General features: G+C 72.2%; 130 protein-coding genes, 4 tRNA genes and 2 pseudogenes (1 of these 136 running past the window's edge). 67 read left to right on the top strand and 69 right to left on the bottom strand.

The annotated features are described in order from the left end of the window. Nucleotides 1-1091: the 5' portion of an NDMA-dependent alcohol dehydrogenase gene (locus ABD160_RS28230; RefSeq protein ID WP_344028022.1), read on the bottom strand. Its footprint begins 19 nt before the window's first position; only the first 1091 of its 1110 coding nucleotides appear in the window; the start codon lies at nucleotides 1089-1091; its stop codon lies beyond the left edge, outside the window. Between the two features lie 80 nt (nucleotides 1092-1171). Continuing rightward, nucleotides 1172-2485 carry a sensor histidine kinase gene (locus ABD160_RS28225; protein WP_344028019.1) on the bottom strand — a complete coding sequence of 438 codons (1314 nt, stop codon included), beginning with the start codon at nucleotides 2483-2485 and terminating at the stop codon, nucleotides 1172-1174. 83 nt (nucleotides 2486-2568) lie between these two features. On the opposite strand from ABD160_RS28225, the gene ABD160_RS28220 reads away from it, so the two are divergent. The 4 genes from ABD160_RS28220 (at nucleotide 2569) to ABD160_RS28205 (ending at nucleotide 5337) form a co-directional block, all read left to right on the top strand. Continuing rightward, nucleotides 2569-3216 (top strand): response regulator, encoded by a 648-nt coding sequence (locus tag ABD160_RS28220; RefSeq protein WP_344028016.1) that lies wholly within the window; start codon nucleotides 2569-2571, stop codon nucleotides 3214-3216. 131 nt (nucleotides 3217-3347) lie between these two features. After that, entirely contained in the window at nucleotides 3348-3758 is a 411-nt protein-coding gene (locus ABD160_RS28215) for a sterol carrier protein (RefSeq protein ID WP_344028013.1), read from the top strand. Nucleotides 3759-3892: 134 nt separating this feature from the next. Further along, nucleotides 3893-4183 carry a hypothetical protein gene (locus ABD160_RS28210; RefSeq protein ID WP_344028010.1) on the top strand — a complete coding sequence of 97 codons (291 nt, stop codon included), beginning with the start codon at nucleotides 3893-3895 and terminating at the stop codon, nucleotides 4181-4183. 53 nt (nucleotides 4184-4236) lie between these two features. After that, entirely contained in the window at nucleotides 4237-5337 is a 1101-nt protein-coding gene (locus ABD160_RS28205; protein WP_344028007.1) for a CaiB/BaiF CoA transferase family protein, read from the top strand. A 71-nt stretch (nucleotides 5338-5408) separates the two neighbouring features. Here ABD160_RS28205 and rplA read toward each other — a convergent pair whose 3' ends face one another. From rplA to rpmG (ABD160_RS28135), 14 genes are all read right to left on the bottom strand, one after another. Then, complete coding sequence (gene rplA / locus ABD160_RS28200) at nucleotides 5409-6134, bottom strand: 50S ribosomal protein L1 (protein ID WP_344028005.1); 726 nt, start codon at nucleotides 6132-6134, stop codon at nucleotides 5409-5411. Nucleotides 6135-6219: 85 nt separating this feature from the next. Continuing rightward, nucleotides 6220-6654, bottom strand: a complete 435-nt coding sequence (gene rplK, locus ABD160_RS28195; protein ID WP_344028001.1) for a 50S ribosomal protein L11 — start codon at nucleotides 6652-6654, stop codon at nucleotides 6220-6222. Nucleotides 6655-6725: 71 nt separating this feature from the next. After that, nucleotides 6726-7568 (bottom strand): transcription termination/antitermination protein NusG, encoded by an 843-nt coding sequence (gene nusG, locus ABD160_RS28190; protein ID WP_425563675.1) that lies wholly within the window; start codon nucleotides 7566-7568, stop codon nucleotides 6726-6728. 174 nt (nucleotides 7569-7742) lie between these two features. Beyond that, nucleotides 7743-8114, bottom strand: a complete 372-nt coding sequence (gene secE / locus ABD160_RS28185) for a preprotein translocase subunit SecE (protein ID WP_344027997.1) — start codon at nucleotides 8112-8114, stop codon at nucleotides 7743-7745. A gap of 201 nt (nucleotides 8115-8315) precedes the next feature. Beyond that, nucleotides 8316-8391 (bottom strand) — tRNA-Trp (locus ABD160_RS28180). A gap of 109 nt (nucleotides 8392-8500) precedes the next feature. After that, nucleotides 8501-8950, bottom strand: coding sequence for a MaoC/PaaZ C-terminal domain-containing protein (locus ABD160_RS28175; protein ID WP_344027994.1), 450 nt, complete (start codon nucleotides 8948-8950; stop codon nucleotides 8501-8503). Beyond that, nucleotides 8947-9396 carry an FAS1-like dehydratase domain-containing protein gene (locus tag ABD160_RS28170; protein WP_344027990.1) on the bottom strand — a complete coding sequence of 150 codons (450 nt, stop codon included), beginning with the start codon at nucleotides 9394-9396 and terminating at the stop codon, nucleotides 8947-8949. Before ABD160_RS28170 ends, ABD160_RS28175 begins: the two co-directional genes overlap by 4 nt. A gap of 5 nt (nucleotides 9397-9401) precedes the next feature. Further along, complete coding sequence (gene rpmG, locus ABD160_RS28165) at nucleotides 9402-9569, bottom strand: 50S ribosomal protein L33 (protein WP_020623293.1); 168 nt, start codon at nucleotides 9567-9569, stop codon at nucleotides 9402-9404. A 69-nt stretch (nucleotides 9570-9638) separates the two neighbouring features. Then, nucleotides 9639-9711, bottom strand: a tRNA-Met gene (locus tag ABD160_RS28160). A gap of 41 nt (nucleotides 9712-9752) precedes the next feature. Next, nucleotides 9753-9825 (bottom strand) — tRNA-Thr (locus ABD160_RS28155). 124 nt (nucleotides 9826-9949) lie between these two features. After that, nucleotides 9950-10255, bottom strand: coding sequence for a 30S ribosomal protein S14 (gene rpsN / locus ABD160_RS28150; protein WP_344027987.1), 306 nt, complete (start codon nucleotides 10253-10255; stop codon nucleotides 9950-9952). Further along, on the bottom strand, nucleotides 10255-10491 hold the full coding sequence (gene rpmB, locus ABD160_RS28145) for a 50S ribosomal protein L28 (protein ID WP_344027984.1): 237 nt from the start codon (nucleotides 10489-10491) through the stop codon (nucleotides 10255-10257). The genes rpsN and rpmB overlap by 1 nt, the downstream gene beginning before the upstream one ends. A 4-nt stretch (nucleotides 10492-10495) precedes the next feature. After that, the gene (gene rpsR / locus ABD160_RS28140; protein ID WP_425563673.1) at nucleotides 10496-10768 is read right to left on the bottom strand and encodes a 30S ribosomal protein S18; all 273 of its coding nucleotides are present in this window, start codon (nucleotides 10766-10768) and stop codon (nucleotides 10496-10498) included. Continuing rightward, the gene (rpmG, locus tag ABD160_RS28135; protein ID WP_344027981.1) at nucleotides 10769-10936 is read right to left on the bottom strand and encodes a 50S ribosomal protein L33; all 168 of its coding nucleotides are present in this window, start codon (nucleotides 10934-10936) and stop codon (nucleotides 10769-10771) included. Between the two features lie 82 nt (nucleotides 10937-11018). Here rpmG (ABD160_RS28135) and mrf point away from each other — a divergent pair, with 82 nt between their 5' ends. The 5 genes from mrf to ABD160_RS28110 all read left to right on the top strand — a co-directional run bounded on the left by mrf (nucleotide 11019) and on the right by ABD160_RS28110 (nucleotide 17007). Then, entirely contained in the window at nucleotides 11019-12257 is a 1239-nt protein-coding gene (mrf, locus tag ABD160_RS28130) for a ribosome hibernation factor-recruiting GTPase MRF (protein ID WP_344027978.1), read from the top strand. Beyond that, on the top strand, nucleotides 12257-12427 hold the full coding sequence (gene rpmF / locus ABD160_RS28125; protein ID WP_344027975.1) for a 50S ribosomal protein L32: 171 nt from the start codon (nucleotides 12257-12259) through the stop codon (nucleotides 12425-12427). The genes mrf and rpmF overlap by 1 nt, the downstream gene beginning before the upstream one ends. 94 nt (nucleotides 12428-12521) lie before the next feature. Further along, complete coding sequence (locus ABD160_RS28120) at nucleotides 12522-12770, top strand: hypothetical protein (protein WP_344027972.1); 249 nt, start codon at nucleotides 12522-12524, stop codon at nucleotides 12768-12770. A gap of 4 nt (nucleotides 12771-12774) precedes the next feature. Next, entirely contained in the window at nucleotides 12775-15978 is a 3204-nt protein-coding gene (locus tag ABD160_RS28115) for a helix-turn-helix transcriptional regulator (RefSeq protein ID WP_344027970.1), read from the top strand. 210 nt (nucleotides 15979-16188) lie between these two features. After that, nucleotides 16189-17007 (top strand): hypothetical protein, encoded by an 819-nt coding sequence (locus tag ABD160_RS28110; protein ID WP_344027967.1) that lies wholly within the window; start codon nucleotides 16189-16191, stop codon nucleotides 17005-17007. A 24-nt stretch (nucleotides 17008-17031) separates the two neighbouring features. Here the strand turns inward: ABD160_RS28110 and ABD160_RS28105 are convergent, their stop codons facing one another. After that, complete coding sequence (locus ABD160_RS28105) at nucleotides 17032-17253, bottom strand: hypothetical protein (protein WP_232021269.1); 222 nt, start codon at nucleotides 17251-17253, stop codon at nucleotides 17032-17034. A 249-nt stretch (nucleotides 17254-17502) separates the two neighbouring features. Between ABD160_RS28105 and tenA the strand changes: the two genes are divergently transcribed. Beyond that, nucleotides 17503-18171: a thiaminase II gene (tenA, locus tag ABD160_RS28100; RefSeq protein WP_344027961.1), complete on the top strand. Its 669-nt coding sequence runs from the start codon at nucleotides 17503-17505 to the stop codon at nucleotides 18169-18171. A gap of 41 nt (nucleotides 18172-18212) precedes the next feature. Here tenA and ABD160_RS28095 read toward each other — a convergent pair whose 3' ends face one another. From ABD160_RS28095 to ABD160_RS28085, 3 genes are all read right to left on the bottom strand, one after another. Then, entirely contained in the window at nucleotides 18213-18617 is a 405-nt protein-coding gene (locus ABD160_RS28095) for a phage holin family protein (protein ID WP_344027957.1), read from the bottom strand. After that, a complete protein-coding gene (locus ABD160_RS28090) occupies nucleotides 18617-19855 on the bottom strand; it encodes a serine hydrolase domain-containing protein (protein WP_344027955.1) in 1239 nt (412 codons plus the stop codon). The genes ABD160_RS28095 and ABD160_RS28090 overlap by 1 nt, the downstream gene beginning before the upstream one ends. Nucleotides 19856-20055: 200 nt before the next feature. Continuing rightward, nucleotides 20056-20859 (bottom strand): class I SAM-dependent methyltransferase, encoded by an 804-nt coding sequence (locus tag ABD160_RS28085; RefSeq protein WP_344027952.1) that lies wholly within the window; start codon nucleotides 20857-20859, stop codon nucleotides 20056-20058. Between the two features lie 152 nt (nucleotides 20860-21011). Between ABD160_RS28085 and ABD160_RS28080 the strand changes: the two genes are divergently transcribed. Next, entirely contained in the window at nucleotides 21012-21986 is a 975-nt protein-coding gene (locus ABD160_RS28080) for a patatin-like phospholipase family protein (protein ID WP_344027949.1), read from the top strand. 75 nt (nucleotides 21987-22061) lie between these two features. Further along, entirely contained in the window at nucleotides 22062-22319 is a 258-nt protein-coding gene (locus ABD160_RS28075) for a hypothetical protein (RefSeq protein ID WP_344027945.1), read from the top strand. Nucleotides 22320-22346: 27 nt separating this feature from the next. Here ABD160_RS28075 and ABD160_RS28070 read toward each other — a convergent pair whose 3' ends face one another. Both ABD160_RS28070 and ABD160_RS28065 read right to left on the bottom strand, forming a co-directional pair. Next, nucleotides 22347-22550: an FDXHR family putative zinc-binding protein gene (locus ABD160_RS28070; RefSeq protein WP_344027942.1), complete on the bottom strand. Its 204-nt coding sequence runs from the start codon at nucleotides 22548-22550 to the stop codon at nucleotides 22347-22349. Between the two features lie 71 nt (nucleotides 22551-22621). After that, complete coding sequence (locus tag ABD160_RS28065; RefSeq protein WP_344027939.1) at nucleotides 22622-23776, bottom strand: GNAT family N-acetyltransferase; 1155 nt, start codon at nucleotides 23774-23776, stop codon at nucleotides 22622-22624. A gap of 99 nt (nucleotides 23777-23875) precedes the next feature. On the opposite strand from ABD160_RS28065, the gene ABD160_RS28060 reads away from it, so the two are divergent. Then, nucleotides 23876-25531, top strand: coding sequence for a CocE/NonD family hydrolase (locus ABD160_RS28060; RefSeq protein WP_344027936.1), 1656 nt, complete (start codon nucleotides 23876-23878; stop codon nucleotides 25529-25531). A 19-nt stretch (nucleotides 25532-25550) separates the two neighbouring features. Beyond that, nucleotides 25551-26222: a response regulator transcription factor gene (locus ABD160_RS28055; RefSeq protein ID WP_344027934.1), complete on the top strand. Its 672-nt coding sequence runs from the start codon at nucleotides 25551-25553 to the stop codon at nucleotides 26220-26222. On the opposite strand, the gene ABD160_RS28050 is transcribed toward ABD160_RS28055, so the two are convergent. Next, on the bottom strand, nucleotides 26198-28243 hold the full coding sequence (locus ABD160_RS28050; protein WP_344027931.1) for an ATP-binding protein: 2046 nt from the start codon (nucleotides 28241-28243) through the stop codon (nucleotides 26198-26200). The genes ABD160_RS28055 and ABD160_RS28050 overlap by 25 nt on opposite strands. A gap of 170 nt (nucleotides 28244-28413) precedes the next feature. Between ABD160_RS28050 and ABD160_RS28045 the strand changes: the two genes are divergently transcribed. Beyond that, a complete protein-coding gene (locus ABD160_RS28045) occupies nucleotides 28414-29022 on the top strand; it encodes a hypothetical protein (protein ID WP_344027928.1) in 609 nt (202 codons plus the stop codon). A 154-nt stretch (nucleotides 29023-29176) separates the two neighbouring features. On the opposite strand, the gene ABD160_RS28040 is transcribed toward ABD160_RS28045, so the two are convergent. Continuing rightward, nucleotides 29177-29542, bottom strand: a complete 366-nt coding sequence (locus ABD160_RS28040; protein WP_344027926.1) for a hypothetical protein — start codon at nucleotides 29540-29542, stop codon at nucleotides 29177-29179. Between the two features lie 436 nt (nucleotides 29543-29978). Between ABD160_RS28040 and eat the strand changes: the two genes are divergently transcribed. Genes eat through eutC form a run of 3 tightly spaced genes read left to right on the top strand, consistent with a single transcriptional unit; the run spans nucleotide 29979 to nucleotide 33468 of the window. Beyond that, nucleotides 29979-31373, top strand: a complete 1395-nt coding sequence (eat, locus tag ABD160_RS28035; protein ID WP_344027924.1) for an ethanolamine permease — start codon at nucleotides 29979-29981, stop codon at nucleotides 31371-31373. Next, the gene (locus ABD160_RS28030) at nucleotides 31370-32746 is read left to right on the top strand and encodes an ethanolamine ammonia-lyase subunit EutB (RefSeq protein WP_344027921.1); all 1377 of its coding nucleotides are present in this window, start codon (nucleotides 31370-31372) and stop codon (nucleotides 32744-32746) included. The genes eat and ABD160_RS28030 overlap by 4 nt, the downstream gene beginning before the upstream one ends. Further along, the gene (gene eutC / locus ABD160_RS28025; protein WP_344027918.1) at nucleotides 32743-33468 is read left to right on the top strand and encodes an ethanolamine ammonia-lyase subunit EutC; all 726 of its coding nucleotides are present in this window, start codon (nucleotides 32743-32745) and stop codon (nucleotides 33466-33468) included. The genes ABD160_RS28030 and eutC overlap by 4 nt, the downstream gene beginning before the upstream one ends. Here the strand turns inward: eutC and ABD160_RS28020 are convergent. Further along, on the bottom strand, nucleotides 33454-34095 hold the full coding sequence (locus ABD160_RS28020; protein ID WP_344027915.1) for a GyrI-like domain-containing protein: 642 nt from the start codon (nucleotides 34093-34095) through the stop codon (nucleotides 33454-33456). The two genes, eutC and ABD160_RS28020, sit on opposite strands and share 15 nt — an antisense overlap. A gap of 91 nt (nucleotides 34096-34186) precedes the next feature. Between ABD160_RS28020 and ABD160_RS28015 the strand changes: the two genes are divergently transcribed. Next, nucleotides 34187-35716 carry an AbgT family transporter gene (locus ABD160_RS28015; RefSeq protein WP_344027911.1) on the top strand — a complete coding sequence of 510 codons (1530 nt, stop codon included), beginning with the start codon at nucleotides 34187-34189 and terminating at the stop codon, nucleotides 35714-35716. A 19-nt stretch (nucleotides 35717-35735) separates the two neighbouring features. After that, nucleotides 35736-36275, top strand: a complete 540-nt coding sequence (locus ABD160_RS28010; protein WP_425563672.1) for a putative immunity protein — start codon at nucleotides 35736-35738, stop codon at nucleotides 36273-36275. Nucleotides 36276-36879: 604 nt separating this feature from the next. Here the strand turns inward: ABD160_RS28010 and ABD160_RS28005 are convergent. The 4 genes from ABD160_RS28005 to ABD160_RS27990 all read right to left on the bottom strand — a co-directional run bounded on the left by ABD160_RS28005 (nucleotide 36880) and on the right by ABD160_RS27990 (nucleotide 40312). Then, a complete protein-coding gene (locus ABD160_RS28005) occupies nucleotides 36880-37749 on the bottom strand; it encodes a helix-turn-helix domain-containing protein (RefSeq protein WP_344027908.1) in 870 nt (289 codons plus the stop codon). A gap of 6 nt (nucleotides 37750-37755) precedes the next feature. Further along, on the bottom strand, nucleotides 37756-38316 hold the full coding sequence (locus tag ABD160_RS28000; RefSeq protein WP_344027905.1) for a DUF6879 family protein: 561 nt from the start codon (nucleotides 38314-38316) through the stop codon (nucleotides 37756-37758). Further along, a complete protein-coding gene (locus ABD160_RS27995; RefSeq protein ID WP_344027902.1) occupies nucleotides 38313-38561 on the bottom strand; it encodes a hypothetical protein in 249 nt (82 codons plus the stop codon). The genes ABD160_RS28000 and ABD160_RS27995 overlap by 4 nt, the downstream gene beginning before the upstream one ends. Before the next feature lie 182 nt (nucleotides 38562-38743). Further along, a complete protein-coding gene (locus tag ABD160_RS27990; RefSeq protein WP_344027899.1) occupies nucleotides 38744-40312 on the bottom strand; it encodes an argininosuccinate lyase in 1569 nt (522 codons plus the stop codon). A 222-nt stretch (nucleotides 40313-40534) separates the two neighbouring features. Here ABD160_RS27990 and ABD160_RS27985 point away from each other — a divergent pair, with 222 nt between their 5' ends. The 8 genes from ABD160_RS27985 (at nucleotide 40535) to ABD160_RS27950 (ending at nucleotide 47273) form a co-directional block, all read left to right on the top strand. Then, complete coding sequence (locus tag ABD160_RS27985) at nucleotides 40535-41308, top strand: SDR family NAD(P)-dependent oxidoreductase (RefSeq protein ID WP_344027896.1); 774 nt, start codon at nucleotides 40535-40537, stop codon at nucleotides 41306-41308. 47 nt (nucleotides 41309-41355) lie between these two features. After that, nucleotides 41356-41946 (top strand): dihydrofolate reductase family protein, encoded by a 591-nt coding sequence (locus ABD160_RS27980; RefSeq protein WP_344027893.1) that lies wholly within the window; start codon nucleotides 41356-41358, stop codon nucleotides 41944-41946. A gap of 221 nt (nucleotides 41947-42167) precedes the next feature. Further along, nucleotides 42168-42668: a GNAT family N-acetyltransferase gene (locus ABD160_RS27975; protein WP_344027890.1), complete on the top strand. Its 501-nt coding sequence runs from the start codon at nucleotides 42168-42170 to the stop codon at nucleotides 42666-42668. Between the two features lie 191 nt (nucleotides 42669-42859). Next, nucleotides 42860-43738: an aminoglycoside phosphotransferase family protein gene (locus ABD160_RS27970; protein ID WP_344027887.1), complete on the top strand. Its 879-nt coding sequence runs from the start codon at nucleotides 42860-42862 to the stop codon at nucleotides 43736-43738. A gap of 128 nt (nucleotides 43739-43866) precedes the next feature. Continuing rightward, entirely contained in the window at nucleotides 43867-44829 is a 963-nt protein-coding gene (locus ABD160_RS27965) for a helix-turn-helix domain-containing protein (RefSeq protein ID WP_344027885.1), read from the top strand. Between the two features lie 278 nt (nucleotides 44830-45107). Continuing rightward, a complete protein-coding gene (locus ABD160_RS27960) occupies nucleotides 45108-46076 on the top strand; it encodes a helix-turn-helix domain-containing protein (protein WP_344027882.1) in 969 nt (322 codons plus the stop codon). Between the two features lie 59 nt (nucleotides 46077-46135). Continuing rightward, nucleotides 46136-46411 carry a hypothetical protein gene (locus tag ABD160_RS27955; protein WP_344027879.1) on the top strand — a complete coding sequence of 92 codons (276 nt, stop codon included), beginning with the start codon at nucleotides 46136-46138 and terminating at the stop codon, nucleotides 46409-46411. Between the two features lie 106 nt (nucleotides 46412-46517). Next, complete coding sequence (locus tag ABD160_RS27950) at nucleotides 46518-47273, top strand: glycoside hydrolase family 16 protein (protein WP_344027876.1); 756 nt, start codon at nucleotides 46518-46520, stop codon at nucleotides 47271-47273. 90 nt (nucleotides 47274-47363) lie between these two features. On the opposite strand, the gene ABD160_RS27945 is transcribed toward ABD160_RS27950, so the two are convergent. Both ABD160_RS27945 and ABD160_RS27940 read right to left on the bottom strand, forming a co-directional pair. Beyond that, complete coding sequence (locus ABD160_RS27945) at nucleotides 47364-48002, bottom strand: GrpB family protein (protein ID WP_344027873.1); 639 nt, start codon at nucleotides 48000-48002, stop codon at nucleotides 47364-47366. A gap of 123 nt (nucleotides 48003-48125) precedes the next feature. Next, complete coding sequence (locus ABD160_RS27940) at nucleotides 48126-48917, bottom strand: class I SAM-dependent methyltransferase (RefSeq protein WP_344027870.1); 792 nt, start codon at nucleotides 48915-48917, stop codon at nucleotides 48126-48128. Between the two features lie 137 nt (nucleotides 48918-49054). Here ABD160_RS27940 and ABD160_RS27935 point away from each other — a divergent pair, with 137 nt between their 5' ends. Both ABD160_RS27935 and ABD160_RS27930 read left to right on the top strand, forming a co-directional pair. Continuing rightward, complete coding sequence (locus ABD160_RS27935; protein ID WP_344027867.1) at nucleotides 49055-49558, top strand: GNAT family N-acetyltransferase; 504 nt, start codon at nucleotides 49055-49057, stop codon at nucleotides 49556-49558. Nucleotides 49559-49656: 98 nt separating this feature from the next. After that, nucleotides 49657-50538 carry an aldo/keto reductase gene (locus ABD160_RS27930; RefSeq protein WP_344027863.1) on the top strand — a complete coding sequence of 294 codons (882 nt, stop codon included), beginning with the start codon at nucleotides 49657-49659 and terminating at the stop codon, nucleotides 50536-50538. A gap of 46 nt (nucleotides 50539-50584) precedes the next feature. Here ABD160_RS27930 and ABD160_RS27925 read toward each other — a convergent pair whose 3' ends face one another. Further along, a complete protein-coding gene (locus ABD160_RS27925) occupies nucleotides 50585-51268 on the bottom strand; it encodes a barstar family protein (protein WP_344027859.1) in 684 nt (227 codons plus the stop codon). A gap of 446 nt (nucleotides 51269-51714) precedes the next feature. Here ABD160_RS27925 and ABD160_RS27920 point away from each other — a divergent pair, with 446 nt between their 5' ends. Together ABD160_RS27920 and ABD160_RS27915 are read left to right on the top strand one after the other, a co-directional pair. Further along, nucleotides 51715-51924 (top strand): type II toxin-antitoxin system HicA family toxin, encoded by a 210-nt coding sequence (locus ABD160_RS27920; RefSeq protein ID WP_344027856.1) that lies wholly within the window; start codon nucleotides 51715-51717, stop codon nucleotides 51922-51924. Between the two features lie 77 nt (nucleotides 51925-52001). Then, nucleotides 52002-52304, top strand: a complete 303-nt coding sequence (locus ABD160_RS27915; RefSeq protein WP_344027853.1) for a hypothetical protein — start codon at nucleotides 52002-52004, stop codon at nucleotides 52302-52304. A 118-nt stretch (nucleotides 52305-52422) separates the two neighbouring features. Here the strand turns inward: ABD160_RS27915 and ABD160_RS27910 are convergent, their stop codons facing one another. Then, complete coding sequence (locus ABD160_RS27910) at nucleotides 52423-52812, bottom strand: VOC family protein (RefSeq protein ID WP_344027850.1); 390 nt, start codon at nucleotides 52810-52812, stop codon at nucleotides 52423-52425. Between the two features lie 509 nt (nucleotides 52813-53321). Between ABD160_RS27910 and ABD160_RS27905 the strand changes: the two genes are divergently transcribed. Beyond that, entirely contained in the window at nucleotides 53322-53594 is a 273-nt protein-coding gene (locus tag ABD160_RS27905; protein WP_344027847.1) for a hypothetical protein, read from the top strand. After that, entirely contained in the window at nucleotides 53525-53830 is a 306-nt protein-coding gene (locus ABD160_RS27900; RefSeq protein WP_344027845.1) for a PIN domain-containing protein, read from the top strand. Before ABD160_RS27905 ends, ABD160_RS27900 begins: the two co-directional genes overlap by 70 nt. A gap of 210 nt (nucleotides 53831-54040) precedes the next feature. Here ABD160_RS27900 and ABD160_RS27895 read toward each other — a convergent pair whose 3' ends face one another. Continuing rightward, nucleotides 54041-54901: a mycofactocin-coupled SDR family oxidoreductase gene (locus ABD160_RS27895; RefSeq protein ID WP_344027842.1), complete on the bottom strand. Its 861-nt coding sequence runs from the start codon at nucleotides 54899-54901 to the stop codon at nucleotides 54041-54043. 248 nt (nucleotides 54902-55149) lie between these two features. On the opposite strand from ABD160_RS27895, the gene ABD160_RS27890 reads away from it, so the two are divergent. Further along, the gene (locus tag ABD160_RS27890; RefSeq protein WP_344027839.1) at nucleotides 55150-55905 is read left to right on the top strand and encodes a MerR family transcriptional regulator; all 756 of its coding nucleotides are present in this window, start codon (nucleotides 55150-55152) and stop codon (nucleotides 55903-55905) included. A gap of 11 nt (nucleotides 55906-55916) precedes the next feature. Beyond that, the gene (locus tag ABD160_RS27885) at nucleotides 55917-56240 is read left to right on the top strand and encodes a YnfA family protein (protein WP_344027837.1); all 324 of its coding nucleotides are present in this window, start codon (nucleotides 55917-55919) and stop codon (nucleotides 56238-56240) included. Nucleotides 56241-56280: 40 nt separating this feature from the next. Here ABD160_RS27885 and ABD160_RS33435 read toward each other — a convergent pair whose 3' ends face one another. Both ABD160_RS33435 and ABD160_RS27880 read right to left on the bottom strand, forming a co-directional pair. Further along, entirely contained in the window at nucleotides 56281-56634 is a 354-nt protein-coding gene (locus ABD160_RS33435) for a putative quinol monooxygenase (protein WP_425563674.1), read from the bottom strand. 525 nt (nucleotides 56635-57159) lie between these two features. Beyond that, complete coding sequence (locus ABD160_RS27880) at nucleotides 57160-57528, bottom strand: VOC family protein (RefSeq protein WP_344027835.1); 369 nt, start codon at nucleotides 57526-57528, stop codon at nucleotides 57160-57162. Nucleotides 57529-57763: 235 nt separating this feature from the next. Here ABD160_RS27880 and ABD160_RS27875 point away from each other — a divergent pair, with 235 nt between their 5' ends. From ABD160_RS27875 to ABD160_RS27845, 8 genes and pseudogenes are all read left to right on the top strand, one after another. After that, a complete protein-coding gene (locus tag ABD160_RS27875; protein ID WP_344027832.1) occupies nucleotides 57764-58492 on the top strand; it encodes a methyltransferase in 729 nt (242 codons plus the stop codon). A gap of 262 nt (nucleotides 58493-58754) precedes the next feature. Continuing rightward, entirely contained in the window at nucleotides 58755-59252 is a 498-nt protein-coding gene (locus tag ABD160_RS27870) for a helix-turn-helix domain-containing protein (protein ID WP_344027829.1), read from the top strand. After that, nucleotides 59236-60537, top strand: a complete 1302-nt coding sequence (locus ABD160_RS27865; protein WP_344027826.1) for an integrase core domain-containing protein — start codon at nucleotides 59236-59238, stop codon at nucleotides 60535-60537. Before ABD160_RS27870 ends, ABD160_RS27865 begins: the two co-directional genes overlap by 17 nt. A 369-nt stretch (nucleotides 60538-60906) precedes the next feature. After that, nucleotides 60907-61149, top strand: a pseudogene (locus tag ABD160_RS33430) (STAS domain-containing protein); the annotation flags it as partial. A 166-nt stretch (nucleotides 61150-61315) separates the two neighbouring features. Beyond that, nucleotides 61316-61873: a type 1 glutamine amidotransferase domain-containing protein gene (locus tag ABD160_RS27860; RefSeq protein ID WP_093355726.1), complete on the top strand. Its 558-nt coding sequence runs from the start codon at nucleotides 61316-61318 to the stop codon at nucleotides 61871-61873. 47 nt (nucleotides 61874-61920) lie between these two features. After that, on the top strand, nucleotides 61921-63069 hold the full coding sequence (locus ABD160_RS27855) for a glutathione-independent formaldehyde dehydrogenase (protein ID WP_093355730.1): 1149 nt from the start codon (nucleotides 61921-61923) through the stop codon (nucleotides 63067-63069). A gap of 53 nt (nucleotides 63070-63122) precedes the next feature. Then, nucleotides 63123-63538, top strand: a pseudogene (locus ABD160_RS33425) (GlcG/HbpS family heme-binding protein). 78 nt (nucleotides 63539-63616) lie between these two features. Beyond that, nucleotides 63617-64492, top strand: coding sequence for an amidohydrolase family protein (locus tag ABD160_RS27845; RefSeq protein ID WP_344027815.1), 876 nt, complete (start codon nucleotides 63617-63619; stop codon nucleotides 64490-64492). A gap of 415 nt (nucleotides 64493-64907) precedes the next feature. On the opposite strand, the gene ABD160_RS27840 is transcribed toward ABD160_RS27845, so the two are convergent. After that, nucleotides 64908-65849, bottom strand: coding sequence for a GlxA family transcriptional regulator (locus ABD160_RS27840; RefSeq protein WP_020502092.1), 942 nt, complete (start codon nucleotides 65847-65849; stop codon nucleotides 64908-64910). A 107-nt stretch (nucleotides 65850-65956) separates the two neighbouring features. Here ABD160_RS27840 and ABD160_RS27835 point away from each other — a divergent pair, with 107 nt between their 5' ends. From ABD160_RS27835 to ABD160_RS27825, 3 genes are all read left to right on the top strand, one after another. Further along, nucleotides 65957-66268 carry a putative quinol monooxygenase gene (locus ABD160_RS27835; protein WP_006247389.1) on the top strand — a complete coding sequence of 104 codons (312 nt, stop codon included), beginning with the start codon at nucleotides 65957-65959 and terminating at the stop codon, nucleotides 66266-66268. Nucleotides 66269-67045: 777 nt separating this feature from the next. After that, a complete protein-coding gene (locus tag ABD160_RS27830) occupies nucleotides 67046-68416 on the top strand; it encodes an ISL3-like element ISPfr2 family transposase (protein WP_344027809.1) in 1371 nt (456 codons plus the stop codon). After that, a complete protein-coding gene (locus ABD160_RS27825; RefSeq protein WP_344027807.1) occupies nucleotides 68401-68709 on the top strand; it encodes a putative quinol monooxygenase in 309 nt (102 codons plus the stop codon). Before ABD160_RS27830 ends, ABD160_RS27825 begins: the two co-directional genes overlap by 16 nt. 492 nt (nucleotides 68710-69201) lie before the next feature. Here the strand turns inward: ABD160_RS27825 and cutA are convergent, their stop codons facing one another. Further along, a complete protein-coding gene (gene cutA / locus ABD160_RS27820; RefSeq protein ID WP_344027804.1) occupies nucleotides 69202-69540 on the bottom strand; it encodes a divalent-cation tolerance protein CutA in 339 nt (112 codons plus the stop codon). Further along, nucleotides 69537-70142, bottom strand: a complete 606-nt coding sequence (locus ABD160_RS27815) for a helix-turn-helix transcriptional regulator (protein WP_344028063.1) — start codon at nucleotides 70140-70142, stop codon at nucleotides 69537-69539. Before ABD160_RS27815 ends, cutA begins: the two co-directional genes overlap by 4 nt. A gap of 162 nt (nucleotides 70143-70304) precedes the next feature. Here ABD160_RS27815 and ABD160_RS27810 point away from each other — a divergent pair, with 162 nt between their 5' ends. From ABD160_RS27810 to ABD160_RS27780, 7 genes are all read left to right on the top strand, one after another. After that, complete coding sequence (locus tag ABD160_RS27810; protein ID WP_344027800.1) at nucleotides 70305-70730, top strand: plasmid replication, integration and excision activator; 426 nt, start codon at nucleotides 70305-70307, stop codon at nucleotides 70728-70730. Between the two features lie 120 nt (nucleotides 70731-70850). Continuing rightward, on the top strand, nucleotides 70851-71294 hold the full coding sequence (locus ABD160_RS27805; RefSeq protein WP_344027796.1) for a hypothetical protein: 444 nt from the start codon (nucleotides 70851-70853) through the stop codon (nucleotides 71292-71294). Continuing rightward, complete coding sequence (locus tag ABD160_RS27800; protein ID WP_344027793.1) at nucleotides 71291-71620, top strand: WhiB family transcriptional regulator; 330 nt, start codon at nucleotides 71291-71293, stop codon at nucleotides 71618-71620. The genes ABD160_RS27805 and ABD160_RS27800 overlap by 4 nt, the downstream gene beginning before the upstream one ends. A 148-nt stretch (nucleotides 71621-71768) precedes the next feature. After that, nucleotides 71769-73355: an FtsK/SpoIIIE domain-containing protein gene (locus tag ABD160_RS27795; protein ID WP_344027790.1), complete on the top strand. Its 1587-nt coding sequence runs from the start codon at nucleotides 71769-71771 to the stop codon at nucleotides 73353-73355. Next, nucleotides 73352-75016: a replication initiator gene (locus tag ABD160_RS27790; RefSeq protein ID WP_344027787.1), complete on the top strand. Its 1665-nt coding sequence runs from the start codon at nucleotides 73352-73354 to the stop codon at nucleotides 75014-75016. Before ABD160_RS27795 ends, ABD160_RS27790 begins: the two co-directional genes overlap by 4 nt. Next, the gene (locus tag ABD160_RS27785) at nucleotides 74929-75222 is read left to right on the top strand and encodes a helix-turn-helix transcriptional regulator (protein ID WP_344027784.1); all 294 of its coding nucleotides are present in this window, start codon (nucleotides 74929-74931) and stop codon (nucleotides 75220-75222) included. Before ABD160_RS27790 ends, ABD160_RS27785 begins: the two co-directional genes overlap by 88 nt. Beyond that, the gene (locus ABD160_RS27780) at nucleotides 75219-76601 is read left to right on the top strand and encodes a tyrosine-type recombinase/integrase (protein WP_344027780.1); all 1383 of its coding nucleotides are present in this window, start codon (nucleotides 75219-75221) and stop codon (nucleotides 76599-76601) included. The genes ABD160_RS27785 and ABD160_RS27780 overlap by 4 nt, the downstream gene beginning before the upstream one ends. 119 nt (nucleotides 76602-76720) lie before the next feature. On the opposite strand, the gene ABD160_RS27775 is transcribed toward ABD160_RS27780, so the two are convergent. Beyond that, nucleotides 76721-76805, bottom strand: a tRNA-Tyr gene (locus ABD160_RS27775). 96 nt (nucleotides 76806-76901) lie between these two features. Here ABD160_RS27775 and ABD160_RS27770 point away from each other — a divergent pair. Beyond that, nucleotides 76902-77393, top strand: coding sequence for a YajQ family cyclic di-GMP-binding protein (locus tag ABD160_RS27770; protein WP_344027777.1), 492 nt, complete (start codon nucleotides 76902-76904; stop codon nucleotides 77391-77393). A 556-nt stretch (nucleotides 77394-77949) separates the two neighbouring features. Here ABD160_RS27770 and ABD160_RS27765 read toward each other — a convergent pair. From ABD160_RS27765 to ABD160_RS27745, 5 genes are all read right to left on the bottom strand, one after another. Then, nucleotides 77950-78198: a hypothetical protein gene (locus ABD160_RS27765; protein ID WP_344027774.1), complete on the bottom strand. Its 249-nt coding sequence runs from the start codon at nucleotides 78196-78198 to the stop codon at nucleotides 77950-77952. An 80-nt stretch (nucleotides 78199-78278) separates the two neighbouring features. Continuing rightward, nucleotides 78279-79349 carry a protein rep gene (locus tag ABD160_RS27760; protein ID WP_344027771.1) on the bottom strand — a complete coding sequence of 357 codons (1071 nt, stop codon included), beginning with the start codon at nucleotides 79347-79349 and terminating at the stop codon, nucleotides 78279-78281. A 556-nt stretch (nucleotides 79350-79905) separates the two neighbouring features. Continuing rightward, on the bottom strand, nucleotides 79906-81027 hold the full coding sequence (locus ABD160_RS27755) for an FtsK/SpoIIIE domain-containing protein (RefSeq protein WP_344027768.1): 1122 nt from the start codon (nucleotides 81025-81027) through the stop codon (nucleotides 79906-79908). A gap of 89 nt (nucleotides 81028-81116) precedes the next feature. Then, on the bottom strand, nucleotides 81117-81461 hold the full coding sequence (locus tag ABD160_RS27750; RefSeq protein ID WP_344027766.1) for a hypothetical protein: 345 nt from the start codon (nucleotides 81459-81461) through the stop codon (nucleotides 81117-81119). After that, nucleotides 81461-81853 carry a hypothetical protein gene (locus tag ABD160_RS27745; protein WP_344027763.1) on the bottom strand — a complete coding sequence of 131 codons (393 nt, stop codon included), beginning with the start codon at nucleotides 81851-81853 and terminating at the stop codon, nucleotides 81461-81463. The genes ABD160_RS27750 and ABD160_RS27745 overlap by 1 nt, the downstream gene beginning before the upstream one ends. A 201-nt stretch (nucleotides 81854-82054) precedes the next feature. On the opposite strand from ABD160_RS27745, the gene ABD160_RS27740 reads away from it, so the two are divergent. After that, entirely contained in the window at nucleotides 82055-82258 is a 204-nt protein-coding gene (locus ABD160_RS27740) for a MerR family DNA-binding transcriptional regulator (RefSeq protein ID WP_344027760.1), read from the top strand. 49 nt (nucleotides 82259-82307) lie between these two features. Beyond that, nucleotides 82308-82583 (top strand): WhiB family transcriptional regulator, encoded by a 276-nt coding sequence (locus ABD160_RS27735; RefSeq protein ID WP_344027757.1) that lies wholly within the window; start codon nucleotides 82308-82310, stop codon nucleotides 82581-82583. A 37-nt stretch (nucleotides 82584-82620) separates the two neighbouring features. Here the strand turns inward: ABD160_RS27735 and ABD160_RS27730 are convergent, their stop codons facing one another. From ABD160_RS27730 to ABD160_RS27695, 8 genes are all read right to left on the bottom strand, one after another. After that, a complete protein-coding gene (locus ABD160_RS27730; RefSeq protein ID WP_344027754.1) occupies nucleotides 82621-82965 on the bottom strand; it encodes a DUF5615 family PIN-like protein in 345 nt (114 codons plus the stop codon). A 23-nt stretch (nucleotides 82966-82988) separates the two neighbouring features. Then, a complete protein-coding gene (locus ABD160_RS27725) occupies nucleotides 82989-83642 on the bottom strand; it encodes a DUF433 domain-containing protein (RefSeq protein ID WP_344027752.1) in 654 nt (217 codons plus the stop codon). A gap of 136 nt (nucleotides 83643-83778) precedes the next feature. Next, the gene (locus ABD160_RS27720) at nucleotides 83779-85014 is read right to left on the bottom strand and encodes a phage major capsid protein (protein WP_344027750.1); all 1236 of its coding nucleotides are present in this window, start codon (nucleotides 85012-85014) and stop codon (nucleotides 83779-83781) included. 579 nt (nucleotides 85015-85593) lie between these two features. Beyond that, on the bottom strand, nucleotides 85594-85920 hold the full coding sequence (locus tag ABD160_RS27715; RefSeq protein ID WP_344027747.1) for a hypothetical protein: 327 nt from the start codon (nucleotides 85918-85920) through the stop codon (nucleotides 85594-85596). Between the two features lie 99 nt (nucleotides 85921-86019). After that, a complete protein-coding gene (locus tag ABD160_RS27710; protein ID WP_344027745.1) occupies nucleotides 86020-86328 on the bottom strand; it encodes a hypothetical protein in 309 nt (102 codons plus the stop codon). Continuing rightward, nucleotides 86325-86654, bottom strand: a complete 330-nt coding sequence (locus ABD160_RS27705; protein WP_344027742.1) for a hypothetical protein — start codon at nucleotides 86652-86654, stop codon at nucleotides 86325-86327. The genes ABD160_RS27710 and ABD160_RS27705 overlap by 4 nt, the downstream gene beginning before the upstream one ends. Nucleotides 86655-86979: 325 nt before the next feature. Continuing rightward, nucleotides 86980-87498: a hypothetical protein gene (locus tag ABD160_RS27700; protein ID WP_344027739.1), complete on the bottom strand. Its 519-nt coding sequence runs from the start codon at nucleotides 87496-87498 to the stop codon at nucleotides 86980-86982. Nucleotides 87499-87562: 64 nt separating this feature from the next. Then, on the bottom strand, nucleotides 87563-87817 hold the full coding sequence (locus tag ABD160_RS27695; protein WP_344027736.1) for a helix-turn-helix domain-containing protein: 255 nt from the start codon (nucleotides 87815-87817) through the stop codon (nucleotides 87563-87565). Nucleotides 87818-87931: 114 nt separating this feature from the next. On the opposite strand from ABD160_RS27695, the gene ABD160_RS27690 reads away from it, so the two are divergent. Both ABD160_RS27690 and ABD160_RS27685 read left to right on the top strand, forming a co-directional pair. Next, nucleotides 87932-88597 (top strand): helix-turn-helix domain-containing protein, encoded by a 666-nt coding sequence (locus ABD160_RS27690; RefSeq protein ID WP_344027731.1) that lies wholly within the window; start codon nucleotides 87932-87934, stop codon nucleotides 88595-88597. Nucleotides 88598-88599: 2 nt separating this feature from the next. Then, complete coding sequence (locus ABD160_RS27685; RefSeq protein WP_344027727.1) at nucleotides 88600-89754, top strand: tyrosine-type recombinase/integrase; 1155 nt, start codon at nucleotides 88600-88602, stop codon at nucleotides 89752-89754. A 143-nt stretch (nucleotides 89755-89897) separates the two neighbouring features. Here the strand turns inward: ABD160_RS27685 and ABD160_RS27680 are convergent, their stop codons facing one another. From ABD160_RS27680 to ABD160_RS27635, 10 genes are all read right to left on the bottom strand, one after another. After that, on the bottom strand, nucleotides 89898-91004 hold the full coding sequence (locus ABD160_RS27680; protein ID WP_344027724.1) for a tyrosine-type recombinase/integrase: 1107 nt from the start codon (nucleotides 91002-91004) through the stop codon (nucleotides 89898-89900). A 99-nt stretch (nucleotides 91005-91103) separates the two neighbouring features. Then, complete coding sequence (locus tag ABD160_RS27675; protein ID WP_344027721.1) at nucleotides 91104-91304, bottom strand: helix-turn-helix domain-containing protein; 201 nt, start codon at nucleotides 91302-91304, stop codon at nucleotides 91104-91106. Next, nucleotides 91291-92667 carry a replication initiator gene (locus ABD160_RS27670; RefSeq protein WP_344027718.1) on the bottom strand — a complete coding sequence of 459 codons (1377 nt, stop codon included), beginning with the start codon at nucleotides 92665-92667 and terminating at the stop codon, nucleotides 91291-91293. Before ABD160_RS27670 ends, ABD160_RS27675 begins: the two co-directional genes overlap by 14 nt. A gap of 103 nt (nucleotides 92668-92770) precedes the next feature. Then, on the bottom strand, nucleotides 92771-93436 hold the full coding sequence (locus ABD160_RS27665; protein ID WP_344027715.1) for a hypothetical protein: 666 nt from the start codon (nucleotides 93434-93436) through the stop codon (nucleotides 92771-92773). After that, nucleotides 93433-93648, bottom strand: coding sequence for a hypothetical protein (locus tag ABD160_RS27660; RefSeq protein WP_344027712.1), 216 nt, complete (start codon nucleotides 93646-93648; stop codon nucleotides 93433-93435). The genes ABD160_RS27665 and ABD160_RS27660 overlap by 4 nt, the downstream gene beginning before the upstream one ends. Further along, nucleotides 93648-94916: an FtsK/SpoIIIE domain-containing protein gene (locus ABD160_RS27655; protein WP_344027709.1), complete on the bottom strand. Its 1269-nt coding sequence runs from the start codon at nucleotides 94914-94916 to the stop codon at nucleotides 93648-93650. Before ABD160_RS27655 ends, ABD160_RS27660 begins: the two co-directional genes overlap by 1 nt. Nucleotides 94917-95178: 262 nt before the next feature. After that, entirely contained in the window at nucleotides 95179-95367 is a 189-nt protein-coding gene (locus tag ABD160_RS27650; protein WP_161152823.1) for a hypothetical protein, read from the bottom strand. Further along, the gene (locus ABD160_RS27645; RefSeq protein ID WP_344027706.1) at nucleotides 95367-95705 is read right to left on the bottom strand and encodes a hypothetical protein; all 339 of its coding nucleotides are present in this window, start codon (nucleotides 95703-95705) and stop codon (nucleotides 95367-95369) included. Before ABD160_RS27645 ends, ABD160_RS27650 begins: the two co-directional genes overlap by 1 nt. 3 nt (nucleotides 95706-95708) lie before the next feature. Beyond that, nucleotides 95709-95897: a hypothetical protein gene (locus ABD160_RS27640; RefSeq protein ID WP_344027703.1), complete on the bottom strand. Its 189-nt coding sequence runs from the start codon at nucleotides 95895-95897 to the stop codon at nucleotides 95709-95711. A 327-nt stretch (nucleotides 95898-96224) separates the two neighbouring features. Then, nucleotides 96225-96626, bottom strand: a complete 402-nt coding sequence (locus ABD160_RS27635; RefSeq protein ID WP_344027700.1) for a hypothetical protein — start codon at nucleotides 96624-96626, stop codon at nucleotides 96225-96227. Between the two features lie 128 nt (nucleotides 96627-96754). On the opposite strand from ABD160_RS27635, the gene ABD160_RS27630 reads away from it, so the two are divergent. The 4 genes from ABD160_RS27630 to ABD160_RS27615 all read left to right on the top strand — a co-directional run bounded on the left by ABD160_RS27630 (nucleotide 96755) and on the right by ABD160_RS27615 (nucleotide 100282). Next, a complete protein-coding gene (locus ABD160_RS27630) occupies nucleotides 96755-97624 on the top strand; it encodes a winged helix-turn-helix domain-containing protein (RefSeq protein WP_149666807.1) in 870 nt (289 codons plus the stop codon). Beyond that, on the top strand, nucleotides 97621-98313 hold the full coding sequence (locus ABD160_RS27625) for an HAD family hydrolase (RefSeq protein WP_344027695.1): 693 nt from the start codon (nucleotides 97621-97623) through the stop codon (nucleotides 98311-98313). The genes ABD160_RS27630 and ABD160_RS27625 overlap by 4 nt, the downstream gene beginning before the upstream one ends. Next, nucleotides 98310-99131, top strand: a complete 822-nt coding sequence (locus tag ABD160_RS27620) for a phosphotransferase (protein ID WP_344027692.1) — start codon at nucleotides 98310-98312, stop codon at nucleotides 99129-99131. The genes ABD160_RS27625 and ABD160_RS27620 overlap by 4 nt, the downstream gene beginning before the upstream one ends. A gap of 464 nt (nucleotides 99132-99595) precedes the next feature. Beyond that, nucleotides 99596-100282: a hypothetical protein gene (locus ABD160_RS27615; RefSeq protein WP_344027689.1), complete on the top strand. Its 687-nt coding sequence runs from the start codon at nucleotides 99596-99598 to the stop codon at nucleotides 100280-100282. On the opposite strand, the gene ABD160_RS27610 is transcribed toward ABD160_RS27615, so the two are convergent. Beyond that, nucleotides 100224-101051 (bottom strand): TSUP family transporter, encoded by an 828-nt coding sequence (locus ABD160_RS27610; RefSeq protein WP_344027687.1) that lies wholly within the window; start codon nucleotides 101049-101051, stop codon nucleotides 100224-100226. The two genes, ABD160_RS27615 and ABD160_RS27610, sit on opposite strands and share 59 nt — an antisense overlap. A gap of 509 nt (nucleotides 101052-101560) precedes the next feature. Next, the gene (locus ABD160_RS27605) at nucleotides 101561-102487 is read right to left on the bottom strand and encodes a helix-turn-helix domain-containing protein (RefSeq protein WP_344027685.1); all 927 of its coding nucleotides are present in this window, start codon (nucleotides 102485-102487) and stop codon (nucleotides 101561-101563) included. Between the two features lie 274 nt (nucleotides 102488-102761). Between ABD160_RS27605 and ABD160_RS27600 the strand changes: the two genes are divergently transcribed. Further along, nucleotides 102762-102881 (top strand): putative leader peptide, encoded by a 120-nt coding sequence (locus ABD160_RS27600; RefSeq protein ID WP_344027682.1) that lies wholly within the window; start codon nucleotides 102762-102764, stop codon nucleotides 102879-102881. Between the two features lie 117 nt (nucleotides 102882-102998). Further along, nucleotides 102999-103475, top strand: a complete 477-nt coding sequence (locus ABD160_RS27595; RefSeq protein WP_344027680.1) for an OsmC family protein — start codon at nucleotides 102999-103001, stop codon at nucleotides 103473-103475. 42 nt (nucleotides 103476-103517) lie between these two features. On the opposite strand, the gene ABD160_RS27590 is transcribed toward ABD160_RS27595, so the two are convergent. Next, nucleotides 103518-104261, bottom strand: a complete 744-nt coding sequence (locus ABD160_RS27590; protein ID WP_344027677.1) for a CPBP family glutamic-type intramembrane protease — start codon at nucleotides 104259-104261, stop codon at nucleotides 103518-103520. Nucleotides 104262-104360: 99 nt separating this feature from the next. Between ABD160_RS27590 and ABD160_RS27585 the strand changes: the two genes are divergently transcribed. Continuing rightward, a complete protein-coding gene (locus tag ABD160_RS27585; RefSeq protein ID WP_344027674.1) occupies nucleotides 104361-104945 on the top strand; it encodes a TetR/AcrR family transcriptional regulator in 585 nt (194 codons plus the stop codon). On the opposite strand, the gene ABD160_RS27580 is transcribed toward ABD160_RS27585, so the two are convergent. From ABD160_RS27580 to htpX, 3 genes are all read right to left on the bottom strand, one after another. Next, nucleotides 104946-106430 carry an amidase gene (locus ABD160_RS27580; RefSeq protein ID WP_344027671.1) on the bottom strand — a complete coding sequence of 495 codons (1485 nt, stop codon included), beginning with the start codon at nucleotides 106428-106430 and terminating at the stop codon, nucleotides 104946-104948. It abuts the gene before it with no gap. 20 nt (nucleotides 106431-106450) lie between these two features. After that, the gene (locus ABD160_RS27575; RefSeq protein ID WP_344027668.1) at nucleotides 106451-107098 is read right to left on the bottom strand and encodes a hypothetical protein; all 648 of its coding nucleotides are present in this window, start codon (nucleotides 107096-107098) and stop codon (nucleotides 106451-106453) included. Between the two features lie 99 nt (nucleotides 107099-107197). Further along, nucleotides 107198-108055, bottom strand: coding sequence for a zinc metalloprotease HtpX (htpX, locus tag ABD160_RS27570; protein ID WP_344027665.1), 858 nt, complete (start codon nucleotides 108053-108055; stop codon nucleotides 107198-107200). Between the two features lie 148 nt (nucleotides 108056-108203). Between htpX and ABD160_RS27565 the strand changes: the two genes are divergently transcribed. Further along, nucleotides 108204-109001 carry an enoyl-CoA hydratase gene (locus ABD160_RS27565; RefSeq protein ID WP_344027662.1) on the top strand — a complete coding sequence of 266 codons (798 nt, stop codon included), beginning with the start codon at nucleotides 108204-108206 and terminating at the stop codon, nucleotides 108999-109001. Nucleotides 109002-109262 lie beyond the last annotated feature (261 nt).

Genomic DNA, 109262 nt, shown 5'->3' with positions numbered 1-109262 from the left:
CTGATGTTGCGCCCTGCCCGCATGTCCTCGTAACCCTCGTTGACCTGGTCGAGGGAGTACTCGCGGGTGATCAGCTCGCGCAGCTTGAGCTGGCCCAGGTTGTGCATCTCCAGCAGCCGCGGCACGTCGTGCTGGGCGGCGGAGCTGCCGAACAGCGCGCCGCGGATCTGCTTCTCGTAGAGCGTCAGGTCGAGCAGGGACAGCGTGGCGGTCTCCTCGTCGGCGTTCGCCAGCGCGGTGACGACGACCCGGCCGCGCTTGCCGACCAGCTGCAGCGCGGGCTGCAGGTCGGCGCCCGCCGCCACCCCGGTGCAGAGGATCGCGGCGTCCGCGAGCTGCCCGCGGGTCAGCTCGCTGACCGTCTCCCACGCCTCGTCGATGCTCGCCGCGACGTGGGTGGCGCCGAGCTCCAGTGCCCGCTCGCGCTTGTACCCGACCGGGTCGACGGCGACGACGTACCGGCAGCCGGCGATCCGGGCGCCCTGCACCGCGTTCGCCCCGATCCCGCCGACGCCGACGACCACCGCCGTGTCGCCGGCCCGCAGCTCGGCGGTGCGCACCGCGGAGCCGAAGCCGGTGGTGACCCCGCAGCCGACCAGCGCCGCCAGGTCCAGCGGGAATCCCTCGTCGATCGTCACCACGGACTTCACCGGGACCACGGTGTGCCGGGCGAACGTGCCGAGCAGGCACATCTGGCCGATCTCGGTGCCGTCCGCGCTGCGGAACCGGTAGCTGCCGTCCAGCTGCGGGCCGAGCGTGGCGCCGGCGCCGTCGTTGCACAGGTTGGGCAGGCCCCTGGCGCAGTACGGGCAGCGGCCGCAGGACGGCAGGAAGGTCATCACCACCGGATCGCCGACCGCGACCTCGGTGACCCCGGGGCCGACCTCGATCACCCGGCCGGCACCCTCGTGGCCGCCGACCATCGGCAGCACGGCCGGCAGGTCCCCGGTCACCAGGTGCTCGTCGGAGTGGCACAGGCCCGACGCCGTGAGCTCGACCATCACCTCACCGGCGTTCGGCGGGTCCAGATCGAGCTCCTCGATCTCCCACTTGCCGCCCGGTTCCCACAGCACCGCTGCCGTCGTCCGCATGGCGGACGATCCTGGCCGCCCCCGGCCCACCGGCACACCCGCCGTCCGCGCCAGCCGTGGCCCCCGGGTGCCACGCCGGGTCAGGCGGCCGGCAGCGGCAGGGTGAGCCGGGCGGTCAGGCCGCCGCCCTCGCGCGGGAGCAGGCTCAGCTCGCCGTCCATCGCCGACGCGAGCGCCTCGGCGATCCACAGCCCCAGGCCCGCGGTGCCGCGCCGCTCCCCCAGCGCCACCCCCTTCGCCGTCACCACCCCCTCCTGGCCGGCCGGCAGGCCGGGACCGCGGTCGCGGACCTCGGCGGTCAGGGTGGCGCCGTCGTGCGCCAGGTACAGCTCGACCGGCTCGTCGCCACTGTGCCGGGCCGCGTTCTCGGCCAGGTTGGTGAGCAGCCGGCGCAGCCGCTGCGGATCGCAGTGCACGGCGGCACCGGGCGCCTCGACGATCGGCCTGCGCCGGTGCGCGGCGATCCCGGCCGCGTCCAGCACCCCGTCGGCCAGCTCGGCCAGCGCGACCCGCCGGGGCCGGTCCCGGCCGAGCGGGCTGCCGTCGGCGACGGCGAGATCGGCCAGCCCGTCCAGCATGTCCTGCAGGTGCACCGCGTGATCGGCGAGCAGCCGCGCCGCGGTCCGGCGGGCGTCGCCGGTGAGGCGCTCGGCGGCCAGATCGGCGGACAGCGCGGACAGCGACGCCACCGGTGTGCGGAACTCGTGCAGCACCACCCGGGCGCCGTCCAGCCGGGCCCGGCTCTGCGACACCAGCCGGTCGCGCAGCGCCCGCTCGGACAGGTAGCGCTCGTGCTCGCTCTCCGCGCGGGCCCGGGTGGTCGCGATGTCGGCGACCTGGCGCTCCAGCAGCCGGACCAGGACGCCGACCAGCACCGCGGTCGCGAACAGGAAGCCGGTCCACCACACGCCGTCGAAGACCCGTTCGGTGACCGGCACCGCCGGGTCCGAGCCGAGCAGCCCGGCCACCCCGGCGGTGAGCCCGAGCACCAGCGCCGCGACCCGGCCGACCCGGGGGCCGCCGCGCAGCGCGATCGCGATGACCACCAGCGGCAGCGCGGCGACCATCGGGCTCTGCACACCGCCGGTCAGCCCCAGGGCGACCACCGCGAGTACACCGTCCACACCGGTCAGGACGGCCGGCCGGACCGGCAGCGTGCCGCGCCGGACCGCGGCGGCGGCGAGCGCGAGCGCGTACACCGCGGCGAGCCCGATCAGGCCGGCGGCGAGCGCGGTCCCGCCCCGGGCGAGCTCCGGCCGGACGACGAGCAGGGCCACCGCGGCGACCACCACGCACAGCCGCAGCACGACGGCGGTGCGCTCCTCCGCGGTCCGTTCCGGGAGCTCCGCGGCGAGGTCCCCCGGCGGACCGTCCGGCGAGGTTCGGCTGATCATCGGGTCGGCCCGCTCCCTACCGCAGACGTCGTCCCCCGGCGCCACCCGGGATGGTCGGCGGCGCCCACACTAGGCTCGCCGCCGTGCCCGCCGAGCCGCACGTCGTCGTCATCGTGGACGACCACGCCCTCTTCTCCCAGGGGCTCGCGCTCCTGCTCGAGTCCCGGGCCGGTGACACCTTCCGGGTGGCCGGCTCCACCACCGCGGGCGAGGACGCCGTCGCACTGGTCGGCCGGCACGGCGCCGGGATCGCGATCGTCGACCTGGCCCTGCCCCCGCTGGGCGGGGTGGAGACGATCCGGCGGATCAAGGCCGCCTACCCGGCGACCCGGGTGCTGGCGCTGTCCGGCACCGAGGACCTCGATCTCGCGGCGGCCGCGATGCGCGCCGGGGCGGAGGGCTACCTCGGCAAGTCGGCCGATCCGGAGGTGCTGGTGGCGCCGCTGCTGGCGATCGCCGCCGGGGTCCGGGTACTCCGCGCCGAGCTGCTCGACGCACTGCTCACCGCCGCCGACCGGACCGGCGACGGCCTGCTCGACCGGCTCGGTGAGCGGGACATCGAGCTGTGGACGCTGCTCGCCCGCGGCCTGGAGACCGCCGACATCGCGCGGCCGCTGCTGGTCAGCGAGCGGACCGCGAAGCGGATGATCGCCTCGCTGCTGCACAAGCTGGGGGCGTCGAACCGGATCGAGGCGGCCGCGCTGGCCGGCCGCTGCGGCCTGCTCGACTGACGGCACCGGCGAACCGGCCCGCGTGGGCCAGCGCTGGCCCGGTCGCGGGGTACGGGCCCGGTCGATCACCGGGCAGACTCGCCCGCGCCGTACGGCGGTCCGACCGCCGAACATCTCGCGAGGAGGCGCTGATGGCCGTGTTCGCCGACGAGGCCGAGGTCTACGAGTACCTGGGCGGGGTCTTCCGGCTCGGCCTCGAGGACCCGGACCTGGTCGCCAAGCTGGCGCCGACCGGGATCGTCCTGCGCATCACCTACACCGACCCGGACGCCGTGCTCACCGTCGACATGCCCAACTCCGAGATCCACACCGGGGCGGGCAACGGCCCGGCACCGAACATCGAGCTGTTCATGTCCGCCGACACCGGCAACCGGTTCTGGCTGGGCAAGGTGGTGCTCCCGGTCGCGATGGCCAAGGGCGAGGTCCGCGCGAAGGGACCGGTGTCGAAGCTGCTCAAGCTGCTGCCCACCGCGAAGCGGCTGTTCGGCCCGTACCGCCAGAAGCTCGAGACGGCCGGCCGGGACGACCTCCTGAAGGCCTGACGATCACCCGATCAGGTGGTCGTCGTACCTCCTGACGGGCTATTCGGGACGCGCTCTCCGATACTGCCGGTCCGGTCACCATGATCGGCGGCCACACCGCCGGCGTGGCCGGAACCCGGTCCCGGAGGTCCCCCATGAGCAGTGCCACCCACGACGGCACCGGCCCGGCGAGCCTCTGGCTGGACGTCCAGATGTGGCAGCCGCTGCGCGGCGTCCTGCACCCGATCACCGAGATCGAGTGCGACGTCCCGGACCCGCTGCCCGAGGGGTTCGACGAGTGGCACGGCTGGGCCGAGGCCTGCCTGCTGGAGGTCGCCCGGCGCGACGGCTGGCAGCACGGCCGCTACACCTACACGATCCAGGAACGGGACGGCACCGACCATCCGGTCCGCGACCTCGGCAAGGACGTCTGGGACTACGAGTAACGGACCCGCGCCGGTTATCATCCCGGTACACGCAGAGCAACGGGAGGCCGCCGGTGACACGGGGCAGGGGTCCGCTGGCCGGACTGAAGGTGATCGAGCTGGCCGGGATCGGCCCGGGACCGCACGCGGCGATGATCCTCGGCGATCTCGGCGCCGACGTGGTGCGGATCGACCGCCCCTCGGGCGGGTTGCAGATCGGCTCGGACTCGGTGCCCGATCCCACCGTCCGCGGCCGCCGCACGGTCACCGCCGACCTGAAGGACCCGGCCGGCCGGGAGACCGTGCTGCGGCTGGTGGAGAAGGCCGACGTGCTGCTGGAGGGCTACCGGCCGGGCGTCACCGAACGGCTCGGCGTCGGCCCCGACGAGTGCCACGCCCGCAATCCCCGCCTGGTCTACGGCCGGATGACCGGCTGGGGCCAGGACGGCCCGATGGCGCCGCGCGCCGGGCACGACATCAACTACATCTCGCTGACCGGCGCGCTGCACGCGATCGGCCGGGCCGGGGAGCGGCCGGTGCCGCCGCTGAACCTGGTCGGCGACTTCGGCGGCGGCTCGATGCTGCTGGTCATCGGCGTGCTGGCCGCGCTCTGGGAGGCCCGCGCCTCCGGCGAGGGCCAGGTCGTCGACGCCGCGATGGTGGACGGCGTGAGCATGCTGAGCCAGATGTTCCGGGGCTTCCTCGCCCAGGGCGCCTGGACCGACGAGCGCGGCGCCAACCTGCTCGACGGGCACGCGCCCTTCTACGACGTCTACGAGTGCGCCGATGGCGGCCACATGGCCGTCGGTGCGCTGGAGCCGCAGTTCTACGCCCAGCTGATCGCCGGCCTCGGACTCGACGCCGACGCGCTCGGCCCGCAGTACGACGAGGCGGGCTGGCCCGCGATGCGGGCCCGGTTCACCGAGGTGTTCGCGTCCAAGCCGCGCGACGAGTGGGCCGCCGTGTTCGAGCACACCGACGCCTGCACCACACCGGTGCTGTCGTTCACCGAGGCGGCCGACAACCCGCACCTGGCGGCGCGCAGCACCATCGTCACCGCCGACGGTGTCCGCCAGGCCGCGCCGGCGCCGCGCTTCTCCCGGACCGGCACCGCGACCGCGACCCGCGGGTCCGGCCCGGAGGACGTCGACGCCGTCCTCGCCGACTGGTCCTGACCCCACACACGCCGACGCCCCCGGCTCCGGATCCGGAGTCGGGGGCGTCGGCGTGGTGCGGACGGGGCAGGTCAGTCCTGCTCGTCGGTGTCCGGAGCCAGCAGGTTCCGGGTGCGGTTCGGGTCCACCGGGATGCCCGGGCCGGTCGTCGTCGAGACGGTGATCTTCTTGACGTAACGGCCCTTGGCGGCGGACGGCTTCAGCCGCAGGATCTCGTCCAGCGCGGCGCCGTAGTTCTCGACCAGCTTCTCGGTCTCGAACGACGCCTTGCCGATCACCAGGTGCAGGTTGGCCTGCTTGTCGACCCGGAAGTTGACCTTGCCACCCTTGATCTCGTTGATCGCCTTGGTGACGTCCGGGGTGACGGTGCCGGTCTTCGGGTTCGGCATCAGGCCACGCGGGCCCAGGATGCGGGCGATCCGGCCGACCTTGGCCATCTGGTCCGGGGTGGCGATGGCGGCGTCGAAGTCGAGCCACCCACCCTGGATGCGCTCGATCAGGTCCTCGGAGCCCACCGCGTCCGCACCGGCGGCCTCGGCCTCGGCGGCCTTGTCACCGGTGGCGAACACGATCACCCGGGCGGTCTTGCCGGTACCGTGCGGCAGGTTCACGGTCCCGCGGACCATCTGGTCGGCCTTGCGGGGGTCGACGCCCAGCCGCAGCGCGACCTCGACGGTCGAGTCGGTGTTCTTGCTGGACGTCTCCTGGGCCAGGGTCGCCGCGGCGAGCGGCGAGTAGAGGCGGTCCGCGTCGATCTTCGCGGCGGCCTCGCGGTAGGCCTTGCTGCGCTTTGCCATCTGTCCTCGTCTCCTTGTGAGGTCAGGTCGTGGTCCGAGCCGCGCCCGGCTCTCCCACGCGTACGGAAAGTGTGTGGACCGAGCCTCAGTCCTCGACCGTGATGCCCATCGACCGCGCGGTCCCGGCGATGATCTTCGTCGCCTGGTCCAGGTCGTTGGCGTTCAGGTCCTGGAACTTGGTCTCGGCGATCTCCCGGACCTGGGCCCGGGTGACGGTCGCGACCTTCGTCTTGTGCGGCTCGCCGGAACCCTTGTCGACGCCCGCCGCCTTCAGCAGCAGCCGGGCCGCCGGCGGGGTCTTCAGCTCGAAGGTGAACGAGCGGTCCTCGAACACCGAGATCTCGACCGGCACGACGTTGCCGCGCTGGGCCTCGGTGGCCGCGTTGTAGGCCTTGCAGAACTCCATGATGTTGACGCCGTGCTGACCCAGTGCAGGGCCGACCGGCGGGGCGGGCGTCGCTGCGCCGGCCTGGATCTGGAGCTTGATGATCGCGGAGAGCTTCCGCTTCTTGGGGGGCATGTCCGTTCCTCAGTGATCGATGTACACGCCGCGGCCCTGCCTTGCCGCGGGCGTCTCTCGCAGGTACCCGGTCAGATCTTGGAGACCTGGTTGAACCCGAGCTCGACCGGGGTCTCCCGGCCGAAGATCGAGACGAGCACCTTGAGCTTCTGGGCGTCGACGTTGACCTCGCTGATGCTCGCGGGGAGCGTCGCGAACGGCCCGTCCATGACGGTGACCGACTCGCCGACCTCGAAGTCGACCTCGACGGTCGCGGTCCCGCCGCCCGACGACGAGCCACCGGAGGCGGCGCCGGCCTTGCCGGTCTCCGCCTTCTTCTCCGGGGCCTCGGTCTTGGGCAGCAGGAACTTCACGACCTCGTTGATGGACAGCGGCGACGGCTTGGACGTGGCACCGACGAAGCCGGTCACGCCCGGGGTGTTCCGCACCGCGCCCCAGGACTGGTCGTTGAGCTCCATCCGGACCAGGATGTAGCCGGGCAGCACCTTGCGCTGGACCTTCTTGCGCTGCCCGTTCTTGATCTCGGTGACCTCCTCGGTGGGCACCTCGACCTGGAAGATGTAGTCCTCGACGTCCAGGGTCTGCGCCCGGGTCTCGAGGTTCGACTTCACCTTGTTCTCGTAGCCGGCGTAGGAGTGCACGACGTACCAGTCGCCGGGGGCCCGGCGCAGCGCGGCGCGCAGCTCCTCGGCCGGGTCGACGTCCTCGGCCGGCTCGTCGGCGGCGCCCTCAGCACCGTCTGCGCCGTCTGCACCATCGGCACTGTCAGCGCCGTCAGCCGCCGGCTCCTCGGCCGCCGGCTCGCCGTCGCCCGACTCGCCGTCGATCGACTCGGCGGCCGCACCGGGGGTCGAGTCGTCGTCGGCGGCGGTGTAGTCGCCGGAGACCGCGTCGTCGCCGTGCGCCGCCTCGATGTCGGCGTCCTGGACGGACTGCTCGGGCAGCGTCTCGTCGGCCGCCTGCTCGGCGACCGCGTCGAGCACGGCCTCGTCGGCCGTCTCGTCGTGCACGTTGCTGTCGGAGGTCACGTCCTTCTCGCTTCCTTATCGATGTCGGTCGTCACCGGTCGGCCCGGTCCACCGCTCGTGTCAGTCCCTGCCGAACAGGAACGCGACGCCCTCGGCGAACGCCGAGTCGAGCAGGAACACCAGGGCCACCATGAACGACACGAAGATCAGAACGGCGATGGTGTACTTGACCATCTGGGAGCGGTTGGGCCAGATGACCTTGCGGAGCTCGGCGACGACCTCGCGCAGGAACCGGATGACCCGGCCGATCGGCGAGACCTTCTTCTCCTTGGTCGCCGCGGCCGCGGCGCGGGACGGGGTGGCGCGCCCCTTGGCGGGGGTGCCCTCCGCCCCGGAGCCACCGGACGCACCGGAGGCCCGCCGTCCACGACGATCGGCGGCGTTGCTCGGGCGCTCCCGCTCGGGCCGGCCCGGCTCGTTCTCGTCGGTCACGAGCCCTCCTCGCCCACGCTCGCCGGTCGCGTCCGCGCCGCGCCGAGAGGTTCGCCCGCCAGCTCGCTCACGTCTTCGCCCTCCGCACGCGGTGGGCTCCCGCCCGCCGCCGGTCACGTCCTCCGTGTGAGAGAACCTGCTCTGCTTCGTCGTCCGTGCCGTCGACCGCACCACCGGACGGTCCGGCGATCTGCGGCGTCGTGGCAGGGGTGACAGGACTTGAACCTGCAACCTGCGGTTTTGGAGACCGCTGCTCTGCCAATTGAGCTACACCCCTATGCCCCGAACCGCCCCTGAGGGCGGCGGGACGGGCGCGACCGATCATCCGGCGCGCCCGGCTGGTACGAGTGTACGGCACCCCCCGCAGGCGGCCCGCACCCCGGGTCCTACTGCGGCAGGACCACCTCGGCCCGGGCCCGCCCGAGCACGGTCCGGCCGTCGAAGACCGCCTTGAGATCGACCACCGCGGTCCGCACGCCGTCCTCCTCGCGCACCTCGGCGACCGTGCCGCCGAGCTCGACGGTGGCGCCCTCGTCGTCGTCGGGCACCACGACCGGCCGGGTGAACCGGGTGCCGTAGCTGCGCACCGCCGCCGGGTCGCCGGTCCAGGCCGTCAGCACCCGGCCGGCCAGCGCCATCGACAGCATCCCGTGCGCGATCACGCCGGGGAGCCCGGCGACGGTGGCCACCCGGTCGCTCCAGTGGATCGGGTTCAGGTCGCCGGAGGCGCCGGCGTAGCGGACCAGATCGCCCCGGGTCAGCCGCACCTCGAAGGTGGGCAGCGCGTCGCCCTTCGCCACCCTGGCGGCGGACTCCGGCGTCAGCGGGGCGCTCACGCGTCGTCCCCGGCCGGGCTGACCAGCATCGAGTGCGTGGTCACGACCGGCTCGCCCGCTCCGTCGGACACCTCGCACCGCAGGGTCAGCATGTGGTTGCCGGCCCGGGTGCGGAGCTCGTCGACGTGCACGACCGTGGTCAGCTCGTCACCGGCGCGGACCGGCCGGTGGAAGGAGATGCGCTGGTCGCCGTGCACCATGCGGGTGTAGTCCCAGCCGAAGGCCGGGTCCTTGAGGAAGGCCTCGATGACCGGCATCGTGAAGCAGACCGGGAACGTCGGCGGGGCGAGCAGATCCGGATGACCGGCTGCGCGGGCGGCATCGACGTCGTGGAACAGCGGATCGCCGTCACCGATGGCGACGGCGAACTCGCGGATCTTCTCCCGGCCGACCTGGTACGGCCCGACCGGGTCGAGCGTGCGCCCGACCCAGGACTGGTCGACCACCGGTACTAGCGGGTCTCGCGGTGTGCCCGGTGGGTGCCGCAGTTCGGGCAGAACTTCTTGATCTCGAGCCGGTCGGGGTCGTTCCGCCGGTTCTTCTTGGTGATGTAGTTGCGGTGCTTGCACTCCTCGCAGGCCAGAGTGATCTTCGGCCGCACGTCCGTGGCCTTGGCCATCGCGGGTGCCTCCCAGCAGGTGTTCCGTGTCGTGTGCGGACGTGTTCCGTCAGCACTGTGACGATACTGTGACGATGGCCGGACTCGAACCGGCGACACAGCGATTATGAGCCGCTTGCTCTACCGACTGAGCTACACCGTCATGCAAGAAGCCCCGCCGCCGCGCGGCGAGGCCACTTCCAGAGCCCCCTTACGGAATCGAACCGTAGACCTTCTCCTTACCATGGAGACGCTCTGCCGACTGAGCTAAGGGGGCCGACACCGCCGGTCCGCGGAGGAATCCTGCGCCCTCCGCTCACCGGCGCGACCAACTTTACACACCGGTTCCGGAGCCCCGCAGCGGGGGCCCCGGAACCGGATCCGTGCAGGTGGGAGCCTGTCTACCAGCTCGACTTGCGGACGCCGGGGAGCGAGCCGTCGTGCGCCAGCTCGCGCAGCCGGACCCGCGAGACCCCGAACTTGCGCAGGTGCCCGCGCGGGCGCCCGTCGACCGAGTCACGGTTGCGCACCCGGGTCGCACTGGCGTCCCGCGGCTGACGCCGGAGCTCGGCCGCGGCGGCGGCCCGCTCCTCCTCGCTCGACGACGGCCGCGCGAGGACGGCCTTCAGCTCGGCCCGGCGCTCGGCGTAGCGCGCGACGATCCGCTTGCGCCGCTCGTTCTTGGCGATCTGCCCGGTGGTGGCCATCAGACACGCACCCCGTTCGCCCGGATCCGGTCGACCGCGGCGTCGACGCCGATCCGGTCGACCGTCTTGATCCCCTTCGCGGAGAGCCGCAGCCGGACCCAGCGGCCGCCCGCCGGGTACCAGTAGCGCTTCTGCTGCACGTTGGGATCGAACCGCCGGCTGGTGCGGCGGTGCGAGTGCGAGACGTTCTTGCCGAAGCCGGGCTCGCGCCCGGTCAGGTCACAGCGACGGGACACGCGCTCACCGCCCCGCGTGCGGGTAGGGCAGCAGGGCCATCTCCCGCGCGTTGCGGATCGCGACGGCGACCCGGCGCTGCTGCTGCCCGGTCAGGCCGGTGACCCGGCGGGCCCGGATCTTGCCGCGGTCGGAGATGAACGTGCGCAGCAGCGCCGCGTCCTTCCAGTCCACGTGCTCGATGCCGCGGGCGTGCAGCGGATTGGGCTTGCGCCGCGCCGCGCGCAGCGGCTTGCCGCGACCGGACGCCGGTGCGGTCGGTCGTTTCGCGAGCTTCACTCAGCGCTCCTCCTTGAACTCGACGTGCCTGCGGATCTTCGGGTCGTACTTGCGCAGCACCAGCCGGTCCGGGTCGTTGCGGCGGTTCTTGCGCGTGACGTACGTCGTGCCGGTGCCGGCCGTCGAGCGCAGCTTGACGATCGGCCGGACGTCCGTCGTCTTGGCCATCGGGACCCTCCTCTCCAACAATGGGAATCGTTTTCGTTTAGGCTACACCTGACCGCGACCACGTCGACTCCGGGAGGAAGGCATGACCGAGCTGGTGGTGTTGTGCGGCACGTCGCACGACGGGACGGAGCGGACGATCGCGCGGATGCGGGAGCTCGACCCGGGACTGGTGGTGCTGCACCACGACCTGCGGCACCTCGCCCAGGGCCGGGTGCACCGGCGGTTCCGGTCCGGCGGCCGCGACGAGCACACCGTGCTGGAGCTGGCGCACGGCTGCGTGAGCTGCACCATCCGGGAGGACGTGCTGCCCACCCTGGTGCAGCTGGCCGGGACGGTGTCCCGGGTCGTCCTGCACCTGGACCCGCGGCTCGAGCCCGAGCCGGTCTGCTGGGCGCTCGGCTCGGTGCTGTACGAGTCCGGCGACGCCGAACCCCGCCTGGTCACCGACCTGGTCGACCTGCGCGGTGTGGTCACGGTGCTCGATCCGGACAGCTGGCTCGACGACGCCACCGGCGACGCGACGCTGCCCGAGCGCGGCCTGAGCACACTGCCCGACGACGAGCGCACCGTCGCCCAGCTCGCCGTCGGCCAGGCCGAGTTCGCGGACGTGATCGTGACCACCCGGGCGCTGCAGGGCGACGATCCCGCCGACCGGCGCACCGCGGCCGTGCTCGACCGGCTCGCCCCGACCGCCCCGCGACTGCTCCCCTCCCGCGGCGACCACCGGCTGTTCTGCGACGGCGTCCCCGAGGAGTCCCGCCGCGGCGTTCCCGGCGGGGTGCACGATCCGCTGCTGCGCGGCACACCGCCGCTGGACGCCGCCGACGGCGTCCGGACGCTGCTGTTCTCGGCCCGCCGGCCGTTCCACCCGGACCGGCTGCACGACGCGATCGACACCCTGCTCGACGGCGTGGTGCGCGCCCGCGGCCGGATCTGGCTCGCCACCCGGCCGGACGCCGTGCTGTGGCTGGAGAGCGCGGGCGGCGGGATGCGGATCGGGCACGCCGGGGACTGGCTGGACGGCGCGGACGAGCAGGCCTGGACCGAGGCGGGCGACCAGCGGCGGGCGATGGCCGCGCTGGCCTGGCACCCACGCTGGGGGGACCGCGCACAGGATCTCGTCGTGCTCTGCCACGACGCGGATCCGGACGGGATCGACGCCGCACTGCACGGTGCGCTGCTGTCCGACGCCGAGATCGCGGCGGGCGAGGCCGCCTGGGCCGGACTGCCGGACCCGTTCGGCTGGGCACACGACGAGCCGTGCGCCGATCCCGTCCGGAACGACCCGACCGTCGGGACCGAACGAGAAGGAGAGAGCTGATGGCAGTCCCCAAGCGCCGGATGTCGCGCGCGAACACCCGGCACCGCCGATCGCAGTGGAAGGCACAGGCACCGGACCTGGTGCCGGTCACCCTGGAGGGCAGGCGGCACCTGGTCCCGCACCACCTGGTCGCGGCCTACCGCCGCGGGCTGCTGGCGCCGCCGTCCTGAGGGCCCCTTACCCCCGGACGGCCGCGCCGGCGGCCATCGGCGGTGCGTGACCGCCCGATGTGCCGGGCCGGGCCTCAGGCCGAGTGTCGTGGCCATGCCCCGTCACCACGCCGACCACGACCGCACCGACCACGACCGCACCGCCCGCTACCCCACCGACCTGCACGCCGCGCTCGCCCGGCAGCGGCAGGACCAGCTGCGGGCCGAGGCGGACGCCGACCGGCTGGCCCGGTCCGTCCGTCCGGCCCGCCGCCGGTTCCGGCTGCGCCGGCTGCTCCGGATGACACCGGCCCGGCCGGCCGCGGAATCCGGCCGGGATCGTCGGACCCGCGTGCCACGATGACCCGGTGGCCGGGCCGGTGACACTCCCGCCGGGGCCCGGCGACGCACTGCCGGACCCCGGGCCGGTGCTGCTCGGCCGGGCGACCGAGCTCGCCGCGCTGCGCGCCGCACTGGCCGGTGCGGTCGGCGGCCGGGCCGGCGCGGTGCTGCTGTCCGGGGACGCCGGGATCGGCAAGTCCCGGCTGGCCGGCGAGCTGGCGTCCGCCGCGGCCGCGGCCGGCGCGCGGGTCGTCGTCGGCCGGTGCCTGGACACCGGCTCGGCACCGCTGCCCTACCTGCCGTTCTCCGAGGTGCTGGCCGGGTTGCAGGCCACCGACCGGGAGCTGCTCGCCGAACGTCCGGCGCTGCGCGGGCTGCTCCCCGGCGGCACCCCGGCGCCCGAGCGGGCCGCAGCCGACCGGGAGCTGGACCGGCTGGCCGTGTTCGACGGGGTGGCCGGTGCGCTGCGGGCCGGCGCGGCGCAGGCGCCGCTGCTGGTGGTCCTGGAGGACCTGCACTGGGCCGACCGGTCCAGCCGCGAGCTGCTCGGCTACCTGCTGGCCCGGCTCGGCTCGCAGCGGCTGCTGGTGCTGGCCACCTACCGGTCGGACGACCTGCACCGCAGGCATCCGCTCCGGCGCACCCTGGCCGAGCTGGTCCGGTTGCCCGCGGTGCGCCGGCTGGAGCTGGGCCCGCTCCCGGCCGCCGACGTGCTGGAACTGGTCCGGCACCGCGCGTCCTCGACGGGGAGCCCGCTGCCCGAGGAGACCCTGCACCGGATCGCCGACCGCAGCGGCGGCAACGCGTTCTTCGCCGAGGAGATGGTCGCGGCCGGGCGGGCCGAGCTCCCGGAGGCCATCGCCGACGTGCTGCTCACCCGGCTGGACCAGCTCTCCGAACAGGCCCGGGTGGTGCTCCAGGTGGCGTCGCTGGCCGAGCGGCGGATCCCGCACGATCTGCTGCGCGACGCCGCGGGCCTGCCCGCCGACGAGCTGGCCGCCGGGCTGCGCGAGGCCGTCTCGCACCACGTCCTGGTCCCGGCCGGCGCCGCCGGGGACGCCTACGCCTTCCGGCACGCGCTGCTGCGCGAGGCGGTGCACGACGACCTGCTCCCCGGCGAGCGGGTCCGCCGGCACGCCCGGCTCGCCGAGCTGCTCGCCGACCGCCTCGACGAGCCGGGCGCGGCCGCGGAGCTGGCCCGGCACGCGGTCGCCGCGCACGACCTGCCGCGCGCGCTCGCCGCGTCGGTGCTCGCCGCCCGCGAGGCGCAGCGCAGGCACGGTCCGGCCGAGGCGCTGCTGCACACCGAGCGGGCGCTGGAGCTGTGGCCGGCGGTGCCCGATCCGGTGCAGGTGGCAGGGGTCGCCGAGAGCGTGCTGCTGCGCGACGCGGCCTGGGCCGCGGGGGCGGCCGGGGATCCCGAGCGGGCGACCGCGCTCGGGGCGCTCGCCGTCCGGGTCGCCGACGAGCGGGAGGGACCGCTCGCCGCGGCGGGCACCCGCATCCGGTACGCGATGCGCCTGCTCGACCGGGGGGCCGGGCTGGAGGAGGCGATCGGCGCCGCCGGGGCCGCGATCCGGCTGCTCGCCGACGAGCCGCCCGGGCCCGACCTCGCCTGGGCGCACGCCGTCCTCGCCCGCGCGCTGGTCAACGCCGACCGGCCGGAGCCCGCCTGGCCGCAGGCGCGCGCGGCGCTCGCGGTCGTCGACGGCACCGACCGTGCCGCGCTGACCGGCGCCGAGCTCCGGGACCTGACGGCGGCGCACGCCGACGCGCTGATCACGCTGGCGTTCTGCGCGCAGACCGAGGGCGATCCGGCGCGCGCCCGGGACCTGCTGGCCGACGCCGCCGAGCTGGCCGCCGCGTCCGGGAGCCGGACCGTCGAGCTGCGGACGGTGTGGAACCGCGGGGTCTCCCTGCTGGAGGAGGGCCGGCTCGACGACGCGGTCACCGAGTTCGACGACGGCAGCCGCCGTGCGGCGGGCTACGGCCTGTCCTGGGTCGGGTACGGGCTGGACTTCCAGGTGGTGCGGGCCCGGGTGGAGTTCCAGCGCGGCGGGTGGGACGCCGCCCTCCGGATCGCGCACGGCATCGACCCGGCCGTGCCGGTGCAGATCACCGGGGTGCCGGCGGCGGCCGGGGCGATGGTCACCGTCGCCCGCGGCGACCTCGCGGCGGCCGAGCGGCTGCTGGAGCAGTTCGCCCCCGAACCGCCGCCGCACGAGCAGGTGCCGATGCTGCTCGGGATGGTCGGGGTGGAGGCCGCCTGGCTGGCCGGCGATCCCGGGCTCGCCGCCCGGCGGGCCCGGGCCGCGATCGACGAGCTGCGCCGCGAGTTCCCGCTGCACCTCGGCCAGATCGCGCTCGGCGCGCTCGGCGCGGGTGCCCAGGCCGATCTCGCCGTCGCCGCCCGCGCCGAGGGCGCACCCGACTCCGCCTTCCGGGCGGCCGCCGCGGAGCTGCTCGGGGTCGCCGAGCACGCCGCCGGGCACGGCATGCCGCGCGGAACCACGATCGGGCCGGAGGGCCGGGCCTGGCTCCTGCGCGCCCGGGCCGAGATCGGCCGGGCCACCGGCTCGACCGACCCGGACCCGTGGACCGCGGTCGTCGACACGTTCGCCGGCTACGGCGACGGCTACCGGGCCGCGCAGGCGCGGCTGCGGCGGGCGGCCGTCCTGCTGGCCCGCGCCGTCGGCGCCGGCCGCGGTGCCGCCGGTGCCGCCGCCGACCGGCGGGCCGCGGCGGACGACCTGGCCTCGGCCGCGGACACCGCGCAGCGGCTCGGTGCCCGCCCGCTGGCGTCCGCGGTCGCCGAGCTGGCCGGCCACGCCGGCGGTCCGGGCAGTGGTGGTCCGGGCAGTGGTGGTCCGGGCAGTGGTGGTCCGGGCAGTGGTGGTCAGAGCAGTGGTGGTCAGAGCGGTGCCGGTCCGGGCAGTGGTGGTCCGGGCAGTGGTGGTCAGAGCGGTGGCGGTCCGAGCAGTGGCGACCGGGCGGGGCGGCCGTCGCCGCTGACCCCGCGCGAGCACGCCGTCCTCGAGCAGGTCGCGCGCGGGCTCACCAACCGGGCCATCGGCGCGCGCCTGTTCATCAGCGAGAAGACGGTCAGCGTCCACCTCTCCCGGGTGATGGCGAAGCTCGGCGCCTCCGGGCGGGCCGAGGCGGTCTCGGTGGCGCACTCGCGCGGCCTGATCGGTCGCCTCCCGGACCAGGTGACCCGCGCAACAGAGTGATGATCGGCAACCCTGCGTGATCCCCCGGATGACGTACGGGTGTTTCGTTCCATCTGTCGGGTGGAGCAGTCACTCCGACGATTGGCGTAACCCGTCACCGGATAACAGGGTGAGCACCTGACACGACAAGACGGGCAGAAGCAGGAACCGGCGGCGCGCACCGGATCCCGAAGACCCCGTATCGACTCCCCCGAGATCGTGGTGATCGTCATGTCCGCGCCCGTCATCCGCATCCCGAGCCCGCGCCGGCCCGTCGGCGCCGCCGAGCAGGCGCCGAGGCGCGTCCTGCCCGAGGGGGACGTCCGCCACCTGGACCTCACGCACCGGCCGGGCGTCCCCGCCCCGCGGCCCGGCACGCCCCGAGCGGCCGAGCAGGGCCCGGCGGCGCAGCAGCCCACCACCCGGGACCCGCGCGTCCAGCGGCCGGGCACCGACGGGACCCCCGGGCAGCGCTACGGCACCCAGGGCCCGCCCGCACAGCGGTCGGCCGCCCACGGCGCGCCCGGGCAGCAACACTCCACCCAGCACCCCACCCGGCATCCCACCCAGGGCCCCGCCCAGGGCCCGCCGGCGCAGCGGTCCGCCACCCGCAGGCCCGCGGCGCACCCGGAGCCGCCGTTCCCGACCGGCGGGCGGCCGGGCGGGGAGCGGCCCGCCGCACAGCGAGCTGCCGGTCCGCGCCCCGCGGGCCCCCAGCCGGCCGGGCCGCGACCCACCGAGCAGCGACCCACCGAGCAGCGGCCCGCCGGACTGCGACCCGCCGAGCAGCGCCCCGCCGGACTGCGGCCGGCCGCCCCGGAGCAGCGCAGGCCGGCGCCCGGCCCGCCGGCGAACAGGGACCGCATCCCGGCCCGGGAGGCCGCCGGGCGCGGCGGTACCGCGGCACGGGTCTTCACGATCGTCGCGCGGCTGGGGAGCCTGACCACGCTGGCCGCGATGGTGGTGCTGGCCGCGGCCGTCGCCGGGCTGGCCGACGGCGACCCGCCGACCGGTCCGGCGTCCGAGGTCTCCGGCAGCACGCTGCGCTGAGCGCGCGCCGCCGGGACCGCGGGATCAGGCCGCGTCGGAGCGCGACGCGGGCTGGGACTTCAGCACGTCGTCGACGAGGTCCATCACCAGGCGGTTCCCGCCGAGGCGGTACCCGAAGTCCTCCCAGGACAGCAGCTCCCGGGAGATCAGCTCGCCGACCGGGCCCGGGTAGACCCGGGTGGCCCGGAACGCGGCGGCCCGCATCCGCATCTTCTCGTGGTGCTCCATGGGCGCCGGTGCGCTCATGCCCTCACCTCCGCGATAGGGGGACTTGACATCGGCGCGCCCTCCGCGCTGAGCCGCCCGCCTCGTCCCATGGTGACGGCCCCGCCGCCCATCTCCGCTGCTAAGTGCTCAGCGTCTCACTGTCGTGTCACCGCCCGGTTGACACCGTGTCGACCAGGCATTACGGGGCCGTCACGGTCACTCGCGGTGCAGGTCGCCGCACCGCGCCGGCACCGATGCCCGCCGCGCACCGCCACTACGGTGACGGTCATGGCGCACCGCACACGTGACCTGCTCTGGTCGGACGTCGAACCCATCCACGAGAAGATCCTGGCTCACCCGTTCGTCACCGGGCTGACCGACGGATCGCTGCCGCACGACGCGTTCCGGCACTACATCATCCAGGACGCGCACTACCTGCGCGGCTACGCGAAGGCCCTGACCGTGTGCGCGGCGAAGGCCCCGGACGACGACGACACCGTCATGTTCGCCGAGCACGCGGCCGGCGCGATCGCCGCCGAGCGCGAGCTGCACACCGACCTGCTCGGCGGCCTCGGCCTCACCTCCGAGGAGGCCAGGGCGACCCCGGTCGCGCCGGCCACCAGCGCCTACGTCAGCTACATCCTCGCGGCGGCGCACGGCGGCTCGTACGCCGAGGGCGTCGCGGCCGTGCTGCCCTGCTACTGGATCTACGCGAAGGTCGGCGAGCACCTGGTCGGCACCGGCTCGCCGGACCCGCTCTACCAGCGCTGGATCGACATGTACGCGGGCGAGGAGTTCCGGGCCGTCGTCGACGCCGTGCTGGACGCGACCGACCGGATCGGCGGCACCGTCTCCGACACCGAGCTGGACCGGATGCGGGCGCACTTCACCACGACGTCGCGCTACGAGTGGATGTTCTGGGACGGCGCGTACCGCCAGGAGACCTGGCCGGTCTGACCCGCGGCCGGGGGCGGGCGCCGGCGCCCGCCCCCGCCGGGTCAGCTCCGGTCGAAGCGGTCCGGGACCACCAGGTTCAGGAAGAACGACACGATCGCGACGATGATGGCGCCCCAGAAGGCCGCCCAGAACCCGTCGACCACGAACGGCAGGTTCAGCACCCCGGACAGCCAGCCGGTCAGCATGAACATCAGTGCGTTCACGACCAGGCCGAACAGGCCCAGGGTGAGGATGTAGAGCGGGCAGCCGATCGTCGCCACGATCGGCTTGACCACGGCGTTCACCACGCCGAACAGCAGCGCGACGCCGAGCAGCGTCCCGATCCGGGCGCCGGTCGTCCCGGTGGCCAGGTCGATCCCGCTCACCAGCACGGTCGCGACCCAGAGCGAGGCCGCGACGACCACCGTCTGGATGGCGAAGGCGAGCGCGGGGGAAGCCGGCTTCATCAGTCGATCACCGCCTGCTGGACCAGCGTCTGGAGCTGGGAACGGATCGGGTAGGTGCTGGACGGGACCAGCTGGGTGAAGAACAGCGCCACGACGTCGTCGACCGGGTCCACCCAGAACGCGGTCGAGGCGAGCCCGCCCCAGGCGAACGTGCCCTCGTTGGCGAGCTGCTTGCCGGCCGGGCCGTCGATCACGACCGAGAAGCCGAGGCCGAACCCGACGCCGGTGAACGCCGACTCGGAGAAGATCGGCCGCCCGACCGTCTCCAGGTCGCCGCCGCCGGGCAGGTGGTTGCGGGTGGCGCGGGCCAGCGTCCGCGGGCCGAGGATCCGGACGCCGTCGAGCTCACCGCCGCGGGCGAGCATCCGGGCGAACCGCAGGTAGTCGCCCGCCGTGGACAGCAGCCCGCCGCCGCCGGACAGGTAGGTCGGTTCGCGGGTGGCCGCGCGCGCGAGCACCTTGTTGACGACCAGCCCGCCGCCGGGCCGGGCGTTGTAGAGGGTGGCCAGGCGCTCGGCCTCCGGCGAGCCGGGCGCGACCGAGAACGTGGTCTCGGTCATCCCGAGCGGATCGAGGATCTCGGTGCGCAGGAACTCGTCGAGCCGCTGCCCGGAGGCGACCTCGACGACCCGGCCGAGCACGTCGGTCGCGACCGAGTAGTTCCATTCGGTGCCGGGCTGGAACAGCAGCGGGAACGACGCGAACTGGTCGGCCGCCGTCGCCAGGTCGACGCCCTCGGGGGCGCCGAACTCGTAGCCCTTGGACCGGTACATCTCGTCCACCGGGTGCGCGTGGTGGAAGCCGTAGGTGAGCCCGGCGGTGTGGGTCAGCAGGTGGTGCACCCGGACCGGCTCCAGGGCGGCGTCGGTGCCCGGGTTCAGCGCGGAGCCGCCGCGGTAGACCCGCTGCTCGGCGAACGCCGGGATGTAGCGGGACACCGGATCGGTCAGCTCGAGCGCCCCGCGCTCCCAGAGCATCAGGGCGGCGACCGAGGTGATCGGCTTGGTCATCGAGTAGATGCGCCAGATCGTGTCGTCGGTGACCGGGAGCCCGGCCTCCACGTCGCGCCGGCCGTGGTGCGACAGGTGCACCAGCCGGTCGCCCCTGCCCACCGCGATCGTCCAGCCGGGGAGCTTGCCCTCGTCGACGTAGCGGCGGAAGTGCGTGTCGATCCGGCCGAGCCGGGCCGCGTCGAGCCCGACCTCCGCCGGATCCGCCTCGATCTTCGGAACGGTCACGGTGCCGAGCCTACCCACGGGGCCCGCTCCCCACTTCTGATGATCCGGCCGCGCGTGCCGTCACCGGAGGCGCTCCGGCTCGTCGTACCGGTCGTGCCCGGCGCAGCGCGCCGGGGTGGGCGGCCCCGGGGGTCGCCGTCACGTCGTGGCCGGTCCGACTGGGGAGCCGGGTCCGGCCACGACGGGCCCCGGCGATCCGGTCAGCCGGGCCGGATCCGGTAGTGGGCGAGCCGGTGCCCGCGCAGCGCCGGGGTGGCGCGCAGCGCGGCGGCGAGCGCCCGGGTGGTCCGCGGCAGCCGCCCGGCGACGGCGGCGGGCGGGTCACCCACCCCGCAGGCGTCGAGCAGGTGCAGTCCCCACGGCTCCAGCTCGCGCGGGTCCTCGCAGGTCCAGTCGACCTCCAGCGCGCGCAGCGGGCCGGTGCCCAGCCGCCCGGCGGCGGCCCGGGACAGCACGTCGGTGACCAGCTCCGCGCCCGGCAGCATCCGGGCCGCGGTGAACACGATCCGCTGCACGCCCTGCTCCGGGAGCAGCGACAGCACCTGGTCGGACACCACCAGGTACGGGCCGGGCAGCTCACCGGCCAGCTCCAGCCAGTCCTCGTCGAGCGCCGACCCGGCCACCAGGTGCGCGGGCGAGGGCAGCAGCTCGCGGCGCAGGTCGGCGACCTCGGGCAGCTCGACGTCGACCCAGTGCGCCGGACCGGCGGTGCCGAGCCGGCCGGCCCGCGAGTCCAGGCCCGGGCCGAGCTCGACCACCGTCCCCGCCGGGTTCCGGCCCACGAACTCCCGGACCCAGTGGTCGAGCACGGCGGCGCGCAGCAGCGTGCACAGCGCGTCGGCGCGGCCCGGCGCGGCCCCCAGGTCGAGATCGTCGGCCAGGCCGGCGGCCGCCGGGTCCGCCGCCACCGGACGGCGCCGGCGGGCGTCGCGGGCCCGGGCGTGCGCAGCCGGAAGCGACGTCGACTCGATCGCCCCCAACTGCGGCTGGCGTCGTTGCGTCACGATGTACCCCCTGGTCGCGCGAACCTACTAGGGCCCCGCCCCGGCCCCTCCACGGGGCGGTGGGCGGTGGGCGGGCCGCGACCGGTGGCACGTGAACGGTCCCGGCCCGGCCCGGGCGACCCGCCGCTGCGGCGGGGACGAGGATGGCCGCCATGAGCCACTCCCCCGTCTCCCCCGGGGCCCACGGCGACACCGAGGTGCTGCGGCTGCTCGCGGCCCGCCTGGCGGCCGGGCGCGGCCCCGGCCGGCACGACGACGGGCACCGGCTGGCCCTGGTCGTCGGCGGCGGCGGCATGCGCGGCGCCTACGCGGGCGGCATGGTGCACGCGCTGGCCGATCTCGGCGCCGCCGGCCTGTTCGACGAGGTGTGGGGCAGCTCGGCCGGTGCGTTCGTCGGGACCGCGCTGGTGCTCGGCCACGGCGCCGACGCCGCCCGGATCTTCGGCGACGACATGGCGTGCCGGGAGTTCATCGACCCGCGCCGGTTCGGCACCCGGCGGCCGATGGTGTCGCTGGACCACCTGCTCGACCACATCCTGGTGGAGTCCCGGCCCACCGACTGGTCGTCGCTGGTGACCAGCCCGGTTCCGTTGCGGGTGCTGGTCACCCGGGCCGGCGACCTGACCCCGCACGTGCTCACCGACCTGCCCGACGGCGCCGGCTGGAAGGCCGCGATGCGGGCCACCGCGACGATCCCGCTGCTCGCCGGGCCGCCCGTCCGGATCGGCGACGACGAGTGGATCGACGGCTCGGTCGGCGATCCGCTGCCGGTGGCCAGGGCGCTGCGCGGCGGCGCCACCCACGTGCTCGCCCTGATGACCCGCACCGCCGACGAGCTGACCGCACCACCCGCCGACGCCCGCGTCCCGCTGTGGGCCCGGTCGCTGGACCGGCTCGCCCCCGGGCTCGGCCGGATGGCGCAGGACTCCGCCCGGCACGGCGAGTGCCTGTCGCTGCTGACCGACGCGGCACATCCGGACCGGCGCGGCGCGCACCTGCTGACGCTGACCCCGCACCGCTCGACCGGGGTCCGCGGGCTGACCACCGACCGGGCGAAGGTCACCGCCGCCGCCCGGGTCGGCTACCGGACGGTGAGCGAGGTGCTGGCGCCCCCGATCGCGGCCTGAGCACGGCCGGACCGATGACTTCCGGCGGTCCGGCCGGTCTCCCCCGTTGGTGCCGACGGCGGAAGGGGCTGGGCCATGCCGGGTTCGCCGTCGTTCCGCACCCGGACCGTGCGGCTGCCGCCGGGTGGCTCCCGCCCGCACCACGAGGACGAGTGGCGGGGCGCCCTGGTCGTGGTGGACGCCGGGGTGATCGAGCTGCGCTGCGCGGCGGGCGGCAGCAGGCGGTTCGGCGCCGGATCGGTGCTCTGGTTCACCGGCCTGGACCTGGTGCTGGTGTGCAATCCCGGCGAGCAGGACGCGGTGTTCCGCGGGATCACCCGCGCGACCGGCTGAGCCGGGGCCGCCCCGGCCGGATCCCGCTCAGCCGGCCGCGTCGAGCGGCCGCAGCCAGATCCCGTTGCGGGTGGCGATCAGCCCGAGCTCGCCGGGATCGGCGACGCAGGCGCCGCGCGGGCGGTGGGTGTCCCACAGCTCCGCGTCGTCGAACACGGCACCGCAGCCGCCGAAACGGCCGCAGCAGTGGGCCCGGTCCGCCCCGACCCACTCCCGGTCACAACACGTCATCCGCAGCACCTGCACCCGGCGGAGGCTACGCGGGACCACCGACGGTCCCGGGCGCGCCGGGGACGTGTCGATCACCGGTCGGCCGCGAGGAGCTCGTACCAGACGCCGTCGGAGACGATCCCGCCGTCGAGGCCGCACACGCCGTCCGCGCGGAACGCCGCGGCCTGCCGGAAACCGGCCCGCTCGGCCACCCGCCGGCTCGCGCCGTTCCCGGCGGCGGTGCCCAGCGCCAGCCGGTTCCGGCCGAGCCCGCCGTCGGCGACCGGGGTGAAGGCGTGCCGGGTGACCCGCCGCAGCGCCGCCGCGACGTGGCCACGGCCGCGGGCGTCCGGATGGGCGCGGTAGCCGATCTCGCCGCCGGCCGGGGCGTAGGGCCGGTCCATCCCGGACACGGTGATCGTGCCGAGGTAGCGGTCGTCGTCGCGGTCGGCGATCACCCAGGTCACCGCCGCGCCGAGGGACCGGGCCAGCTCGGTGTCGTGCAGCAGCCACCGGTGGGCGTCGGCGGCGTCGGCCTCGTGCGAGCGGGTGCCGTCCCACCAGCGGCTCTCCGGGTCGTTGCAGGTCGCCAGGTGCCGGTCCACATCGGATCCCGACGGCGGGCGCAGCCGGATCCGGCCGCCCCCCAGGACCGGGACCGGCCACCAGGTGGTGCGCGGCTCCCGGGACGCCGGCGGGACCGCCGGGTCCGGCAGCAGCACGGCCGTCCAGGCGTCGACCAGCCCGCCGGGGCCGGGCAGCGCGCGGGTGCGGACGCCGTCGAAGGCGAACCCGCAGGCGTGCGCCACCCGCCAGGACGCGACGTGCCCGGCCCGGCACGCCCAGTGCAGCACCTCGAACCCGGCCCCGGTGAACCCCCAGCCGGCGGCCAGCCGCAGCGCCCGGCTCATCCGGCCGGCGCCGCGCGCCCACGGCGCGAGCAGGAAGCCGACGCTCGGCGGTGGGCCGGGGCGCAGGTCGATCTGCCCGGCGTAGCGGGGGCGGCCGTCCGGCCCGGCCGCCTCGATCGCCCAGCCGAAGCCGTCGCCGGTCGCCCAGTTCGCCGCGACCAGCTCCGTCCAGGCCCGGGCGTCGGCGGTGCCGAGGTGCGCCCCGAGCGTGGTCCGGCGCCGGACCTCGGGGTCCCGGTAGATCGCGGCGATCTCGGCCACATCGGACTCGGCGAAGCCGCGCAGGGTCACCACGCCGTCGGTGAGCACCGGCGGGACGGTCTGCGGAGCTGCCATCCGCCGTGGATACCGGCCGCCGACCTGAGCGGGCAACCGGGTTCTCCTACGATCGGCCGGGGCCCCGCAGCCACGCGGGCCCGAGGGGGGGAGGTGGCGATGGCCGCGCTCGCGGAGCGTCTGATCGACCGGCGACTGGGCTTCACCGGCCCGCCGGTGCCCTACGTACGGGAGCGGGACCTGCGCGTCCCGCTGTCCGACGGGGTCGTGCTGCTCGCCGACCACTTCCGCCGTCCCGGCCCGGTCGAGCCGCGCCCGACGGTGCTGGTGCGCACCCCCTACGGCCGCGACGGCCTCGGCTCGCTGATGGGTTCGCTGCTGGCCCGCCGCGGGTTCCAGGTGCTGGTGCAGAGCACCCGCGGCACCTTCGGCTCCGGCGGCCAGTTCCGGCCGTTCCTGCACGAGAGCGCGGACGGGCTGGACACACTGGACTGGGTCCGCGCGCAGCCGTGGTGCGACGGCCGGGTGTCGATGGTCGGCCCCAGCTACGTCGGGCACACCCAGTGGGCGGTCGCCCCCTACGCCGATCCGGGCCTGTGCTCGATGAACGCCGACATCACGGCGTCCGAGTTCACCAGCACGTTCTACCCGGGCGGTGCCCCCGGGCTGCTGAACCTGGCCGGCTGGGTGAACCAGATCGGCCGCCAGGAGCGGATCGGCGCCGTCACCGGCGTCCTGGCGACGCCGGTGTTCAGCAGGCGCAAGCGCCGCGCCGTCCGCTCGCTGCCGCTGCAGGCCGCCGACGTCGCACTCACCGGCGCCCCGGTGATGTTCTGGCGGGACTTCGTCGAGCACGCCGAGCGGCCGCGCGAGTTCTGGGCACCGGCCGAGCACGACGGCTTCGACGCCGCCGCGATGCCCCCGGTCTGCATGGTCACCGGCTGGTGGGACCTGTTCGTCGACCGGCAGCTGGTCGACTTCACCGCGCTGCAGCGGGGTGGCGCGACCGCCCGGATCACGATCGGCCCGTGGAACCACGGCGACGCCGGGTCGGTGTCGACGATCGCGCACGAGTCGGTGCACTGGCTCGGCGTGCACCTGCACGGCGGGCCGCACGACGGCCGGGCCCCGGTGCGCGCCTACGTCCAGCACGCCGACCGGTGGACCGACCTGCCGTGCTGGCCGCCGCCGGACGCCCAGCCCAGCGAGTGGTACCTGGCGCCGGGCGGGCGCCTGCTGCCCGAGTCGCCGTCGGCCGGGGCGGCGGCCGACTCGTTCGTCTACGACCCGGCGGACCCGACGCCGACGGTCGGCGGGCCGATGCTGCAGCCCCCGTCCAAGCAGCACGACAACCGCGACGTCGAGGCCCGCGACGACGTGCTCGTCTACACCGGACCGCCGCAGGAGACCGATCTCGACCTGCTCGGCCAGGTCTCGGCGGTGGTGTACGTGCGGACCGCGGCCGAGGGCACCGACTCGGCCGAGGGCGACGTGTTCGTGCGGGTCTGCGACGTCGCCCCGGACGGGACGTCGCTGAACGTCACCGACGCGATGCACCGGCTCGTCCCCGGCCGGGAGGCGACGGCGCCGGACGGCACCACGGTCGTCCGGCTGGCGCTGAGCCCGACCGGGTACCGGGTGCGGGCCGGGCACCGGATCCGGGTGCAGATCGCCGGGGCCGCGTTCCCGCGGTTCGCCCGCAACCACGGCACCGGCGAGCGGATGGCGACCGCGGTGACCGGCCGCCGGATCCGCTACGAGGTGCTGCACGGCCCGGACCACCCGTCGCACGTGGTGCTCCCGCACCATCCCTGATCCCCGCTAGGTTCCGGGCATGGTCCTGCGGGTGGTCGCCGCCGAGGACAGCTACCTCATCCGGGAGGGGCTGGCCGCGCTGCTGCACGCCGATCCCGATCTCGACCTGGTGGCCCGCGTCCCGACGCTGCCCGAGCTGCAACGGGCGGTCGCCGAGCACCGGCCGGACGTGGTGGTGACCGACGTCCGGATGCCGCCCGGGCTGCGCGACGAGGGCATCCGGGCGGCCGAGGAGCTCGCCGCCGGGCACCCGTCGACCGGGGTGGTCGTGCTCTCCCAGTACGTGGAGCCGGACTGGGCGCTGCGGCTGTTCACCCCGGGCGCCGCCGGGCGGGCGTACCTGCTGAAGGAACGGATCGGTGACCTGGACACGCTGCGGCACGCGATCGGCACGGTCGCCGCGGGCGGCACCGTGCTGGACCCGCAGGTGGTGGAGGCGCTGGTGGCGGCCCGGTCCGGGCGGGCCGCGTCGCCGCTGGCCGGGCTGACCGGGCGGGAACGGGAAGTGCTGGGGCTGGTCGCGGAGGGACTGTCGAACGGCGCGGTCGCCGACCGGCTGCGGCTCGGCGACCGCGCCGTGGAGAAGCACATCACCAGCGTGTTCACCAAGCTCGGCCTCGATCCCGACGACGACGCCGTGCACCGCCGGGTGCGGGCCGTGCTGGTCTACCTCTCCGCGACCTCCGGCTGATCGGGCAGGGTGCCCTCGACCCGGGTGCCCGCGCCGGCGCCGCCGTCGATCCGGACCCGGCCGCCGAGCGCGGCGACCCGGTCGGCGATGTTGGTCAGCCCGGTCCCCGGGCCGGCCGGGCCGGGACCGAACCCGCCGCCGTCGTCGGTGACGGTGAAGGCGGGCCCGTCCGGCCCGCCGGTCAGCTCGATCGCGATCCGCGACGGCGACCCGTGCCGCACCGCGTTGTGCACGGCCTCCAGGCAGCTGAAGTAGACCGCCGTCTCGACCGCCCGGGCCCGGCGGCCGAAGCCGGTGCCGCCGACGGTGACCGGCACCGGCAGGGTCCGGGTCGCGGCGCGCAGCGCGGCGGCGACGCCGAGCTCGTCGAGCAGCGGCGGGTGCAGGCCGCGGGCGAGATCACGCAGGCTGCGCACCACCGCGTCGACCTCCGATCCCAGCTCGGCCAGCCGGGGATCGCCGGTCCCGGCGTGCAGCGCACCGATCCGCATCCGCAGTGCGACCAGCCGGGCCTGGGCGCCGTCGTGCAGGTCGCGCTCGATCCCGCGGCGGGCCGCGTCGTGCGCCTCCACCAGGCGCCGGCGCGACTCGGCGAGCTCGGTGAGCCGTTCCTGCAGCTCGTCGGCCAGCCGCGCGGTGCGCACCACCGGGCCGAGTGCGCGGGCGACGTCGTCGAGCAGCGACGGGGCGTCGCGCACCAGGTCGGCGCGGGCGACGGCGAGCAGCCGCAGCTCGCCCAGCAGCTCGTCACCGGCCTCGATCGGCACCCGCAGCTCGGCGGGCCGGGCCGGTGCGGTGCCCGATCCGGCGACCCGCGCGCCGTCCAGCCACACCTCCGCGCGGGCGGCCCCGGTGCTGCGCACCAGCAGGTTCGCGACGTCGTGCAGCACCTCCGGCAGGCTCGCCGTCCCGGACGCCCGGGCCGCCAGCCGGGACATCACACCGAGCCGGTCGGTGTCGCGCCGGTACAGCAGCCGGTCGGTCACCCGGCGGGTGTACCGGCGGACCGGCTCGACCAGCAGGGCGACCAGCGCCGCCCCGGCCAGCACCGGCAGCGCCCCGTCCGGCGCGGCGCCGCCGAGCCGGCCGAGCAGCCCGCCGCCCCCGACCACGACGGCCAGGTAGACCACCGCGACCAGCACGGACAGCGCCACCGCGACGGCGGTGCGACCGAGCACCGGCTCCATCTCGTGCAGCCGGTAGCGGGCCGCGGCCACCCCGTAGCAGACGACCAGCAGGTTGATCAGCACCAGCATCGCCGGGATCCACAGTGCCCGCCACGGATGGGTCAGGACCCCCACCAGCGCGAACAGCACCAGCACGACGCCGATCACCCGGTAGGGGCCGCGCTGCGCCGGATCCGCCCGCCGCCACCGCCCGGCCAGCCCGGCCAGCGCCGCGGCGGCACCGACCAGCACCGCGGCGCCGCCGAGCGCCAGGAGCAGGCCGATCCCGGCGGGCCGGTCCGCCACCGCCCAGGTCGCGGTGGGCCAGGCGTCCCAGGCGGACGCGGCGACCAGCAGCCCGGCACCGAGCGTCCCGGCCACCGCGGCCACCCGGCCGGTCCGGCCGGCGAGCCTGCCGTCCGGGAACAGCGCCGGCAGCGCGACCGCGGTGAGCACCGCGGCGGGCACCCAGAACCAGTTCATCGCGTTCAGCGGCACGGTGGCGGACAGCGGCAGGGTCACCGCCAGGATGCCGTCGGTCAGGGCCACGGTCAGCGGCTCGCTCAGCCCGGCCCGGACCAGCGCGGCGTCCGCGACCGCGGCGAGCACCGTGTGCACCGCGTGGATCCACCCGATCGTCATCAGCACCACGCCGGAGCCGTGCCCGGGGCGCCTGCTCAGCACGAACCGGCCGGTCCAGAGCAGCACGACCGCGGACGGGCCGTTGTGCCAGAAGAACAGTCCGTAGAGCACCTCGGCGCCACGGCCCCGGGCCAGCAGCGTGGCGAGGGCGACGAGCACCACGACCGTCCCGGTGACCGCGAGCACGGTCGGCAGCCGCCGGTGCGGGGTCATCGGCCGAGTATCGCCACGCCCGCCGCGCGCGGACAGGGGGTGGACCGGCCGGCCGCGGTGCGGCCGTCCGCACCCCTGCCGGTCGGGCCGCACGCTGGGCCGGCGTCCCGGACGGGTCGAGTGTGGACGGCGGTCCCGGGGCGGGTGCCCCGGGAGGGAGGAGACCCGTCGTGACCGACACGACCACGCACACCGTCCCGACGACGGCGGACCGGATCGCCGGCACGGCCGCCGTGCTGGGCCCGCTGCTGCTGCTGGCCAGCAGCCTGCTGTTCCTGTTCGTGGAGAACGGCATCAACGACGGCGTGCTCGGCGGCACCGTCGGGATGTGGTCCTGCTTCGCGCTGGCGGTCGCGGTGCCCGGTGTGCTGCGCGCGCTGGAGCCGGTGGCACCGCGGGCCGCCCCCCGGGTGGCACTGGTCGCCACGATCGGGTTCGTCGCCGGGGCGGCGTTCAACATCCAGGCGATGTACGGCGCGGCGACCGGGATCGTCCTGCTGGACCGGGTCGGCGACGGCGTGCCGCTGCTCGCGCTGCTGGCGTTCCTGCCCTGGGGCTGGTTCGCCCCGCTCGGCCTGGCGCTCACCGGATGGCTGCTGCTGCGGGCCGGCGCCCGGCTGCCGGGCGGGCTGCTCGTCGCCGCCGGGATCCTGTTCGTGATCGGGCGCCCGGGCACGATCGGCCCGCTCGTGCTCGCCTCGGACGTGGCGCTCATCGCGGCGCTGCTGCCGCTCGGGGCCGGACTCGCGACCGGCCGGTCCCCGATCCGGCGACCGTAATTCGTGGCCTTTCCCGACCGGGTGACCGCAGAAATGCCGAATTCCCCGCTCCGGTTCGCAGGAGCGGGGAATTCGGACGACCGGCCGGGCCACGCCGGTTCCGCGGGAGACGGCCCGCGGAATCGGCGTGGACGGTTCGGACCTCAGGCGCAGATCAGTCCTGGATGTTGGTCTGCGAGGTCGAGCCCGGGGAGCACTCGGAGATGCTCGGTGCGTCGGCACCGTTGGTGGCCTGGCCACCGAGGATGCCCAGGACGCTGGCGGCGATGTCGGCGCTGTTCAGCGAGCAGGACAGCACGTTGGCGTTGTTCAGGGCGTTCACGTCGCCGACGTTGACCAGGCCGCGCTGCGCGGAGTTGCGGTTCTGGTCGATGTTGTTCACCTGGTCGGCGTTGACGACGGTCTTGTCGCCGTGCTTGTGGCCGTGGTCCCAACCACCGTCGCCGGCGAACGCCAGCGGCGAGACGGCGAGCAGCCCAGCGGTGACGCCGGCGGTGACGATTCCAGCCTTCTTCAGCACAGTTAGTTCTCCGTTGTGTACGGGGTCCGTTTCGGACCGGCGTGTTCGGCGTGGGTTCGGGAGCCCCGCCGATGCACAGAACGCTATCCGGTCGACCCTCGTTCCAACGAATTCCTTACCACTATCGGACGACAGGCATTACTTTCCGCGAGGATACTGCTCTCTTCCGGCAGCCCGCCGCTCGCGGTTCCGTCGCTTCCGGCGGCATTCCGCGACGGACCGTCACCGGCCGGGACCCGAACGGACGCGTACCCTTTTCCCGGAACACGCACCGTGATCGGGGCCCGGCACGACCGGGTCGTCGGGTCACCCCGTCGCGTCGACACCGGGCCCGCCGGCGCCGCTGCGGGACGCAACAGATCGTCACATCGGCGTATCCCGCACGACCGGGGGTCACACCTACGATCCGCTCACCTCGAGGAGCGGAGACGTGTCCATGACCGGGTCGACCGAGAACTACCTGGAACGACGGCGTCTGCGCACCGGTGCCGCCGGCTGGGTCCTGCTGGCCGGGCTGGGCGTCAGCTACGTCATCTCCGGCGACTACTCGGGCTGGAACTTCGGCCTGGCCGAGGGCGGGTTCGGCGGCCTGCTGATCGCCGGGATCGTGATCGCCGCCATGTACCTGGCGATGGTGCTGGGCATGGCGGAGCTGTCGTCGGCGCTGCCCGCGGCCGGCGGCGGCTACACGTTCGCCCGCCGCGCGCTGGGCCCGTGGGGCGGCTTCGCCACCGGGACGGCGATCCTCATCGAGTACGCCATCGCGCCGGCCGCGATCGCCACCTTCATCGGCGCCTACGTCGAGTCGCTGGGCCTGTTCGGCATCACCGACGGCTGGTGGGTCTACCTGGCCGCGTACCTGATCTTCGTGGGCATCCACATCGCGGGCGTCGGCGAGGCGCTCAAGGCGATGTTCGTGATCACCGCGATCGCGCTCGCCGGGCTGGTGGTGTTCGCGGTCGCCGCGATCCCGCTGTTCGACCCGGCGAACCTGGTGGACATCGCCCCCACCGACGCCGCGGGCGCCTCGCCGTTCCTGCCGCACGGCTGGCTGGGCATCTGGGCCGCGGTGCCGTTCGCGATCTGGTTCTTCCTGGCCGTGGAGGGCGTCCCGCTGGCCGCCGAGGAGGCCCGCGACCCGGCCCGGAACGTGCCGCGCGGGATCGTCGCGGCGATGCTGGTGCTGCTGGTGACCGGTGCCGCGGTGCTGGTCCTGGCGACCGGCGCGATCGGCGCCGAGGCGCTGTCGGCGTCGGGCAACCCGCTGGTCGAGGCGCTCGGCGGCTCCACGGCGGGCGTCGTCGTCAACTACGTCGGCCTCGCCGGGCTGGTCGCCAGCTTCTTCTCGATCATCTACGCCTACTCCCGGCAGACCTTCGCGCTGTCCCGCGCCGGGTACCTGCCGCGGGTCCTGTCGGTGACCAACTCGCGGTGGGCCCCGGTGCTCGCGCTGGTGGTGCCCGGCGCGGTCGGGTTCTGCCTGTCGCTGACCGGGCAGGGCGAGGTGCTGCTGAACATGGCGGTGTTCGGGGCCGCGCTGTCGTACGTGCTGATGATGGTCAGCCACATCGTGCTGCGCCGCCGCGAGCCGGGCATGCCGCGGCCGTACCGGACCCCGGGCGGCACCGTCACCACCGGGTTCGCGCTGGTCATCGCGGTGCTGGCGGTGATCGCGACGTTCCTGGTCGATCCGGTCGCGGCCGGCGCGACCCTGGGCGCCTTCGCCCTGTTCATGCTGTACTTCGGCCTCTACTCGCGGCACCACCTGGTGGCGGCCGCACCGGACGAGGAGTTCGCGGCGCTGGCGAAGGCGGAGGAAGAACTGACATGACGCGGCGCAGGGCCACGCTCGGCGGACACACCTACGAGTTCGGGGACCTGGCGGCCCTGCTCGCCGCGGCGACACCGGAACGGTCCGGGGACGTGCTGGCCGGCGTCGCGGCGTCGTCGGAGCAGGAGCGGGTCGCCGCCCAGGGCGTCCTCGCCGACCTGCCGCTGTCGACCTTCCTGACCGAGCACGTCGTCCCCTACGAGGACGACGACGTCACCCGGCTGATCGTCGACACCCACTCGGCGGAGGCGTTCGCGCCGGTCTCGTCGATGACCGTCGGCGGGTTCCGGGAGCACCTGCTCGCGCCGTCGACCGACATCACGCCGCTGGCGCCGGGCCTGACCCCGGAGATGGTCGCGGCCACCGCGAAGCTGATGCGGCTGCAGGACCTGATCGCGGTCGGCCGCCGCACCCCGGTGGTGACCGCGTTCCGGTCCACCGTCGGCCGCCCGGGGACGATGGCGACCCGGCTGCAGCCCAACCACCCCACCGACGACCCGGCCGGGGTGACCGCCTCCATCGTCGACGGCCTGCTGCTCGGCTGCGGCGACGCGGTGATCGGGATCAACCCGGCCACCGACTCGCCGCAGCGCACCACCGAGCTGCTGCACCTGATCGACGACGTCCGCAGCCGCTACGCGATCCCGACCCAGTCCTGCGTGCTCGCGCACGTCACGACGTCGATCGAGATCATGGAGCGCGGCGCCCCGGTGGACCTGGTGTTCCAGTCGATCGCCGGGACGCAGGCCGCCAACGAGGGGTTCGGCGTCACCCTGGACCTGCTGACGGAGGCGCACCAGGCGGCGCTGTCGCTGAACCGCGGCACCGTCGGCACGAACTGCATGTACTTCGAGACCGGCCAGGGCAGCGCACTGTCCGCGGACGCCCATCACGGCGTCGACCAGCAGACCCTGGAGACCCGCGCCTACGCGGTCGCGCGGGCGTTCGATCCGCTGCTGGTGAACACCGTCGTCGGGTTCATCGGGCCGGAGTACCTGCGGGACGGCAAGCAGATCACCCGGGCCGGGCTGGAGGACCACGTCTGCGGGAAGCTGCTGGGCGTCCCGATGGGCGTCGACGTCTGCTACACCAACCACGCCGAGGCCGACGCCGACGACACCGACGCGCTGCTCACCCTGCTCGGCGCCGCCGGCTGCTCGTTCGTGATCTGCGTGCCCGGCGGCGACGACGTGATGCTGCACTACCAGTCGCTGTCGTTCCATGACGCGCTCTACGCCCGCCAGGTGCTCGGGCTGCGCCCGGCGCCGGAGTTCGAGGAATGGCTGACCACGATGGACATGCTCGCCCCGGACGGCCGGGTGCGGGAGCTGCCCGGCTCGGCCATCCGCACGCTGACCGCGGGCGTCCGGTGACCGGCACCGATCCGCTGGACGTGCTGCGCGCCTCCACCCGGGCCCGGGTCGCGCTCGGCCGGGCCGGGGACGCGCTGCCCACCGCCCGGTTGCTGGAGCTGCGGGCCGCGCACGCCGCCGCCCGGGACGCGGTGCACTCGCCGCTGGACGTGGACGCGCTGGCCGGCGCCGTCGCCGCGCTCGGGGTGGACACGCTGCGCGCGGCGGGCGCCCCGCGGGACCGCGCCGAGTACCTGACCCGGCCCGATCTCGGCAGGCTGCTCGCCGCGGGCACCGAGCTGCCGGCCGGTGAGCACGACGTCGTGCTGGTCGTCGCCGACGGGCTCTCGCCGCGCGCGGTGCAGGAGCACGCGCCCGGGATGCTCGCCGAGATCCTGGACCGGCTGGACGGCTGGCGGGTCGCGCCGGTGGTCGTCGCCACCCAGGCCCGGGTGGCGCTGGGCGACGAGATCGCGGCCGCGGTCGGCGCGCGCAGCACGGTGGTGCTGATCGGCGAGCGGCCCGGGATGAGCTCGGTCGACTCGCTCGGCGTCTACTTCACCTACGACGCCCGGCGCGGCCGGCGGGACTCCGAGCGCAACTGCCTGTCGAACATCCGGCCGCCGCACGGCACCGGGTACGCGGCCGCGGCGACGACGCTGGCGATGCTGATGAGCGAGGCGAAGCGGCTGAAGCTGTCCGGGGTCGGGCTGAAGGCGGACCCGGCGCTACCGGCCGGCTGACGGACCGGGACCGGCGGGCGCGACCGGCTGCCGCAGGATGGTCCGCAGCTTCTCCGGGGCGACCCGCCGCGGGTCACTCAGGTAGATCTCGTGGTGCCGGCCGGTCATCGTCAGGCCGTGGCCGGGGATGAACTCCTCGTGCATCCGGCGCAGCAGCCCGGCCTCGTCGTCGTAGGAGCCGATGTGCAGGGCCTGCACGCAGCGGCCCTCGGACAGCGTCGCGAACCGGACGTCGCCGAGCCGGGCGGGTGCCGAGCGGGCCCGGACCTTGTCGACCGCCGCCGCGAACAGGTCGTCGCCGATCCAGTCCGGGACCAGGATCATCAGGGTCCAGCTCCACCGGCTCTTGTCCCGGGCCGAGGTGAACGACGCCATGTCGTCGGCCCACCAGAGCGCCTCCAGCGGCATCACCACGTGATCGCGGCCCAGCTCGGCCCGGGCCACGAACTTCAGCGTGTAGGCGAGCGGGTAGAGCGTGCCGACCGCCTCGGCGTACACATCGGTGTTCGGGTCGCCGTGCCCGTCGATCATCAGGTACCGCAGGTCGGGGACGTCGATCAGGCGCGGGGTGTCGCGCTCGGCGGTGTAGCAGGGCAGCTCCCGCTTCAGGTCGACCTTGGTGGCCACGACGCCCGCCTCCCCCGATGCAGCCCGGCAGTTCCCGGCATCGTGCCAGGATCCACGCCGGAGCGAGTACGGATTTCCGGGGGGAGCGCCGATGCCCGCAGCACCGGGGACCGGTGGGCGGCTGCCCGCCGTGGTCCGCGCGCTCGACGTGGTCGAGCGGCTCGGCAACCGGTTGCCGCACCCGTTCTGGCTGTTCTGGGTGCTGTCGGCGCTGCTCGGGGTGCTGAGCCTGGGACTGGCGGCGGCCGGGGCCGGGGCCGTCGATCCGGGCGGCGACGGCTGGGTGCCGGTCCGGAACCTGCTCAGCGGCGACGGCCTGGCGTTCGCGGTGAGCGCGGCGCTCGACTCCTACCGCAGCTTCCCGCCGCTGGTCACGATCATGGTGGTGATCATGGGGGTGGCGCTGGCCGAGCGGACCGGGCTGCTCGCGGCGGCGCTGCGCGCGTCGATCGCGAACGTGCCGGCGTCGCTGGTCGTGTTCGTGCTGGCCTTCCTGGGGACGGTGTCGACGGTGGCGTCGGCGGCCGCCTACGTCATCCTCGTCCCGCTCGGCGGGATCGCGTTCCGGGCGGTCGGGCGCTCACCGATCCTGGGCGTGGTCGTCGCCTACACCGCCATCGCGTCCGGCTACGACGCCAACCCGGTCCCGGCGCCCAACGACGTGGTCTTCGCCGGCATCACCACCGCGGCGGCGCGGATCGTCGATCCCGGCGCCGTCGTGACCCCGCTGGGCAACTGGTACTTCAACATCGCCTCGGCGCTGCTGCTCGCCGGGGTGATCACGCTGGTCACCGAGCTGCTACTGACCCGGCGCGACGGGCTCGAACCGGACCGGGGCACCGGCGGCGACGACCCGGGCCTGGAGCTGTCCGCCGCCGAGCGGTCCGGCCTGCGCCGGGCGTTCCTCGCGGTGCTCACCCTGCTGACCGTCACGCTGCTGCTGACCGCGCCGGCCGGGGCGCCGCTGGGCGGGGACGGCGGGCCCGCCGGGTCACCGTTGCTGGCCGGGGTGGCGTTCCTGATCGCGCTCGTGTTCGGGATCGGCGGCATCGCGTACGGCGTCCGGACCGGCGCGATCCGGACCTTCGACGACGTGCCCGCGATCATGGCGAAGGGCATCGTCACGGTGGCCCCGGTGCTGGTGTTCTTCTTCGCGATCTCCCAGTTCCTGGCCTACTTCAGCTGGACGAACGTCGGCACGCTGATCTCGGTGGGCACCTCGGACCTGCTGCGCGGGATCGGCGCGCCGACCTGGCTGGTGCTGCTGACCGTGCTCGCGTTCCTGCTGGTGCTGAACGTGGTGATCACCAGCGGGGCGGCGATGTGGGCGATCACCGCACCGGTCGTCGTCCCGATGCTGATGCTGCTCGACGTACCGCCGGAGACCGCCCAGGCGGTGTTCCGGATCGCCGACTCCGGGTCCACCTCGATCAGCCCGATGAGCCCGTACTTCCTGCTGGCGCTGGGTTTCCTGCAGCGCTACCGGGCGGACGCCGGGATCGGCACGCTGGTGTCGTTCACGCTGCCGCTGGCGTTCGCCATGACGACGGCCTGGACCGCGCTGTTCTTCGTGTGGTGGGGCCTGGGGATCCCGCTGGGTCCCGGCGCACCGGTGCGGTGAACCGGCGGATACTCGGCCGGTGGCACGGATCGGGCCGGGTGACGTCGCGCTGACCATGGACGAGCTGCGGGTGGTCGCCCGCTACGCCCTGGGGAGCGCCGAGGAGGTGCTCGCGCTGTTCGAGGACGCCGAGCCCGCCGATCCGCGCCCGCGCGCCGCCGTCGAGGCGGCCCGGGTGTTCGTCGGCGGCGCCGAGCGGTCCCGGTTGCAGCGGGTCACCGCGCTGGACGCGCACCGCGCCGCGAAGGACGCCGGCCCCGGGCCCGCCCGGCACGCCGCACACGCCGCGGGGGACGCGGCCGCCGCCGCCTACCTGCACCCGATCGCCCGGGCCACCCAGGTCGGGCACATCCTGCGGGCCGCCGCGCACGCCGCCCGGGCGGTGGAGCTCGCCGCGGGCGACGACCCGGCGGTGGGTGACCGGCACGTCGAGCGGGCCCGGCGGCGGGCGCCCGCGGCGCTCGTCGACGTGCTGCGGCGCTACCCACCCGCCCCGGCCGGGCGGAGCCGGGTCGCGCGGCTGATGACGGTGCTGGACGGCGGGTTGCGATCCGGCTGAGACCCGCGGCGCGTGCCGGCTGCGGGCGCACCGGCTTCCCGGGCGGCGGCGCCGCGCGCCGTGCACTCCGCGGTGCCCTCCGGGCCCGCCTCCCGCCGGCCGAGGGGACGTCGCCTCCGCCGATGCCGGGACGAGGCGGCATGACCGGCAGCCGCGTCCCGGTCCGGGCCGGCCTGCACGTCGCACACCCGGCACGGCGGCCCCGCCGGAACCGTCAGCGACACCGGGCCGATCACCGTCCCGCACAGCGTGTGGAACCGGCCGACCGCGGTACCGGCCCGCCAGTTCTCCGCGCCCACCCGATGCTCCAGGCCGTCCTCGACGGCCGTCACGAGGACCGCGTCTCCCGCGCGCACCGGCGGTCACCGGTCATCGACACGGCCGGAGCACGCGGCGGGCAACGGCCGGCCGGGGCCGGGGACGATCCGCGTTCCGGACATGCGCAGCGCTCCTCGGGATCGACGATCGGGAACACCTGAGACTAGTCGCCGACTAATCTGGATGGATAGTCGGGACAGCATGCTGCCGCGCCGGACCGATCGCCGTCGCACAGCGGGACGGGTTCACGCCCGGCCGGAACGCGGCCCGGCAGGACACCCGCGGACTAGCGCGGGCCGGGAAGCTGCCGCAGCTCCTCGCGGACGGAGTCCAGCAGCTCGACGAGTTCGGCTCCGTGCGCGGCGAGCGCCTGCTGCTCGACCAGGAACTGCTCGTAGTGGGCCACGTCGGCCGGATCGGTGAGCTGCTGCTCGGCGGTCAGCGTCTCGATCTCGACGACCGCGGGGGAATCGACATGGCGGAGCAGCACGAACGAGTGCAGGGGCCGCGCCTCGCGGCGTTCCTGCCGCTCCCGGGAGATGACCCCGATCCGGACGTTCGGAAGGGCGGCCAGCGCCTCGATCCGGTCGAGCTGGGCGAGCGTCACCGAGACCGACCCCGGCCGCCATCGCAGCGCCGTCTCGGTGATGACGAGATCGAACTGCGTGGTCTCGTCGAACAGGACGGTCTGGCGGTTCATCCGGGCCAGCACCGCGGCCGGGATCTCATCGCGGGACATCAGGCTGTGCACCTCGAGCAGGCGCCGGGCGTACTCGGGGGTCTGCAGCAGGCCGGGCACGACCTCGGACTGGTAGACCGCGATACCGACGGCCGCGGCGTCGCGTCGGCCGCGGGCCTCCTGGTCCGCGGCGCCGGGACGGTCGGCGTGGCGCCACGGCCGCACCCGGATACCGGCCTCGCGGGCCAGCCCGACGACCTCGCCGCGCGTCTCGTCGTCGGCACCGACGGCGTCGAGCCACCGTTCCACGTCGGACACGACCAGGGCGGTCCGGCCGTTCTCCATCTTGGAGACCTTGCTCTGTGACCACCCGGACGCCTGCCCCACGGCCGCGGCCGACAACCCGGCGACCTGACGGAGCTCCTTGAGGTGAGCCGCCAGGCGCCGGTGCTGGTGGTGGGTCTCGGCGTCGGTCACAGGTGATCAGGTCGCAGCACGCTCGGAGGTCGGGGCGTCCGGGAGGGACGCCGAGGTCAGGTCGTACCGGTCGAACGGTACCGACAGCTCGACCGCGCGACGGCGGATGGCCACGTACGGCGCGGGATCCGGCGCCGCGGAGACCCCGAGGAACCGGCCCTCGTCGTCGAAGTGCTGCAACACGACGATCTGTTCGTCGAACATCCAGAAGTCCTGACGGGTCCAGTCGTCGTCGCCGGCCGGGAGCCGGCGCCGGTCGAGGATCCGGACCTCCTCCCCCGCGGGGATGTTCTCCCGCGGGTAGCAGTGCAGTTGGAATCGGGTGTAGTCGGTGACCGGGTGTCCCAGCAGCCTGACCCGGCCGAAGTACTTCCCGCTGCGCACCTGGGCGTGGACGCCTGCCAGCCAGTCGTCGTCGTCGACCGTGCGGGCGGGGAAGGAGGCGCCGGCGAGGAAGGCGTCGAAGTCCGGATCCTCCCCCGGGATGGCGTAGACGTCGCGGCACTCCAGCCGGAACGCCGACTCGCGGTAGCTCCGGTACAGCGCGTCCAGGTCCTCCGGCGTCACACCGCTCCCCTCGCCGACGCGATCGCGGCCTCGTGCACCGCGGACACCGGAACCTCGTGGGCGCGTTCGCCCGCCGGGCAGGACAGCGACGTCGGGGTGCCGCCGACGTCGATCCACTCCCCCCGGATCCGCAACCCGCCGGCGCCCGGCACGGTCGCCGCGCAGCGCCCGGCGCCCTGCACCTCGAGTTCCCGGGCGGCGCGGTCGACGATGTCGCGCGGGACCCGCACGACATCGTCGGACACGATGTATCCCTGGACGACCACCGTTCCCTGCGCGGTCAGCCACGCGGTCGGACAGTTGCCGTTGCGACAGTCCGTCGTCCCGGCGAGCAGCTTCATCCTCGGTTCCGCCTTCCGGGCGTCCTCGACAGCGAGCTTCCCAGACTAGTCGTGACTAGTCCGAGCGACAACGGCGAGTCGCCCGGTCAGCCGCGGAGCTCGGCGAAGTCCTCGTCGAGCTCGGCGAGCGCGGCGGCGACGTGCTCGCGGCGCTGGGTGATCCACTCGTCCTGCGCGGTCAGCCGCTCCCGCGCCTCGCCGATCATCCGCTCCACCTCGGCGGGCTGCGACCCGCCGGACGTCGTCCGGTTGTTCACGATCGCGACCGGATCGAGCGCCGCCCGGAACTCGGCCTCGGTCAGCGGGAGCTCCGGCGGGTTGTCCGTCCCGGCGACCGCCTCGGCGTAGATGCGCTGGGCGTCGACGTAGGGGAACTCCAGCGGGCCGATGTTCTTGGACCGCGCGAAGGTGACGATCTCCGACGCGACGTGGTGCCCCTCGCGGAACGGCAGCCCGTGGTCGCGCATCAGGATGTCGGCGATCTCCTGGGACGCCGTCCAGTCACTGTTGATCTCTTCGAGGGCCCGCTCCGGGTTGACGACGAGTGCCTTCAGGACCTCGTCGAGACCGGCGAGTGCCGCGATGCCGGCGTCGACCACCTCGGTGTTGTTGTCGACCTCCTTCGGGTCGGGCATGCCGGGGGTGATGTTGTGGGTCTGGAAGACCGGGCCCTGGGCGAGCGCGACGGCCTGCGAGGCCTCGCTGCGGGTGTCGTTGAGCAGGCCGGGATTGCGCTTCTGCGGCATCGCCGAGGAGACGAACGTGTTCCCCTCGCCCTCCTCGAGCAGGATCCACGGCCGGGTCTGCGCGTACTGGGTGAGGACGTCCTCGACGAAGTTCCCGCTGTGCAGCGCCACCGCGGTGACGATCGAGCCGACCTCCACCGGGTGTTCCATCGAGGAGATCTGCGAGGCGTCATAGGCGTTGTCGACGAGCGCGCCGAACCCGAGGTAGTCGGCCATCCGCTGCCGGTCCAGCGGCCAGCCGGTGCCGTTGAGGACGGTGGTGCCCATCGCGGAGCGGTCGACGCGGGCGTAGGCCTCCCGGATCCGCTGGGCATCCCGGTCGAAGCCGGCGGCGTGGCCGAGCAGCTGGTGCGCGTAGCTGTTCGGCTGGGCGGCGACGCCGTTGGTGTAGTTCGGCACGATCGTCGCGGTGTGGGCGGCGGCCAGCTCCACCAGCGTGCGCGAGGTGGTGTTCAGCTGCTCGGCGAGTTCCAGCAGCTTCTCCCGCAGGATCGCGGCCCGGTAGGTGGCGTGCATGTCCTGACTGGACCGGCCGGCGTGCAGCAGCGTCACGTCGGTGGACCCGGCCTCGATGAGCAGCGGCTCGAAGGCGACGACGGTCGACGGGCGCTCGGCACCGGGTGCGGCGCCGTCGTCGATCACCTTCTGCAGGGCGGCCGCGATGCCCGGCACCATCGCCGGGTCCAGCAGCCCCTCCTCGCTGTTGATGACGGTGGTCGCCTTGTTGATCTCGGCGAGCCAGAAGAACTCGTCCCGGACCGGCTCGTCCTGTTCCTGCTGGGCGACCAGCCCGACGGGACGGTGGTCGTGGTCCGGCGCGGAGGCGACAGCGGTCGAGAACAGGATCAGGCTCGCTGCCGCCGGTACGACGAACGATCGCGTTCGGACCCATGCGGAACTGGTGGACATCCTCGTCACTGAAGATCCCTTTCGTCATTCGTCGACGGACGCCGGGACGGCAGTCAGCAGGACGAGGGCGCCTTCCGCGACGGCGGAGTGCCCACGATTCGTTCCCCCCGATTCGTGCCCCTGCGGCGAGAATCCCGGCAGTCGACGACCGTTTCCATCGGATCCCGGAATTCTTGGGAATGCCTTGGGATTGGGACCCGGCGTCGCGAGAGGATCGGCGGCATGGTCCGGTCCCACGTGGTCACCGGCGCCGGTCGCGGGATCGGTCGCGCCGTCGCCGAGAAGCTGCTCGCCGGCGGTGACGCCGTCGTCGTCCTGGAACGCGATCCGGGTGCCCTCGGGTGGGTCGGTGCCCATCCCGCCGGGCCGCGGGTCGCCGCCGTCGTCGGGGGCACCGACGATCCGGCCGTCGCCGGGGACGCCGCCGATCTCGCCCAGGCCATCGGGCCGCTGGCGGGCTGGGTGAACAACGCCGCCGTGTTCTCCGACGCCGCGCTGCACACCGCGTCCCCGGCCGAGCTGCTCGCGCTGATCACCGCGAACCTCGCCCCGGCCGTCGTCGGCACGGCCGTCGCGGTGCGCCGCTTCCGCGCCCAGGGCACGCCCGGCTCGATCGTGAACGTGTCCAGCCACCAGGCCCGGCGTGCCGTCCGCGGCGCACTCCCCTACGCCACCGCCAAGGCGGCGGTCGAGGGTCTGACCCGGGCCGCCGCGGTGGACCACGGCCCGGACGGCATCCGGGTCAACGCGGTCGCCCTGGGCTCGGTCACCACCGATCGCTACCAGGCGTTCCTCGACGACCTGGGCGCCGAGGCCGCGGCCCGGACCCGGCGGGAGATGGCCGAGATCCACCCGCTGGGCCGGGTCGGGCGGCCCGAGGAGGTGGCGGACGCGATCGCGTACCTGCTGTCCGACGCGGCCGGTTTCGTCTCCGGGGTGGTGCTGCCGGTGGACGGCGGCCGGGCCGCGCGCGGCCAGGATCCCGAGTCGCGCTGAGCACCCGGGACCGATGAGTCCGGCACGGTCGGCCGGTCCGCCCTGACATGAGCACGTCGGACCGAAAGATCATCGCCTGGTGCAGTGTGTCCGTCGACGGGTACTCGTCCGGCCCCGGCGGCCCGGCCGAGGACCGGTGGCTGCACGAGCACGCCGCCGATCCCGCGACCCTGGAGCACTTCGAGGGGATCTGGCGGGGCTGCTCGTCCGTCCTCGTCGGACGGAACAACTACCTCGGGTTCCACTCCGTGTGGCCGGGGATCACCCGTGCAGACGACACGGACCCGCGCACCCGCGAGCTCGGCCGGTGGCTGGACGCGGTCGACAAGGCCGTCGTCTCGACGACCCTGGACGACGCGCCGTGGTCGCACTCGCGGATCTTCCGCGACCCGCGCAGCGCCGTCGGCGCGCTCCGCGCCGAACCCGGCCGGGACGTCCTGGTGCTCAACAGCGCCACGCTCATCGGGTCGCTGCTGCGCGAGGACCTCGTCGACGACCTGCGCCTCGCGATCGTCCCGGTGCTGCTCGGGGGCGGGCTGCGCCTGCTGCCGGACGACGTCGCGGGAGCGTGGTCGATGGTGTCGACGACCGTGCTGCCGAACGGTGCGGTCTCGGTCCACCACCGCCGTCGGCGCTGATCGGCCGTTCGACGGGATTCCGGGCGGGATCATGGACCGATCGCCGAGGAGACCGGTCACGGGCTGCGTGATCGCGGCCTACCGCGGCGACCGCACCGACGGCGGGAGCGCTCTGTTCCGGGCCGTCCTCGCCGGCTTCGGCGAGGGGTCACCGCTGCCCGGCGACGGCGCTAGCATCGTCGGATGCCGGCCACCTCCAGCCTCGACGGTCAGCGGCGGACATGCCGGAGCTGAGGCTGCTGCGCACCGGTGACGCCGAGGCCGTCCTGGCGTTCGAGCTCGCGAATCGCGGCTACTTCGCCGCCACGGTCCCCGACCGCGGTGACGACTACTTCGCCCGGTTCAGCACCCGGTACGACGCCTTGCTCGCGGAGCAGGACGCCGGGATCTGCGCCTTCTACCTGCTCGTCGCCGATGACGGCTCGGTCGTCGGCAGGTTCAACCTGTACGACCTCCGGAACGGCGCAGCGGACCTGGGCTACCGGGTCGCGCGGAACGTGGCCGGCCGTGGTGTGGCGACGTCGGCCACGCAGGAACTGTGCCGGCTCGCGGCGACCCACCACCGGCTGCGGCTGCTGAGGGCAGCCACCTCCAGCGCGAACATCGCGTCCCGGAGGGTGCTGGTCAAGGCCGGCTTCGTCCCGGTGGGCCCGGCCGACCCGTCCGACCTCGACGGAGAGCCGGGGACCTGGTTCCGGCGCGAGCTGACCCCGGTCCGGTAGGCCGCCGCGACGGCGTGCCGTCACGACGACATCGGGATCCTGCCCCGGCGACGACGACATGCCCGTACGCCGGCTGCGACGTCCGGCGTCACACGATTCGGGACATCGGTGACGGGTGGTTGCTCCCGGGGATCCCGAGGCTCCCGGGAACACGGTCGTGGGCGGCGCCCGCAACGGGCAGGGTGGGCCGGATGCAGCGTGCCGACATCGACACCTCCCTGGCCGCCCGCCTGGTCGCGGAGCAGTTCCCGAGGTGGGCGCAGCTGCCGGTGACCGAGGTGGCCGAGAGCGGCTGGGACAACCGCACGTTCCGGCTGGGCACCGAGCTGAGCGTCCGTCTCCCCAGCGCCGAGGCGTACGCGGCTGCGGTGGCGAAGGAGCTGACCTGGTTGCCGAGGCTCGCGCCCGGCCTGCCGGTCCCGATCCCGGCGCCGGTCGCCGAGGGCAGGCCGTCCGGGCTCTATCCGTGGCCGTGGTCGGTCCGCCGGTGGCTGCCGGGCCGGACGGTGTCGCGCGCCGCGGTGGGCACCGATCCCCGGTTCGCCGGGGATCTCGCCCGGTTCCTCGTGGCGTTGCAGCGCATCGACGCCGCCGACGGGCCGGCCGCCGGGCCGCAGAGCTTCCACCGCGGATCCGACCTCGCCGTCTACGACGAGCAGACCCGCCACTCGATCGACCTGCTCGGCGACCGGATCCCGGCCGACGCGGTCGCCGTCTGGGAGGCCGCCCGCGGATCGCGGTGGGCCGGGGAGCCGGTCTGGTTCCACGGGGACGTCGCGGCCGGGAACCTGCTCACCGACGCCGGCCGGCTCTCGGCGGTCATCGACTTCGGCACCTGCGGGGTGGGCGATCCGGCCTGCGACCTGGTGCCCGCGTGGACGCTGTTCGAGGGCGCCGCCCGGGAGGAGTTCCGGACCGGGGTGGACGCCCCCGGGGACACCTGGGCCCGGGCCCGCGGCTGGGCGCTCTGGAAGGCGCTGATCACGGCCGCGGCCGGCCGCGAGGTCGGCGAGTCACTCCGGACGGTCTCGGCGGTGATCGACGAGCACCGCGGTCACCCACGCGGGTAGCCGGCCCGGACCGCGGGGGCCGGCGGCGGGACAGGACAGCACCCGCCCGGCTGGCTACGCTCACGAATTTCGTCGGGATCGCTGTCGTCGGGGGCGGGAGGCAGGCGATGACGGAGCCGGCACCTCCGGTGTCACGGGTCGAGCTCAGGACCACGGACCCGGATCTGGCGCACGAGGCGCTGCGGGAGACCTATGCCGACTTCACCGTGGACGTGTTCGGGAACGCCGAGGACTTCGCTTTCCGGCAGACCGGCATGGTGGCCCCGGGCGTCGCGTTCGCCGAGCTCCGCTACAGCATGGGGGTCCGGTCCACTGTCGAGGCGAACCCGGACCTGTTCATGGTGGCCACCCGCCGGAGCGGGCCGATCGACTTCGTGTCCGGCCGCGACGTGGTGCGTCCGGAGATCGGGCAGCCGGTCCTGACCACCCTGCAGGACGCCGACTGGTCCTGCGTGATGGAGGACCTGACGATCGAGACCGTCGCGGTGGATCCGGTGGTGCTCGCCCGTGCCGCCACCGCGGTGTTCGGGATCGGGCCGGACGAGCTGTCGTTCACGTCGATGACGCCGGTGTCGAGCTCGGCGGCCCGCTACTGGCACGCCGTGACGACGCACGTCCGGCAGGACGTGCTGTCACACGCCGAGATCGCCGGTTCGCCGCTGGTCCTGGCCGAGGCGCTCCGGTCGGTGGCGACGGCCGCGCTGGTGACGTTCCCGAACACCGGGCTGACCCGGTGGGACCGGAGCGGGTCCCCGGGCCGGGTGGAACCGGCCGCGCTGCGACGCGCGCTGGCCCATGTCGACGAGCACGCCGGCGAGGACATCGGCGTCGAGGAGATCGCCGCTGCGGCCCGGGTCAGTGTGCGGGGCCTGCAGCTGCTGTTCCGCCGCCACCGGGACAGCACCCCGATGGAGCACCTGCGGCTGGTGCGGCTGGACCGTGCACACGTCGATCTGCAGGCCGCCGACCCGACCCGCGGCGACACGGTCGCGGCGATCGCGGCCCGCTGGGGGTTCACCCATCCCGGGCGCTTCGCCGTGCAGTACCGGCAGGTCTACGGCCGCACCCCCGGGGAGACCCTGCGCCGGTGAGGGGCGGCCATCGGCGACGACGCCCCCGATACCCGCCACCGGGCTGATCACCTCCGCCGAACGGGCCACGGCACGTACCCCGGAACAGCGGCTCTCCTGCGTTTCGTGCGCAGACCCTTCGTTTCACGGCCGATCTGTGGCCCACTTGACGTGACACAGGTGCGGTGCCGCGCCGGTTCTCCGTCACACGCCGGAAACTCGACGGTCGCCCGCCCGGCGAGACGCTTCAACAGTGAGGCCTCGACATGGACCGGTTCGGCGAGCACGCGGAGCCCCTGGTGACGCGGCACGCGTTCGACACGAGGGACACCGGCGAGGCCGAGGAGTTCCTGCGCGCCGGGTACGCGGAGAACTCGCTGACGATCACCGGCGCCCAGGGCGACTTCAGCTTCGCCCACTCGACGGTCACCGCTCCCAGGTTCTCGTGCAACACGCTCGTCCTCGGGGTCGACTTCGCCTCCGACACGGTGGTCAGGCCCGATGACCCGATCACCGTCGTCGAACCGCTCCGTGGTCGCCTCGCCCACCTCGACAGCGACTATCCGGATGCCTACACCGACACCGGGGACGTCGTGCTGGCCGCGCCGGACAGCCCGATCCGGGTGCTCTGCGAGGGCCGGGAGATGACCCTGACCCAGCTGCACTGGCCCGACGTCGACGCCTACGCGACAGCCATGACCGGCCTGCGGCCCGGCGGGCTCACCTTCCACAGCCTCACCCCCATCACGGCGGGCCGGGCCCGGCACTGGCTCCGTACCGTGGGCCACGTCCGCGACGTCCTCGCCGACCCGTGGACGGCCGACAGCCCGATCGTCCTCGACCAGGCGTCCTGGTCGCTCGCGGCGGCCCTGCTGTCGACGTTCCCGAGCACCGCGACCGACCACGCCACCGATCCGGAGGCCCCTTCGGTGCGCGGCGACGCGTCCGCGGCGACCCTGCGCGAGGTCGCCGGGTTCATCGACGCCCACGCCGACCGGCCGATCGGCCCCACCGACATCACCGGGCTCGCCGGGATGCCGGTCGCCGAGATCATCGAGGGCTTCCGACGCCGGCACGACCGCCATCCCGCCGAGCTGCTCTGGCGAGCCCGGCTGCGCGGGGTGCGCCGGAGCCTCCTCGACGCGGACCCGGCGGTGACCGTGCTCGCCGCGGCGGCCGCACGCTGGGGGTTCACCCGGCTCGGCCGGTTCCGGGTCGCCTACGTCCAGGCGTTCGGCGAGACCCCGGATCAGACGCTGCGCCGCTGACCGTCCGCGCACCGCCGAATCCCGTTGCCGCGGGTCCGCTCCGTCGGCAGCCTGAACCGGTGAAGGTCTTCGGAGTCGACCCGCGCGATCAGCGGTGGGAGTGCGACACGCCCACGTACCGCGTCCACTTCCACGCGGGCACGACGTCCGACGAGTACGAGGTCCGTGGGGCGGACGACGTCCACGAGGTGATCAGGTGGGCCGGGAGCGACCCCGCCGGGCGTCCGTACGTGCTCTACGTGCGCGTCGACCAGGACGGTCTCGGACTGGTGCGGCTGGCGGGCAGCGACCCGAACGAGAACCGTCGTACCCGGCGTCGTGGTTCCGGTCGGTGACGTACCACCGCTCCGCGGGGGAGGACGCCGGCTCGTCCGAGCCCGCGCCCGGGCCCTCGCCATACGCTCCCGGCATGCTTCTCACCACGGTCGCCACGGGCCCGTCGTGACCGGCTTCCGCGACACGTTCCCGGGCCCCCGGCTGGACCTGTCCGTGTGGACGCCCGCGTACCTGCCCGCGTGGAGCTCCCGGATGGCCGCTGCGGCGACCTACCGCCTGGTCGGCGACGGACTCGTCCTGACGATCCCCGACGAGCACCCGGTGTGGTGCCCGGAGCTGCACGAACCCCCGCTGCGGGTCTCCGCGGTCCAGTCGGGCAACTGGTCCGGCCCGGTCGGCAGCACGGCCGGCCAGCAGCCGTTCCTCGACGGTCAGACCGTACGCGAGCAGCAACCCGAGTCGCGGGGTTTCGTCCCGCTGCGGGGCCGGATCGAGGTCGAGTGCCGCGCGACCCTCGGGCCCCGGTCGATGTTCTCCGCGTGGATGATCGGCATGGAGGACCGGCCGGAACGCTGTGGCGAGATCTGTCTGGTGGAGGTCTTCGGTGACGCCGTCGACGGGGACACCGCCGCCGTGGGCAACGGCCTGCACGCCTTCCGCGACCCGAACCTGCACGAGGAGTTCTCCGCCGACCGCCGGACGATCGACGTCGCGGCCCTGCACCGCTACGCGGTCGACTGGCGTCCGGACGGCGTCGACTTCCTGATCGACGACGAGATCGTCCGGCGGTCCGCGCAGTCCCCGGCCTATCCGATGCTGCTCATCCTCGGCGTGTTCGACTTCCCCGACCGGGCCGTGCCCGGCGTGCCCGATCCGGTCCCCGAGCTCGTCGTCCGCAGTGTCACCGGGACACCGCGGTGACGGCCGGCTCCGGGCAGCCGAGCCACGGCGGCGCGAGCACCGACCGCCCCGGCTCGCTCGGGCTCCACCGGCCGGGTGGGTCCCCGCCTGCTACGCCGGGTCGGAACCCGGACCTGGGACGGTGACCTGTCCGGTCCAGCCCGCACGCCCCAGGATCGCGTCGATGACGGGCCGCTTGGCCTCGGCGTAGTAGTTCATGTCGGGCCACTCGCGATCGGCGAGGGACCGCTTCGTCGCCTCGTAGAGGCGCCGGTCATCGTCGTCGTCCCGGAGCCGGTCACGGAAGATCAGGTACTTGCGGATCTCTGCATGATCGGGTGGGTAGCAGTGCAGGTTGACCGGCTCGTCCGGCTCCCCGATGCGGAGACAGCGATGCCCTGGCTCGCGCACCCGCAGGTCGTAGCCGGCCGCTTCGAGTTCGGGCAGGTAGGCCATCTCGTCGTCGGGATCCTCGATCCCCACGACGATGTCGACGACCGGCTTCGCAGCCAGCCCGGGAACCGCGGTCGAGCCGATGTGCTCGATCGGACGAGCCCGGTCCCCGAGAATCTCCCGCAGCTCTGCCGCACGAGCGTCGAATCGGGCCGGCCAGGTCGGGTCGTACTCGGACAGTGTGACCCGGACGGGTCGGGGCCCGCGGACGAGCACGGCCGCGAGCCCTTCGTCGGTCAGTGGCCCGTCGGGCATCGTGCAACCTCTCATCAGGCGGCCGGCCGGCGCGGCGAGCACGGGTGGATCGGCTCGAGGATCCTCGTCCGCGGAGATCACCGCACCCGCCGGGTGCGGTCGGAGCCTCGGGGGTGGCGGAGGCGCCACGACTGGGACGGTCGGGGCCGAGAGGGATGGTTCACCTCAGACGCTTGCCAGCGCGAGAAGGTGGGGGCTCGCCGCCGTGACGGCCGGATCATGCTCCGTCCGCTCGATGCAGCGCAGGACGAGGTCGCGCCGCACCGGGTCCGACATCTGCTCGTCCAGACCCGGATACCACGCGAGCACCCCCTCGACCGGAAGGAGATCGACGAGGCGGTAGCCGGCCGCCGCGATCTCGGCGCGCAGCTCGGCGCAGGTGTGGAAGTAGGAGCTGGTGAAGTAGCGCGGGTGACGGGTGGGATTGTCGTGTCGGCCGGTTTCGAGGTCTCGAACGACGATCTCGACGAAGGCCGGGTCGGCGACGAAGCCACGGTAGAAGCCGTCCATCATGCTGGCGTAGCGCGAGATCGCGGCGGCCGCGAGAACGCCACCGGCTCGCGTCACCCGGTGTGCCTCGCGAAGAGCCTGTATCCGCTCCGATCTCCTTCTGAGGTGGTAGAGCGGCCCCAGGAGTAGTACGGCGTCGTAGGAGTGATCGGCTTCCGCCAGTTCGACGGCGTCTCCGAGCGCAGCGGTGAAGGTGCCCGCCGAACGTGCCTGCTCGACGTGCTCGGGCACCGCATCGACGAGGTGCACCGAGTGACCGAGTTCCGCGAGCCAGGCCGCGTGGACGCCGGCGCCTCCCCCGACGTCTAGGATGCGGCTGGGCGCTGCGGGCAGTGCACGTCGCAGGAGCAGTTGGGTCCGCAGTCGTTCCAGCGACGTACCGCCCGTCAGACGGCCCTGCTCGTCCGCGGTCGCGTAGTGCTCGACGAGTTCACCGCGATCCACCATGCGCCGCACGGTAGGGGCAGTACCGCGTGCAGGCTCGCCCTTTTCCGTGGGGATCGGGCAGGGCGGATCGGCCGGCGACCCTCGTCCGAGCGTGCGGAGGCCGGGGGCCGTGCACCGGGCGTCGCTACGGTGGGCCCATGGCCGGGTACTCGCCGATGAGGATGTCGATCACGACCTCTCGTCTGGCGCTGCGCCCGTGGACTCCTGCCGACGCAGCCGACTACCGAGCGTTGGTCACCGAGCGAGGCAACGGTGTCCCGGCCCTCGACGAGATCCGCAGCACCATCGCGCGGCAACGTGCGGGGGCACAGGAGAACGGCATCGCCCTGCTCGTGGTGACCCGCCTCGACGAGGACGACTTCATCGGCTACTGCGGTCTCATCGTCGGCAGGACCACTCTGGACGAGCCGGAGATCGCCTACGAGCTCCGGAGCCGGGTGCACAACCGCGGGTACGCGACGGAGGCGGCCGAGGCCGTCGTCCACGCCGCGACCGACACCGGACGCCAACGGTTGTGGGCGACCGTCGGGACAGGGAACGCGCCGTCGCTCCGGGTGCTCGCCAAGCTCGGGTTCCAGCACGATCACGTCTCCGCCGAGCCCGTGGGTGACGTGGCCTGGCTGACCCGCCGCCTGGCGTGAGTCCCGCTCGCGCGGACGCTCTCCGGCGGAGGACGAGCCGGAACCGGCACCACCTTCGGCCTGGACCTCGAGGCCGGTCGAGCTCCTAGCCTCCCGGCATGGGACACGACGATCCAGCAGACCGACCGGCTCTCGGCCACCAGGGTTTCGGAGCGATGCGGCTGCGCGAGAACGCGACCGGCGACATCGACCGGGATCCCGTCACGGTGGTCGGGGCGGTCCTCGACGCAGGTGTGTCGATGGTCGACACGGCGGACATGTACGGGAACGAGGACCTGGTCGGACGCGCGATCGCGAAACGACGCGACGAGGTCCTGCTCGCCGGCAAGTTCGGAGTCGTCTGGGACGACTCGACGCCGGACGGCTACGAGATCCGGGCCGACCCGTCGTACGTACGAGAGGCCTGCGAAGCCAGCCTTCGACGCCTCCGGACCGATCACATCGAGCTGTACTACCTCCACCACCGCTGCGTGACGACGCCCATCGAGGAGACCGTGGGAGCGATGGCGGAGCTGATCGAGGAGGGCAAGGTCGGAGCACTCGGCCTGTCCAACGTCACCGCCGACGACCTGCGGCGCGCGCACGCGGTCCACCCCATCACCGCCCTGCAGGAGCACTGGTCACTGACCGAACGCACGGTGGAGCGCGAGCTCGTACCGACGGCCGCACGACTCGGGGTCACGGTCGTCGCGCACTCCCCGACCTCGCACGGGGTTCTCCACGACGGCGGCGGGGACGAGCCCGGCACCGACCGCCATCGGCTGCTGCGGGAGATCGCCGAGGCGCACGAGATCTCCGTCGGCCAGGTCGCGATCGCATGGGTGCACAGCAGGGGTGGTGCGCACGGCCTCCGCGTGGTCCCGCTGCCCGGGACGACGAGCGTCGGGCACGCCCGGGCGAACATCGCTGCCGGAGCAGTCGTCCTGACCCCGGCCGAGGTCGACCGGCTGACGGACGCGTGGGCTCCGGAGCCGCGCTGACGGACGGGAGAGTGCGCCGCCGGGTGTGGGCGGAGCCCGCAATCCCTCACTCCTCCGGAGGCACGCCTTCCCGCCGGACATGAATGCCTCCGACGGAGCCGAGGTCAGCGTCGGACCTGAGCAGCACCAGGAAGGGATGTCCGACGACAGCTGCGTACCGGGCCGCTCTGCAGAAGACGTCCGCAACGGTGGTGGCGAGCCACGGGCTGAGGTTGTGGACCTGGTCGTAGTTGTCGATGAGCACAGCGGTCCCCGACGACGCCGGATCACTGCCGAAGGTGAACTCGGCGACATCGCCGAGCATGTCGTCGAGTGCGTCCAGGTTGCGGCCGTAGTAGCCGGGGAAGGACAGCTCTGCGGCCAGCGCATCGTGCAGTCCGCCTTCGTCCTGCCAGCCGCCACCGTCGAGTTCGTGCACGACGTACCCCAGCCTGTCCAGGATTCGTCCGGCGCGGGCGAGACTCTCCGAGTCCGCGACCTGATGGACGAAGCCACGCAACAGCAGCTGGAAGTCGAACCGTTGCCGCTGAGCAGTGAACGCGGCCCGGTCGGCCGGGTCGAGCAGCACCTTCCGAGTCATGCCGCGCATCGTCGCGGATGAGAGCGCCACAGCGCGACGGTCGAAGACCACGGCTCGACCGAGACGGTAGGTGTGATCGCGCAGCACGAGGATCAGGAAGCCCCCGAGCCGCCGCCCCCGACAGCGCGGGTCGACGGACAGCCGGGCCATGACGGCGATCTCGTCGAGAGTGCCGCCGGTGTGCTCGATCCACGGCCGGGTCGCGTCGTCATCCGGCTGTGCTGCGGCCAGGGTGACCTGAGCGAACGAGGCGTCGTCGACGAGTCGGGCCAGCTCCGGAGGGGACGCCGTCCGGGACCGGCATGCGCCGGATCTCCTCGCGGATGTGGGTGATCACGTGGCTGGGTATGGCGATGGCGCCGTAGTCCGTGCCCCTGGGAAGGCGCGATCGCCCTGAGCCCAGAGGAGACCGGTTCCGCGGCGGCCCGCGGGCCGGTCGGGGTCACTTTCACCTGCTGTCGCTGGTCCAGGACCCGAACGTGCTACTCGGTTACGTCGTCCCCACTCCCCCCCGCGATCCCGGACACCGATCCATACGGACACCGACGTCCACCCGGGGTGGACATCGGTGTCCGTATGGGCCGTACCCTTGTCTGGTGGTTCCCTCGATGAAGCTTCGCGACGTCGAACGAGCGCTGCTCGCGCACGGTTGTCGCGTGCTCTCCCAGGGCGGGCCACACACCAAGTGGGGTTGCGCTTGCGGCCTCCACACGACGCCGGTTCCCCGGCACCGCACCATCTCGCCCGGGGTGGTGCGCAGCATCGGCAAGCGCATGGCGTGCCTGCCGGAAGGGTGGTTGCAGTGACGTACTTCGTGACCGCGTGCCGGTGGGAGCGCGGCTGGGAACTTCATATAGCCGACGACGCTGGCCAGGAGGTCGGAGTGACGCAGTGCCGCACCCTCGGTGGGGCGGAGGCGATGGTGCGGGACTACCTGACCCTGGACGACCGGGACGGAGACACACCGCTGGAGATCCGGCCGGTGTTCGACACCGCTGTGCAGGAGCAGGTCACCGCGGCGCGCGCCCGGGTACGGGCCGCCCAGCGAGAGCAGGAGGCCGCGGCGAGGGAGTCCCGCGCGGCGGTCGCGCGGCTCGACGAGCTCGGTCTGTCCGGGACGGAGATCGCACGAGTCCTGCAGCTGTCCAAGCAGCGGGTATCAGAACTACGCAAAGCCGCCCGCTGACCCCGCCTCTCCGAAGCCCACCCCGGACCTCACCGAGAGGCCTGCCACGGTCGGCACGCCGTCGTCATCTGCATGATCAGGTGGCGGGTGTGCGCGGTGCCCGCCGGGATCGTGCCGCTCAGGTGGGACGGGGAGCGAAGATCCGGAACGGGTTGCCGTCGAGGTCGGTCATCTCGATCCATCGGACGCCGCCATCCTCGTGCTCGTCCTTCCGGGTAGCACCGGCGTTCTCGGCCCGATCCGCGATTGCTCGCCACTGATCCTCGTCGTCGTGGGTGAGGTCCAGCCCGATGCGGGTAGGACCGTGCCCGGCGGAGTCGTCGCGTTCGAACATCCAGGTGATCGGTGCGACCTGGTGGTCGAAGTCGAGCATGACGAGGTCGTCGGTCGAGTACTCCGACACCGGGAGGTTCATCACCTCGGCCCAGAACGCTCCGAGGCGGCGGGGGTCGGGTGTGCGGAAGGCGTACATGCCGACCTTCGGCCGCAATGTGGACGCGTCGTTCATGTGATCTCCCCTCGCCGGCCCGCTGGTGCGGGTGTCGTCTGGAGGGCCGACCTTCGAGGTGTCCAATTCTCATCGGCCATGTGTTCGGGCTGCTGGTCACGCCTTGCGGACGTGGCGCCTTCTCGGACGACCTGGGGCCGGCGGCCATGGAGCGAGTCCGGCGCGCGCCGGGAGCTGCGCCGGCTCGAACACGGGGGCGCGAGGAGATCCGGGGGCGTCCCCGCCGGTGCTGACCACCCTGCTGCGGAGGCACCTCGCCGAGCACGACATCACCACCGACGGCCGGCGATTCCGCGGGGTTGTGCCCGCTGCTCCCCGGTCCCCTTCATGCTGGCCGCTCTGCTCGTCGTCGTGGCGGGGGCAACGGTGGCGCAGCCAGCGCGCAGCGACGCCGTAGGCGCCCTTGCCGCCGGCGTCGCGGCATGGATGGGTACCGTCCGCACCGGTCACAGCACCTGCGCGCCCGAGAAGGATGCAATATTCGGTCCCGAGCGCGGGAGGAGGCGATCATGACGATCGACAGCGCAGACGAGGGTAGGTCCGTGCCCCGTCCACGGCCTCACGTCACGATCGAGGAGTTGGCCCGGCGCAAGGGTGTGCACCCCGTGGGGTCCCTCGACGACATGGCCCGCGACGTGTTCGCCTCCGACGACGACCTCGACGAGTTCCTCGCCTTCGTCCACACCGACCGACAGGCAGGCTCTCGTAACCGATGCGACCCGTCGTCCTGGATACCGACGCCACCTCCCGAGCCCTCACGAACCGGCTCGCCGGACCGCTGATCGCCAGGCTGATCGAGGCCATATGGTGCGTCACCTTCGTGACCGTCGCCGAGCTGTGGCAGTGGGCTGAGATCCGGCACTGGGGACACCGGACCCGCGACCAGCTCGACGACTGGCTCGCCCACGTCGTGGTCCTGGACTCCGTCGAGGCGGTCTCCCGGGCCGTCGCAACGCTGAATACCAAGGACTTCGCCGACTTCGCCGAACACGACGGCCTCGTCCTGCTGCCGTCCTGATCGCTCTCCCCATGCCCGTTCTGCTGGTGATCTCCTCGCGGCGCGGGTTCACCCCTGCCAGGCCGGGAGTGGGGTGCAGGGCACGGGTTCCCGCCTTGCACCCACTCCCCGGTCCGGCTGCCGTCCCGGCGCGCCGTGAGGAGATCACCAGCCCTGCCGCACTTCCCCTGATCTCCGAGCGGTGTCAGGTCCGGGCGGAACCCAGTGGGTTCACCGGACCAGCATGCCTGCGTCGACCGGTAACGCGACGCCGGTGATGTAGCGGGCCTCCCCGGAGGCCAAGAAGGTGACCGCAGCCGTGACGTCCTCGGGTTGCACGAGGCCGACGTCGAGGAGGTTGGCGACGTCGTCGGCCGGCTTGGCCTGCTCGGGCGGGGTGTCGCCGCCACCGAAGAGTGCCTCGACCGCGGGGTTGAGGACCATACGGGTTGCGACGCCGGAGGGGTTGACACAGTTGACGCGGATCCCGTGGGGTGCAAGCCAGGTCGCGAACGTGCGCATGAGCCCGACGACGCCATGCTTGCTCGCCACATAGCCGTCGCTGCCGCCCTGGCCGTCGCCACCACGCCCGGTCAGCCCGAACGCGGAGCTGGTGAGCACGATCGCCCCGCCCCGCCGCTGCTCGATCATGCGCGGCGCAGTGGCCTGGACGGTGTTCCAGACCCCGGTCAGATTGACGTCGAGCTGGTCGCGGAACTCCGCCGGGCCGTCGGCGCCCTTCATGAGCCCGATGCCGGCGTTGGCGAGCACGACATCGGGAGCCGCGTCCAGGTCGGCACACGCACGGTCGACAGCCGCTGCCAAGGCGTCTGCGTCCCTCACGTCGACCGAGATCCCGACCGCCCGTCGTCCTAGCTCGTGGACCCGGTCCGTGGTCTCGGTCAGGTCGGCGTGGGTGGCGAGGTCGTAGGCGACGGTCGCGATGTCGTGGCAGATGTCCAGGGCGATGACGTCGGCGCCCTCGTCGGCCAGGGCCAGTGCGTGGCTACGTCCCTGGCCGCGGGCCGCTCCGGTGATCAGTGCGGTCCGGCCGTGGAAGCGTCCGGTGGTCCTCGGCTGCGGAATGCCCATACGAGGGTCGACTGTCGGAGAGGCCGTGAACTCATCGGCTGCGCGATCAGAGATGCCCCGCTGCGGGGGGCGCCCGGCTCGCTCACTACACCTCCGGCCGGTTCGCGGCCGGTCGGTCCGGCTACCCGTCCCGCACCACCACGGGACGTCGCCGGCCCCACGAGGCTGTACGGGCACCGTGGCGCTCGACACTACGACGGCGTCAACGCTTGACCTTCGAGTCGCCTTGAAGGTTTACCGTCGCCGCCGTGGCCCGCTACCGCATCTCCCAGCTCGCCGAGCACGTCGGCGTCCCTGCCACGACCCTGCGCTACTACGAGACCCAGGGCCTACTGCCGGCCCAGCGCACCGCCAGCGGCTACCGCACCTACGACGATCACGACGTCGAGCGAGTCCGGTTCATCGCCACCGCGAAGGAGTTGGGGCTCCCCCTGACCCGGATCCGGGACCTGCTCGCCGTGTGGCAAGGCGGCATGTGTCGGGACGTCCGCGTCCGCCTCCTCCCACTGATAGCCGACCAGATCGACGACCTCGACAAGCGGATCGAGGACCTCCGGACGCTGCGCCGACACCTGACCGATGCCCGGGAGCGGTTGCACGCCCTGCCCTCGCGCGACGCGCCGTGTGACCCGGAGTGCACGTTCCTGACGGGTCCCACGGCCACGTCGGCCGACACACCTCCGACCGCCGAACCCGTTGTTCCGATCGCCTGCTCTCTCTCCGGCGTCGATCACACCGCCCGGTTGCAGAACTGGCGTGCCGTCTTGTCCGGCACGGTGTCCTACCAGCTCAGCGACGGGACCATCCGGACCCCACTGCCTACTGCCCGGGTTGCGGACGTCGGTGCCCTCATCGCGGACGAGGTGACGTGCTGCCCGTTCTTCCGATTCAACCTCACGATCGCTCGCGATGGGGCCCAGCTCGACGCCACAGCCCCCGCCGAGGCTCGGCCGCTCCTCGGCGATCTGTTCCCGTCCTACCGAACAGAAAGTCACCAGTGCTGACCCTGAAGTCCATGGTCCTGTTCGTCCTCGCTGCCGCGTTCGAGATCGGCGGCTCGTGGCTGGTCTGGCAAGGCGTCCGAGAGAACCGGGGCTGGATGTGGATCGGAGCCGGCGTCATCGCGCTCGGGCTCTACGGATTCGTCGTCGCATTTCAACCCGATGCCAATTTCGGGCGCATCCTCGCTGCCTATGGAGGCGTGTTCATCGCCGGATCACTGGTCTGGGGGATGATCGCCGATGGCTTCCGCCCTGACCGATACGACGTCATCGGCGCCCTGGTCTGTCTCGTGGGTGTCGCCGTGATCATGTACGCCCCACGATCAGTGGTGGTCTGACCCGAGGGGAGCCTCCGGCGGCCGGGCTCCGCCCACAGGTTCAGAACGGCGACCCGGACGCTGAGATCCGGTGCAGCTGCACCTCGTCGCGAACGATATGGGGCACGTCGGCCGGCACAGGCGCCATTGCCCGCCATTCCTGCAGTCGCTCGTCCGACTCCCATAGCTCGAAGAGATGGACCCGGGCCGGATCGACGGGGTCGGGCGTGACGGCGATGTCCAGACAACCCTGGAAGGCCCGGGCCGCAGTGATGAGATCCTTGTGGCGTCGACGAACGCTTGCTGTTGACGTGGATCGACGTAGACCGGTCCGGCGATCACGAGCGTGCGGCTGTGGTCGGCCTTGTGTGCAGTGGTCATGTGAGGGTCGACCGCTCGAATCGTGCGGAGTCATCGGCCGATCGGCCCCCGGAATCAGTCGCTCCACCGCACCGCCGGAGGCGGCGCCTTGATGCCTGGCTCGGCGCTCGCACGGCACCCCTACGGCCTCCGTCACGCCGCGGTGTCCACATGGTTCAATGGCGGTGGCCCCGCCCCGCAGATCGCGTCCTGGGCCGGACACGCCCGCCAAACGAGAAAGACCCCCGGTTCCAGCGTTTCCGCTGGCCGGGGGGTCCTTCCACCTGCTGTGGCTGGTCCAGGATCCGAACCTGGGAAGGCTACGCCGACGGATTTACAGGGAGCTGCCAAACTAGCCCTGACCTGCGGCGCAACCACGGGCCACCTGTCCACGTCCGCGTATCGTCCGTGCGCCGCGCCGCGGGGGTTGTGCCCGCTTCTCCCCCGTCCCCCTCGTATAGGCCGCTCTGCTCGTCGTGGTGACGGGGGCAAGGGTGGCGTAGCCATCGCGTAGCGACGCCGCAGGCGCCCTTGCGGCCGGTGCCGCGGCGTGGACACTTCCCCGGCCGAGGGGGATCGACTATCTGCTCCCGCCGCTCTTGTCGATCACACAGAACCTGTTGCCCTCGGGGTCGGCCAGGACCGTGAAGTCGGGCGCGTCCGGATAGTGCGGCCAGTCGATAAGAACGGCGCCCAGACTGCGCAGGCGGGCGATCTCGCTGACTGGCCGTGCTGTGTAGAGGTCCAGATGGGTACGCGGTTCTGCTGGCGCGACCTCATCCGTCTTCGCAATCGACAGATTGGGCGCCTCGCCGTCGGCGGGTACAAGGACCGCCCAGTCAGATTCCGGTTCGTCGCGGGGACGGTAGGCCAGTGCTGCGCACCAGAACTGGACGGCTCGTTGGACGTCCGCCGCTCCGATCACGATCGAACCGATGCGCAAGGTCATGGCGAGCAGGCTGGACGGTGCTGCGGCGGCTGTCCAGCCGACTGAGAGATCAGCGACGCTCCGGAGTAGGGGCCGGGTAGCCGACCCTGTCGCTCTCGGCGAGCCGTGAGGAGATCACCAACCACCCCGCGCACTCCCCCTGATCTCCGAAGCGGTGTCGGATGTGGGCGGAGCCCGCCAACTCGTGCCTGGATTCCAGGTGTACCTAGACCTGTGGCTGTTCTAGCCTCAGGCCGTGGAGTACCGCCCCACGATGTCTGAGCGCCGACTGCGGGACCTGAGGCGATGGCATGAGCGTGCCTACCGGGAGATGGCTTCGGCTGGCGAGCGCCGGGTGGCCTACCTCGGGCTCGACCTTCTCGTGCCCTCGACGGTGTTCGGCCCAACCCCGACCTCGGACCTGCTAGGTCAGGCGGTCACAGCAGAGACCGATCCGACAGATCGTGTCCTGGACATGGGCACCGGCTCCGGAGTGAACGCAATCCTCGCCGCTCGCCAGGGCGCCGAGGTCGTGGGGGTTGATCTCAACCCGACAGCGGTAGATGCGGCCCGGCTGAACGCGGAGCGCAATGACGTACGCGCCCTGTTCAAGGTCAGCGATATCTACTCGGCTGTCGACGGGACGTTCGACCTGATGATCATTGACCCGCCGTTTCGGTGGTTCACTCCGCGCGACATGACTGAGGCGGCGGCAACCGACGAGGGCTACCGGGGCGTCGCACGGTTCTTCGCTGGCGTGGATCAGCGGCTTCGGCCGGGAGGGCGCATCCTGCTGTTCTTCGGGACGTCGGGCGACCAAGAGCATGTCGTCGGCCTGGCCGAGCGGTCCGGCCTACGACCTCAGGTCGTTGCCTCGCGGGACCTGACACAGGACGACGTGACGGTCACGTACTCGACGTTCCGACTGGAGCGCGCCGATTCCCTCTCCGAGGATCTGTCGCAGCCCCGTGGCAGGGCCGGGTAGCCGGCCCGCCGGCCGCGAACGGGCCGGAGGTGTAGTGAGCGAGCCGGCGGGCCGGCGTGGCCGGCCCGCGCCGCCGGAGGCGGCGCCTTGATCCCATAGAGGCAGATTCGGCAGACAGTTGGACACGCGAGTGTCGTGTCCCGGCTGATGCTTGACGTTCGGGTCTCACCTGATGCTTGACGTTCGGGCCTGATCGGCTTTCCTGTCCGCTGTCCGTGCTGGTCAGCGGGTGGCGGGGAGGCCGGGATTGGCCCTGGTGGACATGACCGTGGTCGAGCAGCGCTACCGCGCCGTGCTGGCCGTCGAGCAAGGCGAACCGCGCTATCAGGTCGCGGCCCAGTTCGGCGTCTCCCGGCAGACCCTGCACACCTGGATCACCCGCTACCGCGCCGACGGACTGGCCGGGCTGGCCTCACGCTCACACCGCCCGGACTCCTGCCCGCACCAGGCCAGCGAGGTGGTGGAGGTGGCGGTCTGCGAGATGCGGCGCGGCAACCCCCGCTGGGGACCACGCCGGATCGCCCATGAACTCGCTCCCCGCTTCGGCGCCCAGGCCCCGTCGCGCAGCACGGTGGCGCGGATCCTGCACCGCAACGGCCTGGTCGAACCCCGTCGCCGCCGCAAGCTGCGCTCGGACTACCGGCGCTGGGAACGCCCGGAGCCCATGGCGCTCTGGCAGCTCGACATCGTCGGCGGCATCCACCTGCGCGCCCCGGACGGCACGGTTCACCGAAGCGAAGATCGTGACCGGGGTCGATGACCACTCCCGCTTCGCCGTCATCGCCACCGTCATGGTCCGGGCGACCGGCCGCGCGGTCTGCCTCGCCTTCGCCGACGCGCTGCGCCGCTACGGCATCCCCGACGAGGTCCTGACCGACAACGGCAAGCAGTTCACCGCCCGCTTCGGCCGCGGCGGCGAGGTGTTGTTCGACCGGATCTGCCGCGACAACGCCATCACCCACCGCCTCACCCAGCCCGCCACCCCGACCACCACCGGGAAGGTCGAACGCTTCCACCAGACCCTGCGCCGCGAGCTGCTCGACCACGCCGAACCCTTCGACACCCTGACCGCGGCGCAGGCGGCGCTGGACTCCTGGATCACCGACTACAACTGCACCCGCCCGCACCAGGCGATCGAGATGGCCTGCCCGGTCGACCGCTTCGCCCCCAGCCAGCACCAGCGCGGCGACGAGGACCTGCTCCCACTGCGGCTGCCCGCCCGGCTCACCGCCGCGCCCGTCCCGGCAGAGGGCCCTGAGCACCCCGGCCCGGCCCCGGACGACGAGACGAGCACCGAGATCGAGATCTATCGGGGCGGGCCGGTGGAGTTCGAGCGGGTCGTCCCCGCCTCGGGGAACCTCGCCGTTCTCGGCAAGCAGTTCTGGCTCGGCCCGCTCCGCGCCGGGGTCACCATCACGTTCTGGGCCGACGCCCAGGTCATCCACCTGTCCGCCGGCGGGGCACGGATCAAGACCGTCCGCTCCCCCTACACCGACGACCAGCTCGCCACCCTCGCCGCGACCGGAGGCCGCCCCGCCGGCCCGCCACCGCTGCCACCGGCCGAACCCGACGGCACCGCGATCGAGATCGACCGCACCGTCTCGCGCCTCGGCAACATTGCCCTGGCCGGACACTGGCACCCCGCTGCGGAAATCCTCGGCGGGCGCCGGGTCACCATCCGCATCGACGACCACGTCCTGCTGATCTTCGACCCCGAAACCCGGGAACTGCTGCGCACCAGACCGAACCCGCTGACCTACGACCAGGCCCGACACCTGCGCGGCGCCCGACCCGCCGGCCCGCCACCACGACCGAGCACCGAGCCGGTCACCGTCACCCGCCGAGTCTCGGCCACCGGCACCATCATGATCGCCCGACAACTCATCGCGCTCGGCCGCGACCAGGCCCGCACCGTGATCACCGCCCACGTCGCCGAACACACCATCACCATCGACCTCGTCGACGGCGCCCAACGCACCGTCAGCCGCACCAGCACCGGCGCGATCCGTAACCTCAAGGCCCAGATAGACCGCACAGTTTCCTAGCCCGAACGTCAACCATCACCCGGGACAGGAACGTCAAGCATCAGGTGAGACCCGACAGTTGGACACGCGAGTGTCCGGTGCCAGTCGATCTGAGCCACTATGCGTCCTTGGTCTGCGGTGGCTCGGGTCGACTGGCGACGACAGACCGTCGGTTCGCTATCCGATCTGAGCCACCCCAGCCCAGACCGACTGGGCGTGTTGAGGCGATGCGCGATTGGACCGGCGTACTCGATCACGGCGTCTGTTAACCGGGTCGAGGACTTCTCGGACGTCTCATACTGCGGTGCCGTCGTGTTCAAGATCTTGCCCATGTGGACGGGTCGCTGAGCCCACGGGGGCCGTCCGCCCCGCTGCCGGGTCCCGGCGCGCGGTGAGCTGGACCTGGCCACCGCGCCCACTCTGGTCACGCTGCTCGACGGGCTGTGTGAGACAGGGGTCTACTACCTGGTCCTGGACCTGCGCGAGCTGGAGTTCCTGGGCGCGGCCGGGAGCCTCCGGGTCCTTGTGGGCGCCAACCGCCAGTTCCGCGCCTACCCGTGCTGGCTGGTGCTCACCCACTCGGCCGCCACCCCCGGCGGCTGCTGCAGCTCACCGGGCTCGACTCCGCCCTGACCCTTCACCGCCCTACCGCGACCACCCCGACACGGACACCGATCGCCGGTGAATCGGACCATCCGACTCTTGATGAACACCACATGGTTTGGCATCCGGCGGACGGGGTAGACGCAATGCGATCCCGTTGAGCCCGGGTCCGCCCGATGATCAAGGAGGAACAGTCATAGCCCACGAACTGCGCGGCCGCACGGTCGCGATCCTGGCCGCGGACGGGGTCGAGCGTGTCGAACTCGATCTGCCCCGCGGCGCCCTCTACGGAGCCGGCGCCACCGTCGAGGTGCTCTCACTGCACACCGGGTCTCTCTGGGCACGGGAGTGGGACAAGGACCCGGCCGGCACGATCACCGTCGACAAGCAGGTCGGCGAGGCGTCGGTGAGCGACTACGACGCGCTGCTGCTGCCCGGCGGCACGGTCAACCCCGACCAGTTGCGCACCGACCCCACCGCGGTGGAGTTCGTGCGCGCTTTCGTGGGCACCGGCAAGCCGGTCGCCTCGATCTGCCACGGCCCGTGGACCCTCGCCGAGGCCGACGTGATCCGAGGTCGGCGACTCACCTCGTGGGCCTCGATCCGCACCGACCTGCGCAACGCCGGCGCCGAGGTCGTCGACGAAGAGGTCTGCATCGACGGCCAGTTCATCACCAGCCGGTCACCGTTCGACCTGCCCGCGTTCTGCGCGGCGATCGTCGAACAGTTCGCGGCCGTCCCGGCTGCGGCCTGACCCACCACCGACCGCCACGGCACCCGAACAAGCGAAGGAACGTGCTCATGAAGGCACTCGTCTATCACGGTCCCCGCCAGGTCAGCGTCGACGAGGTCCCCGACGCCCGGATCGAGAAGCCCACCGACGTCCTGGTGAAGATCACCTCGACCAACATCTGCGGGTCGGACCTGCACATGTACGAAGGACGCACCGACTTCGAGCAGGGCCGCATCTTCGGCCACGAGAACCTCGGCGAGGTCATCGAGGTCGGCGGCGGCGTCGACAAGATCCGGGTCGGGGACATGGTGTCCGTCCCGTTCAACGTCAGCTGCGGGCACTGCAACAACTGCGAACATGGACTGACCAACTACTGCCTGACCGCCAACGAACCCGGTGTAGCAGGTGGCGCCTACGGCTTCGCCGACATGGGCGGCTGGGCCGGCGGGCAGGCCGAGTACCTGCGCATCCCGTGGGGCGATTTCCAGTGCCTGCGCCTGCCCGAGGACGCCAAGGGCAAACAGAACGACTACACGATGCTCTCCGACATTCTGCCCACCGGCTGGCACGCAGTGGAGATGTCCGGGCTGACACCGGGCGAGACCATCGTGATCTACGGCGGCGGTCCGGTCGGTCTGATGGCCGCCCTGTCAGCGACGGTGAAGGGCGCGGCGAAGGTGATGGTCGTCGACCGCCACCCCGACCGGCTCAAGCTGGCCGAACAGATCGGCGCGATCCCGATCGACGACTCGAAGGGCTCCCCGGTCGACCAGGTCATGGAGCAGACAGGCGGCCGCGGCGCCGACCGCGGCGCCGAGTGCGTCGGCTACCAGGCCCACGACCCCCAGGGCAACGAGGACAACGCGCTGACCCTCAACAACCTGGTCGCCTCGGTGAAGTTCACCGGCGGCATCGGCACCGTCGGCGTGTTCATCCCCCAGGACCCCGGTGCCCCCGACGAGCTCGCCCAACAGGGCAAGGCCCGCTTCGACTTCGGCACCTTCTGGTTCAAGGGCCAGCAGATGGGCTGCGGACAGGCGCCGGTCAAACGCTACAACCGTCACCTGCGCAACCTCATCGCCGAGAACAAGATCACCCCGTCCTGGATCGTGTCCCACAACCTGACCCTCGACCAGGCGCCCGACGCCTACCAGCACTTCGACGCCCGTGACGAGGGCTGGACCAAGGTCGTCCTCAACCCCACCCAGCCCAGCTGAATCAACCCGATCTGACCGCCGAACCCGGCGACCAGACCTCGGAAGAGGCGACGATGAGACAGATCGAGACAGTGACCCTCGACGATGCCCGCAGGGTCATCGCCGCGGGCGAGCAGAAGGCCCGCGAGATCGGGTCTCCGAGCAACGTGGCCGTGGTCGACGCGGGCGGGGGAACCTGGTCGCACACATCCGGATGGACGACGCCTGGATGGGCAGCATCGACATCTCGATCAACAAGGCCTTCACCGCGCGGGCCTTCGACACCTCGACCGGTGACCTCGCGAAGAACTCCCAGCCCGGCGAGCAGTTCTACGGCATCAGCGACTCCAACCACGGCCGCGTGATGATCTTCGCCGGAGGTCTGCCACTGCGCGGGAGCAACGGCAATGTCGTCGGCGGTGTCGGAGTCTCCGGAGGCACCGGCGAGCAGGACCAGGTCGTCGTCGAGGCGGCCATGGCCGCGTTCTAACCCGGAGCCCGCCGACCGTCCCGAACGCGCGTCAGGAGTGCCGATGACTCATCCCCCGAGGTTCTGCGCGGCAGGCGGTTGGATGCCCACCACCACCTGTGGAGCGCCGCGCGGGTCGAGCGCGGCGACTACCACTGGATGCCCACGGACGGGCCGCTGCGCGGGGATCACCTGCCCGAGCACCTCGCCCCGGCCCTCGAAGCCACCGGGGTCGGCGGGACGATCGTGGTGCAGGCCGCACCGACGGTGGACGAGACCCGGTTCCTGCTTGAGCTCGCCCACACCACCGACTTCGTACTCGGGGTGACCGGGTGGGTGGCCCTCGACCAGCCCGAGGACGCCGAGCTGCTGGCCGAGCTCGCCGCCGACGAGTATCTGCGGGCGGTACGACCCATGATCCACGACCTGCCCGACCCGAACTGGGTCGCCCACCCACAGGTGCACGCCAACCTCGAGCGGCTCCACGAGCTGGGGCTCCGGTTCGAGGCCCTCACCCACACCGAGCACCTGCCCGCCCTCGATGCCGCGCTGGCGGCGGTCCCAGAGCTGCCGGCAGTGATCAACCACCTATCCAAACCCGCCTACCGGCCGGACGCCGACGACCAGTGGCGGCAGTGGATGCGGCGGTTGGCCGAGCGGCCCAACACGTGGTGCAAGTTCTCCGGAATGCTCACCGAAGTCGGCCCCGGCTGGTCGCCGGCGCAGTTCCAGCCTTACGCGGACTTCCTGTTCGAGACCTTCGGCGCCGACCGTGTCATGTTCGGCAGCGACTGGCCGGTCTCCAGCCAGCTGCTCGCCTACACCGACGTGGTCGCACTCACCGACCAGCTCGTCACGGAGGCGGGACCCGCCGCGGTCGACGCATTCTGGGCCCACACCGCCGAGCGCTTCTACGGCGTGCGAGCGCCCGCCGCGGCGACGCTGGCTCGCTCGGATCAACCGCTGTCGTCGTAACAGCATCCCCCACACAACGTGGCTCTTCCCAGATGAGGGTGTAGGTCGGCCGGGCGCGTCGGTCCGCAGATAGACGTCGAGGTCTCCCGACGATGGAGGTTCCTACGCCATCCATCCGAAAGACCTCGACGTGTCCGACGCTACCCCGCCGGCCGGGTTCGGCCGCCCTGACCTGACCGCCTTCGCGGCTCATCCCAATCGACCCCTGATCGGGTCTGCTGACCCCCTCGACGAGAACGCAGCGACATCACAGCCACCCAACCCCGACCGTCCGGGAAGCCGGGGCACGTCACATGGCCTGTGCTGCGGGCGTGTCGAGTGGGTCGTCCAGGGGCGACGCAGGAGCGTCGACGCGACGTGCTGAGAGGTGGTTCCAACCGAGCGCTAGGACACCGGCTACAGGCATGGCGATAGGTCAGGAACGGCGTCGCTCCCTGCGCAGGAGGGAGCGCAGAGTCTCGGCGTTCGCGTAGCCGACCCGTCGCGCGATCTCGGCGGAGGTGAGGTCCGTGGTTGCTGAGAGGTGCCGAGCTCGTTCGATGCGAAGCCGTTGGACGAAGCCGAGCGGAGTGAGGTTGAGCGCCGCACGGACTCGTCGTTCGAGGGTGCGCCGGCTGGTGCCGAGCGACTGCGCGACGACGGCGACGTTGAACGGTTCGTCCAGGCGGACGCGCACGAAGCGTTCGAACTCGACGACGATCGGGTCCTCGTGCCGGAGATGTTCGTAGGCGACGAAGGCCGCCTGCGACGGGCGCTCGTCGATGATGAGGAGCTTGGCGACATGTTGGGCCAGGTCGGGGCTGATCGATCGCACGAGTGAGAGCGCGAGGTCGATGTGGGCGAAGGCGGCGCCGGCGGTGACGAGGTTCCCGTCGACCACGACCATGGTGTCGAGATCGAGGGCGACGGTCGGATAGCGCTTCAGGAACTCCGGCCCCAGGAACCAGCTGGTCGTCGCCCGCCGATGATGCATCCGTCCGGTCTCGGCGACGGCGAACACGCCGGTGCACGCCGCGGCGATCCGGGTGGTCGCGTCGTCGAGGCGCCCGAGTGAGGCGATGACCGAACGAGCATCTCGGCTCTGGAGGGCGTCGTGGGTCGCGGCGGCCGTGAGGGTTCCAAGCGCAGGGACGACGACCACGTCGAACTCTCCGGACTCCGACAGCGGGTGGTCCACCGACAGGGTCATCGATGCCGTCGTGGTCACTCGCCGTTTCGGTCCGAGGATGGCGAGTTCGATCGGGTCGATCCGCGGGTCGACATCGCCGCGGGCTCCGTCGGCCACCCGCACGATGTCGATGACCGACGCGACCGCCGAACCGAAGCAGCCGTCGATCGCGATCAGTCCGATACGCATGGCGCGAACAATAGCAATACTGCCGTATACGCCACTCCCCACCGGCCCTCGCTCGTCATACGCTGAACTCGCCCCACGAAGAACCCCGACTTCAAGGAGAACCCCTCATGTCCACACCCGCATCACTTCCGTATGCCTTCGTCGCTAAGATCGTCGCGGCCGATGGACAGCACGACGCGCTCGCCGATCTGCTCGCCGGCGCTGTCGCACTCGCCAACGAAGAAGTAGGAACGATTGTCTGGTTCGCGGCTAGGACCCACGCCGACACCTTCTGGATCTTCGATGCATTCCCCGACGAGGCCGCTCGCGACGCCCACGCCAACGGCGCCATCGTCGCAGCCCTGATGGCCAACCAGCACCTCCTCGGCGCAGCACCCGAGATCCTGGCGGCCGACGTCCTCGCGTCCAAGCTCCCGTAGTCCGCCAACGCACGAGACGATCGCGCCCCGCCGAGCCGTCGGACCCGGCCGCCTCGACACCCGCACCACGTTGACGATCCCCGACGGGCCGATCACGAGGAGGCCAGGCAACACCAGGCGCAAGCCCGGAGCGGCACTGTTTCACCGGTGGTCATCGAGAGAGCCAGCGCGGTTCCATGGCAGCGCAACTGTGTCAACTTGCCCTCCGTCCCGCGAGGCGCCGTGGGCGGGTCGTGGTTGCGATCCGTTGCCGTGACCGGGAGACGCGTTGCGCGTCGCAGCGATGACGGGTCGTTGGCGTTCCGGGGCGTTGCGTTCGTGCGCGCCGCGCGTGCGGCATGGAGCATCTCGCTGCGCACACAACGATCGCTGCGCCGACGCACCGTTGACACCTCGCACGTCCAGGTCGCGACACAACGCCACGCTGCGTTGCCGAGCGGAGCGAGGCATATCGGCACACGGACAGGATGCCGGCCGCGAGCGCTCAGCCGGCGAGGGGTCCGTCGCAGAGGAGAGCGACGTCGGTGTCGGGCAGAGCCGTGAGGCCAGCGCATTGCGCGACCACCAGAACCGAACCGCCCCTGCCCTGCGTTTGCGCAGGTCAGGGGCTGTTCGCCGGAGCCGCCTGTCGGAATCGAACCGACGACCTAATCACGTCGGCTTTGCGGGCTCTTCCCAGATGAGGGTGTAGGTCGGCCGGGCGCGTCGGTCCGCAGATAGACGTCGAGGTCTCCCGACGATGGAGGTTCCTACGCCATCCATCCGAAAGACCTCGACGTGTCCGACGCTACCCCGCCGGCCGGCTTCGGCCGCCCTGACCTGACCGCCTTCGCTCGACTCGACGGCCTCGGTCTGAGCGTGACCGGGCAACGACTTGAACCGGATCGTGCGGTCCTCGCGTGCCGCGTGGTGGAACCAGATCAGTCTTGCCGACGGTGCGGCAGCGAAGGCGCTGCTCGTGACACCGTGATCCGGCGGTTGGCCCACGAGCCGCTGGGCTGGCGACCGACCGTGCTGGAAGTTGTAGTGCGCCGCTACCGCTGTGCCGACTGCGGACACGTGTGGCGCCAAGACACCAGCGCCGCGGCGGAGCCACGCGCGAAGCTCTCGCGCACCGGGTTGCGGTGGGCGCTGGAAGGGATCGTGGTCGCACACCTCACCGTCGCCCGTGTCGCCGAGGGACTCGGGGTCGCGTGGGACACCGCCAACAACGCGATCCTGGCCGAAGGCAATCGGCTGCTGATCAACGACCCCACGCGGTTCGAGGGCGTGAAGGTCATTGGCGTCGATGAGCACGTCTGGCGCCACACCAGGCGTGGCGACAAGTATGTCACCGTGATCATCGACCTCACCCCGGTCCGCGATGGCGCCGGCCCAGCAAGGCTGCTGGACATGGTCGAGGGCCGGTCGAAGGCGGCGTTCAAGACCTGGCTCGCCGACCGCGACGACGCCTTCCGTGACGCGGTCGAGGTGGTCGCGATGGACGGCTTCACCGGGTTCAAGACCGCCGCTGCGGAGGAGATCCCGGACGCGGTCACGGTGATGGATCCCTTCCACGTCGTGCGCCTGGCCGGTGACGCCCTCGACAGGTGCCGGCGCCGGGTCCAACTCGCGATCCACGGGCACCGTGGGTTCAGGGACGACCCGCTCTACAAGTCGCGGCGCACGCTGCACACCGGCGCGGACCTGCTCACCGACAAGCAGAGCGACAGGCTACGCGCGCTGTTCGTTGATGACGCTCACGTCGAGGTCGAGGCGACCTGGGGTGTCTACCAGCGCATGATCGCCGCCTATCGCCACGAGGACCGGCAACGTGGCCGCGAGCTCATGGAGAAGCTGATCACCGACCTCAGCGCCGGCGTCCCCAAGGTGCTCACCGAGCTCACCACCCTGGGCCGGACCCTGAAGAAGCGAGCCGCCGACGTGCTCGCCTACTTCGAACGACCCGGCACCAGCAACGGGCCGACCGAGGCGCTCAACGGACGGCTCGAACACCTGCGCGGCTCCGCACTCGGGTTCCGCAACCTGACCAACTACATCGCCCGAAGCCTGCTCGAGACCGGCGGCTTCAGACCCCAACTCCTACACCCCCGATTGGATGAGCCCACAACGTCCTTCGAAGGAGACCGATCATGGCTGAACCAGTGACCGCGGGGCTTCTCGTGCGTATCGAGGCGCTGCCCGGCCGAGAGAAAGACGTCGAGGACTTCCTCCAGCAGGGGCTGACCCTCGTGCAGGACGAACCCGCCACCGTGCGGTGGTTCGCCATCCGGTTCGGGCCCTCGTCGTTCGGCATCTACGACGCGTTTCCGGATGACTCCGGTCGCCAGGCACACCTCTCGGGGCAGGTCGCCCACGCCCTTTCGGAGAACACCGGGGTCTTGTTTGCCCAGCCGACCATCGAACCCGTGGACGTGATCGCGGAGAAGCTACCGATCTGATAACCGTGTGTCGGAGCTCCGGTCAGCGGTACCGTCGCACCGCGCCCGCGCCCGCGCCCGCGCCCGCGGACGCGGCCGGATCGGGGCAGTGGGCTTTGATCTCGACGATGCGGGCGTGCATACGGGCCAGTCAATCGTACCTGCCCACCGTGTCCACCGTGGCCGCGCTGACGCCCCGGCGCCGACTCGGCGGCGTGGTCGGATGCAGACCTTGTCCAGCAGCAACTGGGTGACTGCTGCGGCGCCGGACAGGATCGCGCGATCGCCGCGGCCCGGGTGAGGTGCGCCAGGCTGCCGATCATGTCGCCGGTGCGGGCGTGCAGGTACTTGGCCTGCTCGACCAGCGTCCCGGTGGTGGGCCGCCGCAGCCCTGTCGCGGACGTCGGTGTACTGTCGAACATCGTGGGGATCACCCACCGAGCCGCACGCTCGACGCGGCGCCTTGATGCCGAATTGAGGGTCGGACACGAGGCGCGCTCTCATCGCGGCCTCCTACCGGGACGCGGTCTGATCCCGGATCCATGCCAGGTACGGCGGACTGCCGTCGTGGATCGGCCGCGCGCTGATGCTGGGCACGTCGTAGGGATGGGCGTGTGCCGCTCGCTCGACGATGGCCGGGATGAGGCTGCGACGGGTGTGTAGGGCGGCGCGTCCCTCGGTCCGGTCGTGGACCTCATCGGCCCAGCGATAGGTCGACTGCACCGGCGCAAAGTTGTGCACATTGGACGCCAGCCGGTCCGAGACGAGTTCGCGGGTGAACTCGCGCAGCCAGTCCGGATCTGGCGCGGTGATCACGACCTCGCACAGCTCGACGTCATCGGAAGCGCTCACGGCGTGATCCCTCGTTCGGCGATGAGGCCGGTCATGCTCTGTTCCGAGTCGTCTGCGGTCTTGCCCATCGTGGCCCATCCGGTCATGACCTGGTCGTCGTAGCCGAGCCCGACCCACCGGCCGGTGAACTCGATGCCGTGCGGGTGCATCGCGAGAAACATCGTCCCCTTCGAGCGGACCGCGCCGTCGGCGGCGGCATACCAACCAGTGAGAACCTGGTTGTCCCACAGGCGCAGCTCACCGGTCCACAGATAGCCGCCTTCGTTCTGGCTGAGACCGCGTTGGGTGGCGGCGATGTGGACCAGGTCGCCCTCCTGGCGCATGTGTACGGGCTGGGTCGCGATCTTCTCGACCCCGTCGCGGGTGGTCTGCCAGGACGCCCACCAGTCACCGGTCAGTGTGACCCGGCCCGGGGTGCGGCCGGCCAGTTCAGTCACCGATACGCCGAGCGCGTCGGCGATGGTGAGGGCGACCGACAGCAGGGGTTGTTGCTCGCCGGCTTCGTAGCGGCGGATCTGCCGGGTGTCGACACCGGCCACGTGCGCCAGGTCGGCCTGCGACATGCCGAGATCCGCTCGGCGTCGGCGGATCACTTCGCCCATTTCCACGGCGCCCATCCTCGGAGGACTTGCTAGTCCTTGACAAGCGGACTAGTTCGCCTCATTGTAGGTCTAGTTAGTCCGCAGCGGGGGCGGATAAGACCGCCCTTGCCGGGCTGACCTCGGCGGACCGCTGGCCCGCTGCTCAACCCGAGGAGAAGCAACATGGCGATCAAGAACAAGTTCCCCGTCGCGATGGGCGACGTGTTCCCGCACGGCGCGTTCATCGTGTCGGAGGTCGAGCCGGTGCGGGACTTCGACCAGTCCGCGCCGGGCCGTCCGGTGCAGCAGAACGACAAGGAGTCCGGTCTGCCGGTGTGGTCGGTTTCGGTCCTCGACGCGGACCCGGAGGCGCGGCGCTCGGACAAGACGGTGACGGTGAAGATTGCCGCCACCCACCAGCCGGTGCCGCCGGAGGCTGCTGCCGGTCTGCCGTTTCGCCCGGTGGAGTTCGACGGGCTCACGGTCACGCCGTATGTGCAGGAGAACGGGAGCCGGCCCCGGGTGGCCTACAGCTTCCGTGCCGCCGGAATGCGTGCCCCAGCCCACCAGCGTCCGACATCCAGCCAGAAGAACCAGGACGCGGCCTGACCAGCACGTATCCGGTCCCCCTTGTAGGTGGAGGGAAGCCCGCGGCAACGGGCTTCCCTCCGGATCTCCTTCACCCCTCGCCGTAGCCAGGCACGGAGCTCGGAAGGACACCGACCCTAGATGAACACGCCTTCTGCACCACCCACCCCCGGCAACGCCGCGACGGTGGTCCCGGTCAGTCGCCTCGTCGAGGCCGGCCTGCGCCGGGTCACCGACGCGATCGCGGACACCACCCCTGCCCCGGTCGGGGACCTGCACGCCCATGCCGCCCGGGCCCGTCGGCTCTCGAAGCTGTACGCCCGCCGGGCCCGCTGGTTCGCTGTCCTCGAACGCGACACCATCCGCCAACACCACATCCCGCTCGTCTACATCCAGGCCGTCGTCGACGCCGGATGCTCCGCGGATCGAGAGGCTCGGTTCTGGGCCGACACCGCTGCCGACTGGCAGGCACTGATCGAGGCACGGCCCACCTCGGACGTGGCCGGGGCCATGTCGAACTGGCACGAGCTGGACCTCACCGACGAGCCTCCAGCGCCCAGCTCCCCCGCTGGGAGTATCCGGTGAGCGCGCGGGCGGCCCGGCTGCCGCTGCTGCACCTGGTCCCCACCGCCACGGCCGCCAGTCACCGGTGGCGTGACAACGCCGCGTGCCTCGGGCTGGACGCCGAGCTGTTCTTCCCGGTCGACAACCGCGCCGCCTCGGTCGAGACCCCGCGTCGGGTGTGTCGGGGCTGCCCGGTTCGGGCCGAGTGCCTGGCCGACGTGATGGCCACCGAGGAGCCCGCCCGCCGGTTCGGCGTCGTCGGCGGCACCACGCCAGGTGAGCGCCGGGTCCTGCACCGCGCCGGGCTGGCCATCACTACCCCCCTGGTCGGGGGTGAGGTCGCATGACCGCTATGCCCGACCGTCCGGCGCGTTGTGAGGTCTGCCGGGCCCCGCTGGACGAGCGCCCGGACCCGCGACGTCGTCGCTGCGCTGATCACCTCGACCAGCTCGCCCTGGTCCCGCTGACCACCGTCCGCCGGAAGGGAGGCCGTCGATGACCACCACCGGAACCCTCGTCCTCCTCGGCGGCGGCACCGCAGTCCTGCTCTACGTGCTGCACCAGATCGGCCATTACCTCGCCCGCGTCCTGGAAGCCCTCGCCACCGTCGCGGTCGTGTTCGTCGCCGCCTGGTTCCTGATCAAAGGCGCCTACACCGCCGCCGGCTGGATGATCCGGCACTGGCGCACCACGCTGACCGCGGCCTGGGTGACGGTCTGGTGCTGGTTCTGGGGCTGGCCCTCGCTCGTCGCCACGGTCGCGGTCGTGGCCGTGGTGCTGGGGGTGTGGCGGCTGGTGTCGCTGCCCTCGTTCGACACCCGCGCCGGGCGACACGTGCGGTCGTGGTGGCAGCGCTGGATCGTCTACGCGCTGCGGATGCCGCGCTGGCTGCACTCTTGCCAGCTCACCGTCCCCGACCGGGCCGGGGCGACGGTCGTCCAGGTCAACCCGCTGCGCCGCACTGCGACCGCACCCCGGGCCCGGCCGCGTCGCGACCAGCTCCCGCGCATCCTGGGCGTGCGCTCCGGGCCGTCCTGGGACGAGGTGAAGATGCGGCTCGTGCCCGGGCAGACTCCGGAGGACTTCGACGCCGCCGCCCGCACCCTGGCCGTGGCCCGCGGGGTCAACCGCTGCCAGGTCCGCGAACTGGCACCCAACGAAGTCTCGATCGACTTCCAACGCCGCAACCTCCTGGCCCGCGTCGTCGCCGCACCCGACCTCGCCGCGATGGGCGATGCCACGGGTGAGGGGATCGATCTGGACCGGGTCGTGTCCGGGGCGACCGAGTACGGCACCGAGTGGCGCCAGTCCCTGCGCGGCAGCCACACCCTCGTCGGCGGTGCGACCGGCGCCGGGAAGGGCTCGCTGATGTGGGCGCCACTGATGGCGATCGCCCCCGCGATCCGAGACGGACTCGTACGGGTCAACGGGATCGACCCGAAAGGCATGGAACTGGCCTACGGGCGTCGGCTGTTCCACCGCTACGCCGTCACCTCCAAAGACGCCCTCGACCTGCTCGACGAGCTCATCGACGGGATGGAGGCCCGCAAACGCGAACATGCCGGGAACGTGCGTCTGGTCCCGATCACGAAGGACAACCCCCTCGAACTGGTGGAGTTCGACGAGATCGGAGCGCTGATCCGCTACGTCGGCGACCGCAAGACCCGCGAGGCCATCACCGAACGCATCGCGCTGCTGACCACGCAGGGCCGGGCGCTGGGCTACGCGGTCCGCGGCTACGTGCAGGAACCCACGAAGGACACCGTCCCGGTCCGGGAACTGTTCCCCCGCCGCATCTGCCTGCGCGTGGCCTCCAAGAGCCACGTCGGCATGGTTCTGGGTGATCAGGCCTATGACCGGGGTGCGTGGGCGAACCGGATCGGCGAGATCGAGGCCGGTGTCGGCTACTTGTTCGGCGAAGGCATCCGCGAACCGCTGCGCATCCGCGCCGCCTGGGTCCCCGACGAGGCCATCAAGGCCCTGGAGCAGTTCGTCACCACCCCAGACCCGGCTCCACGGCCGGCGCCAGTGCTGGCGTTCCGACCCGACACCGACCCGCAGGCCGCCGGAGGTGCCGCATGACCAACCCGGAAATCACATCCGAACCGATCGACCAGGACCAGCTCACCCGCGCGCAGCAGGCCATGCTCGCGCTGTCCAACGACGTCGCCACCCAGCTCGCCGAAGATCACGGCGTCTGTGTCCGGCCGCTGGCGATGCGCCGAATCGACCAGACCACCGGACGCGTCGACGTCGTCCCCGTGCCGTGCGGCTCCACACGGGACGATCAGTGCCGGCCGTGCGCGGACAAGGCCCGCCGGCTGCGGATGGTGCAGTGCCGCGAGGGCTGGCACCTCGAAGACGAACCCCTCACCAAGCCCGCAGACCCGACCGGCGCCCAGAAGGACCTCATGGCCACACGCGCGGACCTGCACGCCGCCTACACCGACGCCCGCACCACCGGCGACGAGGAAACCTGCGACGAGATCCGCGAGACCGTCACCGAGATCGACCAAGAACTCCGCGCCCTCGGCGTCCGGGGCCGACTCGCCCCACTCGACCCCGGACCCCAGACCGTCCGACGGACCACCCGGCGTCGGCAGGACGCGCCGAACCTCCCGCGTCGCCCGGTGGAGGATCGCACCATCGGCCGCGTGTTCGGTGGGAAGTACCGGCCCTCCACGTTCCTCACGCTCACCCTCGACACCTACGGGCGGGTGGACAAGTACGGCGCCGCCGTCGACCCGGACTCCTACGACTACCGGCGCGCGGCCCGCGATGCGATCCACTTCCCCAAGCTGCTCGACCGGTTCTGGCAGAACACCCGCCGGTGTGTCGGCTGGGACGTGCAGTACTTCGGCACCGTCGAACCCCAGAAGCGCGGCGCGCCGCACTTCCACGCCGCCATCCGCGGCACCATCCCCCGCTCCGAACTGCGGGCGATCACGGCCGCGACCTACCACCAGGTGTGGTGGCCACCCCACGACGAGATCATCTACAGCGGCGATGCGCTGCCGCGGTGGGACAACCACCACAAGGCGTTCGTCGACCCCGACACCCGCGCGCCGCTGCTGACGTGGGACGAGGCCACCGACCCCGACACCCTGACCGCACCGGCGCACACGGTGGTGTTCGGGCCGCAGGTCCACGTCAAGGGCATCCTCGGCGGCTCCGAGGAAGCCGGCCGCCATATCGGCTACCTGACGAAATACCTCACCAAGTCCGTCGGACAGGCCGCCGGCCTCGACGAGACCGCGACCAGCCGCCAGCGTGAGCACGCACGGCGCCTGGCCGCTGAGCTGGCCGTCACGCCGTGCTCGCCGCGCTGCCCGATCTGGCTGCTCTACGGCATCGAACCGAAGGGCGCCCGGCCCGGCACCGTGCCCGGGCACTGCACGGGCAAAGCCCACAAGCCCGAGCACCTCGGCATCGCCGGCCGCCGTGTCCTGGTCTCCCGCAAGTGGTCCAACAAGAGCCTCAGTGACCACCGCGCCGAGCGGACCGCGTTCGTTCGGCAACTCCTCGACCGCGCCGGGGTCAAACCCGCCTACGCCGTCGACGACGGACCGTTCACCTGGGAAACCACCGGCCCCGGAGACACCGACGTCCCACCCCGCACAGTGCTGCTGCTGCACGCGATCAACCAGCGCTCCCGATGGCGCGCCGACTACGACGCCGCCGTCCTCGCCACCAGCGACGCACCACCCGACGACCGTTCGGCAACCGAGGGAGCAGCGGCATGAAGCGCAGGGACCGGGGACCAGCGGCGGGGCCGGAGCAGCTGACGGTGGAGCAGTTGTGCGCGGAGCTCCAGGTCGCACGCTCGACCTTCTACCAGTGGCGCCAGCTCGGGAAAGGCCCTCGCTGCGTCCGGCTCCCGAACGGCGCGATCCGGGTCCGCAGGGTCGACCTGGACGCCTGGCTCTCGGCTCTGGCAGAAGCGGCATGACGGGCGCACGGGAGACGACCTACGACGTCCGCATCTGGGGCATCAGCAAGCGCGCGTGGCGCTCGGGCACGACGTATCGGGTGCGGTGGCTGGTCGGTCGGAAGGAGTGGCACGACTCATTCGCCACCCGGGCGCTCGCGGAGAGCTTCCGTGCGGACCTGCTGAGCCTGGCCCGCCAGGGCGAGCCGTTCGACGTCGAGTCCGGCCGGCCGGTGTCGTGGCAGCGTACGGAGAAGATCGTCACGAGCTGGTACGAGCACGCGTGCGCCTACGTCGACATGAAGTGGCCGCACGCCGCCGGGAAGAGCCGCCAGGGCATCGCCGAGTCCCTCGCGACGGTCACGCCTGAGCTGCTGGTCACCGCCCGGGGTCGGCCGTCGCTTCCGGTGCTGCGGGAGTTGCTCTACGGCTGGTCGTTCAACGCCCGCCGCCGTGCTGATGGACCACCGCCAAGCCACCTCGTCCGCGCCGAACAGTGGGTTGCGCAGAACACGCGGCCGGTGGCCGACCTCGCGGACCCACGAGTCCTGCGGCCGGTGCTCGACACCCTGGCCCTGCGCCTCGACGGGAGGCCGGCCGCGCCGTCCACGGTCAGCCGGAAGCGCGCGATCCTCTTCAACGCTGTCGAGTACGCGGTGGAACGCGGACACCTCGCGGGGAACCCTCTGACCTCGATGAAGTGGCGGGCACCAAAGCTGGCTGAGGCGGTGGACCCACGCGTTGTGATCAACCACGGCCAAGCCCGTGCGCTGTTCTCAGCCGTTCGGCAACTGGGCTCCGGCCCGCCGCTCGTCGCGTTCTTCGCTGTAATGTACTACGCCGCATTGCGCCCCGGGGAGGCCGTGGATCTCCGGAAGGAAGCCCTCGCGCTGCCCGAGTCGGGATGGGGCGAGCTATACCTGAGCACCTCGGCTCCGGCTGCCGGCCGGTCGTGGAGTGAGTCCGGGAACCGCCGCGAACCGCGCCAGCTCAAGCATCGCAGCGTGGACGAGGTGCGCGTCGTCCCCAGCCCCCCGGAGTTGACGACCATCCTGCGTGATCACCTCGTCGAACATGGGACCACATCGGATGGTCGACTGTTTCGCGGTGCCCGCGGTGGAGCGCTCTCCGAGAGCCATTACGGCCGCCTGTGGGCCGCTGCTCGATTCGCCGCGCTCACTTTCGACGAGGCCGCGTCGCCGCTCGCGCGCCGGCCCTACGACCTCCGGCACGCCGCCGTGTCGACCTGGCTCAATGGCGGCGTCCCCGCCACGCAGGTCGCCCAATGGGCCGGCCACAGCGTCAACGTCCTACTTCGGGTCTACGCCAAGTGCATCGCCGGCCAGGACGACGCGCTCCGCCGCCGGGTCGAGCGGGCACTCCGCGACGGTCGTTCATGATCGCGTCCGTGATGCGTCCGTGAACACCCGTAGAGACCGGCGCGGAGCCGAACACAGCTGGACAACGAGAAAGGCCCCCGGTCCCAGCGTTTCCGCTGGTCGGGGACCCTTCTCTACCCTGGTGGCTGGTCAAGGATTCGAACCTTGGAAGGCAATGCCGACGGATTTACAGTCCGCTCCCTTTGGCCGCTCGGGCAACCAGCCGGGGTGCACGTCGATCTCTCTCAGTGCGTGAACGAGGATACGACACCATGCGAGGAGCCCCGACGAGGGGGCCCCACCCCGAGGAGGAACCCAGAGATGGCCGACCCGTCGTTCGACGTCGTGAGCAAGGTCGACCGCCAGGAGGTCGACAACGCCCTGAACCAGGCCGCGAAGGAGCTGTCGCAGCGGTTCGACTTCCGTGGCACGAACACCACGGTCGCCTGGTCGGGCGAGGAGTCGGTGGTGTTCGAGTCCGACACCGAGGAGCGGCTGCGGGCCGGCATCGAGGTCTTCAAGGAGAAGCTGATCAAGCGGAGCATCTCGCTGAAGGCGTTCGAGGCGGACGAGCCCGCGATCTCCGGCAAGGTGTACCGGGCCTCCGGGAAGATCCTGCAGGGCATCGCGCAGGACAAGGCCAAGGAGATCAGCAAGGCCATCCGGGACGAGAAGCTCAAGGGCGTGCAGGCGCAGATCCAGGGCGACCAGCTGCGCGTCTCGGGCAAGAAGAAGGACGACCTGCAGGGCGTCATCGCGCTGCTGAAGTCCAAGGACTTCGGGATCGCCCTGCAGTTCACCAACTACCGTTAGCAGCACTTCGCTCACCAGCGGTCGGCTACGCTGGCAGTCCCTGACCTGCGACTATTCCGGTTGGCTACGTTAGTCGACGTTGGCCGGGTAAGGGTGTCCTGCGGACTGTGTGCGGACTGATAAAGATCCACAGCGAGGATGAGAAGGGGTCCGGACCAGTCCGGACCCATGGCGGGCGCCGCTCGGCCCACCGTCGCCCCCCAGCGAGTGGGGGTCCTCACTAGTGAGGACCCACCTCCCCGGTGCGGGGTCGGCCGGCAGCGGCCGAATGATCACCGGCAGGTCGAACAGCGGTGAGCGGGCCGGATCCCGGTGAGGGCGATCGCGTCGCCGAGGCTGCAGCTCAGGGCCAGTTCGTGGAGTCCGGTGCCGTCGCATCCGGGCGTTACGTCGGCGCTGCACCGGGACCGGTCGGTCTGCAGACACTCGCTGATTCCGTCGCTGTGGGTGAGCTCGACGTGCGGGCACAGCCCCGGCCAACGGGGCGGCGACGGGGGCCGGTGGGTCTTGCGCTCGGCACGTCGGCGGGCGCGGCGCTGTTGGCGCGATCCGCCGGTCATCGCGGGGCGCGGTCGAGCTGGTCGGCCACGCTGAGCAGCAGCGCAGCCAGGATCCGTAGGTCGTTCGCTTCGGCCCAGCAGTCAGCGGTCATGTGCATGGTGGTGTCCTCGATGGCGATCACGGCGTGCGTGTCCTCGGGGCCGCAGCCAGGAGTGTTGTGCGCCTTGACCAGCCCGAGCGAAAAGACCGCGTCGGAGACGCGCAGCGGGTAGGTCACCGGCGTGCCGGCGTGGATGGTGTTCACACCGCGGGGGTCACAGACGCGCGGGTCGCACCACGGTGGGTGGGCGACGTCGTGCTGGTCGAGAGATCGGCCAGAAGTGGTCACAGCTGTGCTCCAGTCGTCGTTGCGGGCAGGGACAGGATCGACCGCGCTCCGGGCGCCGTGCGCTGGCCTGGCGGCCGGGGTGGGTGTCGACGCGGTGTCGCGGACGACCAGCGCAAGCCGTGCGCCGTGAGCCAGGCGGTGGCTCCGGTGAGGCCGTCGCGTTCGGTGGCGTCGAGCAGTTCGGCGAGGCGGTCACGGACCTGCGGCCAGTCCTCGGGGTCGATGGTGAGGAGGTTCTGGCCGCAGCGGTCGTCGGCGGCAATCTCGTCGTCGGTGCGTTCGCGCTGGGCGCCGGCCCACTCTCGGAAGCCGCGTGACCAGGCGATCTGTCGTCGGCCCCGGGAGACCTGCTCCCACTCCAGCCACAGCTCGACGTCGTCGGCGAGGCCGGTGGCCAGGGCGTCCCGCAGGATGGCGAACGGGGTCCGGTTCCCGCGGCGGCCGGCCTTCGCGGCGCTGCCGGTGATCTCGACGGTGATCTTGGCGAGGTACTCGGCCATCGCGTCGAGGGAGCCGGTACCGAGATCGACGGGCCGGACGTCGAGGCCACCGCGGTGCTCCAGCGGGGCGGCGAGGCCGGTACGGACCAGAGCGCGTTCCCAGCGGCCGAACATCGCTCCGCCGAGCTCGGCGACCAACTCGCGGGAGACCGGCGTGTCGAACGCGATCAGGGCGTGGACGTGCAGGTGCCAACCGTGCTCACCGTGGGTGGCCTCGACGACTCGGACCATGCCGAGCACTCCCCAGCGGTCGCGTTCGCGCTCGACGGATCGACCGCTGGTGACCGCACGCCAGGCGCGGGACAGGGCGTCCCACAGCTCAGCGAGGGACTGGCGGCGGTGGTGGCGCATGGTGAAGGTGAGCAGGTGGATCGAGCCGCCGGTCTCGGCAACTGCTCCCAGGACGTCGCGGACTTCCGCGGCGCGTTCAGCGGCGATCTTGCGTGCGCAGACCGGGCACGACCACGGCGACCCGCAGGACTGCAGGCCGGCGACCCCGGCACGCCGGGACCCATCCGGGCCTTCGGACACCCGCAGGACCGGGCCGCCGATGCCAGTCGAGGTCACGCGGCCGCAGTTGCGCAGACGCTCCAGCGACGTCCACGACCAGAGCCGGGCCCGCCACTCCAGTGACTCCCGTCGGCGGTCCCGTCGCCGTACCTCGACGTCGCCGGCGGGTCCGCCGTGACCTGCGGTGGAAGCGGTGTCCGCAGTGGTACCAAGGGCGCCGGCGCCTTCGGCGCCGCGCGCCCGCACACTCCTGTCTTCGCCCCGTGTGCGGGCGCGGGCCTCGTCGCAGAACGGCGCTGTGGTCGTCACCGCGCACCGCCCGACGCCAGGACAGCGGGACGCCTCCGGCGGCGCCTGGCCGGCGTGGCACCTCCGCTCGGGCAGGGGGTGGTGTCCCTGCCCTCGCGACGGCCCCGGAGGGCAGCACGGCCACCGCGGGACCCGCAAGCCTGGTCGGTCGGGTGCGCGCTGGTCGGGGCGGTTGCGGGCCCCACGACGTCCGTGCAGGCGTGAACGCGCCGACGCGAGGGCAGGGACACCAGGACACGGGTAACGGCCCGGGGGGCGCGCAGCGGCGCGTACGGCGGGCGCGGGGCGGGTGCGGGCGTGGCGGTCACGAGGTGGCTCGGCGGACGGCCGCGGCGTACTCGGGGTAGCCGCCGAGAAACGGGGCGCGGAAGCGGGTCAGGGTGTGGCCGGGGCGGGTGATCAGCGCGACGCCGGGGGCGGCGGTGGTGTGGGCGTCGGCGATGGCCGGGTCTGTGCCGGGGTGGAGCAGCTCGACGCTGGCGCGGTTGTCGGTGCGGAAGCTGATCCGCAGTGAGCACATGGCACGCTCGAACGCTCCGACCACTGAGGCCTCGGCGCGCTGGGCGAGGATCACCACGCGGACGCCGGCCTTGGCGCCCTCGGCAAGCAGGCGGGACACCAGGGCGCGCACGCGCTGGCCGGGGTCGTCGCCGCGGGTCTTGCCGGCGTCGAGCACGCGCAGCAGTCCGGGGTACTCCTCGAGCACGACGACGATCAGCAGGCGGGCGGGGCCGATCTCGATCTGGTCGCGGTCGTCGGGCAGGTCGCGGATCCTGTCGTCCATCTCGTCGACCACGGCGCGTAGGACCTTCTCGTGGGCGTCGAGGTCGGTCAGCCCGGCGGAGAGGCGATCGGCGTGGTGGGTGCCGCGGAACGGGCGCCAGAGCAGGCCGGTGGGGTCGCAGCCGGACAAGCTGACGTCATCGCGGCCGGCGAGCTGGGCGAGCAGGGCGTAGGTCCACACGGACTTGCCGGAGCGGGTGACGCCCTGGGTGATGGTGTGCGGCAGGTCGATCGGGTCCAGACGCAGCGCGTGGCCGGCGTCGTCGCGACCGAGCATGAGGTCGGTGCCGGGGTCGAGCTGGACGAGGGTGTCGAGCGGGTCGGCGTCGAGCAGGGTGACACGGACGTGGCGGTGCCCGATCGGCTCGACGCGCAGACTGTGGACGTCGAGGTGCGGGGCGATCCGCGGCGCGAGTGCAGTGACGTCGGCGGGAATCATGCCCGGCTGCAGCTCGGCGATCAGCACGGTCGGCGGGCCGAGGGTGATGTCGACGAGCTTCGGCGGGATGACCGTTGGGCCCGTGACGGTGTCGACGTTGCGGACGAGATCGGCGCCTTCGCACGCTCGGGTCCAGGCGGTGACGAGGTGCTCGACGAGAGCTTCGCCGTCGCGGTCGCGGCGAGGGCGGGCGAACAGGCGCACGGCAGTTCTCCGGGTGATGTGGAGCGACCCCGGACCCGCGACCGCGGGGAAGCCGGCCGGGGTACGGGGTCGCGTGATGGCGAGCTCGGTCAGGCAGCCGGGCGGCCGGCGGCGGTCACGGTGCCCGGGGTGGTGTCCTCAGCCAGCCGGGCCCACCAGCGAGCCGACTCCGCGGCGGCGTTCTCGGCGGCGATGCCAGCTGCGCGGCCGAGGCGATCGGTGAACGGGGAGTCGGTGACCCGGCGCCACAGTGCAGCCTCGGCCGTGTAGTGCGCCGCCCAGCGGCGGTAGTGGGCGATCCGGACCTCTGCGGGATCGTCGATGCCTCCGCGGGTGTCCACCAGCGTCAGACCCTCGCGCTGCAGGCGATCGAGCTCAGCGAACAGCTCGGCCCTCTGGGCGTCGGCGCCGGGCATCGGGTCACCGGTGCCCATCAGGCGGCCTGACCCTCGTTGCCGCCGGCCTTGCGGTGAGCGTGAGCGCCCTGGCCCTCGATCCCGTCGGCGCGCATCGACAGGGCGACACGGCCAGTGCCCTGAGCGACGTAGGGCACGGCAACAAGGTTGACGAACCGCACCGGCTTCCACTTCTCGGTCCGGGGCTCGTCGTGGCTGGCGATCTTCACCGCGACGACCTCCGCACGGTCGGCCTCGTCGTCATCGACCAGGACGTCGATCACCCACAGCGGCACACCGTGCTCGTTCTTGTCCTGGTTGCCCGAGCGCTTCCGGGAGCCGTCGGACAGTTCGACGTACTCGGCGCGCGCGGCGCCCTTGCCGGTGCCGATGAACGCGACGCGGTTGGTGTCGATCGGGATGGTGCGCACGGTGATCTCCAGGTGAGTGAGGTGGTGGCCCGCTGTGGGGCAGTCCGGCGAACTCTCGCAACTCTTGTATCCGCCTACAGACAGGGTAGCGATATCTCGCGACTCTTGCAATGCTGACTTCTGTCGCCTTACTGGCGACGCTCGCGCCGGAACAGGCGCAACAGCTGCAACGCGCGCAACGGGTATGACAACCTGTGCGGCATGACGGAAGGGGCGCGGCTCGTGCGGACTGCGGAGGCGGCTCGTGCCCTGTCGGTCAACCCCGCGACGTTGTCACGCTGGGCGCAGCAGGGGCTCGTGACCCCGAAGATGCGGACCGCCGGCGGACAGGCGCGATGGGATCTCGACGAGCTGCGGGAGCAGGTCCAGCGGCTGGCCGAGGAGCGCGGGCGGTCGGCGGACTGATCCGCCCCTGGGCGCGCGGGTCGTCGGTGGCGACCGGTAGGGATGACCCATGGTGTCGTCGTTGCGCGAGATCCGGGGTCCTGATCTTCCGGGTGCGGCGTGCGCTGATCTGGCGCCGGCGTTCGATCTGCACGTGGCCGGCGAGTCGGCCGAGGACCGCGCTGCGCGCCTGGCGATGGCGGCGCGGGTGTGCGCCGGGTGCTTAGTCGTGGCTGCCTGCCGGAGCGCGGTCGGCGCGGCCGAGGACGGGACGGTGGCCGGTGTGTGGGCCGGTGAGGTTGTCGAGCCGAAGCGGCGGCGCCCGGGCACGCTGGAGGCCAGTTAGCGGCGGGGGGACCGCACTAGTGCGGACCCTCTCCTGATCAGGTCCAGACCGAGGAGGTCTCGATCCCCTCGTTGGAGACACGCACCCACATGTCATCGCGAGTGAACGCCGTGCTGACGATCTCGTCGAGGTGTTCTTCGAGGAGCTTCACGGCGTCGGTGTCGAGGCATCGTAGCCACACGTGGCGGCCGATGACGTTGGTCCTCCGGCGCTGGGAGAACTCCCGGTCGTGGGTCAGGAGCACGGCTCGTTGATCGTGGGCGTAGACGGTCAGTTCATCATCGCTGGCGGTGGCCAGGCCCGCGTCGCTGGCCGACCAGGCGTCGTGACCACGGCGGCGGAGCATCGAACCGACAGCTGCATCGACGTCGTGGTCGAGCACGAATCGGACGCTGCCGGTTGAGCTCACGCGGCCCCGGACCGGACTGCTTCGACGTCAGCGGGGGTCAGCACCGGGAACGACGCGAGGATCTCGGTGTCGGTGCGACCCGAGTCGAGATGACGCCGGACGGTCTCTACCGGAAGCCGGGTACCAGCGATGAGTGGCTTGCTGCCCTTCGCTCCGCGGCGGCGCTCGGTCTTCCCGGCGAGAGCAGTGTCCCGGATTGTCGCTTCGCGGATCCGCCGGCGAAGCGGTCGCAAGTTCAGCACCTCATGGATCACCAGCTGGTCGGGCCGCAGATCACCTTCCCACGAGCCATCAGCGTGCTGGAAGTACACCCGGTTGCCCACCGTGGCGAACACGACCTCGGTGAGCGGGCGGTCGTAGCCGCGCGATCGGAGATGCTCGACGACCGCACGGATGTGCTGCAGAGAGACCTTGCGCGCCTTCAGCTCGGCGGCCACCAGAAGCGCGAGCACATCGACGAACCCGTAGAGCCGCACCCGCTTCCCGGGCGACAGACGTCGGTCCGTACTGGGTTCCAGGAGTCCGGTCTGCGCCCAGTAGTCGATCTGGCGCACGGTCAGCCCGGCGAGCGCGGCAGCCTTGTCGCGCGTGAGCGCGAGATGCTGGAGGTTGTCATCCCGCTCGTCGTCCGCCAACTCCGTCGCCGCCACACCTCAGAGCGTCTCATACCTGCAGGTGAGGGTGGGGGAACTATCCCAGGTCACACGCCGGGTTGGAATGCGAACGATCCCGGTGCCGGGCGGTGACCTGGTCGCGGGGTCAGATCACCGCCGGCCCGAGGACGGGTCAGTCGCCGGCGGTGCCAGTGAGGTCGACCCGCACGAACGCCGAGGGCCGGGTGAAAGCGAGCCCGTAGCGGCCTTCCAGGCGCAGCTGCAGCTGGTTGCTGCGGAACAGCTCGCCGGATCGGTCGACATCGAGGGTGGCTTCCTGTCGGACGACCAGCAGGGCGGCGGTCCAGTCGGCCAGCCAGGCGACGCCCGGGCGTGCGGCGACGGACTGGACGACCGGCAGCGGGCCCAGGACGTTGTCGGGCGGAGTGGCGAGCAAGAACGCGCCGTCGGGTCCCTCGCGAACGAGGTCGTTGTTCTCGACGTCCTCGGGGTGCATGACCCAGCCGGTGGGGACGTCGCCACGGATGGCGAGCTGGGTGCGCGCCTTCCTCATCGTGCGGATCGTGTCGTCGGTGTACTGCTGGACGAGGGTGCCGCTGGTGTACTCCAGTCCGGTCAAAGACTCGGCGTGGTCGGCACCGAGCGGGGTGTCGGGGTCGTCGCTGCCGGTCTCGCCCTGGCCCTCGAACACGTGGTACTCGAGCGCGCGGGCCAGGCCCCGACCCATCTCGGACTCGAGGAAGTCGCTGAGACCGGCGTAGTCGTCGAACAGGCGGATCGGGACCGGCTCGGACAGGTGGGCGAGCACGCGTACGCGGCCCTCGATGTCCTGCACGGTGTAGCGGCTGACCGGCTTGGGAGCGGCGTCGGGCACGGCCGCGGCGCGGTCCTGGCGCTCGATCTGACGCAGGTAGCTGTAGGTGTTGCCGCCGGCCAGCGGGATGCGGTTGAGCAGCAGGTCCAGCACGGTGGTCGGCGGGGACCCCTCGGCTACCGGCTCGGCGAGGATCGGCGAGGTGATGCCGATCGAGCCGGAGACGAGCGCCTTGGTGCCGTCCGGGCGTTCGATGGTGGCGCGGACCTGATCGAGGGTGGCCTTGGCCCAGGCGCCGGCGCGGCCGCGGAACCCGGTGCCGGTCTTCACAGCGCCGCCGAACGGGCGTGGATCGTCACCGAGGCCGATGCCCGCACCCAGGGCGTGGATCTCGGCCTTGACGGCGTTGTCGGTGTCGATCCGGGCGAGCGCGGCGCGGTCGGACTTCATCTGGCCGAGGTACTTCTCAACCTGGCCGGCCTCGGCGGCGGTGAATCCTCGGCCCTCGCGGTCGGCACGGTCAGCGATGGCGGTAGCCGCCTTGCCGTTGGTCTCCAGCCGCTCGCGTAGTGCGGCGGCGCGGTTGTTGCTCACGGTATGAACCTCTCGGGGCAGACGCGGACGGGGACGCGGTCGCTCAGGTGCGTCCGGACACCGGCGGGTGCTGCGGTCGTCGGCGGGCCCGGGTCCGCTCGCCCTACCTCGGAGGACCCCGTTACCGACCGAGGGACGAGACGAGGTGGGCGAGCGGATCGGGCCGGTCGACGCGGGCAGCGCGGGAGCGCCGGCGCCTCGGCTCTCCGTGCGTCGTGCGCGTGGTCGTGAGCCCGGGGCGGAGCGAGAAAACGCCACGGGTGTCGTGATCACGTGCACGGCGTGCCGGAGAGCGGGCGCGGTGTGAGCGGACCCGGGCTGGTCGGTCGCCTTGCCTCCGCTCCTGCAGAGGTCCTCGGCGGCCGGCGGGCGACGGGCGGGCGTCACGGTGCACGACCTGCAGCTCCGACCGTAGCCGACCGGGGTAGGCGAACGCGAGACGTACCAGGGGTGTCGTCTGGTGCCCCAACCACCGCACCGGCATCGAAGGGCTTTTCGGGGCGCCGCGAAGTTGCTTTCGCAGCGCCGCGAAAGTGATCTTCAAAGACTGTCAGGACACTGGTCGGGGGCGGCGCCAGGTCAGGACGCGGGGCGGTCCCGGTCGGGGCGGATCGTGCGGGTGAGCTCGACGCCGCGGCGGTACTCGGTGAGCTCGACGCCGGTGGCAAGCGGGAGCAGGCGGCTGGCGCGGTCGTGCTCGTTCCACCACCAGCCGATCGAGGTGGTGATCATGATGTGGCCGTCGTCGTCGGTGGCAGCGATCAGCGGCCGGCCCAGCGGGATTCCGAGCGGGATGTGTCCGGCGATGGCGACGAGCGCGGCCTCCGCCCGGTCCGGGTCGGTGTCGTCTGCGATGCGCAGGACCACGGAAACCTCCTGTGTGGATGAATGGCGGGCGGTCAGCACGCGGCTGACCTGGGGATAAATTCACCGGAAACCCGGGGCGACACGCGCTTCACTACCCGCGCGGTGTCCCGCGCGTGCGTGCCAGCGATTTCGACCCCCTTACCCCCCGTGGTGATCATCGGGCGTGCCCCAGGGCGCGGTCTGGCGGTCGATCTCGGTGCCGTCCTGCCAGACAGTGAGCTCGGCCAGGCCCGGTCCTGCAGAGCGGGTGCGGGTGACGAACGAGCGGCCGGACGAGGGGTCGGTCTCGACGGCGAACCGCTCGTCGTCCTCGGTGATCATCACGCGGCCGCGGTAGATCACGCGTGGCTGCGCTGCAGGTTCGTCGCCTGGCACGTGCGTGACGATCGCGTCGACGAGCGCGGTTGCATCGACGCGACTGCAGTCGACGAGCGCGAGAGTGCTCATCGGTCGGCGCTCACTTCGCTCGCGGCGGCGACGGTGCTGCCGACGGAGTACAGACGGTCGGCGGTGCGCAGCGCCTGGGCGAGCACGGCCCCGGGCAGCTCACCGTGGCCGTGGGCAAGAGTGGACAGGTAGGCGCCCGTGTCGTCGGCGAGGACGAGGAACCATCGTTGCGCGCCGAAGGTGTTGCGCTGCTTGTACTTCGCCACGATCGCGTCGCTCGCGATACGGACCTCGAAGACCGGCGCGTCAGCGTCTGTGACTGGCGAGCGCGTCGCAGCGACCGTGTGCCGATCGGCGTCGGCGGCGGGCGGGTGGGGGGCGGTCATCGTGTTCCTCCTGGCCGTCGGGGGCGGGAGCGGGGTCGGGGGCCCCGGGCGTCCGGGGGCAGGTGGGTCGCCCGTTCCTCGGCCGTAGGGGGCCGGGGTGGGCGGCAGACGAGCCAGGGCCGGCACCGGGGACAGGGACGAGGACGATCCTCGTCCGGTGTGGAGAGCCAGCCGCGGCGACAGCGGTGCTGCACCTCGGTGGGGTCGGCGACGTCCTCGCCGATCACAGACCCGTCGCGGTCACGTCGGCGAGCCACGGTCTGCACCGATCGTTGGTGAGCAGCATCGACCGACAGGAGGATCGGCTGGGGACGGACCTCGACGATCACTGGTCGTAACCCACAGCCCAGAGGTGATCTCGGGTGGCGGCGTTCGTCCCAGCTTCCTGGCCTGCCTGTCCTGGCTCTGGCCTGTCCTCTGTGTCACGCGTTCCATCACGCGACTCCTCACGTTGCTCATCACGGGTCACGTCACGGGTGGTGTCACGCGTGACGTGCTGAGGGTCGGCTCGTCGGCGCTGGCGGTGCCGGGCTTGTCGGTCGCGGTCCACGGCGCGCTTGTGCTCCAGCCCTGCAAGCTGGGCGGCGGTGGTCTGGGTGATGGCGAAATCGGTGATCTGCCAGCCGTGTGGTCCGGTGAGCCATAGGCCGGCCTCGACGAGCTCGGCGGTGCCGGTGTGATCGACACCGGGGATGAGCCGGAGGTCGTCGAGCTGCAGGGCGCCGTCGGTGCGGTTCGAGACCGACCACGCGAGGGCGAGCACGAACAGGCGGTGTGCGGGGTCGGACAGGCGGAGGATGCGCCGGTCGTTCAGCCACCGTTCGGGATAGCGAGCATCGGTCATGGCGCCCGCCGGCCGGGATCGACGCGGCGGTACGGACGTCGGACCTCACCGCCCGGGCGGCCGATCACGCGCTGTCCGTGCGGCGTGCGGCATCGAGCTGCTCGGCTTCCCACCGCTCGACGTCGGTCGATGAGTAGAGGACCCGGCGGCCCACCTTGACCCCGCGCGGCCCGTAGTCGATGTGCCGCCAGTAGCGCAGCGTGCCCGGCGAGGTGCGGAACCGTTCCGCAAGATCCTCGGTCGTCAACCACGTCCGGCGGTCGAACTCGGATGCCGGTTCCGAGGTGCTCCCTCCGATACCTTTCACGGCCGCCTCCACATGTTCAATCCTTGCCCGATTATGTTCATACAGTGTACTTACCAGTCGATGGACTTCACTTTCAAGGTCGTGGGCTCAACGTCAACGAGCGCAACGAGCGCTATCGTTCGGGCCGTGGACGACCCCGCCGAGCGCCTGGACCCCGGATCGTCGATCACCGCGGTGGTAGCCGATCGCGTGCGGCAAGCACGTCGCCAGGCCGATCTCTCTCAAGCTGAGCTGGCGGAGCGGATGGCCTCCCGAGGGCTGCCGTGGACGCGATCGACGGTGATCAATCTGGAGCGGCGCAGCGGTGGCGGTCGCGGCCGCGGCGCGGGAGGCCGCGGATCGATCGGCTTACACGAGTGGCTGGCGCTCGCTGATGTTCTGCGCGTGCCGCCGGCATGGCTTCTCGTCGGCCCGACCGACCGCGACGCAGGGGGCGACCCGTGGACGGTGCCGCTGTGGATCATGGGCCGAGGCGTGGACGAGGTCCGGGAGCCGTTGAGTCCGGCCGGTCGCGCCTACAGGGAGTACCTCAAGGTCGTCGTCCATATGGATCAGCTGGTCGAGCATTTCGATTCGATGCAGAGCCGGCGGTTCACGGACAGCCTCCGACCGTCCGGAGCGCTCGTTCCGCCGGACTCAGAAGAGGACGAGCGGGAGCTGTTGCGAACCATGGCCTTCTTCCTGACGAAGTTCTCGACGTGGAAGATGCGCCCGCCGGCCATTCCCTCGCGGGTCCGCAGTCGAGCAGACGAGTTGGGCGTGGAGCTCCCTGACGCAACCGGTTCGGACTGATCATGGCGAGCATCAAGAAGCGCCCGAACGGGATGTGGCGTGCTCGGTACCGGGACCCGGCCGGGCGTGAAGTGGCTCGGCACTTCGCGCGGAAGGTCGACGCACAGCGATGGGTCGATGAGGCGACAACGGCGCTGGTCACCGGGCAGTACGTGGACCCGGCCGCAGGGAAGGTGACGTTCCGGGACTACGCGGAGCAGTGGCGGACGGCGGCGCCGCATGGGCCGGCGACTCAGGACAAGGTCCGACGGTCGCTGGAGCGGCACGTGTACCCGACGTTCGGCCGGATGGCGATGCGGTCGGTGCGCCCGACAAGCGTCCAGGCATGGGTGACCGCGCTGCCGCTGGCCCCGTCGACCGCGCGGGTCATGCTCTCCTACGTCATCGCGATCTTCCGGGCCGCGGTGCGGGACCGGGTGATCGTGGCGTCACCGGCCGAGGGCATCCGGCCGCCAACCGAGGGCAGGGCCGAGGTCTACATCCCAGAGCCGGCGCAGCTGGAGGTTCTGCGCGGACGGCTACCGGAGCGGTACCGGGCCGTGCTCGATCTGGTCGTCGGGGCCGGGCTGCGGCAGGGGGAGGTGTTCGGACTGGAGGTCGACGGCCTGGACTTCCTCGCCGGCAGGGAGCTGGAGGTTCGGCAGCAGCTGCGCTGGGTGTCTCCGGACCCGGTGCACCTGGCTCCACCGAAGACGGTGGAGGCCGAGCGGACGATCCCGCTGGCCCAGGTCACGCTCGACGCGCTGGCGGCGCATCTGGCGGCGTGGCCGGCGCGGCGGGTGGCGATCCCCGACCGGACGGACCGGCGACGTCGGGAACCGCGGCAGAAGGCGGCGCAGCTGGTATTCACGACCGAGCACGGGCAGCCGATGACGCGGCCGTCCTGGTCGATGATCTGGCAGCCGGCCGCGCGCGCCGCGGGCATCCCGGAACGGGTCGGCCTGCACGCGCTGCGGCACTACTACGCGTCGGCGCTGATCCATCACGGCGAGTCGGTGAAGGTGGTCCAGCGCCGGCTCGGTCACTCGTCGGCGACGACGACGCTGAACACCTACGCGCACCTGTGGCCGGACAGCGACGACCGCACGCGCCAAGCCGTCGAGGCGGCGGTGGTGGCGCTCTCGGCCAGCGCTCCCCCGCACCCTCAGGCCCGGTAGTCCCGGCGGGCCGAACTTGGCGGCGTGCGGACTGGATGCGGACTCACATCCGATGATCAAGATCTGACCTGCAGTTATCGGCCTCATTGAACGGTGCACCAACTACCGGTGACCGCCCGCCCCTGAGCTGCGAGAACGCATGATCAGGGGGTGCCGGGTACAGACTCGGTACAACTGAGCGCCGAATCCACCAGCGTCCGGGTCTGGTCGACAGCGTCCGGCCAGTACCCGACGTAGGTGTTCAGCGTCACCGTGGGCGTCGTGTGCCCCATGGCGAGCTGCACCGTCTTGACGTTCGCTCCGCCGAAGATCAACACCGTGGCGAAGTAGTGCCGGAGGTCGCGCAGCCCGAACCCCGTCGGGAGCCCAGCAGTCTCGACCGCCGGACGCCAGATGTGCGACCAGTCGGCCCGGTGGATCGGGCGGCCGTCGCCGCGGGTGAACACCAAGGACGCCGGACGACGGGTCGGGCGTCGAGGATTGATCTCGTCCTCGATCTCCTCCGGCCTCAGCCTGAACCGGTCGAGGTGCCCCCTGAGCGCGTCTGCGACGACAGCGGGCAGCTCGTTGGTGCGGATGCTCGTCTTCGTCTTGGGCAACGCGAGAAACGGCTGACGTCCGCTGGTGACCGTGAGCTGTTGCCTAACCCGGACCTCCCGAGCATCCAGGTCGAGGCACTCGGCTTCGAGCCCGAAGATCTCGCCGCCGCGCCAGCCGCAGCCCGCAGCGAGATAGACGATCGCCCGATAGCGCGACGGCAGCGCATCCGCGAGCCGGTGCACCTCGTCCGGCTTGGCGATGTAGTAGGTGGCATCCGGGATCTCGGGCAGTCGAATCCCGGCGCACGGTGACGAACCGATGCGCTTGTCGAGCACGGCCGCGTTGAACATGGGCACCAGAACGCCGTGGAACGCGACGGCAAGGGTGCTCGGTGCCAGGTGCGGGATGCGGTCCTTGACCCAACCGCGGATGTGCGAGTTGCGAACCGAGGCGAGCGGTAGCGAGCCGACCACGGGGACGATGTGCCGGCGGATGGTCCGCTCGGTTCGCTCGGCCGTGCTCCCCCGGTGCAGCAGGGTCGCGCGCCACTGCTCAGCGAACTCGGCGACCGTCAGCCGTCCTGCCTGTGGATCGACGTACTGGCCCCGCGAGATGTCCGCGTGGACGTTGGCGTCGTGCCGGTCGGCCTCGGCGCGTCGAGCGAACAGCTCGGTTCGTGGCTTGCCGGTGTCTGGGTCCGTCCAACGCACCCGCCAACGCTTGCCCCGCCCATGTCGACCGGACGGCAGCCTCTCCCCCGTCGCAGGGTCACGCTTCCGCAGGTACCAGAGGTCATCGACGGCCACGATCTACGCCGCCTTGCCGTCGAGCCAGGCATGAAATCGCGCCTTCGGGACGAGCCAGCGTCGACCGATGCGCCGAGCGGGAATCTCACCCTCACGCACGTACTGGTAGGCCAGGCCACGCGAGAGGTTCAGCAGGTGCGCAACCTCGTCGACGGTGTACGTCAGCCGGTCACTGTTCGGCTGCACTTCCTCAGTCCCGGACATCGCCGCCTCCCCCAGTACTCGGGACGCTCCGGCGTTGTTCGCGTCGTCGTTCGGCGATGCCCAGTGCGATCTCTCGTTCCGCGTCGTTGCGGTGCCCGATGTGCACGACGGTCCAGTCGTTGACCACCAGCACCGATCCGGGCTCCGTGGGGGTGCCGAGGGCGGCGAGGGTCTCCCCGAGCCGGTAGGTGCGCCGGTCGCCGCGGATCGCGCCGAAGGTGGTCGAGTAGGCGCGGGACTTGGTGAGGAAGTGGCCGCGGAACCCGAGCATGTGGGCCCACCGGCGCAGGTTCAGGTCTTCGTACTGCTCGCGCCCGCCGAGCTCCCACGCGGTTTCGATGAGCCGTCGGTGGTGGGGGGTGATGTCGAGGTGGTCGAGGTGGGCGATGTCGCGAATCGGCCGGTCGGTGGCCTCGGACTTGCCGGTGCCCTTGGTGGCGTACTTGGCGACGTAGGCGGCCAGAGCTGAGTCGGTGATCTCGCCGTGGTCGTTCTCCAGCGCCGCCGCAGTCGTGCTCGCGATGGGCCGGATGTCGACCTGGGCGCCCCATGCGAGCGTCTGCGGGGTGCCGTCGGGTCGGTCCACGGTCAGCGACACGTCATGAGCGGCGTCCCGGATGGCCGCGTGCAGCGCCTCGGTGGTGATCCCGGGCGGTGGCGCGGTCCAGGGCCCCTCCGGGCCGTCGAGGCGCACGACGGCGTGGAAGTGGACCAGCCCGCGGCGCTGGTACTCGGCCATCTTGGCGTACGAGAGCCGGGCGTGGTCGCGGAAGTTGCGGACCCGGACGCCGAGCGCGTGGGCGACCAGGCGCCGGAGGCGGATGGCGAAGCGATTCCACAGGACCCCGGAGTGGGCCTGCCACAGGACCGCGCCGACGTAGTCGTGGGTTTCGGGGGCCAGCGCGCAGCCGACGCGGGGGTCGTCGCGGTGGTGCTTGTCCCCGCAGCGGCAGGGGACGACGAGGCCGCGGGCGGTGACCCGGCGGGTGTGCACCGGCCCGAACGACGGTGCGGTCAGGGTCACGAACAGCCGCGGGTGGGTGGCGGCGGTGTCGGGGACGCCCTTGCCTCCGGCCATTCCGGAGCGCAGGAGGTGGTAGGCGTCGGAGGCGTAGCGGTCCGAGCAGGCCGGGCACACGCTCGCGCGGCGGTTGCCGCAGGGGGCGAGGATGTCGCCTTCCCGTTCGGCGAGGACGGTGCCGGTGGCGCGGTCGTAGATGCGGGATGAGCCGGTGAGGTGGATGGGGGCGGCGCAGCCGCCGATGGCGGTGACCTCCCGGCGCCAGTCCTGGAAGCCGTCGGAACGCAGCAGGTGGGACAGGTCGTGGTCGTGCTGGTCGGACGTGGTCGTGGCAGCCGTCATCACGGCATCCCTCCGAGGGACGGGGTGAGTGGGTGTGGGGTGGCGCCGGCCCCGCCGGGAGCTGGGGCTCGTCTGCGGCGGAGCCGGGCCGGATCGGCCGGGGTCAGCGGCGGTAGAGGCGGTGCTCGTGCTCGATCTCGACCGGGCCCGGGGTGTAGCCGTGGTAGCGGGCCAGGAGCCGGGCAGCGGCTCGGTAGGAGCTGGCGTGGCCGACGAGTGCGCCGTGGTCGTTCTCGACGCGGTAGCGGCCGCCGTCGCGCAGCACCGTTCCGCCCTGCCCGGTGGTGCCGAGGCAGACCAGGGCCTTGCCGGGCTCGACGACGTCGACGTTGATCACGCCGGTGGAGCGCTGCGGTTCTTTCCTGGGTTCCGGTGACCGGGTCGGTTCCGGGATGGGCCGGAGGTGGTCCCAGCGCGACACCATGTCCCGGGTCGTCTTGGGCACAAGCACCGAGCGGGCTTGGCCTTCGGAGCCCGCGTGGTGAACGTGGTGGATACCGCCGAGCCGCAGGTGCCCGGTGTCGAGGAGCTGGGCCACGGTGTCCCCGTCGTGGCGGGCGAGGGCGTCGGCGCAGCCAGGTCGGGCCGGGTCGGTCCGCAGGACGAGTCCGTTGCGTTCGATGACGAACAGTCCCGGGTCCTGGGCCAGGGCGACGACGCGGGCGACCTCCCGCGGATCCTGCGTCGCAACCGGGCCGTGGTCGGCGGTCTCGACGGTGACCGGGTCCCCGAACAACGCACCCTGAACGGTGCTCGTCTCGGTGGTCATGCCGACCACCACCAGGTAGCGCGGGCTTCCCATGACCACTCTCGGGCGAGCTGCCGGACCACGTACCACTCAGCGACGACCGCACCGACGGTGACGACCCAGAACCAGCCCGAGGCACTGCCGAGGTAGAGCCACGTGGCGCCGACGATCAGCGCGAAGAGCAGGGTGAACCTGAGCCAGGTGCGCAGGACCCATGCGGTGGTGGTGCCCATCAGGCGGCCCCCCGCTCGGTGTCGAGGTCGATCACGTCGGCGTCCGGCGGGGGCGTGCAGCGCTGGACCAGTTCGGTGATGTCGTCGTCGGAGACGAACGCGGCCCGGAAGCGCACCGGCAGGCGTGAGCCCTTGTCGATGACGAAGCCGATCCCGGCGTGGCGGGCGTCGCCGGGGATCTCATCGGCCAGCGCCCCCCGCTCCCGGGCGCCTTCGCCGAGGACCATGTCGACGTGGCTCGCGGCGGTGACGCCCAGGCAGATCCGCTGAGTGAACAGCTCCCGCACGTCCACGACATCCTTGGAGGGCTCCTGCAGATAGCCGTGGACCGCGAACAGCGACGCCCGGCCCTGCGTCATCACCTCCGCCAGCAAACGGAGGGCGTCGCGGACCGACGTGCGGTCGCCGTAGGCGGTGAGCATGGCCATCTCGTCGATGACCAGCAGCTCCACCGGCGTCCCCACACTCGGGGTGCAGGCGCGGATGTTCTGGTCGCGCATGTCGTCCTGCCGGTCGCGCATCGCATCCCGGAACTCGGTCAGCAGCTCCAAAGCCTGCGACATCGAGGTGGCGTAGCGGTGGAACAGGGGCGCGCCTTGCTCGGTCTCGACACCGCCCTTGAGGTCGACCATCCACACGCGAACGATGCGGTCGCGGATGCACGGCCCGACCCCGCGCAGGGTCGACCACAGGACCGAGCCCTTGCCCGCTCCGGAGGCGCCGGCGACCAGGCGGTGCCCGCCGATGACGGGTGCGGTGAAGGGTTCGCCGCGCTCGTCGTCCCCGATCTCCACCGCACCCAGGTCCACATCCTCGGTCGTCTCGGGAATGTCCGGGGCCGGAATGGTGCGGGTGAAGGGCAACTCCCACTCGATGACGATCGCGACCACTCCCGGGCGGTGGCGGGTGATCGCGACCCGGTGCGCGATCAGCGCTTCCCACAGCACCGAGGAGCGCTCCTGCCAATAGGCCACGTCCTGACCGCGAACCATGCGGACGTAGACGGTGTCGATCGACGCCGAGGACGACCGGACCCGCAGCACGCGGGGCACGAGCTGGTCCCCGGTGTGCCGGTGCTCGCGGGTGAGCCCGCAGTCGGACATGAGCTGCGCCCAGCGACGGCCGCGGTAGACCGTCCAGCGCCGCCAGGTGGCCCGTAGGGCGGGTGCGGCGAAGCGGTCGAAGGTGGCCGGGTGGGCACGGCCCCAGACCGCCACCGAGGCGACCAGGACGCCGAGCCCGAGACCGGAGACGAGCGGCCCGAGCATGAGCACGAGGCCGAGGACGACGAGCGGGACGGCGACGAACCCGGGATGCCGAGCGGTCCAGGCCAACGCCTGGAACTCCCGACCCGGGGGCCGAGACGCGCGACCCGCATGGGTGCGTGCCGGGCCGTTGATACGTGTTGCGGTGCTACTACGCTTGTTCACTGCTACCAGTCCTCACGAGATTGTGTGTCGGGTAGCAGGGGCGCCCGCTGTGTGTTTCCGCCAAGAATCAGTGCAGCGGGCGACCCCACCACCCAGGTGGTCATTTCTGTTCGCGTAGAGCGCCGCGTGCTGAGTCCAGGTGCACGGTCAGGTGGGCGACGTCGCGGGCGAGGTTGTCGTGGGTGTTCTTGAACCCACCGGTCCGATACGGAATCCCGTGCAACGACCGGCGCAGCTCGCGCATCGCGGCATCCAGTTCCTCGACGGTGCGATCGACAGCCTTCGACATCACTTCCTCCACTCGCGGGAGACCAGTTCGGCCTCCCACTTCTTCGCCGAGGAGGCCATGACCCGCAGGGAGGCGTGCGCGGTCTTGGCCGAGGCCCGGATCTCCTCCGGCGACGCGGTCGACCAGTGCTCCCCGCTCGCACCGCTCTTGGCCGACACGCCCTTCCCGGACCGCTTGGACTTGGAGTCGGTGGCCTTCGCCGCGACCTTGTCGGCTTCGGCGAGGGCGTCTCCGACCAGCTGCAATGCCCGCCAGAACTCCCCGTACTTGCGCAGCGCACGGCGGTTGACCTTCGGGAGCGTCTTGACCCGGTCCCGGGCTCCGAGGTTGATCGCCACGGCTCAGACCCCCTTGCGGATGGCGAGCTGGGCCAGGCGCAGGCCTTCGGCGACCCCGGCCCGCCACGCCTGCTCGGTCGCCACGACGGGGTGCTCGGTGCGGGCCCAGCGGCGCCGTTCGATCTCCAGCCGTCGGACGAGGCGGCCGACTCCGGTCGCCGCCCTGGGACGGGTACTGGTGTTCGTGTTCATGCCGTCATCTCCATCTCCGCCAGCGCCGCCGTGGGGCTGCTGGTCTCGCCGTCTCCGAAGCAGCCCGGGCAGACCCCGGAACCACCACACGCCCCGCACTCGATGCTGTTGATCGAGTCGCCGTAGCCGTCGCACACATCGCAGGACCGGCTACCGCTGCATTCGCCACACACCACCGCAGATCACCCCTGGCAGGGGACATAGGTGTCCCCGTCTCGGAATTACTGGGAATTGCCGGAACACCATTCCGGCGACAGAAAGTGGGCCGCTACATCAGGCGGCCGGCCCGCACATCACCGCGGGCGACACCGACCACTCAGAGGTCGGTCAGGAGTGGTTCTCGTCGTCCTTGCCCCGGCGCATCGGCGCAGGGGTCGAGTGGGCGTGCTTGAGGCCCATCGCCTTGAACGCGATCCCCGACACCGTCCGACCGTCCGCAGACTCGATCGAGTACGGGTTGATCTTCGGGTCGATCAACTGGACCCGGGCGTCCTCCCCGAACCCGTCCCCGGGGTCGGCGGTCAGGGTCACCTTGATCTCCTCGCCCTTCGGTGCGCGCTGCCCCGCCTGGACCTGGAGCTTCGCGAACAGCGACACCACGAACTGCGTCACCCCGTCCCGGTCGGTCACCGGCACCTCGGCGCCGTTGGCGTCCTGGCGGGTCTTGGGTGCGGGCGGCTCCACCACTGTGAGCTTGTAGCCGTCGAGCACCACCGGAAGATCCCTCATCGCTCTCTCCTTCGTTCACCTGACCAGCTTGGCTAGCCATCTCAGAATGACCGGCTTGGCTAGCCATGTCAAGCACGAACGGAGAAGATGGCTAGCCGGGCTAGCCAGCCGACCGATACCGTGGAGCCATGAGCACGCCAGCCGAGTTCCTCGCGCACCTGGACCCGGAGGATCCGCGCACCCCGTCGCAGCAGATCTCCAACCAGATCCGCGCCGCGATCAAGCTCGGCAAGCTCAAGGCCGGGGAGAAGCTGCCCTCGCAACCGGACCTGGCTGAGCGCTACGGCGTCGCCCGCGAGACGGTCAAGGCCGCACTGCGCCCCCTCTACGCCGAGCGACTGCTCATCAGCCGCCAGGGAAGCGGGGTGTTCGTCCGCGCCCAGACCGAGCTACCGGTGGGGCTGCGCCCGCACATCGAAGCCGCCTTCGAGCGGCCACACGTGCGCATCGACTTCGCCGGGTTCTCCGGCGAGACCCTGGCCAACACCCTGTCCGAGGTCCTGGACAAGGTCCGCGCCGGACGCTTGAGCCCGGAGTCCATCGCCGTGCGGATCATGCTGTCCGACCCCGGCGTCCCCCTCGCACTCCCGTGCCGAGCCGACACCGCGGCCGATGACCCGGCTGTTCGCAGGCGCGCTGATCGCATCACCCGCCGCGCGGTGGACAGCATCACCGACGGAGTGCAGGAACTCGCCGACCTGGGTCTGGTGAAGTCCGCGACCGCCGAGGTGCGAGCACACAGCGCGTCGCCGCTGTTCAAGCTCTACCTGATTAACGACGAGGAAGCGTTCTTCGGCTTCTACCCCGTCCTGGAACACACCGTCACCATCGACAAAGCCCCCGTGCCGATCTTCGACCCGATGGGCAAGGACGCCACCCTGTTCCACTTCTCCACCGGCGACGACGCCGACACCAGCAACGGCCCCCAGTACGTCACCCAGGCACGCACCTGGTTCGACTCCGTGTGGACCACCATCACCCGGGAGTACCCGCAGTGACCCTCCCGACCGGCACCCGCACCCAGCTCGCCGACCTGCTCCGCGGCGCCCGGGTCCTGCTCCTGGACTTCGACGGGCCCGTCGCGCACCTGTTCGCCGGCCACCCCGCGCCCGAGGTCGCCGCCGCCGTCCGGCAGTTCGCCACCGTGCACGGCATCGACCTCAGCGAGACCCGCACCGATGACCCGCTGGTCCTGCTCCGAGCCGCGTACCGGCACTCGCCCGAGTCCGGTCGTGACGTCGAGGCCCACGTCATCGAGCACGAGACCCGCGCCGCGACCGTCGCCGAACCGACCCCTGGAGCCCACGAGCTCATCCGCACCGCCATCGCGACCGGCCACACCGTGCTGATCGTCAGCAACAACTCCGAGCGAGCCATCCGCACCTACCTGGCCCGCCACGACCTCACCGAGCAAGTCGCCCAGATCGTCGGCCGCCCCTTCGGGCACCCCGAGCAGATGAAGCCGGACCCCCATCTGCTGCACGCCGCGCTGGACATCGCCCGAGCGGCACCGAGTGACGCGGTGTTCATCGGAGACTCGATCACCGACGCCCTCGCCGGGACCGCGGCGGGAGTGCCGTGCATCGGCTACGCCAAGCAGCCCGAGCGCGCCGAGGGTCTGGCCGACGCGGACGCCCTGGTCGTCGTCGACGACATGCACACCCTCGCCACCGCACTACGCCCGTGACACCGCTGCACCCCGACATCGCCCGAGCCGCACACGCGCGATGGCCCGACCGCGCACCCGCCTGGATTCAGGCGCTACCCGTCGAGCTGGCCGAAGTCTGCGCCGCACTCTCGGTCACACCGACCGGCCGGACGTTCTCCGCCAGGTCGGCCCACGTCGTCGAAGCCACGACCCGTACCGGCACACGATTGATCCTGCGGTCGAGCCCCGACCCTGACGCCGTCCACCAGGCCGCTGTACTGGACCAGCTCGCGCGTGTTGGCCTGGCACCTGTGGTCCATCTCCTGCGGAACACGCCCACGAGCACGTGGACGGCAATGGACGCGGTCGAGCCCGGCGCATCGTTCGCCGAGCAGGAACCGCAGCCACGGGATCTCGCGGGCGCAGCGGCGATGCTCCGCGTCCTTGCCAATGAGGGCGGCGCACCCTCAGTCCCGAGCATCGTCCCGTGGCTCCGGACACGGCTCACCGATCCGCCGGCCGATGACCAGCCACCACACCGCGGCCCCGAGCCCGCCGAAGCCCGCGAGTCCGCCAGCCTCGTCCTTGACCAGCTCGCCACCGACATGGCGGTCGGGCTGTGCCACGCCGACCTCTCGCCGCCTAATGTCCTGCACGGCAAGTCCAGGCTGTGGTTCATCGACCCCCGCGGGATGAACGGCGAGGGCGCCTATGACGTCGCCGTGCTCGCGCTCAAGCTCAGCGACGACCACCTCGGCACCGCCAGAGCCCTGGCCCGCAGCATCGCCCTATCCAGCGGAGTCAGCCCCGACCGAGCTGACGCATGGGTCACGGTCGCCGACGCCGCCACCGTCTGACCGCGGCGCCACTCCGAACGTCAAGCATCAGGTGAGACCCGAACGTCAAGCATCAGCCGGGACACGACAATAGCCTCAGCACTCGCCGTGTCTAGACCTTCCATTCGGTATCAAGGCGGCGCCTCCGGCGCCGCGCCGCTTTCCGTCGGGCGGGGCATGCGGCCTCCGGCCGGTCCCCGCCCGACGCGCGGCAGGTCGTACTGCGATATCCAGGATGCGCGGTGGGCTACCGTCTCAACGAACCCAGCTACACGAACTCCCCAGGGAGGCCGAACGGCATGAGCGACCGACATCGGAAGCTTATCGACGGCAACCGTGAGCTGTTGGAGCGAGGAGAAGCGAGACTAAGGGACTCCGCCACCCGCAGCCGACGCCAACACCATTCCCCAAGAGTAGACCTGCAAGCAGAATATTTCCTCTTGGACGACGGTTCGGCTCACCACTCGCAAGCGTCGGGATGGAGGATGGTCCCCGACGTCATCGTAGAAATGCTGGTCAACTCTGCCGAAGCAAGCTTGGACTCAGATCCAGAACGCCGGGAAACTCAGCAGCGCTTTCGCGAACTAGAGAAGAGACGGCTCGCTTACCCGTTCCTGGCCGCATGGCGACTCACAATTGAGGTCCAACTTAAATCAACAATCGATTCGGTGAACAGCGTCCTTCCTGGTGGCCCGCTCGCGGGTCGCGCAAAGAAGGAGATGAGCCGTCATGATGTGGCCTATTTGTGGTCCTACCTCACAACCCGCCAACTGCCCACGCTGAGCAATGAACTCAAGCCGCTCCTGCCTCGTCTGCACCTGAGCGGCCCGACTCCTGGTTTCGACTTCACCGTGACCGAGGCAGACGAGGCGACAATCCAGAATCTAGTTCGGATCGATCCCGATGGCCAGACGTTGCGTTACGACTCCTCCCTGGACGGGAAGCGGAATCTCGCTCACACGCCGAGCATCGACATCAGCGAGATGCACCGACAGCTGTCCGATGTCTACGCATGGCTCAGCGACATCAGCGGGGTAGCTCTCAGCGTCAGAATCGTCCGAGAATGCGAGTCGGAGATAGAAGCGATCGAAGCCCATTTGGAGAATGGGCGGACTAGTGCCGCCAAACCTTCACGGCAGACACCAGAAGAATCAGAGCCAGGGCGGGAATGAGCACGATATTCGGAATAACTCCTAGCAGTAGGGCTCCAACCAGGGTGCCGACTACCGATCCAGCCGACATGGCCACGACGAGCCGACCATTCGACCGAAGGACTCCGAATGCCTGATCACGACTGTAGCGAGCGAAGGCCACGATCATCGTCGGCAGAGAAACCGCGAGAGACAGACTCCCAGCTAGTTTGATGTCCACACCATAAAGCAGAACTATTGTCGGTATCAGCAGCTCACCTCCGGCCACACCCATAATCGCAGCCACGACGCCGATTCCGAATCCAGCCACGAGTCCGGCAATGATTCGAACGGGACCAGATAACGCGAGAGCAGTCGGCGCCCCGTCGAGATGGGTGAACACGAGTGCGGCAGCCATGAGAACAAGAAGCGCTGCGAGGACCTTGTACAGCGTGGCGGTCCGCATCCGAGTAGCCCAGGATGCACCCACCCAGGCGCCGATCAGACTGCCAACGAGCAGGTTGACTGCTACTGGCCAGAGCGGAGCAAGCGCCGCGTACGGCACGGCCACGAGGCGCGCAGGCAACGCTGTGACCACGACAGCAAGGCTCATCGCCTTATTCACGATCACAGCATGGAGCGCGACGAACCCGAAGATGCCAATGAGAAGTGGGAGCCGGAACTCCGCACCACCGAGCCCGATCATCCCGCCAAGGAGCCCCACCGCACCACCGGCCCCGAAGGCGGCGGGCAACGAGCTTCGGAGTCGGCCAGCGAGCCCAGTGCTAGAGACATGCGAGTCGTCCGACACCTCGGAAAAGTAGCTGTAGGACGCGAAAAGCGAAAGATCATGCCCTCGCCGGGCGGGCAGGTCTCCGGGATGGCCGGGGCGTGGCATCCCGTCGACCTCCCGGAGGGCTACCACACGACACCCCGGGGGCGGAGCTACATGCCTTCGACCGGCGGTTTCGTCGAGGGCCGCCCCCGGGGCGCCGCGCGGTCGGGCGCTGCCAGGTCGACGGGATGCCACACGAAAGCCTCGGTCAGGCTATTTAGGCGGAGCAGATCCGGAACGAACCGGCAATGTCCCCCGCTACATGTGGGGACTCGCACGACGATCACCGAGAGGGCTGGACCGCGAAGCCCCGTGTAGGAACAGCCAGTTAGAGGTACAGATTCGGTACAAGCCACGGCCGATCCTCCCCGTCACGGACTGGCACGGGATGACAGAGAACAGCAGGTCAGTGCACGATCGTTCGTGAAAGCACTGGTCAACCACAGTTCACCAACTACCGCTGACCGACCGCCCCGGGCCGTGCGTCACCCGGCGGGCGGCCCGACGGGCTGGACGACCTCGGTCCGCCACGTCGCCGGATCGGGGTTCTCGCCGGGGTCGGTGAGGTAGGTCTCCCACGGCGGCCCGCTCGCCACACGCCCCTCCGCGGCCAGCCACGACTCGAGTACGCCGTAGGTCTCGGTCAGCGTCTCGTAGGGGCCCACGTGCACCGCGACCGCAGCCGGTCCCGCCGGAAGGGTGACCGCGGTGACACCCTCCGGCAGGTCACCGGTGGGCGGCGCCGCGAGCGGCACACCACCCTCGATGAGGACCGTGCCCATGCCGATCTCGACGTAGCGTGTGAACGGCGGCCCGCTCATCGCCAGTCCGTTGCCGAGGGCGTGCTCGAACACCTGCGGCAGGATCTCGGCGAGGGCGGCGGGGATCCCGTCCCGGGTGACCCGCCGTCGGACGACGAGTGCGTGTACCGCCTGCTCCTCACGCACGGAGACGGTGCTGTTCATGTGACGGTGCTCCTCGTCGTGGGGCTCGGTCGGAAAGGTCGCCGCGCGGTACAGCCCGATGCACGGCGCGGCTCGCGTCACCGCCTCTGCATGGACCGCAGCGACGGCGTGCCCGCCGGGGTACAGCCCGCGGGCCCGGTAGTGCCGGGGTGCGAGTCCGAACCTGCGGGTGAAGGCGCGGGTGAACGTCTCGTGCGCCGCGAAGCCGTGCGCCCGCGCCACCGCGGCGATCGACTGCCGGCCGCTGAGCAGCTCGGCTGCGGCCCGGCTGAGCCGCACCCGGGACGTGTACGTCCTGGGCGTCTCGCCCACGGCGGCGCGGAACCGGCGGTGCAGGTCGAACCGGGACCGGTGGGCGAGCGCGGCGACGACGGCGAGGGACACGTCCTCCCTCGTCCGGGCGTTGACCGTGGTCAGCAGCCGCAGCAGGTCGGCGGAGAGCGGCACGGCGCGAGCCTACGACCACTCCCGGTCCCCGGCCTTGACGAATCTTGCGCAACCCGGCCGCGGCGCCGCCCGCCACCGGGCCGGGCGACCCCTCATCCGACCGGGAACCGCACCCCGGGGAGCTCCTCGGAGACGGTCCACAGTCGCTGCTGGAAACCCGCCGGCCCACGAGCCGACCTGTCCGGACCGGACGACACCCCGTCCCACCTGCTGATTCACCGCCTCGACGGTCGTCACGGCCGGACGTACCGTCGGCTCGACCGACGGGAGGGAGGTGGCATCGCCGATGTTCGTCGCCGTCCGGCGCCTGCACATCGACCTGCAGCGCACCGCGGGTGCGCACTGTGCCGGCTCCCCCGCCGTCGTCGTCCCCGGCTGTCGTCGCACCGTCTAGCGACCCGCCACGCGGACGCTCCCCGGGGCCGGCTCCGCGACAGCGGGCGCGCGCCGACCGGGGACCCCCGGCGCGGCGACGGCGTCCTCTGCACACCCCAACCTCAAAGGAACAGACATGCCGTTGCACGACAAAGGATCCCTCCTCGAGTTCGACCTGAAGGGCGAGGGCCGGGGCGTCCTGCAGGAGGTGTCCATCGCCGGCAGCGAGCACACCGTGCGCGCCGAAGGCCATCCCGCGTTCGGCGGGACGGACAGCGCCCCCAGCCCGCTGGACTACGCGCTGGCCGCCGTCGTGTCCTGCAACCAGGTCACCGCCCGGATCGTCGCGCTCGGCGAGGAGATCGAGATCGGCGAGTTCCACGGCCGGGTCGAGGCGGAGCTCGACAACTCGGTGCTCGTCTTCGGCGCCGACGGCAACCCGAACTTCTCCTCGCTGAAGCTGACCGTCGAGGTCGAGACCGCCCTCGACGACGCCGCGTTCGAGCGCTTCGTCGCCGAGGTCAACCGCCGCTGCCCGCTGACCCAGCTGTTCGTGCGGTCCGGGGTCGACGTCACCACCGACTGGACGAACAAGGCGCTGGTGCGTTCCTGAGCGTCGCCGGGCGGACCCCTCCGGCCGGGTCCGCCCGGCACCTCACCAGCCCGACGCCAGCACCAGGATCACCGTCCCGTGCGTCACCGTCGCGGCGAGCACGCCGTGCCGGTGCCGCACCCAGGCGCACAGCAGCCCCTCGGCCAGGGTGAACGCGAGCACCGGCCATCCGAGCCCGGTGACCGTGCTCGCCAGGAAGACGTGCCCGGCGGCGAAGAACAGCCCGGACAGCAGGATCGTGCGCGCCGGCGGGTAACCGAGCGGCCCGCCCAGGTAGCCCTGCAGCAGGCCGCGGAACAGCACCTCCTCCAGCAGGTTCCCGCCGAACGCGAGCACCGCCAGCGCGGGCAGCAGGGTCACCGCCACCGCGCCGCCGCGCTGCTCCAGCGGCACCGTCCACAACAGCGCCGTCAGCGGGACGAGCAGCACCGCGGCCGCGCCGAGCGCGGTCAGCAGCGCCCGCGGCCCGAGACCACCCCACACGACGAGCCCGCGCAGGTCCGGCGGCCCGTACGCGATCGCGAGCGCGCCGCCCACCCCGATCGCGCCGAGCGTCACCAGCACCAGCGGCTCGGCCGGGAACCGCAGCCACGTCGCGCCGCCGGTGGTGCCGATCGACCAGAGGCCCAGCGGCGTCATCGCGTCCCGCACCAGGACGAACCCGAGGATCAGCACGACGATCCGGAGCAGCGGCGACGACCGGCCCAGCGCCAGGAACAGCGCGGCGAGCACGATCAGCCCGGGCAGCAGCCGGAGCGGGTAGTCGACGAACAGGACGCTGGTCACACGATCAGCCTTCGTGGTCGGATGGGTGCCGACAACTCGCGTCCACACGGGGGTGGCGCCGTGCGCAGAACACCACGTCAGACCCGGTCCCGGGAGACCGTGGAGATCATCCTGACGGCGGCTGCTCAGGTTTTCCGGCGCGAGGGCATCGCGGCGACGACGAACCGGATCGCCGAGCGCGCCGGCGTCTCGATCGGCTCGCTGTACCAGTACTTCCCGCACAAGCAGGCGCTGCTCGACGCGCTCGTCGCCCGGCACGTCGCGCACGCCCGGTGCACGCTGGACGCCGAGTTCGCCGCGCTGCGCGCCGACCCGCCGGAGCCGGTGGCGGCGGTGCTCCGGATCGCCGACACCGCGGTGGCCCTGCACGCCGACCATCCGCACCTGCACGCGCTGTTCGCCGGCTTCGCGACCCGCACCGCCGCCGGGGTCGCCGCGGTGGACCGGCTGCGCGCGGACTGCGTGGCCGAGGTCGCGTTCCACCTCGCCCGGCTGCCCGCCGGCAGCGGGACCGACAGCGGGACCGACAGTGGGACCGACAGCGGGAGCGGCCCGGCGGCGGACGCGCAGGAGCGCGCCCGCACCGTCGTGCACGCGGTGGACGGGCTGCTGCACCACGCCCCGGCCGATCCGGCGCGGCAGCGCGCCCGGATCCGGGACCTGCTCCGGCTGGTCGCGGACTGACTACAGGACGGGCATCCGGTCCGCCCAGGGGCGGGCCCGCTCCAGCTGCGCGGCCAGCGCCAGCAGCTGCGGCTCGGCACCCGGGCGGCCGACGAACTGCACGCCCAGCGGCAGACCGCCGGCAGTGGTGTGCAGCGGCACCGTCGCGGCCGGGCGGCCGGTGAGGTTCGCGAGCTGGGTGTAGGGCACCGGGGCGAAGTTGGCGTCGACCAGGCCCTCGACCAGGTTCATCCGGCCCAGCAGGCCGCCCGCGCGCAGCGTCAGCAGGCCGCGCGCGACCAGCTTCACCGGACCGGCCAGGTCCAGCTCGCCGATCGGCCACGGCGGGCGCGCCAGGGTCGGGGTGAGCAGCAGGTCGTAGCGCTCGTGGAAGGTCGCGAGCGCGCGGGTGTGCTGCTGCCAGCGGGCCTGCGCGGCGAGGTACTCCGGCGCCGTGGTGGCCCGCCCGATCGCGGCCATCACCCGGGTCTCGGTCTCGAACGCGTCGTCGCCGCAGCCGGTGAGCGACCGCGCCCCGTCCACCTGGGAGGCGATCATCCCGAACCAGGTGGTGAGGAAGTCGGTCGCCAGCCTGCGGCCGTCGACGGCCGGGGCGGACTCCTCGACGACGTGCCCGAGCGAGCCGAGCAGCTCCGCCGCGCCGGTCACGGCGGCCACCGCCTCCGGGTCCACCGGGCCGCCCAGCGGGGACGCGGTGCTCAGCCCGATCCGCAGCGGGGCCGGATCGTCGCGCACCGCGTCGGCGTAGGGGCGCTCCGGCGGCTGCACCCGGTACGGCCCGTCCGGTGCGGGTCCGGCCAGCACGTCGAGCATCGCCGCCGAGTCGCGCACGGTCCGGGACACGACGCCCTGCACGGCGGCGCCGTGGAAGCCCTCGTCGATCTCCGGGCCGGACGGGACGACGCCGCGGCCGGGCTTGAGCCCGAACAGCCCGCAGGCGGCGGCCGGGATCCGGATCGAGCCGCCGCCGTCGCTCGCCCCGGCGACCGGCACGATCCCGGCGGCGACCGCGGCGGCCGCCCCGCCGGAGCTGCCGCCCGGGGTGCGGCCCGGGTCCCACGGGTTGCGGGTCGGGCCGCCGGCGACCGGCTCGGTCACCGCGCGGGCGCCGAACTCGGGCGTCGCGGTCCGGCCGAAGATCACCAGCCCGGCGTCGGTCCAGCGCCGGACGACGGTCGACGTCTCCGGTCGCGGGTATCCGGCGAGCGCCCGCGAGCCGCTGCCGGTCGGGACCCCGGCGATGTGCTGGGAGAGGTCCTTGACCAGGAACGGGACCCCGGCGAACGGCCCGGACAGCGGGCCGCGGGCCCGGGCCCGGGCGGCGTCGGTCATCCGGTGCCGGATCGCGTTGATCGTCGGCTCGACGGCGTCCGCGCGGTCGGTCGCCGCGTCCAGCAGCTCGGCCGCGCTCACCTCACCGGCCGCGACCAGCGCGGCCAGCCCGACGGCGTCGTGCCTGCGGTAGTCGTCCCACCCGATGCCCATGGGGCGATCGAATCAGACGCTCACGGCTCCGACACCGGGGCGGGCGGCGCGGGCGCCGGGTCCGGTGCGCCGTTCACCCCGGCGACGACGCCGAGCGTGAGCAGCAGCGCGGTCGCCGCGCCCAGCGCGGCGGGCAGCACCGGGCGCACCTTCGACGGCAGCTCCGGCAGGCCGGGCACACCGGTCGGGCGGCCCGCGGTGCCCTGCACCGGGCCCGGCCGGAACGGCTCGGGGAGCCGCGCGACCGACGGGTCGCCGTCGGTCCGCGGGCGGGGGATCACCGGCAGCGCCTGGGTGGGCGCGTCGCCGGGATCGGCCGGCAGGTCCGCGCGCTCCGGGGCCGGCGCACCGGGCCCGCCGTCCGGGGCGTGCGGCGCCTCCCGGTCCGCGAACAGCTCGTCCCCGGCCGGCGACGGCTGCGGGACGGCGGCGGGGTGCGGCCCGTCCAGCGGTGCGCCGTCCGGCGCGGCGGCGGTGTACGGCCCGTCCACCGGTCCGTCCGCCGGCGCGACGTCCGGCGCGACGGCCTGTTCGGGGACGGACGCCCGCGGTGTGGCGTCGGCTCCGGTGCCGGCTCCGGGGCCGTCCCACGGGCCGTGCTGCACCGGCACGGACGGTCCCGTGTCGGACAGCGCGTGCCGGGGCTTGCGGCTCGGGGTCTCGCTCATCGGTCCTCTTCCGCAGGGGAGCTCTGCCACCCCTACATCGCCCGGGGCCCCCGGCACCGTTACGCGTCCGCGATCTGCGGTGCGTACGTCCGGACGCCGTCAGCGGGCCATCCGCTGCAACCGCGCGATCCGCTCCTCCATCGGCGGGTGCGTGGAGAACCAGCGGGCCATCCGCTCGCCGGGGCGGAACGGGTTCGCGATCATCAGGTGCGACTGCGAGGTGAGCCGCGGGTCCGGCGGGAGCGGCGCGGCGGCCGTCCCGTACTTGAGCTTGTACAGCGCCGAGGCGAGCCCCAGCGGGTCCCCGGTCAGCTCGGCCCCGGACGCGTCGGCCTGGTACTCCCGGGAGCGGCTGACCGCCATCTGCACGATGCCCGCGGCGACCGGGCCGAGCATCGCGACCAGGATGATCGCGATCGGGTTGGGCCGGTCCTCGTCGCCGCCGCCGAAGATCGACGCGAACATGGCCATGTTCGCGATGAACGACACGGCCGACGCCATGGCACCGGCCACCGAGGAGATCAGGATGTCCCGGTTGTAGACGTGGCTGAGCTCGTGCCCGATCACGGCCCGCAGCTCGCGCTCGTCGAGCAGCTGCATCAGGCCGGTCGTCACGCACACCGCGGCGTTGCGCGGGTTGCGTCCGGTCGCGAACGCGTTCGGCGCCTCGGTCGGGCTGATGTAGAGCGCCGGCATCGGCTGGCGCGCCTTCTGGCTGAGCTCGCGCACCATCCGGAACAGCTGCGGGTACTCGGCCTCGGTGATCGGCTGCGCGTGCATCGAGCGCAGCGCGAGCTTCGCCGAGTTGAAGTAGGCCCAGCCGTTCATCGCCAGCGCGACCACCAGCGCGATCACCAGGCCGCTGCGACTTCCGATCAGGCCCCCGATCGCGATGATCAGGGCACTCATCGCGCCGAGGAGCACGGCCGTCTTCAGGCCGTTCATGTGGCTGTGCACGCCGCCCTCACCTTCCGTGCGGTCCTGCAGGGGGTTCACCTCGTCGAACGGACGAACCGGTCACGACGTTCCCGGCGTGCCCGGCATGTGATCCAGCACCATCCGGGATGGGTGCACACGGCCCGGCGACGGGTGCATGATCCTTGACATGAGCGACAGCGAGGTCCGCACAGGAGCCGGCACGGGCACCGGCATCGAGGTCCGCACCGACGTCACCGACGGCGTCGCGGTGCTCACCGTCTCGAACCCGGCGCGGCGCAACGCGCTCAACCTGGAGCTGTCCGGCCGGCTCGTCGCGGCCGTCGACGAGGCGGTGGCGGCACCCGGGGTCGGCGCGATCGTCGTCACCGGCGAGCCCCCCGCGTTCTGCGCCGGCGGCGACCTGGCCGAGCTGGAGCAGGCCGATCCGGCGACGCTCAAGCGCGTCTACTCGGGCTTCCTCGCGCTCGCGAACTGCCCGCTGCCGACCCTGGCCGCGGTGAACGGCGCGGCCGTCGGGGCCGGCATCAACCTGGCGCTGGCCTGCGACGTGCGGCTGGCCGGCCCGACCGCCCGGTTCGACGTGCGGTTCATGCAGCTCGGACTGCACCCCGGCGGCGGGTTCACCTGGATGGCGCAGCGCGCGCTCGGCGCCCAGGGCACCGCCGCGATGACCCTGTTCGGCGACGTCCTGGACGCCCGCGAGGCCGAGCGGGTCGGCCTGGCCTGGCGCGCCTACGACAGCGACGACGAGCTGCTGGCCGCGGCCCGCGAGCTGGCCGGCCGGGCCGCGGCCGCCCCGCGGGACCTGATCGAGACGACGAAGGCGACCATGCGGGTCACCTCCCGGCTCGACGCGCACGCCGACGCCACCGACATCGAGGTCCGCGCCCAGGCCGAGTCCGTGCACTCCGCGGCGTTCGCCGAACGGGTCGCCGCCCTGCAGAAGAAGATCAGCAGTCGGTGAGTGACGTCACTCCCACGGAGTGGACCCGGCCTGTGACGTCGCCCGGGGCTGCGCGACGCTGGTCCGATTCGCGAGTTAACCTCGACTTAGCACCGAACTTTTCGACGGAACCGGGGGCCGATCTGCCCATGACCACCAGCGACACTCCTGTCGAGGCACCTGAGTCCGGAGGCGCAGCGGACCCGCGGGTCGTGCAGCGTGACCGGGTGGTGATCCGGTTCGCGGGTGACTCCGGTGACGGTATGCAGCTGACCGGTGACC

It is taken from the genome of Pseudonocardia kongjuensis, from assembly GCF_039526905.1.
GTDB classification, from domain to species: domain Bacteria; phylum Actinomycetota; class Actinomycetes; order Mycobacteriales; family Pseudonocardiaceae; genus Pseudonocardia; species Pseudonocardia kongjuensis.
Note: the sequence above shows the minus strand (reverse complement) of the source record. Positions and strands in the feature narration are given on the sequence as shown.

Coding starts and splice junctions, on each gene's coding strand:
- ABD160_RS28225 (WP_344028019.1), bottom strand. CDS start 2,485: ATGATCAGCCGAACCTCGCCGGACGGTCCGCCGGGGGACCTCGCCGCG.
- ABD160_RS28215 (WP_344028013.1), top strand. CDS start 3,348: ATGGCCGTGTTCGCCGACGAGGCCGAGGTCTACGAGTACCTGGGCGGG.
- ABD160_RS28210 (WP_344028010.1), top strand. CDS start 3,893: ATGAGCAGTGCCACCCACGACGGCACCGGCCCGGCGAGCCTCTGGCTG.
- rplA (WP_344028005.1), bottom strand. CDS start 6,134: ATGGCAAAGCGCAGCAAGGCCTACCGCGAGGCCGCCGCGAAGATCGAC.
- rplK (WP_344028001.1), bottom strand. CDS start 6,654: ATGCCCCCCAAGAAGCGGAAGCTCTCCGCGATCATCAAGCTCCAGATC.
- rpmG (WP_020623293.1), bottom strand. CDS start 9,569: ATGGCCAAGGCCACGGACGTGCGGCCGAAGATCACTCTGGCCTGCGAG.
- rpsN (WP_344027987.1), bottom strand. CDS start 10,255: ATGGCCACCACCGGGCAGATCGCCAAGAACGAGCGGCGCAAGCGGATC.
- rpmG (WP_344027981.1), bottom strand. CDS start 10,936: ATGGCCAAGACGACGGACGTCCGGCCGATCGTCAAGCTGCGCTCGACG.
- mrf (WP_344027978.1), top strand. CDS start 11,019: ATGACCGAGCTGGTGGTGTTGTGCGGCACGTCGCACGACGGGACGGAG.
- rpmF (WP_344027975.1), top strand. CDS start 12,257: ATGGCAGTCCCCAAGCGCCGGATGTCGCGCGCGAACACCCGGCACCGC.
- ABD160_RS28120 (WP_344027972.1), top strand. CDS start 12,522: ATGCCCCGTCACCACGCCGACCACGACCGCACCGACCACGACCGCACC.
- ABD160_RS28110 (WP_344027967.1), top strand. CDS start 16,189: ATGTCCGCGCCCGTCATCCGCATCCCGAGCCCGCGCCGGCCCGTCGGC.
- ABD160_RS28105 (WP_232021269.1), bottom strand. CDS start 17,253: ATGAGCGCACCGGCGCCCATGGAGCACCACGAGAAGATGCGGATGCGG.
- tenA (WP_344027961.1), top strand. CDS start 17,503: ATGGCGCACCGCACACGTGACCTGCTCTGGTCGGACGTCGAACCCATC.
- ABD160_RS28095 (WP_344027957.1), bottom strand. CDS start 18,617: ATGAAGCCGGCTTCCCCCGCGCTCGCCTTCGCCATCCAGACGGTGGTC.
- ABD160_RS28080 (WP_344027949.1), top strand. CDS start 21,012: ATGAGCCACTCCCCCGTCTCCCCCGGGGCCCACGGCGACACCGAGGTG.
- ABD160_RS28075 (WP_344027945.1), top strand. CDS start 22,062: ATGCCGGGTTCGCCGTCGTTCCGCACCCGGACCGTGCGGCTGCCGCCG.
- ABD160_RS28070 (WP_344027942.1), bottom strand. CDS start 22,550: ATGACGTGTTGTGACCGGGAGTGGGTCGGGGCGGACCGGGCCCACTGC.
- ABD160_RS28065 (WP_344027939.1), bottom strand. CDS start 23,776: ATGGCAGCTCCGCAGACCGTCCCGCCGGTGCTCACCGACGGCGTGGTG.
- ABD160_RS28060 (WP_344027936.1), top strand. CDS start 23,876: ATGGCCGCGCTCGCGGAGCGTCTGATCGACCGGCGACTGGGCTTCACC.
- ABD160_RS28055 (WP_344027934.1), top strand. CDS start 25,551: ATGGTCCTGCGGGTGGTCGCCGCCGAGGACAGCTACCTCATCCGGGAG.
- ABD160_RS28050 (WP_344027931.1), bottom strand. CDS start 28,243: ATGACCCCGCACCGGCGGCTGCCGACCGTGCTCGCGGTCACCGGGACG.
- eat (WP_344027924.1), top strand. CDS start 29,979: ATGACCGGGTCGACCGAGAACTACCTGGAACGACGGCGTCTGCGCACC.
- ABD160_RS28030 (WP_344027921.1), top strand. CDS start 31,370: ATGACGCGGCGCAGGGCCACGCTCGGCGGACACACCTACGAGTTCGGG.
- ABD160_RS28015 (WP_344027911.1), top strand. CDS start 34,187: ATGCCCGCAGCACCGGGGACCGGTGGGCGGCTGCCCGCCGTGGTCCGC.
- ABD160_RS27990 (WP_344027899.1), bottom strand. CDS start 40,312: ATGTCCACCAGTTCCGCATGGGTCCGAACGCGATCGTTCGTCGTACCG.
- ABD160_RS27985 (WP_344027896.1), top strand. CDS start 40,535: ATGGTCCGGTCCCACGTGGTCACCGGCGCCGGTCGCGGGATCGGTCGC.
- ABD160_RS27980 (WP_344027893.1), top strand. CDS start 41,356: ATGAGCACGTCGGACCGAAAGATCATCGCCTGGTGCAGTGTGTCCGTC.
- ABD160_RS27975 (WP_344027890.1), top strand. CDS start 42,168: ATGCCGGAGCTGAGGCTGCTGCGCACCGGTGACGCCGAGGCCGTCCTG.
- ABD160_RS27970 (WP_344027887.1), top strand. CDS start 42,860: ATGCAGCGTGCCGACATCGACACCTCCCTGGCCGCCCGCCTGGTCGCG.
- ABD160_RS27940 (WP_344027870.1), bottom strand. CDS start 48,917: ATGGTGGATCGCGGTGAACTCGTCGAGCACTACGCGACCGCGGACGAG.
- ABD160_RS27935 (WP_344027867.1), top strand. CDS start 49,055: ATGGCCGGGTACTCGCCGATGAGGATGTCGATCACGACCTCTCGTCTG.
- ABD160_RS27930 (WP_344027863.1), top strand. CDS start 49,657: ATGGGACACGACGATCCAGCAGACCGACCGGCTCTCGGCCACCAGGGT.
- ABD160_RS27925 (WP_344027859.1), bottom strand. CDS start 51,268: ATGGCCCGGCTGTCCGTCGACCCGCGCTGTCGGGGGCGGCGGCTCGGG.
- ABD160_RS27910 (WP_344027850.1), bottom strand. CDS start 52,812: ATGAACGACGCGTCCACATTGCGGCCGAAGGTCGGCATGTACGCCTTC.
- ABD160_RS27905 (WP_344027847.1), top strand. CDS start 53,322: ATGACGATCGACAGCGCAGACGAGGGTAGGTCCGTGCCCCGTCCACGG.
- ABD160_RS27900 (WP_344027845.1), top strand. CDS start 53,525: ATGCGACCCGTCGTCCTGGATACCGACGCCACCTCCCGAGCCCTCACG.
- ABD160_RS27895 (WP_344027842.1), bottom strand. CDS start 54,901: ATGGGCATTCCGCAGCCGAGGACCACCGGACGCTTCCACGGCCGGACC.
- ABD160_RS27885 (WP_344027837.1), top strand. CDS start 55,917: ATGGTCCTGTTCGTCCTCGCTGCCGCGTTCGAGATCGGCGGCTCGTGG.
- ABD160_RS33435 (WP_425563674.1), bottom strand. CDS start 56,634: ATGACTCCGCACGATTCGAGCGGTCGACCCTCACATGACCACTGCACA.
- ABD160_RS27880 (WP_344027835.1), bottom strand. CDS start 57,528: ATGACCTTGCGCATCGGTTCGATCGTGATCGGAGCGGCGGACGTCCAA.
- ABD160_RS27870 (WP_344027829.1), top strand. CDS start 58,755: ATGACCGTGGTCGAGCAGCGCTACCGCGCCGTGCTGGCCGTCGAGCAA.
- ABD160_RS27855 (WP_093355730.1), top strand. CDS start 61,921: ATGAAGGCACTCGTCTATCACGGTCCCCGCCAGGTCAGCGTCGACGAG.
- ABD160_RS27840 (WP_020502092.1), bottom strand. CDS start 65,849: ATGCGTATCGGACTGATCGCGATCGACGGCTGCTTCGGTTCGGCGGTC.
- ABD160_RS27835 (WP_006247389.1), top strand. CDS start 65,957: ATGTCCACACCCGCATCACTTCCGTATGCCTTCGTCGCTAAGATCGTC.
- ABD160_RS27825 (WP_344027807.1), top strand. CDS start 68,401: ATGGCTGAACCAGTGACCGCGGGGCTTCTCGTGCGTATCGAGGCGCTG.
- ABD160_RS27815 (WP_344028063.1), bottom strand. CDS start 70,142: ATGGGCGAAGTGATCCGCCGACGCCGAGCGGATCTCGGCATGTCGCAG.
- ABD160_RS27810 (WP_344027800.1), top strand. CDS start 70,305: ATGGCGATCAAGAACAAGTTCCCCGTCGCGATGGGCGACGTGTTCCCG.
- ABD160_RS27805 (WP_344027796.1), top strand. CDS start 70,851: ATGAACACGCCTTCTGCACCACCCACCCCCGGCAACGCCGCGACGGTG.
- ABD160_RS27795 (WP_344027790.1), top strand. CDS start 71,769: ATGACCACCACCGGAACCCTCGTCCTCCTCGGCGGCGGCACCGCAGTC.
- ABD160_RS27790 (WP_344027787.1), top strand. CDS start 73,352: ATGACCAACCCGGAAATCACATCCGAACCGATCGACCAGGACCAGCTC.
- ABD160_RS27785 (WP_344027784.1), top strand. CDS start 74,929: ATGGCGCGCCGACTACGACGCCGCCGTCCTCGCCACCAGCGACGCACC.
- ABD160_RS27780 (WP_344027780.1), top strand. CDS start 75,219: ATGACGGGCGCACGGGAGACGACCTACGACGTCCGCATCTGGGGCATC.
- ABD160_RS27770 (WP_344027777.1), top strand. CDS start 76,902: ATGGCCGACCCGTCGTTCGACGTCGTGAGCAAGGTCGACCGCCAGGAG.
- ABD160_RS27750 (WP_344027766.1), bottom strand. CDS start 81,461: ATGGGCACCGGTGACCCGATGCCCGGCGCCGACGCCCAGAGGGCCGAG.
- ABD160_RS27740 (WP_344027760.1), top strand. CDS start 82,055: ATGACGGAAGGGGCGCGGCTCGTGCGGACTGCGGAGGCGGCTCGTGCC.
- ABD160_RS27735 (WP_344027757.1), top strand. CDS start 82,308: ATGGTGTCGTCGTTGCGCGAGATCCGGGGTCCTGATCTTCCGGGTGCG.
- ABD160_RS27710 (WP_344027745.1), bottom strand. CDS start 86,328: ATGAGCACTCTCGCGCTCGTCGACTGCAGTCGCGTCGATGCAACCGCG.
- ABD160_RS27705 (WP_344027742.1), bottom strand. CDS start 86,654: ATGACCGCCCCCCACCCGCCCGCCGCCGACGCCGATCGGCACACGGTC.
- ABD160_RS27700 (WP_344027739.1), bottom strand. CDS start 87,498: ATGACCGATGCTCGCTATCCCGAACGGTGGCTGAACGACCGGCGCATC.
- ABD160_RS27685 (WP_344027727.1), top strand. CDS start 88,600: ATGGCGAGCATCAAGAAGCGCCCGAACGGGATGTGGCGTGCTCGGTAC.
- ABD160_RS27675 (WP_344027721.1), bottom strand. CDS start 91,304: ATGTCCGGGACTGAGGAAGTGCAGCCGAACAGTGACCGGCTGACGTAC.
- ABD160_RS27670 (WP_344027718.1), bottom strand. CDS start 92,667: ATGACGGCTGCCACGACCACGTCCGACCAGCACGACCACGACCTGTCC.
- ABD160_RS27665 (WP_344027715.1), bottom strand. CDS start 93,436: ATGACCACCGAGACGAGCACCGTTCAGGGTGCGTTGTTCGGGGACCCG.
- ABD160_RS27660 (WP_344027712.1), bottom strand. CDS start 93,648: ATGGGCACCACCACCGCATGGGTCCTGCGCACCTGGCTCAGGTTCACC.
- ABD160_RS27655 (WP_344027709.1), bottom strand. CDS start 94,916: ATGCTCGGGCCGCTCGTCTCCGGTCTCGGGCTCGGCGTCCTGGTCGCC.
- ABD160_RS27650 (WP_161152823.1), bottom strand. CDS start 95,367: ATGTCGAAGGCTGTCGATCGCACCGTCGAGGAACTGGATGCCGCGATG.
- ABD160_RS27640 (WP_344027703.1), bottom strand. CDS start 95,897: ATGAACACGAACACCAGTACCCGTCCCAGGGCGGCGACCGGAGTCGGC.
- ABD160_RS27635 (WP_344027700.1), bottom strand. CDS start 96,626: ATGAGGGATCTTCCGGTGGTGCTCGACGGCTACAAGCTCACAGTGGTG.
- ABD160_RS27630 (WP_149666807.1), top strand. CDS start 96,755: ATGAGCACGCCAGCCGAGTTCCTCGCGCACCTGGACCCGGAGGATCCG.
- ABD160_RS27615 (WP_344027689.1), top strand. CDS start 99,596: ATGGTCCCCGACGTCATCGTAGAAATGCTGGTCAACTCTGCCGAAGCA.
- ABD160_RS27595 (WP_344027680.1), top strand. CDS start 102,999: ATGCCGTTGCACGACAAAGGATCCCTCCTCGAGTTCGACCTGAAGGGC.
- ABD160_RS27580 (WP_344027671.1), bottom strand. CDS start 106,430: ATGGGCATCGGGTGGGACGACTACCGCAGGCACGACGCCGTCGGGCTG.
- ABD160_RS27575 (WP_344027668.1), bottom strand. CDS start 107,098: ATGAGCGAGACCCCGAGCCGCAAGCCCCGGCACGCGCTGTCCGACACG.
- ABD160_RS27565 (WP_344027662.1), top strand. CDS start 108,204: ATGAGCGACAGCGAGGTCCGCACAGGAGCCGGCACGGGCACCGGCATC.